The sequence below is a fragment of the Planctomyces sp. SH-PL14 genome, from assembly GCF_001610835.1.
Taxonomy (GTDB): domain Bacteria; phylum Planctomycetota; class Planctomycetia; order Planctomycetales; family Planctomycetaceae; genus Planctomyces_A.
Map to the genome: position 1 here is coordinate 7,922,370 of NZ_CP011270.1, position 115,343 is coordinate 8,037,712.

Annotated in this window: 91 protein-coding genes and 1 pseudogene (1 of these 92 only partly in view); 57 read left to right on the plus strand and 35 right to left on the minus strand. The window is 66.0% G+C overall.

Features of this window, described 5'->3' with window-relative positions; translation table 11 throughout:
• A protein-coding gene (locus tag VT03_RS30530) for a hypothetical protein (RefSeq protein ID WP_156514866.1) crosses the window boundary here: on the plus strand, positions 1-1,339 show its 3' portion. 545 nt of this gene lie to the left of the window's left edge; 1,339 of the gene's 1,884 nt are visible here — the last part of the coding sequence; the start codon falls outside the window, past its left edge; its stop codon occupies positions 1,337-1,339.
• Positions 1,340-1,459: 120 nt separating this feature from the next.
• On the opposite strand, the gene VT03_RS30535 is transcribed toward VT03_RS30530, so the two are convergent.
• Both VT03_RS30535 and VT03_RS30540 read right to left on the minus strand, forming a co-directional pair.
• Positions 1,460-2,089, minus strand: coding sequence for a hypothetical protein (locus tag VT03_RS30535; RefSeq protein ID WP_075096494.1), 630 nt, complete (start codon positions 2,087-2,089; stop codon positions 1,460-1,462).
• Entirely contained in the window at positions 2,082-3,035 is a 954-nt protein-coding gene (locus tag VT03_RS30540; protein ID WP_197489125.1) for a DUF1559 domain-containing protein, read from the minus strand. Before VT03_RS30540 ends, VT03_RS30535 begins: the two co-directional genes overlap by 8 nt.
• A 396-nt stretch (positions 3,036-3,431) precedes the next feature.
• Between VT03_RS30540 and VT03_RS30545 the strand changes: the two genes are divergently transcribed.
• The 3 genes from VT03_RS30545 to VT03_RS30555 all read left to right on the plus strand — a co-directional run bounded on the left by VT03_RS30545 (position 3,432) and on the right by VT03_RS30555 (position 5,581).
• Complete coding sequence (locus VT03_RS30545) at positions 3,432-3,962, plus strand: hypothetical protein (RefSeq protein ID WP_075096496.1); 531 nt, start codon at positions 3,432-3,434, stop codon at positions 3,960-3,962.
• Between the two features lie 230 nt (positions 3,963-4,192).
• A complete protein-coding gene (locus VT03_RS30550; RefSeq protein ID WP_156514867.1) occupies positions 4,193-4,666 on the plus strand; it encodes a hypothetical protein in 474 nt (157 codons plus the stop codon).
• A 183-nt stretch (positions 4,667-4,849) separates the two neighbouring features.
• Positions 4,850-5,581: an SAM-dependent methyltransferase gene (locus VT03_RS30555; protein ID WP_075096498.1), complete on the plus strand. Its 732-nt coding sequence runs from the start codon at positions 4,850-4,852 to the stop codon at positions 5,579-5,581.
• A 524-nt stretch (positions 5,582-6,105) separates the two neighbouring features.
• On the opposite strand, the gene VT03_RS30560 is transcribed toward VT03_RS30555, so the two are convergent.
• From VT03_RS30560 to VT03_RS30570, 3 genes are all read right to left on the minus strand, one after another.
• Positions 6,106-7,494 carry a hypothetical protein gene (locus VT03_RS30560; protein ID WP_075096499.1) on the minus strand — a complete coding sequence of 463 codons (1,389 nt, stop codon included), beginning with the start codon at positions 7,492-7,494 and terminating at the stop codon, positions 6,106-6,108.
• 232 nt (positions 7,495-7,726) lie between these two features.
• A complete protein-coding gene (locus VT03_RS30565; RefSeq protein ID WP_075096500.1) occupies positions 7,727-9,961 on the minus strand; it encodes a glycoside hydrolase family 5 protein in 2,235 nt (744 codons plus the stop codon).
• Positions 9,962-10,340: 379 nt separating this feature from the next.
• Complete coding sequence (locus VT03_RS30570) at positions 10,341-12,131, minus strand: glycoside hydrolase family 2 TIM barrel-domain containing protein (RefSeq protein WP_075096501.1); 1,791 nt, start codon at positions 12,129-12,131, stop codon at positions 10,341-10,343.
• 833 nt (positions 12,132-12,964) lie between these two features.
• Between VT03_RS30570 and VT03_RS30575 the strand changes: the two genes are divergently transcribed.
• On the plus strand, positions 12,965-13,648 hold the full coding sequence (locus VT03_RS30575) for a hypothetical protein (RefSeq protein WP_075096502.1): 684 nt from the start codon (positions 12,965-12,967) through the stop codon (positions 13,646-13,648).
• A 446-nt stretch (positions 13,649-14,094) separates the two neighbouring features.
• On the opposite strand, the gene VT03_RS33925 is transcribed toward VT03_RS30575, so the two are convergent.
• Positions 14,095-15,117, minus strand: coding sequence for a hypothetical protein (locus VT03_RS33925; protein ID WP_156514869.1), 1,023 nt, complete (start codon positions 15,115-15,117; stop codon positions 14,095-14,097).
• Positions 15,118-15,881: 764 nt separating this feature from the next.
• Here VT03_RS33925 and VT03_RS30580 point away from each other — a divergent pair.
• The 3 genes from VT03_RS30580 to VT03_RS30595 all read left to right on the plus strand — a co-directional run bounded on the left by VT03_RS30580 (position 15,882) and on the right by VT03_RS30595 (position 19,017).
• The gene (locus VT03_RS30580; protein WP_156514870.1) at positions 15,882-16,721 is read left to right on the plus strand and encodes a hypothetical protein; all 840 of its coding nucleotides are present in this window, start codon (positions 15,882-15,884) and stop codon (positions 16,719-16,721) included.
• A 1,214-nt stretch (positions 16,722-17,935) separates the two neighbouring features.
• The gene (locus VT03_RS30590) at positions 17,936-18,454 is read left to right on the plus strand and encodes a hypothetical protein (RefSeq protein WP_075096505.1); all 519 of its coding nucleotides are present in this window, start codon (positions 17,936-17,938) and stop codon (positions 18,452-18,454) included.
• On the plus strand, positions 18,454-19,017 hold the full coding sequence (locus VT03_RS30595) for an SUKH-3 domain-containing protein (RefSeq protein WP_082846658.1): 564 nt from the start codon (positions 18,454-18,456) through the stop codon (positions 19,015-19,017). Before VT03_RS30590 ends, VT03_RS30595 begins: the two co-directional genes overlap by 1 nt.
• Before the next feature lie 107 nt (positions 19,018-19,124).
• Here the strand turns inward: VT03_RS30595 and VT03_RS34440 are convergent, their stop codons facing one another.
• Entirely contained in the window at positions 19,125-20,069 is a 945-nt protein-coding gene (locus VT03_RS34440) for a hypothetical protein (RefSeq protein ID WP_197489127.1), read from the minus strand.
• Between the two features lie 201 nt (positions 20,070-20,270).
• Between VT03_RS34440 and VT03_RS34445 the strand changes: the two genes are divergently transcribed.
• A complete protein-coding gene (locus tag VT03_RS34445) occupies positions 20,271-20,453 on the plus strand; it encodes a hypothetical protein (RefSeq protein ID WP_197489128.1) in 183 nt (60 codons plus the stop codon).
• A gap of 292 nt (positions 20,454-20,745) precedes the next feature.
• Here VT03_RS34445 and VT03_RS30605 read toward each other — a convergent pair whose 3' ends face one another.
• Entirely contained in the window at positions 20,746-21,528 is a 783-nt protein-coding gene (locus tag VT03_RS30605) for a hypothetical protein (RefSeq protein WP_156514872.1), read from the minus strand.
• Positions 21,529-21,925: 397 nt separating this feature from the next.
• On the opposite strand from VT03_RS30605, the gene VT03_RS30610 reads away from it, so the two are divergent.
• Both VT03_RS30610 and VT03_RS30615 read left to right on the plus strand, forming a co-directional pair.
• Positions 21,926-22,552, plus strand: a complete 627-nt coding sequence (locus VT03_RS30610; RefSeq protein ID WP_156514873.1) for a hypothetical protein — start codon at positions 21,926-21,928, stop codon at positions 22,550-22,552.
• Between the two features lie 205 nt (positions 22,553-22,757).
• Entirely contained in the window at positions 22,758-23,543 is a 786-nt protein-coding gene (locus VT03_RS30615; RefSeq protein ID WP_075096510.1) for a hypothetical protein, read from the plus strand.
• A gap of 182 nt (positions 23,544-23,725) precedes the next feature.
• On the opposite strand, the gene VT03_RS30620 is transcribed toward VT03_RS30615, so the two are convergent.
• The 3 genes from VT03_RS30620 to VT03_RS30630 all read right to left on the minus strand — a co-directional run bounded on the left by VT03_RS30620 (position 23,726) and on the right by VT03_RS30630 (position 28,809).
• Positions 23,726-24,127 (minus strand): hypothetical protein, encoded by a 402-nt coding sequence (locus VT03_RS30620; protein WP_075096511.1) that lies wholly within the window; start codon positions 24,125-24,127, stop codon positions 23,726-23,728.
• A 576-nt stretch (positions 24,128-24,703) separates the two neighbouring features.
• Positions 24,704-26,899 (minus strand): carbamoyltransferase, encoded by a 2,196-nt coding sequence (locus VT03_RS30625; RefSeq protein ID WP_075096512.1) that lies wholly within the window; start codon positions 26,897-26,899, stop codon positions 24,704-24,706.
• A 374-nt stretch (positions 26,900-27,273) separates the two neighbouring features.
• Positions 27,274-28,809, minus strand: a complete 1,536-nt coding sequence (locus tag VT03_RS30630) for an OprO/OprP family phosphate-selective porin (RefSeq protein ID WP_075096513.1) — start codon at positions 28,807-28,809, stop codon at positions 27,274-27,276.
• Positions 28,810-29,269: 460 nt separating this feature from the next.
• Here VT03_RS30630 and VT03_RS30635 point away from each other — a divergent pair, with 460 nt between their 5' ends.
• The 3 genes from VT03_RS30635 (at position 29,270) to VT03_RS30645 (ending at position 32,107) form a co-directional block, all read left to right on the plus strand.
• Positions 29,270-30,124 (plus strand): GNAT family N-acetyltransferase, encoded by an 855-nt coding sequence (locus VT03_RS30635; protein WP_075096514.1) that lies wholly within the window; start codon positions 29,270-29,272, stop codon positions 30,122-30,124.
• A 186-nt stretch (positions 30,125-30,310) separates the two neighbouring features.
• Positions 30,311-31,141, plus strand: coding sequence for a DUF6585 family protein (locus VT03_RS30640; protein WP_075096515.1), 831 nt, complete (start codon positions 30,311-30,313; stop codon positions 31,139-31,141).
• 309 nt (positions 31,142-31,450) lie between these two features.
• A complete protein-coding gene (locus VT03_RS30645) occupies positions 31,451-32,107 on the plus strand; it encodes an SOS response-associated peptidase (RefSeq protein WP_075096516.1) in 657 nt (218 codons plus the stop codon).
• 152 nt (positions 32,108-32,259) lie between these two features.
• Here the strand turns inward: VT03_RS30645 and VT03_RS30650 are convergent, their stop codons facing one another.
• Positions 32,260-33,834, minus strand: a complete 1,575-nt coding sequence (locus VT03_RS30650; RefSeq protein WP_075096517.1) for a hypothetical protein — start codon at positions 33,832-33,834, stop codon at positions 32,260-32,262.
• Positions 33,835-34,648: 814 nt separating this feature from the next.
• Between VT03_RS30650 and VT03_RS30655 the strand changes: the two genes are divergently transcribed.
• From VT03_RS30655 to VT03_RS30665, 3 genes are all read left to right on the plus strand, one after another.
• Entirely contained in the window at positions 34,649-36,898 is a 2,250-nt protein-coding gene (locus tag VT03_RS30655; RefSeq protein WP_075096518.1) for a peptidase domain-containing ABC transporter, read from the plus strand.
• Positions 36,891-38,381, plus strand: a complete 1,491-nt coding sequence (locus tag VT03_RS30660) for an HlyD family secretion protein (protein ID WP_156514875.1) — start codon at positions 36,891-36,893, stop codon at positions 38,379-38,381. The genes VT03_RS30655 and VT03_RS30660 overlap by 8 nt, the downstream gene beginning before the upstream one ends.
• Positions 38,382-38,624: 243 nt before the next feature.
• Positions 38,625-40,397, plus strand: coding sequence for a TolC family protein (locus VT03_RS30665; protein ID WP_197489129.1), 1,773 nt, complete (start codon positions 38,625-38,627; stop codon positions 40,395-40,397).
• A gap of 150 nt (positions 40,398-40,547) precedes the next feature.
• Here VT03_RS30665 and VT03_RS30670 read toward each other — a convergent pair whose 3' ends face one another.
• The 4 genes from VT03_RS30670 to VT03_RS30685 all read right to left on the minus strand — a co-directional run bounded on the left by VT03_RS30670 (position 40,548) and on the right by VT03_RS30685 (position 44,412).
• Positions 40,548-40,811, minus strand: coding sequence for a hypothetical protein (locus VT03_RS30670; protein ID WP_075096520.1), 264 nt, complete (start codon positions 40,809-40,811; stop codon positions 40,548-40,550).
• Complete coding sequence (locus VT03_RS30675) at positions 40,796-41,341, minus strand: hypothetical protein (RefSeq protein ID WP_075096521.1); 546 nt, start codon at positions 41,339-41,341, stop codon at positions 40,796-40,798. Before VT03_RS30675 ends, VT03_RS30670 begins: the two co-directional genes overlap by 16 nt.
• Positions 41,342-41,815: 474 nt before the next feature.
• Positions 41,816-43,333 (minus strand): hypothetical protein, encoded by a 1,518-nt coding sequence (locus VT03_RS33930; protein WP_156514876.1) that lies wholly within the window; start codon positions 43,331-43,333, stop codon positions 41,816-41,818.
• A gap of 149 nt (positions 43,334-43,482) precedes the next feature.
• A complete protein-coding gene (locus VT03_RS30685) occupies positions 43,483-44,412 on the minus strand; it encodes a YybH family protein (protein ID WP_075096523.1) in 930 nt (309 codons plus the stop codon).
• Between the two features lie 600 nt (positions 44,413-45,012).
• Here VT03_RS30685 and VT03_RS30690 point away from each other — a divergent pair.
• On the plus strand, positions 45,013-46,173 hold the full coding sequence (locus tag VT03_RS30690; RefSeq protein WP_075096524.1) for a serine hydrolase domain-containing protein: 1,161 nt from the start codon (positions 45,013-45,015) through the stop codon (positions 46,171-46,173).
• Positions 46,174-46,577: 404 nt separating this feature from the next.
• Here the strand turns inward: VT03_RS30690 and VT03_RS30695 are convergent, their stop codons facing one another.
• From VT03_RS30695 to VT03_RS30705, 3 genes are all read right to left on the minus strand, one after another.
• On the minus strand, positions 46,578-47,429 hold the full coding sequence (locus VT03_RS30695; protein WP_075096525.1) for an arylamine N-acetyltransferase family protein: 852 nt from the start codon (positions 47,427-47,429) through the stop codon (positions 46,578-46,580).
• 351 nt (positions 47,430-47,780) lie between these two features.
• Complete coding sequence (locus VT03_RS30700) at positions 47,781-49,175, minus strand: sulfatase (protein ID WP_075096526.1); 1,395 nt, start codon at positions 49,173-49,175, stop codon at positions 47,781-47,783.
• 125 nt (positions 49,176-49,300) lie between these two features.
• Positions 49,301-49,696: a hypothetical protein gene (locus tag VT03_RS30705; RefSeq protein WP_156514877.1), complete on the minus strand. Its 396-nt coding sequence runs from the start codon at positions 49,694-49,696 to the stop codon at positions 49,301-49,303.
• A 198-nt stretch (positions 49,697-49,894) separates the two neighbouring features.
• Between VT03_RS30705 and VT03_RS30710 the strand changes: the two genes are divergently transcribed.
• Positions 49,895-50,626: a hypothetical protein gene (locus tag VT03_RS30710; RefSeq protein ID WP_075096528.1), complete on the plus strand. Its 732-nt coding sequence runs from the start codon at positions 49,895-49,897 to the stop codon at positions 50,624-50,626.
• A 218-nt stretch (positions 50,627-50,844) separates the two neighbouring features.
• Here VT03_RS30710 and VT03_RS30715 read toward each other — a convergent pair whose 3' ends face one another.
• Positions 50,845-52,581 (minus strand): hypothetical protein, encoded by a 1,737-nt coding sequence (locus VT03_RS30715; RefSeq protein WP_156514878.1) that lies wholly within the window; start codon positions 52,579-52,581, stop codon positions 50,845-50,847.
• 335 nt (positions 52,582-52,916) lie between these two features.
• Between VT03_RS30715 and VT03_RS30720 the strand changes: the two genes are divergently transcribed.
• From VT03_RS30720 to VT03_RS30750, 8 genes and pseudogenes are all read left to right on the plus strand, one after another.
• Positions 52,917-54,287 carry a DUF2252 domain-containing protein gene (locus VT03_RS30720; RefSeq protein ID WP_075096530.1) on the plus strand — a complete coding sequence of 457 codons (1,371 nt, stop codon included), beginning with the start codon at positions 52,917-52,919 and terminating at the stop codon, positions 54,285-54,287.
• Between the two features lie 304 nt (positions 54,288-54,591).
• Positions 54,592-54,867: a hypothetical protein gene (locus VT03_RS30725; RefSeq protein ID WP_075096531.1), complete on the plus strand. Its 276-nt coding sequence runs from the start codon at positions 54,592-54,594 to the stop codon at positions 54,865-54,867.
• Positions 54,868-55,634: 767 nt separating this feature from the next.
• Positions 55,635-56,036: a VOC family protein gene (locus tag VT03_RS30730; RefSeq protein WP_197489130.1), complete on the plus strand. Its 402-nt coding sequence runs from the start codon at positions 55,635-55,637 to the stop codon at positions 56,034-56,036.
• A gap of 691 nt (positions 56,037-56,727) precedes the next feature.
• Positions 56,728-57,387 (plus strand): annotated as a pseudogene (locus VT03_RS35305) (serine/threonine-protein kinase); the annotation flags it as partial.
• A gap of 177 nt (positions 57,388-57,564) precedes the next feature.
• On the plus strand, positions 57,565-58,203 hold the full coding sequence (pncA, locus tag VT03_RS35310; RefSeq protein WP_410000427.1) for a bifunctional nicotinamidase/pyrazinamidase: 639 nt from the start codon (positions 57,565-57,567) through the stop codon (positions 58,201-58,203).
• 311 nt (positions 58,204-58,514) lie between these two features.
• Positions 58,515-59,897, plus strand: coding sequence for a carboxypeptidase-like regulatory domain-containing protein (locus VT03_RS30740; protein WP_075096534.1), 1,383 nt, complete (start codon positions 58,515-58,517; stop codon positions 59,895-59,897).
• A gap of 296 nt (positions 59,898-60,193) precedes the next feature.
• Complete coding sequence (locus VT03_RS30745) at positions 60,194-60,502, plus strand: hypothetical protein (protein WP_156514879.1); 309 nt, start codon at positions 60,194-60,196, stop codon at positions 60,500-60,502.
• A 546-nt stretch (positions 60,503-61,048) separates the two neighbouring features.
• Positions 61,049-63,058, plus strand: coding sequence for an acyltransferase family protein (locus VT03_RS30750; RefSeq protein ID WP_075096536.1), 2,010 nt, complete (start codon positions 61,049-61,051; stop codon positions 63,056-63,058).
• Positions 63,059-63,350: 292 nt separating this feature from the next.
• Here the strand turns inward: VT03_RS30750 and VT03_RS30755 are convergent, their stop codons facing one another.
• The 3 genes from VT03_RS30755 to VT03_RS30765 form a co-directional block, all read right to left on the minus strand.
• Entirely contained in the window at positions 63,351-63,947 is a 597-nt protein-coding gene (locus VT03_RS30755) for a hypothetical protein (RefSeq protein ID WP_156514880.1), read from the minus strand.
• Between the two features lie 77 nt (positions 63,948-64,024).
• Positions 64,025-64,945 carry a DUF1559 domain-containing protein gene (locus VT03_RS30760; RefSeq protein WP_075096538.1) on the minus strand — a complete coding sequence of 307 codons (921 nt, stop codon included), beginning with the start codon at positions 64,943-64,945 and terminating at the stop codon, positions 64,025-64,027.
• Positions 64,946-65,391: 446 nt separating this feature from the next.
• Positions 65,392-66,852: a PQQ-binding-like beta-propeller repeat protein gene (locus VT03_RS30765; RefSeq protein ID WP_075096539.1), complete on the minus strand. Its 1,461-nt coding sequence runs from the start codon at positions 66,850-66,852 to the stop codon at positions 65,392-65,394.
• 258 nt (positions 66,853-67,110) lie between these two features.
• On the opposite strand from VT03_RS30765, the gene VT03_RS30770 reads away from it, so the two are divergent.
• Together VT03_RS30770 and VT03_RS30775 are read left to right on the plus strand one after the other, a co-directional pair.
• Complete coding sequence (locus VT03_RS30770) at positions 67,111-68,274, plus strand: hypothetical protein (protein ID WP_075096540.1); 1,164 nt, start codon at positions 67,111-67,113, stop codon at positions 68,272-68,274.
• 247 nt (positions 68,275-68,521) lie between these two features.
• Positions 68,522-69,478, plus strand: coding sequence for a transporter (locus VT03_RS30775; protein WP_082846662.1), 957 nt, complete (start codon positions 68,522-68,524; stop codon positions 69,476-69,478).
• A gap of 13 nt (positions 69,479-69,491) precedes the next feature.
• Here VT03_RS30775 and VT03_RS30780 read toward each other — a convergent pair whose 3' ends face one another.
• Positions 69,492-69,785: a hypothetical protein gene (locus VT03_RS30780; RefSeq protein WP_075096541.1), complete on the minus strand. Its 294-nt coding sequence runs from the start codon at positions 69,783-69,785 to the stop codon at positions 69,492-69,494.
• Positions 69,786-70,157: 372 nt separating this feature from the next.
• Here VT03_RS30780 and VT03_RS30785 point away from each other — a divergent pair, with 372 nt between their 5' ends.
• The 12 genes from VT03_RS30785 (at position 70,158) to VT03_RS30845 (ending at position 88,588) form a co-directional block, all read left to right on the plus strand.
• Positions 70,158-72,518 carry a serine/threonine-protein kinase gene (locus VT03_RS30785; protein ID WP_197489132.1) on the plus strand — a complete coding sequence of 787 codons (2,361 nt, stop codon included), beginning with the start codon at positions 70,158-70,160 and terminating at the stop codon, positions 72,516-72,518.
• 84 nt (positions 72,519-72,602) lie between these two features.
• Entirely contained in the window at positions 72,603-73,034 is a 432-nt protein-coding gene (locus VT03_RS30790; RefSeq protein WP_075096543.1) for a hypothetical protein, read from the plus strand.
• Positions 73,035-73,094: 60 nt separating this feature from the next.
• A complete protein-coding gene (locus VT03_RS30795; protein ID WP_075096544.1) occupies positions 73,095-73,301 on the plus strand; it encodes a hypothetical protein in 207 nt (68 codons plus the stop codon).
• Positions 73,302-73,353: 52 nt separating this feature from the next.
• Positions 73,354-73,776 carry a hypothetical protein gene (locus tag VT03_RS30800; RefSeq protein WP_075096545.1) on the plus strand — a complete coding sequence of 141 codons (423 nt, stop codon included), beginning with the start codon at positions 73,354-73,356 and terminating at the stop codon, positions 73,774-73,776.
• Between the two features lie 580 nt (positions 73,777-74,356).
• Positions 74,357-74,902, plus strand: a complete 546-nt coding sequence (locus VT03_RS30805; RefSeq protein WP_075096546.1) for an RNA polymerase sigma factor — start codon at positions 74,357-74,359, stop codon at positions 74,900-74,902.
• A complete protein-coding gene (locus tag VT03_RS30810) occupies positions 74,895-75,881 on the plus strand; it encodes an FHA domain-containing protein (protein WP_075096547.1) in 987 nt (328 codons plus the stop codon). The genes VT03_RS30805 and VT03_RS30810 overlap by 8 nt, the downstream gene beginning before the upstream one ends.
• A gap of 366 nt (positions 75,882-76,247) precedes the next feature.
• The gene (locus VT03_RS33935) at positions 76,248-76,424 is read left to right on the plus strand and encodes a hypothetical protein (protein WP_156514881.1); all 177 of its coding nucleotides are present in this window, start codon (positions 76,248-76,250) and stop codon (positions 76,422-76,424) included.
• A 476-nt stretch (positions 76,425-76,900) separates the two neighbouring features.
• Positions 76,901-77,155, plus strand: a complete 255-nt coding sequence (locus VT03_RS30820) for a hypothetical protein (RefSeq protein ID WP_156514882.1) — start codon at positions 76,901-76,903, stop codon at positions 77,153-77,155.
• A 365-nt stretch (positions 77,156-77,520) separates the two neighbouring features.
• Positions 77,521-83,343, plus strand: a complete 5,823-nt coding sequence (locus VT03_RS30825) for a GAF domain-containing protein (protein WP_075096550.1) — start codon at positions 77,521-77,523, stop codon at positions 83,341-83,343.
• Positions 83,344-84,334: 991 nt separating this feature from the next.
• On the plus strand, positions 84,335-85,186 hold the full coding sequence (locus VT03_RS30835; protein WP_075096552.1) for a bile acid:sodium symporter family protein: 852 nt from the start codon (positions 84,335-84,337) through the stop codon (positions 85,184-85,186).
• 114 nt (positions 85,187-85,300) lie between these two features.
• Positions 85,301-88,021 (plus strand): MGH1-like glycoside hydrolase domain-containing protein, encoded by a 2,721-nt coding sequence (locus VT03_RS30840; protein WP_075096553.1) that lies wholly within the window; start codon positions 85,301-85,303, stop codon positions 88,019-88,021.
• 303 nt (positions 88,022-88,324) lie between these two features.
• Positions 88,325-88,588 (plus strand): hypothetical protein, encoded by a 264-nt coding sequence (locus VT03_RS30845; protein ID WP_156514883.1) that lies wholly within the window; start codon positions 88,325-88,327, stop codon positions 88,586-88,588.
• Between the two features lie 138 nt (positions 88,589-88,726).
• On the opposite strand, the gene VT03_RS30850 is transcribed toward VT03_RS30845, so the two are convergent.
• The 3 genes from VT03_RS30850 to VT03_RS30865 form a co-directional block, all read right to left on the minus strand.
• Positions 88,727-88,924, minus strand: a complete 198-nt coding sequence (locus tag VT03_RS30850) for a hypothetical protein (RefSeq protein ID WP_075096555.1) — start codon at positions 88,922-88,924, stop codon at positions 88,727-88,729.
• A gap of 271 nt (positions 88,925-89,195) precedes the next feature.
• Positions 89,196-89,462, minus strand: a complete 267-nt coding sequence (locus VT03_RS30855) for a hypothetical protein (protein ID WP_156514884.1) — start codon at positions 89,460-89,462, stop codon at positions 89,196-89,198.
• A gap of 512 nt (positions 89,463-89,974) precedes the next feature.
• Positions 89,975-91,384: a dihydrolipoyl dehydrogenase family protein gene (locus tag VT03_RS30865; RefSeq protein ID WP_075096558.1), complete on the minus strand. Its 1,410-nt coding sequence runs from the start codon at positions 91,382-91,384 to the stop codon at positions 89,975-89,977.
• A gap of 439 nt (positions 91,385-91,823) precedes the next feature.
• Here VT03_RS30865 and VT03_RS30870 point away from each other — a divergent pair, with 439 nt between their 5' ends.
• The gene (locus tag VT03_RS30870) at positions 91,824-92,297 is read left to right on the plus strand and encodes a hypothetical protein (RefSeq protein ID WP_156514885.1); all 474 of its coding nucleotides are present in this window, start codon (positions 91,824-91,826) and stop codon (positions 92,295-92,297) included.
• Positions 92,298-92,462: 165 nt separating this feature from the next.
• On the opposite strand, the gene VT03_RS30875 is transcribed toward VT03_RS30870, so the two are convergent.
• Entirely contained in the window at positions 92,463-92,789 is a 327-nt protein-coding gene (locus tag VT03_RS30875) for a hypothetical protein (protein WP_156514886.1), read from the minus strand.
• 250 nt (positions 92,790-93,039) lie between these two features.
• On the opposite strand from VT03_RS30875, the gene VT03_RS30880 reads away from it, so the two are divergent.
• Complete coding sequence (locus VT03_RS30880; protein WP_075096561.1) at positions 93,040-93,381, plus strand: hypothetical protein; 342 nt, start codon at positions 93,040-93,042, stop codon at positions 93,379-93,381.
• A gap of 268 nt (positions 93,382-93,649) precedes the next feature.
• Here the strand turns inward: VT03_RS30880 and VT03_RS30885 are convergent, their stop codons facing one another.
• The 4 genes from VT03_RS30885 to ilvA all read right to left on the minus strand — a co-directional run bounded on the left by VT03_RS30885 (position 93,650) and on the right by ilvA (position 99,319).
• On the minus strand, positions 93,650-94,462 hold the full coding sequence (locus VT03_RS30885) for a hypothetical protein (RefSeq protein WP_156514887.1): 813 nt from the start codon (positions 94,460-94,462) through the stop codon (positions 93,650-93,652).
• 1,079 nt (positions 94,463-95,541) lie between these two features.
• A complete protein-coding gene (locus VT03_RS30890) occupies positions 95,542-96,564 on the minus strand; it encodes a hypothetical protein (protein WP_075096563.1) in 1,023 nt (340 codons plus the stop codon).
• Between the two features lie 400 nt (positions 96,565-96,964).
• Positions 96,965-97,315 carry a tRNA-binding protein gene (locus VT03_RS30895; protein ID WP_075096564.1) on the minus strand — a complete coding sequence of 117 codons (351 nt, stop codon included), beginning with the start codon at positions 97,313-97,315 and terminating at the stop codon, positions 96,965-96,967.
• Positions 97,316-97,810: 495 nt separating this feature from the next.
• Positions 97,811-99,319, minus strand: a complete 1,509-nt coding sequence (gene ilvA / locus VT03_RS30900) for a threonine ammonia-lyase, biosynthetic (RefSeq protein ID WP_075096565.1) — start codon at positions 99,317-99,319, stop codon at positions 97,811-97,813.
• Between the two features lie 543 nt (positions 99,320-99,862).
• Between ilvA and VT03_RS34450 the strand changes: the two genes are divergently transcribed.
• The 5 genes from VT03_RS34450 (at position 99,863) to VT03_RS30925 (ending at position 102,898) form a co-directional block, all read left to right on the plus strand.
• Entirely contained in the window at positions 99,863-100,189 is a 327-nt protein-coding gene (locus tag VT03_RS34450) for a hypothetical protein (RefSeq protein WP_075096566.1), read from the plus strand.
• Complete coding sequence (locus VT03_RS34455) at positions 100,186-100,701, plus strand: TIGR02996 domain-containing protein (protein WP_075096567.1); 516 nt, start codon at positions 100,186-100,188, stop codon at positions 100,699-100,701. Before VT03_RS34450 ends, VT03_RS34455 begins: the two co-directional genes overlap by 4 nt.
• Positions 100,702-100,796: 95 nt before the next feature.
• The gene (locus VT03_RS30915) at positions 100,797-101,213 is read left to right on the plus strand and encodes a DUF6896 domain-containing protein (RefSeq protein WP_156514889.1); all 417 of its coding nucleotides are present in this window, start codon (positions 100,797-100,799) and stop codon (positions 101,211-101,213) included.
• Between the two features lie 247 nt (positions 101,214-101,460).
• Positions 101,461-101,847, plus strand: coding sequence for an Imm10 family immunity protein (locus VT03_RS30920; protein WP_075096569.1), 387 nt, complete (start codon positions 101,461-101,463; stop codon positions 101,845-101,847).
• A 199-nt stretch (positions 101,848-102,046) separates the two neighbouring features.
• Complete coding sequence (locus tag VT03_RS30925; protein ID WP_075096570.1) at positions 102,047-102,898, plus strand: hypothetical protein; 852 nt, start codon at positions 102,047-102,049, stop codon at positions 102,896-102,898.
• Positions 102,899-102,919: 21 nt separating this feature from the next.
• Here VT03_RS30925 and VT03_RS30930 read toward each other — a convergent pair whose 3' ends face one another.
• Complete coding sequence (locus VT03_RS30930) at positions 102,920-103,435, minus strand: SMI1/KNR4 family protein (RefSeq protein ID WP_156514890.1); 516 nt, start codon at positions 103,433-103,435, stop codon at positions 102,920-102,922.
• Between the two features lie 258 nt (positions 103,436-103,693).
• Between VT03_RS30930 and VT03_RS30935 the strand changes: the two genes are divergently transcribed.
• The 6 genes from VT03_RS30935 to VT03_RS30960 all read left to right on the plus strand — a co-directional run bounded on the left by VT03_RS30935 (position 103,694) and on the right by VT03_RS30960 (position 110,515).
• A complete protein-coding gene (locus tag VT03_RS30935) occupies positions 103,694-105,871 on the plus strand; it encodes a catalase (protein WP_075097388.1) in 2,178 nt (725 codons plus the stop codon).
• 10 nt (positions 105,872-105,881) lie between these two features.
• The gene (locus VT03_RS30940) at positions 105,882-106,133 is read left to right on the plus strand and encodes a hypothetical protein (RefSeq protein ID WP_075096572.1); all 252 of its coding nucleotides are present in this window, start codon (positions 105,882-105,884) and stop codon (positions 106,131-106,133) included.
• Positions 106,134-106,241: 108 nt separating this feature from the next.
• Positions 106,242-107,414: a zinc-dependent alcohol dehydrogenase gene (locus VT03_RS30945; protein WP_075096573.1), complete on the plus strand. Its 1,173-nt coding sequence runs from the start codon at positions 106,242-106,244 to the stop codon at positions 107,412-107,414.
• Positions 107,415-107,470: 56 nt separating this feature from the next.
• The gene (locus VT03_RS30950; protein ID WP_075096574.1) at positions 107,471-108,064 is read left to right on the plus strand and encodes a DUF6789 family protein; all 594 of its coding nucleotides are present in this window, start codon (positions 107,471-107,473) and stop codon (positions 108,062-108,064) included.
• Positions 108,061-109,680 carry an NAD-dependent epimerase/dehydratase family protein gene (locus VT03_RS30955; protein WP_075096575.1) on the plus strand — a complete coding sequence of 540 codons (1,620 nt, stop codon included), beginning with the start codon at positions 108,061-108,063 and terminating at the stop codon, positions 109,678-109,680. Before VT03_RS30950 ends, VT03_RS30955 begins: the two co-directional genes overlap by 4 nt.
• Before the next feature lie 187 nt (positions 109,681-109,867).
• Positions 109,868-110,515, plus strand: coding sequence for a DUF1990 family protein (locus VT03_RS30960; RefSeq protein ID WP_082846667.1), 648 nt, complete (start codon positions 109,868-109,870; stop codon positions 110,513-110,515).
• On the opposite strand, the gene VT03_RS30965 is transcribed toward VT03_RS30960, so the two are convergent.
• Both VT03_RS30965 and VT03_RS30970 read right to left on the minus strand, forming a co-directional pair.
• The gene (locus VT03_RS30965; protein WP_156514891.1) at positions 110,493-110,732 is read right to left on the minus strand and encodes a hypothetical protein; all 240 of its coding nucleotides are present in this window, start codon (positions 110,730-110,732) and stop codon (positions 110,493-110,495) included. The two genes, VT03_RS30960 and VT03_RS30965, sit on opposite strands and share 23 nt — an antisense overlap.
• Before the next feature lie 143 nt (positions 110,733-110,875).
• A complete protein-coding gene (locus VT03_RS30970) occupies positions 110,876-111,124 on the minus strand; it encodes a hypothetical protein (RefSeq protein WP_075096577.1) in 249 nt (82 codons plus the stop codon).
• 405 nt (positions 111,125-111,529) lie between these two features.
• Here VT03_RS30970 and VT03_RS30975 point away from each other — a divergent pair, with 405 nt between their 5' ends.
• From VT03_RS30975 to VT03_RS30985, 3 genes are all read left to right on the plus strand, one after another.
• A complete protein-coding gene (locus VT03_RS30975; RefSeq protein WP_075096578.1) occupies positions 111,530-112,060 on the plus strand; it encodes a hypothetical protein in 531 nt (176 codons plus the stop codon).
• A gap of 164 nt (positions 112,061-112,224) precedes the next feature.
• Positions 112,225-112,695, plus strand: a complete 471-nt coding sequence (locus tag VT03_RS30980; RefSeq protein WP_156514892.1) for a hypothetical protein — start codon at positions 112,225-112,227, stop codon at positions 112,693-112,695.
• 145 nt (positions 112,696-112,840) lie between these two features.
• Entirely contained in the window at positions 112,841-115,336 is a 2,496-nt protein-coding gene (locus VT03_RS30985) for a M66 family metalloprotease (RefSeq protein ID WP_075096580.1), read from the plus strand.
• The last annotated feature ends 7 nt before the right edge of the window (positions 115,337-115,343 follow it).

A 115,343-nucleotide genomic window follows, 5' to 3' on the forward strand; every position in this document is an offset into this window, starting at 1 on the left:
GGCGGATGTCAGTGCTCCGACTTTTCACGCGATCGCCGCTATCGTGGTCCCGCGCCTGGAGAGGCACGCCGGCGCGGATGGGATTGACAATGTGAGTTCGCTGAACGGGCCCGTCACGGCGCAAGAGGCCGACTTCTCCGGGGTTCCCGAAGGGACCGTCGTTCCGACTTCGATCCGGCGCAAGGTCGAGCGTTGCTTGAACGAAACCGTCGCCGTGCTGATCGAGCGCGGGTTGATCACCTCGGGGGAAACGCTGGCCAGGATCTTGCCGCAGATGACTTCCGGCCTTCGCGCCCTGGGAATCAGGGATCCGACGCTGAGACAACTCTATGCCGCGATCTACCGCGCTTTCCGGCAGCGACGCTCGCTCCTCCTCCTGAACCTCGAGAAGCAGGTTCAGATTGAAGAGCTGCCCTGGGTCAGGGCAATCGAGCGGTTTCGGAGCGACGACCTCTCCAGTAAGGAGTTTGCCCGACAGGCCCTTGAGGAAATCGCGGTCCTGACGCTGTCATCGTTCCCTCACGCCATCCTCCCGAACAAGCTCCTTCAGGAGCTGCGCGCTCTCGTGAAGAGTGCCGATCTGGAGATACCCCTGGTCGACGAACTGGCGGCCGACATTTTCATGGGGCAGTTCTCCGGAAAGTTCGTCGAGGCGGCCTGGCGTGCAGCCGACCTGCTGACTGGCTCGCTTTACGCGCGCTACTACAGCGTCGACTACGAGGTCGTTCGGAAGCTGCCAAAAGCGCAGGAACCGACAAAGGGAACGTCGTTCGGGGAGGCGCGACAGCCAGATTCGGACCTGTTCGCCCAGTACTGCGCGGCCGGCGCCGGAGTCTCGCTTGGAAGCGGGGATCCCGCGACCAATGGAATGATCCTCGAGCGGCAGCAGATTCTCACGACGCAGAACCTCGCCGCATTGTTCGTCGGGTTGAACCTGAACACTGAACTCCGTGGGGAACTCGCCGGGATGGCTCAACATTGCTTCCAGTGGATCTGCCAGCGTCAGCAGACGAAGGTCGATCTGTGGCACGCCAGGTTGACGATGTTGAAGAACACCGCCTCAGCGTGGCGTCAGATGGTTTTCTTTCTGGCCCTGCTTCCCACGACCGCCGTCGCCGAGTTCCTCGCTTGGGCGGACGACCATCTCACCAGGCAGACCGAAGCGTTTCGGCATCGATTTCGACCCGCGCTCCGCGGCCTGGAACTGGCGGCAGACGGCGTCTCCATTGACCAGTTCCCAAACGATAGGGAGATCCGTTGCTTTCTTGGCTGGTCGAAGACAAGACACTGGCTCTTGCCCGATGACGACTCACGAGCAGGGAGGCCCTCCAACGGGTGAAGCGGCGGGACTTTCATCCCGGCCATGTGGCACGCCCTTCCTGCGGCGCGCCGTGGCGGAGACTCTTCGATGCCCGTGCAAAGCCGCGGGGACGTTCCCTCGCCCGTTGTCGCGGGTCGTTCATTCGGCGTCGGGAGGAGCGACGCGCACGCGGTATGCGGCCACGACATCGCCTCCCGTCCAGGTGTTGATTCCAAACGCTCCCATCTTCTGATTGTGAACGACGACCTGGAGTTCGTATTCGCCGATCCTCTGGGGAGCGATCCCGAGACCAGCGTGCGGTTCGTTCGGACGCTTCGGTCGCCGCTTTGAGAGGTGGTGAATGCTCCTCACGATCTCCTGGTCGCTCCACGGAACGTCCTGGGCGAAACGAATCCAGACATTCAAAAGATCCTTCCCGGCGATCCACGGCCCCTGGGCCGACCAGGGCTCCCGCGGCTTCGGCGTGCCTTCGGCCGCCAGTTGCAGATCGATCTGGATCGCCAGCTTCTCGCCGGGCCGCAGCGTCAGGCCGTCTACGACCGGCCGGCCATTGATGGTCCATCCCTTGGCGGTTGCGATTCGGCTCAGTGTCCGGGCCGGCGGTTGGCCCGGCGCTGGACTCGGAGCCTGGCCCGGCTTGGTGTCCGAAACGAAGGAATGACGCGGCGGGACCGCCGGGGGAACGATCGACCGTTGCCAGAGCACGACACCACCGATGAGGACGATGGCGACAGCGGTGAGGCCAGCGATCCGAACGGAGTTAGTCATCTCCAACGACATCATTGCCACTGCGGGTGCCCAGCGCCCACCAGACCGGGACGTGGATCGTGTCCGAGACGAACCTCACGGCGCCGTCGCACAGGAGCAGGTTCACCCCTCCGGCGTGATGGCTGGAGGCGGCTCTCCAGTAACTGGTCTCGAAGGGATATCCTCGGTAACCCGATGGCGTGTTCGGTGGGAGGAGATGCCCGTAACCCGAGCTGGCCGTCCTCCAGTACACTCGCCTGTCGTGCCGTGCCGGATGCGGGTCGAAACGCTGCTGCGGGTCACGGCACGCCGCGATGTAGTCCGCGTCCTGTTCCGGTCCGAAGACCGACTTCAGATTCCAGACGCACCGGACGGGGTCGGCCTGGCAGGCCGCGATCCCGGCTTCGTCGGTGGTCGGAAAGACAGGAAAGTGCAGGCTGGCGCGGCGCTCGGAAAAGAATGCCGTCGATGAGAGACCGTCGGTGACCTCATTCCAGGAGACTCCCCGGTCCATCGCGGGCCCGGATTGGAAGATTCCCTCTCCGCAGTGGAGACAACTTCCACCTGCCACCAGGTAACTGTACGGTCCGGATGACTCGACCGGGTCATGCAGCCGATCCACGGGGCAAAGCAGGATGGGGTGCCATTTGCCAAAGTCACGGTCCGATGCTCCGGCATCAAACCAGTCCCGCAGACCGAGGTAGGGGAACAGTCGGTACAGCATCTGGTAACCGGGCAGGAATCCGTACGTGTCGTGATACTGCTGCCCCGCCAGACCGATCTGCCGCAAGTGGTTCGAGCACTCCATCCGCATCGCGGCCATCCGGGACTGCTGCACTGCGGGGAGAACGAGCGCCAGCAGCAGGCCCAGAATCCCGGCCGCCACCAGGATCTCAATAACGGTGACGCCGCGGCTCGCGCGATGCGTGCTGCACGCCGCCCGTGGGATTCGCCGCGGTCGCCACATGGAACTGGCCCCCATGCTGGTCGGATGCTCTCGGCCGCCTGACATCCGGTCCCGCGGCATTTTCGAGTGCCCCGTCCCAGTTCGCAATCGCGACGCGAGTCCCCGCCTGCGGCCCCCGTAGACATCCGGAGTTCCCGAGGCTGGTCCGCGGGAGACGTTATTGATCGTCAGGGGGAGAGTGCGGCAAGACGTTTGGCGAACTCGGACTTCGCCGACTTGCGCGGATCTTCTTCTGGGGGACCAGCGACTTGCCGGGCCCTCGACCCGCTGGTTGTCGGCCTCAAATATGGCCAGTAGGATGACACCCGAGATGCGATGTCGGTGCGGGATGGTCCGACAAACGCAGACGGGCGGGTAACAACAGCTCCATGGCGGCCTTAAGGGAGGGTGGAAGCGATGTTGTGGTGGATTCTCGGCGGAATCGTGGTGGCGTTCGTCCTGCTCTACGTCATCAGCAGCTGGTCGATGGCCAAGGATCAGGAGCGTTTCGAACGGGACGGCGACCTGGCGAAGTGCTGGATCTCCAGTGCGGGGGACGACCTCTACGTCGTGCACAACGTCTCGGGCGCCGGCGATGCCCGCGTCGTCTTTCTGCTGGATGACCTCCCCAAGAAGAACGCGGTCCTGAAAGAGATCACGGAGCGGCTGACGAACGGAGAGAAGGAGGACGACTCCATCGACTCCGGGAGCGTCAACATGTTCTTCGAGAAGATCAACAGCCAGACGTACCTCGACCCGCCGGTCCGCATGCCGAAGTGGCTTGTCGGAGACCGCAAGGCCTACACCGGAATGATGCAGGTCTACTGGAAGAAGCTGCCCGAGAAGAAGCTGACGAAGTCCTACGTCTACGGACGATTCCTCCTGGGTGAGAAGGGTGGCATCCGGCACGTCCCCTATCCGGAGAACAGCGCCAAGGGTGATGGCTGAGTCGACATGGCCTCTTTCGCCTCTCGGGCGGGAGATGCGTCTGATGTCGCCCGGAGGCCTCGTCCGGCTCAGGCCCTCTCCCTTCGACGGCGAGCGTGTGGCACGGCCGTTCTGCTTTGGGCCAGCAAGGACGGTGCGTCGGGCGAGTGGGAGAGGAGGACGGCGATGTTCTCGGGGTGGATGCGGCGTACCATGTCCTCTCCCCTGGACGAGAGGACGCCCCCAGCCCCATGAACAGTCCGATCCTTTCCCCGCTGCAGTTGGGCGACGGCGACCTCTTTGGCATGGCGTTGCTGGAGCCCGGGCTGACGTCCGACCTCTCGACATGGACCGTGACGATTCATAAGCACGGGCTGCTGACCCAGACTGTCCTGGTGCGTCAGCCCCCCAGGTATGACGACCAGCTCGTCGTGCTGCGGCAGTCCGTTCCCCGGGAACGAATTGATGGATTGAAACAGATCGTACTGGAAGAGGACCTGCTGACCTTCGGCGCATTCCCCACTCTGTACGCCACCGATCAGGAGCAGACGCGGCTCGTGATCCATCTTTTCGGCCAGAGGGTCACGATCGATGCCTACGGTCCCTATTTCACGGTCGAATGCGGCGGGAGTGACGAGGACAAGGCGAAGGCGCGACGGTACTGCAGGTTGTGGGAAGCCATACTCGAGCTGACTCCGTTCACGCCCTATGGCGGTCTGCGATGACGCGACCGGTCCCGTGGTAGCTGTTCACCCGCCAGGGCCCGCTTCACGAACGCGCCTCAGAACGGTGTCGGCGGGGTGGCATGGCCGCTGCCTTGCGCGGTCATGTTGTTGGGAACAGAAGGGAGCGGCATACTCCTCCATGCTCGTGCAGAGCCACGGGGATGCCACCCGGCCGGAGGTCGAATGTCCGAGTTGTTGTGGAATGCTCCCGTGAGCGCCGAAAAAATGGCCGAGGTCTTCGAGACGCTGGAGCTCCGCCCTGGCCAGTCCGTGCTCGATGTCGGATGCGGCAGCGGCGAAGTCCTGATCCGGCTCCGCGAGCGGTCTCCCCTTCGCGGCCTCGGGATCGATCTCTCCGCCGAACGGATCCGCGAAGCTCGGCAGCGGGCGGATGGCCGGGTCGACGCCGGGGAGGTCCGCTTCCTGGAAGCGGATGCCCGAACGCTCGAGATCGATCCCGCTTCGGTCGACCTCGCCCTGTGCCTCGGCTCGACCCACGCCTTCGAACTCGGCGACGGTGCGTACGCGGCGGCCCTCCGACGGTTGCGACGGTGGGTCATCCCGGGCGGTCTCCTGCTCGTGGGCGAACCCTATCTGGAGCGTCCCGCCGCGCCGGAGTATCGAGCAATCCTCGGCGCGTTTCCGCCCGACGACCGGACGCACGCCTCCAACATCGCGATCGCGAGAGACATGGGGCTCATTCCGCTCGCTGCCTGGACCGCCAACCTCGACGAGTGGGACCATTTCGAATGGGGGCATCAGCGGACCATCGAGCGTCTCGCGGCCAAGGGGCCGCCCACTCCGGAGACCACCGCCCTGCTCGAACGCCGCCGCCGGTGGATGGACGCCTACCTCCAATGGGGACGCCGGACCCTGGGTTACGGCACCTATCTCTTCCGCCAGCCCTCCGAATGACCGCGAGGGGATTGCCACCTCCCCTTGGCGTTGGCCGGACTCCGTCCGCGTTGACAGGATCGGTCCCGCCGGGGGCTACTGCTCGTGTTTTGACGAGCGGCGCCGTTACCAGCCGTTGATGAGAGTACGCCGACTTCCCCGGACGGGAACGCCGTTCCGGCTCGGCGAGCGAGCCGTGATCGGTGTGGGTTGGTGAGGGGGTATGCGACACGTGGTCCGCGCTTGCGCACACAAGGCTTCCGGCGGTGTCCGACCAGACAAGCCTCCGGCGGGCAAGGGGCCAAGAAAACAACGCCGCCCTCCCTTGCATCCCCCACCAGGGTAGCCCCTGGACCCGGTGGAATAGGTGCCGCGCTAGCGCGAGCGATCTCGCGGTGGGGGCCACGCCACGGAGGCTTTGCGGAGGGGCGTGGAGACTGTCCAAGCCGTCACGGGCGGATGGCGTGGACACCGCTTCAGGCAGCCATATTGTTGGGAACGGGAGATCCACGCGAAGGCCACTCTGTCGCCCGCGGGACGCGCGATCACTCGCTCCGCGTCGGAGGAAGGCGATCGAAGGTCGTCATCTGGAAAGCGGCCCACCCCGTGCACCACTGCCGGTCGACGTCGCTCGCGGAATAAGCCTGCAGCGTCCACAGCAGCATCGGATTCGCCGGGTCGACACAGGTGGCCGAGTAGTGACTCAGGTTGACTGAGGACACACCCGCATACCGGTAAGCCGTCGTCCCCGGCAGCGCGGAGACCGGCTTGCGCATCGAGCCGGGGGGATCGGTCGCCCCGTGCATCATCACGTACACCGACGGGAACTCGGTCTTCGAGGTCGCGGTGCAGCCGATGCCGACGTTCCCCCGGCTGTCGACGGCAATCGAAGGGTGGATGAAGTCGCGGTCGGGTGAATCGACGAAGCCTTCCTGGATCAGGGCTCCGTCGCGGATCCGGACTCCGTACCACAGGATCCCCGGCCGGGAGTCGCGGGCCCGCTTGGCCCCGTTGCAGCCGTAGACGCTGCCGTTGCGGACGAAGGCGCTGTCGATCCTCCGCCCCCCTCCTCCGGCGCGGATGCTCGGCCCCGGCGGAGGCTGGACCGCCTCCATGAGCGGCGTCCTGTTGTCCGGAGTCAGGTATGTCGAGGCAAGCGGAACGACATGCGCGTCCGAGACGCTCGCCTTGGTTCCCGACCACGTGATCTTGTAGAGAACGAGACGGCCGCAGGTGCCGTCGATGAACTCGTTGGCGAGCAGGACCGCGGGCGCGTCGGCCGGTTTGTCGGGGTCGGGATCGAAGGCCGGCATGGAGCTGAACTGCAGCCCCGGGAAGGCCTGGCCGCGAGTCAGGACCGGCCCGCCGGCGGCAATGGCGTCCGCCTTGGGCAAGACGTAGGCGTCGGTCCCCTTTTGAAAGTCGGCGTCGCCGTTGCAGGAACAGACGTAGAGCCCGTTCCGGTCGATTCCCATCCGCATGTAGGGGTTGATCCGCGGCAGGGGGAGCTTCGCGCCGCGCCAGGGTTGCAGGGGATCGGAACTCGTCGACACGGCGAGGAAGCAATCGGGCTCGGTGGTCCCGGCCGCGCAGGCGAACCAGCGTTCGGAGAGCGGATCGTAGAGGAGGCGGGCGTCGTTCGCGTTCTGGACGGGAACGAGCGTTCCGGCCGGCTCGACCTGCTGCCAGAACTCGCGCGTGGTCAACCTGCGCCGCACTTCGCCCGACCGCTTGTCATGCACGACGAAGCCGGCGACGTCGAAGTCGACAACATGCTGCGGCCCGACCGCCCCGGCAACGTCGATGGACGCCTTCCAGCCGGGACCCTGGTTGCCGGAAAACGCATGAACCACCGCGACATCATCCCCCTGGACCGGAATCGCGCTCACAAACGCGGCCAGCGGGAGACAAAGACACATCACGACGGATCGCATGCCACACCTGCTCAATGAGCGAGATCCACCTTGGACTCCCCCTCCCTGCCGGGATCAGTGCGGTTGGTGAGGGGCATCCGGCATGTCGTTCGCGTTTGGACACTCACTCCTTCAGACATGCCTCGACGGCCAAAGCCTTCGGCCGGCAAGGGGGACTGTGTTGTTTCTTTGGCCCCCTTGCATCCCCCACCAGGGCACCTGCCCTGGATCCGGGGATGAGATGCACCCCGCGTTAGCGCGGGCGGTCCCGCGGAAACTGCTCGCCGGCCAGGGCCCGCTTCACGAAGGCGCCCCAGAACGGCGTTGGCGTGTAGTCCCATCCCGTCAGCATCACCGGCGACGCACCCGGATGGAACGAGAACGCCGTCCAGTGCAGGCCGTGCTGCTGCATGAAGCCCAGCATGTCCGGAGCCCACGTGTACGGGTCCTCCTGGTTCTCCAGCGGAATGAAGTCCATCTTCTTGATGTCGCAGCCCACCTCCCCGACCAGCACCGGATGCTTCGCCGCGACGACGAGCACCTTCTCCTTCCAGTTCGACTTCCACGGATAGATGTGCGTCGAATAGATGAGGCCGTTCCCGCCCCGCTCGTCGAGCTCAAACCCCTTCGCAATCCCCGACAGGTCGTACGCCCAGTCGAGGCCCCCGGGGACGACGATGTTCTTCGCCCCGGTCTCGCGGACGGCATCGATCAGCTTCTGCATCCCGACCGACTGAAACCCCTTCGCGTTCTTGGCCTTCTCCTCGGGTGAGAGGAACGCGTCCTCATCGGCCGGCTTCTCCTTCTCGGCGATGAACCCGCCGTCCCGCCACACCTCCCACGACATCCCATGCGGCTCGTTGAACAGATCGAAGAGGACCGCCGGATGGTTCTTGTACTTCGTCGCGGCGGCGGTCCAGAACTCGACGTGCTCCGCCTTCGGTGCGCGGAAGCGGTGCAGATCGAGCAGCACGTACGCCCCGCGGTTGGCGACCATCGTGATCGCGTCGTCCACCAGCTTGCGGTACGCCGCCCCGCCGTCCGCCTGCTCCGGCTCGCGGCCGAACCAGTAGCTCTCCTTCACCGGGAGCCGGATGATCGTGCTCTTCCAGTCGTCGACCGCGACCTGGCACGACTTCAGGACGTGGTCGCCCCGCAGCAGGAACTCGAGGCTGACGACGTTCACCCCCTGCAGGACCACCGGTTTGCCGTCGGGCGTCAGGACCTTGTTCCCTTCGACGTGCAGCTCCGGCGGCCACTTGGCGCTGTTCGGCTCCTCGGCCGGCACGTTCGCCAGCCGCTCCTCTTCCGCCCGCCTGGCCGCCGCGGCGATCAGCGGGGCGGCGTCCGTTGGACGGACGGCGATGTCGTCGAGGTCGAGCGTCCCCTTCTCCACCTGGAACAGCGACGGCATGAACTCGAGCGTCACCGCCCCCTTGGGAATGAGAAACTTGGCGCTCTTATCGGTCCAGCCGCCAGAGTCCTTGCGGGCCGCCGGCGCGGCGGGGGACCCGGGCATCTGCTTTCCGGCCGCGTCTTTGAAGTGCATCATGATCCGCGCGTCGAACCACGGCATCTTGCCCGGCTTCAGATCGCTGACCCGCTGCCGCCATGTCAGCTCGACCGCCTCGACGTCGGCCGGGACGTCGATCAGCCGGTAGAGCATGACCGTCTCCCCGGGCTGCGAGGACTTCAGGCGGACGAAGTGGTTCTTCGCGTCCCCTTCCCCTTCGGTCTCCCAGGTGCCGTTCTTCGGCAGTCCCCAGTCGTCCGGTTTGCCGTCCTGTTTCTTCGCGTCGGTCTCGAAGCCGCCGTTCGTGACGAGCGAGCCGGTGGCGGCAAGGAGCTTGGCGGCCTTTCCGCTCCGCGCCGCGGCGTCGCGAGCCTGCTTGGCGGCGCGAGCGTCTGCGGCCGCTTTGGCCTCCGCCTCGATGGGGGCGGGATCGACGTTCCGCAGGGCCACGTCGTCGAGGTCGAGGGTTCCGGACTCGACTTCGAGCAGCGCGGGCATGAGTTCGAGCGTCTTGGCCTCGGCGGGGATGAGGAAGTGGATACTCCGTTCGACCCAGCCTTCGGTGCTTTTGCGGACGAACGGGGCTCCGGGGGCGCCGGGGAGTTTCTTGCCGGAGGCGTCGAGGAGGCCGAGCATGATGCGGGCGTCGTGGTGCGACTGTTTGCCCGTTTTCAGGTCGCTGACGCGCCACCGCCAGGAGAGCTCGACCGCGCGGGCGTCCGGCGGGAGGGGCTGGAGCTGGTAGTGCAGGACTGTTTGGCCGGCTTTGTCCGAGTGGAGGCGGAGGAAGTGGTTGTCGTTCTCCGTTTCCCAGGTCCCGCCCGACTTCAGCTTTCCCCAGCGATCCGGCCAGTGATCGCTGTCGGCGTCGGTCTCGAAGGTGCCGTTGGCGATCAGGTTGTCGGCGGCGGCGATCCGACCGGAGGCCAGCAGGACGAGGGCGATGAGGAGGGAGAGGAGGTGACGAAGTGGCATGGGTGATCCGAACGCGAGCGTAGCGCCAAGTGGAGTCAGAGCGATTCTAACGAAATGAATTCCACCAAAGTGATGAACGCGATCCTCTCACCGGGTCCAGGGGTACCCTGGTGGGGGATACATGGGGGCCTGTCCGCCGGGCACTGCCGGAAGCCTTGTGTGTCCAGACGCGGACGCTGCGTCGTATGCCCCCACATCAACCCGCGGGGGTTGCGCGTGGAGCGGTGAGTTCTGAACGCCGGTACCACAAAGGGACGTCCGTTGTGTCCCACGGTTCCGCGAGGGAAGTGCCTCCGGCGGCAAGGGGGCGAGGCCCCCTTGACCCCGGCTGCCGTGGCACGTTGGGTTTGAAGTAACACCGTCGTGCCGGCAAGGATGCTCATCGATACTCGATGTCATCGACGTAAAACGTCATCGGACCGTCCGGGGTCCCGATCCGCCACAGGAACCCGCTCTTGATCCGCGTCAGCTCCTTCTCGCCCAGGTCGATCGTGTACTGCTTCCACTCCGGCGTGAGCGTTACTTCGATCTCCCCCTTCGAGCTGTCGTGATACTTCCGCTCAATCCCCAGCAGCCCATACCCGAAGACCACCTTCTCTCCCCCGGACTCCCCCCGCGCCCAGAAGGTCAGCGCCTCCGCACCCGTCACATCGAACCCGCCCGGCTGCTCCCCCCAGTCATTCGCCGGATGCTGCCAGACCACGCTCCCCCAGCCCCCCTTCTTCTCGTACGACACCTTCAGGCAGGTCTTCCCGGAGTGCGGGGTCGTCGTCGAACCTTCGTCCATCGAGATCGACCCGGCGTCCCCCATCCAGCCCGACGGGATGTACGGCCCCTTCGCGTCGTCCGAGAGGACCGCGAACGGCAACTTCGCCGCCGGAGCCTTGATCAGCGTCTTGGGCCCCTTCACCTGGATCGGCAGCGATCCGACCGCCGCCCCTCCGTGGTCGTTGTGCAGGTAGCAGTACAGCCGGTAGATCCCGCCCGACATCGGCGTCTTCACGCGGACGGTCTTCCCGCCGTTTTCGCGGATGGCATCCGGATACTGCGGCGTCGCCTCCGCCCCGGTCCCCGTGACACCGTAGTTCCCCTGCTCGCTGTAGAGGGCCCAGTGGATCTTGACGTCCCCCGCGCCGGAACCGACTTTGACCTCGGCCTCGACCGTCTCGCCCGCCTTCACCTGATCGGGACCGGCCAGCTTGAGTGACTCCATCGCGGGGACGGGATGCTGCGGAGCCTTGCCCGACCACAGCTCCTGCATCGTGTCGACCGCCGCCAGCCGGTCGCCGTCGGGAAGGAACATCCCGAACCAGGTCGCGGTTGCCTCGATCTTGTGCCCCCAGGTGAAGGCATACGACCCGAGGCACAGCTCCGGCGCCCCGGTGACCGACTTCTCGTAGATCTCCCGATACGACTTCGCCTTGGCGGTGCTGGTCTGCTCGCTCGGGGCACCGAAGGCGTTGAGGGGAATCTCCCACGTCCCCGGCGGACCGAACTCCGTGATGATGTACGGCTTGGTCCCCCTGGCCTCGCGATACCGCTTCGCCAGCGACGGCCCGCCGCCGTACGTGTTGACGCCGATGATGTCGATGTCCGGGCAGAGCTCGTGGATCTGCTGCACCTTGTCCTTGCCGAGCTCCGCAATGACGGTCATGGTTGGGTGGTTCGGATCGATCTCATGGACCGCCCGGGCAATCTCCTGAATCGCCCGCCAGACCTCCGGCCCCTCGTTGTTGACCTCCATCTCGTTCCCGATCCCCCACACCAGGACCGCCGGATGATCCTTGTACGTCCGCACCGCCTGGCGGGCGTCTTCGAGCTGCTTCGCGACCGCCTGGGCGTTCGTGTAGTCGAACCCGTGCTCCTTGTGCCCCAGCCAGATCCCGACCGAAACGGTCAGCCCGAGCTTACGGGCCTCGTCCAGCTCCGCCGCGGTCTCGGCCCCGACGCCCCAGGTACGGAACGAGTTGCCGTCGCACTCCCGGAGGACCAACTTCGACCCCCCTCCTCCGCCCCCCTTGATGAAGTACGGCTGCCCGTCCCGCATCAGTTGCCAGCGGCCGTCCCGCTGGACGAGCGATGTCCTGATCGCCTGGGCGTGAAGGGACTGAGGGGCGAGGAACGGAGACGCGACGAGAAGGGCGAGGGATGCGAGAGCGAATCGCAACATGAGGGGCTGATCCGGGAAGTGGGTTCGACGGTTGTCGGCGATGAGTCGTCGGTTGCCGCCAGAACGGCGGGCGATGGGAAACGTTAACCGGAACTCAAGGTCGCTCTCTACACCGCGGATCGGCGGAGGATGTGCGTCCGAATCCGGTTCGAATTTGCGAGTGACTCTCATTCGGCGAGGACTGATCCCGGGTCCAGGGCAGGGGCCCTGGTGGGGGGTGCAGGGGGGGCAGCCCCCCCTGCCCGCCGGAGGCCGACCGTCGAGAACCGTTGAGAACGGGTTGTGTCCAGACGCGGCACGGCATCGCATGCCCCCTAACCTCTTTCGAGGGGCTGCGGTGACGAGTGGCGAGCAGGGGGTCCGTCGACGGAGCGTCTCTGTCGGGTCCGGTCGGAGGCGGCGGTGCGCGAAAAAATCGCCCCATTGTCAGGTGTCCGTTTCCGGCGGTCCGATCCCTCGGACTCGGGGCGCACGCTTCCCGCCTCCCTTGGCACTTCGGGAACGCGGTGTCGGACGCCCTTCTATCGGCACACGCCGGGTTCCGCCGGCTCGGACGCGAAAAAATCGCTCCATTGTCAGGTCCACCATCCGCGGAACGGGGCGGGGATCTCGTCGCCCCCCCTCAATCGGTACAAGAGGGTCCGGGGCTGACATTCCGACCGGCCAAGGAGAGCGACCGGCTCTCCTGTCAGCGGATCTCCCCTTCGCAAAATGGTGCCGGAACGCCCGAATCACCGTGATCTGGCTGCGTGACCTCGACGGCGGTAACGTCGTGCTGGCCAGCCCGAGGGAACAGTCGAGGAAACGCGGCGACCGAAGCGGAGGGGAATCGAATGCGCGAAGGCGAACACCCCGTGTATGTCTGCGATCAGGTCCGGGAGGTCGAACGACTCTATCGGGACGTGCTCATCGAGGCCGTCCGACGGCTTCCCATTCGCGACCAGCTGGACCGGCAGGCGAACCGACTCGTCGAGGGGCACCGGGCGGGCGACCGGGCGGTGGTCCCGCAGATCACCTGCTGGCATCCCGGGCTGGCGTGCCGTTCCGCCGACGACATCATGAGCAGCGTCTTCACGCTGGATGATGCCCGGCAGACCCTTGCCAGGGAGTATGGCTTCGCCGACTGGTCTCATGCGGAGGCCGAAGGGGTCGCCCCGCCGGACGCGGACTTTGAGCTCGCCGTGGAGACGCTGCTCCGCGGGGATGTCGAGACGCTCCGCGGGCTTCTCGCCGGCGATCCGTCGCTGGTTCACCGGAGATCGCGGTTCGGCCATCGTTCGACCCTGCTGCACTACATCGGCTCGAACGGCGTTGAGACGCACCGCCAGCGGGTGCCGCTCAACCTCGCGGAGGTCACCCGCCTGCTGATCGAAGCGGGAGCCGACGTGAACGCCACGGCCAGCATGTACGGCGGCGGCTCGACGGCGCTCGGCCTGCTGGTGACGAGCGACCATCCGGCCAAAGCGGGCGTCACCGCGGATGTCCGCAAGGTGCTTGTGGCGGCGGGGGCAAAATGAAAGTGAGCGGCGGCGCTTCGTCAAGGACATCGCTTTGCTACGACGCAGCCCCAGAGCCGGGGTCAAGGGCCCCAAGATCACAACACAGCCCCTTGCCGCCGGAGGCGTTTCAATGAGGAACGGTCCAAGCCATTACGGGCGTCGCAGGTCAACGGAAGAGTCCGCAAGCTACGCGCGGGTCACCCGGCGGATGGCAAGGCCACCGCGTTGGCCCGACAAGAAGAGCCCTGCCGCTCGGGAGCAAAAACGGATGGGTTCGACTCCGAACGAACATCACCCAACTTGGCGTGCTGGCACTGGGGCCAGCAGCGCTCAAACCAAGTCGGGCATCCAATCACCGCTGGCCCAGTACTGCCAGCGGGTGGCACCTGGCACTCCTCCCGGTTCCCGACAACATGGCCACACAAGGCTGTGGCCATGCCACCCTTCCGCCTCCGGACCTTGACTCAGCCGATTCCACGAGCCCGAAAGACTTGCTTGATCTCACGTTCGTCACGTCCCCCGAAATACAGTTGATTTGCTGCCAGAATATAGGCGGCCGAGTCCGCAAACGAACAACTCGTTGGCACGTAGTAGAAAAAGCCGATTGCAAGTTTATCGCCCTTCATCGGCCCAAACCGCTCTCTGAGCGCCCAAAGGCAGCTCGACCAGAACTCGATGGGGTTACTCGTGGCTGAGAGGACCTCGGAGTTGTCTAATCGCCGAAGAAACGGAGGTCGACCTCGTCTTGCTTCTCCTTTAGCATCCCAACTGGCAATTCCGGGCCTGAAACAGGGCCCCTTGACAGAGTCAAAGTGAGTTGCCGCGAAGTAGTCGCAAAACCCTTCAGCCATCGCGCGTGACTGTGAGTCTTGTCCGAAGCCGTGCACAACATAGTCGTGAATTGCGTGGCCATACTCGTGCAGGATTATCTCCGCATCTTCGCCGTCAGGCGTGTTCCCGTCGTAGGCCAATGTGATTGTCTTTGTCGCGGCACTGTACGATGATTCAGTGCCCACACCATATGGGTTGACCGGAACTGAGAATGGCGCAGCCGTCGCGATTCCTAAATCGCGCACCCGTCTCTGAGCTGCATCGATGTGGTAGTAAGCCATCACTTCGGAGAATCCCGCGTTCGACCGACGGACACGGAAGTCGCCGGATGGACGGTAGATCCGGCTTCCACGGGGGGCGGCAGCAGTAGTGACCCATGGACCGTCCAGGAACCCAGTCGGTCGCAAATCTCTTAGAACGACCTCCGAATAGAGACTCGTTGGAACTCCACCGGCCAAATCGAAATCCACGTTGTTTGCCATCACCATTGGATTCGGCGTGAACACGAGCCCCGTTCCGGAAAGATCAAACTGCAACCTTTCGGTATAGACAACCGCGCCTCCCCTCGCGTCGAGATACAAGTTATGTGGTGCGCCTTTAGTGTCGACCGAGGGAATCTTCCAAGTGGTCAGCGCAGACCGCCCCTGCCGAAGCATCGAAAGCCTCGGTTGCTTACAAATACTCCACCGACGATGCCGGACTCCGAAGACTCGCTCGGCGTCAGCTTGCGTAAGCCGATCTCCGCGAATCGGCACTGCAATGGAGCGCGCGTGCGCCTCCGGAATCCAGCGATTCGAGAAGGCCGCCACGTTTCCATCTAGGTCAAGGTCAATACGGAGCCATGCCTTACTTACTGGCCTCTCACACACCCGTTGTCGATACAAGAGGTGCTCTCCAGCAGGCCCGGTGATACGCTTCGGGCTGGAGCGCAGTACTTCCTTCGCATCAATCTGTAACCGTTCTCCCCATTTGGCAAAGAAGGCCCTCAAAGTCGCGATCTCAGTTCGCCGTGCTTTGGTGATGCAACGACCGAACGCGAATGATGGAACTCTTCGTGTTCCTGAAGTCAGAACGCACTTCGCATGCTCGACCGCACGGTCATTCCCGGGCATGATGCTTTGGCCCAAATGATTCATTCACAATGAGTGTAGCCTGCTGCGCAGCGCTAACCGATGTCAAGCGGCGAAACCAACCAAGAGGTGAGAAACCGGGCAAGATGGCGAAATTGACCATGCAAGGTCATCTCGGCTTTGCCCGTTGGACGCTGGGGTCTCAAGTTGGAATCTGAAAGTGTCGATCGTCTTCTTCGGGCTGTTCCACATATCGAGTTTGTGACGGTTGCGCCGACAGGGGGCCAGGTATGCGACGACTTCTACTCACTTGTTTGATCTGCGTTGTATCATTCTCTTGCACTCGTGTTGTGGTTCACAAGAACCCAACGGCAAAGGACAAGGGTGTTCGGTACTACAGACCGAAGCCTTACCTTTTTGTCTCACTGGACTCTGCCCCTGATGCAGGCAAGCCAGCGATCACAGCTACGACAACAATCAAGCAGGCTGCACCGCTTCAGTTCCAACAAATGACCGCAGATGTTGGCGGTGCCGGGCGCATTCAGCTCGCGTCGGGCAACGAGCCTCCAGCGCCACGACCTGGTCAGGCCCCGGAAACTGTCGAACATCCACCAGCACGCCCGGGCGGCGCCGTGCTTGATGGTACGAAACCTAAGATCTCGATCCAGATGATGTATATGCCAGATTTCGCGGAAGAATATTCAATCCAGTTGCAACCTGGACTTGGTATCGGTGAGCTTAACATAAAGCTTGACAATGGCTGGAACCTTACGTCAGTCGGAATAAAGACGGATCAGCAAACGGATGAAATCATCAAGAGCACGGCGGACCTCGTCAGCAGCCTTGGGAGCACATTCGGCGAAGGCGGCGGAAGCTCGAAAATGAGCGTTCTCGCCACAAATGTGCCGCTTGGCTTCTACGAAGCTGTCATCGCCACAGACCCTTGTGGTAGGAAGCAGTTGTACGGGTGGCGATATATTGGATTTATGCCCTTTCAAACGTGCCCCACTGATGCTTGCGGGATGCAAGCCGTATCGTGCAACGACCCATGTGCGATCTACGGCCTTGTCGTAGACTCAACTGGTGTGATGCGATTTGAGAGACTCGCGGACATACCTCATATGAAGCAACATACAACACTTGAGCCTCCGGCCTTCCGAACAATCGAAGAGATTCCACTCCGGCCGTAACAATGAGGATGCCGACGTGAATTCGCTCTGTCGCTGACAGAAGCGTGTTCCCCGCGCGAGTTGCAAAGAGCGCGACGGCCCAGCGGATCGGGTGGCACGCAACGCCGGCGGGGTGGCTGGGGCTCGACTAACGGGAAGCCCCGGCAAGCGTTCCCGATCGTTCCCTTTGCGAACGCGCGTATCAGGAGACCTGTCCACTCGCGCCCCGTCGCCACTCGGGCCGGGGTATCGCAAAGTCTCCTGTCCCCCGGCCACGTCATCCTTCACCTGCCGCGAACCCACCGGGGAGGAGTGAACGCAGCGCGGGCCTTTCTCGACGGCGACGAGCCACTGGCTCGGGACATTGGCGCGGCGGGGTGGCTGGGACGCACACCGGCCATACCTCCGGAAAACGCGAGACGGCCCCAGCCGATGGGAGATCGACGGTTATCTTTCGAGGACTGGGACCAGGAGTGCGGCCCTTCATGAGCGCTGACGTCACGATCGCCGCCCGATCTCACACCGCGCTGGTCCAGCGCTCCAGCTACCCTGCCTATCCTGAACGCGAAAACTGACCTGAAGCAAGATCGAGTGGTCTGCCACCTTCCTTTCCTCGCGGGCCTGTGATCATGTCCAAACCTCGCTTCACAACCATCGGATTTCTTGTGGCTATTGTTGTTGTAGGCCTCGGCTGGTTGATCGAGAGGCAGCGGAGACGGGAAGCCGAGCGTCGATTGACGATCACTCAAGTCAGTGCCGACTCACAACAGAGGCTCGCCAGTCAAGGGGAGATGGAACTGCGGAAGAGCAGAGGCCAGCTCAAGAGCAGCCAGTAGGAATTGAACGCCGTCTTGGCGGCCTTCCTCGGGCAGACTGAGTACCTGGAGTTCCCGGATCGAGCGCCGCCGATTCGAGAACGACTACTGGAGCTCAAGAGGGATCTTCGGACGCGCCCGCTCATGACTGAGGAAGAGTTGAAACGAACTCTCGTCGCGCCCTCCGCTCCTCCTCCAGGTCCAAAGTGACCCGATCGACAGACCGGGGGGCATGGCCACCCCGCCGGAGAGACGGCAGGGTGGCTGACGCGCACATCGATGAAGTCTCTGGAGAACGTGCGACGGGCCGATGACGACCAGTTTCCGAGGACGGGAGCCATGGAAGCCGACCTTCCATGAGCGCAGACGTCACGATCGCCGCCCGATCTCGCACCGTGCCGGTCCTCCGCCCCATCCACCGTGCCGCTGCTGGTGACTGTCCCAAGCGTCGACTACAAACAGACCGATCAAGGTTTACGTCTCTTCTCCGAGGAAGCGATCAAGCCGGTAGGAGGGTGGCTGATGTGTTCTTACAACACGTGGAGCGTGTTCGTTTGCCTGGTCTGCACCAGCGCGGCCGCGCAAGAGCCCGCGGCCCGACCGACGCTGAAGTGCTTTCAACAACCGCCCGTCACCGAGCTGGCGCTTAAGTGGGAGACGCGTCGCTGCAAGTGGATCGCCTTGCCCGGCCTCACCCTGAAGCAGGACGACGCATCCGTCGAAACGGTCGCCGAGCACGTCTACACCAGCAAGGGGCAAGTGTATCGCTACAACCTCGCCCAAAGACGCCTCGAAGCTCTTGTTGTCTCCAATGAGGATGGCTCGGCGGCGCCGATGATCGCTCTTGAGGCAACCGTGATCCCTGAGGCGAAACCCTCGACTCGGGGGGGTAGTGTTCGTTGCGGCCGTAGACGGGGGATACGGCTGGGGCGGGTTTGATGTTGAAGACAAGTGCGTCACCTACTGCAAGGACGTCGACGTTCGTCCAGAAAGCGAAGCCTTCGTTAAGCGGTATTTGGAACAACTGCAGAGGTGAGGCGCCGGGGCGACAACATCATCAGCACACGTGGAGGCGCATCACCGTGCGAGTCTTTAATGAGCAGACTCTCGACATGCTTCGCAACGCCGGATGGAGTGAGCACCGCTACGTCCCTCTGTATGACTTCATCAAGAACTCGCCGATCCTGTTTCCTCTAGCAAGGTCAATCCTGATTCAATTTGACGGCTTACAAATCGGAACAAGCGGCGCGGGAGTGGATTGTGCGGCGAGCGATATCAAATTCGACTCATGGCCAGTTTACGATTCTGCCAGCGAAATGGAGGAGTTGTGCGCTGCCAATGGGAAACTGTTCTGTCCACTTGGATATTGCCACTGTGACCACGGGCTCGTAGTCATCGACGAAGAAGGAAAGGTGTTCACCTTTTATGATAGCCTCCGTCTCATGGGCTCCTCTTTCGAAGAAGGTATACAGAACATCCTTGACGGCCGAAGTCCCCGCTGAACGGAGATGTCGTGAACAGTCTTTGCTGATCCGGCGGGCCGGTTGGGGCGCACGTCGGGGAGGTCTCCGAAGACCGCGAGACCGATCCAGGCAATGGGCTTGTGCCCCTACATCGGCAATTCGATCTTCAGACGATCCGACAGGAAGTCGTACTCCAGCATCTCCGCTTCCCGGCAGAGTTCGGCACGAATCACGATCCGCGCGTTGACGTCGCGACTGAGGAGCGGGAGTCGTGGGAACAGCTGCTGCAATGTGTCGTTCCGTGGATCCTGCATCAGCCCCGCCGCATTCAGCCGCCGCAGCGACGGGGGGGCGAGAACCCGCATGTCCACCCCGACCAGGTTGACGCACCTCAGATCGAGAGCCTCAAGCTGGTGCAGACTTGAGAGGTGAGCCAGTCCGGGCTGAGTCAGTGTTGGCGGAGCGTTGTACACATTCCTTTCACCGAGACAGAGAATGCGGAGGCGTCGCTGGAGCGGTTCCTGTTTTGCGATTGCCTCGAGGCCGGCGTCCGTGACCAGAGTGCGGCGGAGGTTCAGTTCCGTCAGATTGGGGAGACGAGGGAGTACGCTGAGCCCCTGATCGCTCACGAGGTTCTCATCGATCGACAAGGATTGCAGGTGCGGTAGCGACGGGAGCGTCGAGAGAATGTCATCTGTCACGCCTGCGGAGCCGAGATCGAGAACCTGCAGGACCGGACAACTTGCCAGTTCGCTCAGGGAGAGCTCGGGGGCTGCCTGAGCGATCCGCAGGCAGCCGAGCCGCGGCAACGCAGCCAGATGGGCCAGGCCCGGCCCGCGAAGATGTCTCGAGTGGAGTTCCAGAGCCTCCAGATTCACCAGCCGCGTCAGCAGACGGAGCCCCTCGTCATCAAAGTCTCCCGCCAGCGACAGTCTCCGCAGGTCCCGCAGCTGGCCGATGTGCCGCAGCGTCTCGTTGGTGAAGGCTCCGTCGAGCTTCAGCGAGAGCAGGCCGGGCGCTGTCGCCAGGACGTCCATCCCGTCGTCGGTCAGGAGGTCGCTGGAGAGAGACAGCTCTCGAAGCGGTTTCATCTGCCCGAGCGGCTTCAGCGCTGCCGCGGAGAATGGCGGTCGACGATCGGGCCACGTTGTGGGACTTGAGCGATGGACGCCCGAAAAGAGCCTCAAGACCTCCAGTTCCAGTAACGAATCGAGGCAAGCGAGGTCTTCGTTCGTGACGTCTCCATCGTGCTCCAGGGATTCCAGCCGCGGGAGACTCCGGATCCTGTTCCAATGGTCCGCGCACAGGCCCTGCCCGTACACCGCGCGGACGTCCTCGGTCTCTGGGAAGTCTGCCGCGTCCTCGTCGATGCCGATCCCCAGTGTGAAGCCGCCTCCTGTCTCCAATGGAAGGGGCAGGAGCGAATATCTCAACAGGCAGTTTCGATCCGACTGATCGTCTGCGGCGGGTTTTGAGCTCCTGGCATCTCCAACAGACAGAACAGCGGGATGTCCCTGTGACGGCGAGCGGACGTCCGGCGCCCGAGACAACTCGGCTGGTCCGCTTTCGGACGTCTTCGACAGCCCTTGCCAGGCCAGAATCAACACGACGATGCAGGCGGCCACCATACCGATGGCTGGAGCGACCGACGGTCTTTTCGAGCGATGCGGCACGTCAACTCCTGGCGAACATATTCCGAGGAGGCAGCCGGAGCTCCGGGCTCACGCCTCGAACGAGTCGTGACGCGACGGAACGGGACCGGCGGCTTCAAAGTCGCTTTGGAAAAGTCTCCCAGGGGCCCTCTTCGACTTTCGTTACCTTCCGCGTCTCGATGTCGACCCACACGGTGGCCTGGAACTCCCCCGTCTGATCCGTCAGCTCCAGCAGGACTTTCTTCCCGGCCAGCTCAGCCCGCACGATCTTTGGCGTGCCCCCCTGGGAACTCAATGGGCCGTTGGTGAACATCCACGGGTTCTTGATGGCGGGTCGCAGCCGCGTCACCGTCGCTTCCCGATCCTTGCGATCGACGGGGTGGATCGCATTCCGCAGGTCGGTCCCCGTGACGTTCCGTTCGAAGTCCGCCGCGATCTCAGGGGCCTCTTTCTGCGCGCCCTTTACTCCCCTGCCCCCGCCGCCGCGCCCGGGGCTGGTCAAGAGGCTCTCGCACCAGATGAGGCTCCCTCCCAGGACGTGAAAGCCAACGATCCCGGTCTCGGTCTCCAGATAGAGATCCTGTTCCGGTCCCACCCACGAAGTTCCGGATGCGGGTGCGACGAGGGCCACGACGGGAATCGTCGTCGATCGCCCCTCGTCATCCAGTTCGTAGATCGCCCGCCTGGCGTTCACCGTCTCCGGCCCTGGCCGGCCCGGACGAAGCAGTTCGACCTTGATGTCCTTCCAGGTCTCTTTGATGGACTTCGTCATCCTGCCGGGAGAGCTTTGAGTTCCGGCGGACGGGGCCGGTTTCCCTTCATCCGGGAGCTGAGCGTCGCACGGCGAAGAGAGCGACAGGAGGAGCACAAGGCCAGCAGCCAGGCGATCCGTCGGCATGGGGCACCTCGATCCGGAATGGGGGTGGTCGTCGCGTCGAACTTCGTCTCGCCGTCGGGTGGGGTGACGCGCCCGTAGCTTTGCGCTGTCTCCACCCCGCGATTGTCTCGCGCAAGGGGATCGCCTTCCAGGCGGTGGGGAACCTTCGGCGACCTCGGCCCCCTCCCGCCCCCGCGCAGAATGACCGCGGCGGCGATCTCGTGGTATAACGTCCTCACTCCAGCGAGAAGGGCGTCAGGGCATGAGCGGGTCGCGTCAGGTGCATTCCCATGCACCGGGTCAGCGTCCAGTCCGATCCGTCGCGCAGTGGCATGAACTCCCCCGGACTTCGCCACAAGCCTACGCAATGCCTCCCCGCCGGCAGGACGGCCAGGACACCTACAGGACCTCAATCGAAATGAACCGCGCCGCACTTTTCACCTTTTGTCTCCTGGCCGGCTGCGGCCAGGAGGCCGTTCCCCCTCCTGCTCCCTCTGCCCCTCCCCAGCCCGTCGCTGTTCCCGCGAACGCGCCGTGGGCGGTCCCGAATCGGGACGTCACCCGGCCGAAGTCTCGGCGCCTGAACGCGACCGACATCGCCCTGGATGGGGCGCTTCCGGGGGTGATGACGTTCACGCAGTTTCGGGAGCGGTATCCGGACGCGGAGGGGGGTGAAGACGAGAGGGGATTTCAGGTCTGGAGACGTGCCACGACGTTTGCCGGCGCGGAGGCGAAATCGAGTTACCTGTTCATGGACGGAGTCCTGTTCCAGGCGGCTCTCCAGTCTCCGGCCACCGACAAAGTGGCGGACGCGCTGCAGGAACGATTCGGAGAACCGAGCGAGCGGATCACCGAGGTGACGAGGCTCTGGGAGGGGCCGGGGGTTGGGGTCCTCCTGCAGGGGAACGGCGACCGCGGCGTCGTCGTGTACTTCACGGACGTGAAGTTGAAGAGCGAAGCGGACCGTCGCGAAGTGGAAGCCGCCCGACGCAAGCGAGAGCGACCGCTCGAGCCGCGAGACGATGGGAAATCGAAACCGAAGTAGCACGGGTCCGACGGGCTGTTCCCGGCGTGACGGTGCGACATACCCGTGGCTCTTCGCGGGCACGGAAGAGTTCTCGCGCCCCCTGCTCCCACGAACATGGCGGCGCAAAGGATCGGTCCATGCCACCTCGCCGCCGGCGACGGAATGACCTCGGCGGCGTTCTCGTGGTATAAGGCCTTCACTCCAGCGGGAAGGGCATCAGGGCATGAGCGACTTTGCGGAGCGGCCCCGGACGAAGAAGAAGACCTCCAAGGGGAAGAAAAAGAAGGGGGCGTCGGGGGGCAACGTGGCGGGGACCCTCGCGGCGATCGTGGTCCTGGGAGGGATCGTTGCCGGGGCGATCGCGCTCGGGCAGTACCTGAGCCGGCCTCCCGAGCTGCAGCCGATCGCCAGGTCCCCCTGGCCCCCGCCGGCGGAGATGCCCCGCGAGCAGCTCTTTGGCGATCATCCCGGCGAAGCGGTCGTGCCTTACGAGAGCTCCAACTACGGTTTCCCGCTGCGGCGGCGGTTCTGCGACCCGTGGATCCGGCTGTCCAACGTGCGGTCCGACCCACCGAAGTCGAGCGAGCGGGAGGTGAAGTTCGATCTCGAAGTGGTCACCCCGGCCCCCCCGGGAATCCGGGCGCAGCTCCATATCGAGTTGCCGCCGCAGGCGGGCGAGGGAAATCTGGCCATGCCGTTTTCCTTCCACCTCTACCGGATCGGCGGCCTGGAGGAGGCGCTCCGCAGGGGCCGCGGAACGGTGACGCTCCAGATCCCGACGGACCGGCCCGGGAAGGACGGGCCGCTGACTCTCGACGGGATGGAGATCTACATGCTGACGATCATTTCGTCGGGCAGTTTCCCGCGACAGCCGCAGTTCAAGGTCTCGCCGTCGGTGTTCTTCGGAGGGGGAGGCCGGCTCCACTCCCCGCGGGAGTGGACGGAGGAGGAGGTCGGCCTGATCACGGGCCGGACGAAGAACACGCCCAGTCCCCGGCAGGTTCCGTAGCCCAGGCCGCGGACCGATCCGGGGTCAACTCGCCCTCTCCCCGGCGATACGGAACGGGTGTTCGCGAAACGGTCTTTGAGGATGCAAGTCGTCCAGTGGCCCGGTGGAGCGCCCGGCTCCGCGTTGTTCTTGGCGCGTTGACGGAGTGACACGCTCAGTCTGCACTTCGTCGCGAGAGGACGTCATCCGGGAGAGAAACCGCCCGATTCCTCGGAGTCGGCGAAGACGGTCCCGCAGTGCGGACAGGTAACGGGCTCGCCGTCCGGCCCGATGGCGGATGGCGGGACGCGCTCCCCGCAGTGTCCGCAGGAGCCCGTGAGGCGCGGGCTGGGGGGCCTGTAGTCCTTCGGCAGCTCTTCGAACCGCTGAAGGATCTGCCGCGCGCCGAGAAGTTTTCGGTGCTTGAGGCGGACGTATTCCATCAGCGGAAAGACCCGCTCCACGAGGGGCTCGTTCTCCCGCCACCAGTCCGACCACGGGGGGACGCTCGCCGGGCTGGCGATCGCCCGCCGGAAATAGGCGAGGCACTCCTCGATCTGCGCTTCCCGCTGCTCTTCGGGTTGTTCGACGTGCTCGTCTTCCATCCTGTCCGCGCCTCTGCTGGTGGGCCGCCCCGTCCCCCGGAGCGGCTCCCCGTCCACCATATCAGGTCGCGGGGCCGGCGTCGGAATCGGAGCCCCCGGGAACTGTGTCTGGGGGGAGGCACTGAATGGTGGCTTGTCCCCCTCGCTCGAATGGCGTCCTTGCCGGCACGACGTGGCTACTTCAACCCCAACGTGCCACGGCAGCCAGGGGGCAAGGGGGCCACGCCCCCTTGCCCCCGGAGGCACTTCCATGAGGAACCGTGGTCAGCAACGGATGCCCCCTTTGTGGAACCGGCGATGAGGACTCGCCGCTCGCTCTGGAATCCTGGCGGGTTGGTGAGGGGGCAGACGACACGTTGTCCGCGTTTGGACACTCACTCCTTCAGATATCTCTCGACGGCCAGGCCTCCGGCGGGCAAAGGGGCGTTGCCCCTCTGCACTCCCCACCAGGGTGCCCCTGGACCCGGTTGGCCAGTATCAGGCGACCATCAGTCGGCGAATGCACTCACCGTGCCCTGAGTACAGTTCGGCCACCGGACTCGGCCGCCACGCCTCTCCCGCTTACCGAAGAGACCTTCATGCCGGGCGGTCCTGGCTCTCACCGGCGCTCGGCACGCCCTGGCACTCTCCCAGCCATCGCAGGAGCTGAGCCCCCCCGTCCTTGGGCTCGGTCCGCACGTTGTGCCAGGTCACAAAGGCCTCCCCGTTCGCCCCCACCATCACCAGTCCGGTGAGCGCCTTGGCCCGCTTCATCGCGTCGAGCGCCTGCTGCGGCGACTGGGCGATCGGACCGCCGACGTTGAGCGACGTATTGACCGAGACCTCCGCGCCGACGAGCCGCCCCATCGCCTTCAGATAGCGATAGACCAGCGGGTGGATCCCTTCCTGCACGATCTGAATCCGGCAGGTCCCGTCGCGATGGACGACGGCCGGAATCTTCTCGTAAGCGAGCGGACGGGCCATCGCCGTCAGGACCATGTAGCGATAGGCGTTGTACTCGTCATCCGCCGCGCCGGGCGACAGCTCGAAGAACCGCTCCGCCTGCTCGAGCGTCACCATCGGCGCGAGCGGCCGGATCAGCTCCCGGAACTTCACCCGCAGGTTGATGTTGCTCAGGGTCTCCGGGTTGCAGGGATTCGCCAGGATCGACCGCTGCCCCAGCGCCCGCGGGCCGGTCTCGGCCGGCCCCTGGAACAACCCCAGCACGCCGTCCCGGGAGATCACGTACGCCATGAACTCGGCGACGAGGTCCCGTCCGGCCGCCGTTTCGATGGTCCCCAGCGGACGGAAGTCGATCTCCGGATCCTCCTGGATCGCCGCCCGGATCGCATCGGACGAGGAGGCGACTCCGCAGTACGCCGCATGCTGCAGCGGCGGTCCCGGACGCACTCCCGCCCGCAGCGCCGCGCTGTACGCCGCGCCGATCGTCACCCCCGCGTCTCCCGGGGTCGGCGGGACCCACAGGCGGAGCCGCGTCTCGCGGTTGAGATTCCGCTCGTACCAGCCGTGGTCGTACCGGTCGAGGATCTGCATGTTGACCAGGCCGTTCAGCGCGGTCCCCCCCGAAAGGACCAGCTGGTCGCTCCCCGTCGTGCGGATGAGGTGATCGACGATGTGGAACAGGGCGTCTTCAAACACCATCTGCGTGGCGGCCGCCAGGTCGACCCGCGACCGCGTGATCTCGGAGTGCTGGACGTTCTCCACGTTCAGGATCGCGTCGGGGTTCCACATCCGCTCGCGGGGAATCGGCGGACCGATCATCTCGGTCAGGGCGGCGGTGTACGGTTCAATGGCGCCGGCGTTCTGCCAGTTCGCGAGCCGCCGGTTGACGAAGACCCGCCCCTCGGACTCGAAGTGCAGGATCTCGCGCAGCCGCCGGTAGTACGGGTTCGTCAGGCGGTCCCGGTCTCCCCAGGCGACCGCTCCCATGTACCGCCCTTCGCTGCTGAGAGTCGTCCACCCCCCTTGCGTCGAGCTGATGACGGAATAGAAGACCCCCAGCGAGTCCGCCAGGCTTCCGTTGCTGTAGAGATGACTCAGCGTCCCGTTCTCGCCGAGGTAGTGGGAGACCGACCCGGCGTCTCCCCAGCCGTCGATGACGGTGATGATCGTCTTGCCGGGGCCGCGGGCGAAGGGGGAGGCCGCGTAGGCAAAGGAGGCGTGGTTCTCGTGATGCCGCATCATGAGCAGCGGCGGGAAGGGATCGAGCCCCAGTTGCCGCGAGAGCCGCCGCGGACTCATCCGGGCTTCATAGCCGCGCTCCATGAAGTCCCAGTCCGGGATGCTCCCTTTCCGGCAGAGCTTCCAGCTTCGCGGGAACTCCTCGCAGAGTCCGCGGAGGGCCATGGGGGGGCAGCACGAGTAATCCCAGCTGGTGGTCCAGAGCGCGACGTCCGCGGGGGTCAGCCCGAGATCCGCAAGCCGCCGCGCGAGCTCGCCGATCGCCCGCTCGGGGTAGTCGGCGCAGTGCTTGGTCCCCGTGAAGCGTTCCTCTTCGTCGTTCGAGATCAGCACGATCCCGCCCGCCTGCGACACCTCGACCAGCGAGACCCCGGCGTTGTGCCCGGAGACCCCCAGGCCGACGACGTAGCACGTCTCCCCCCGCGCGAGGCGGTCCTGAAGCCGCCGCAGCTCCTGCTGAGCCACGACCGAGCCGGCCGTGTGCATGCCGCAACCGGCAAATCGGCGACGGAAGAGCGGCTCCGCCAGCCGCTGAACGAACCGGCCGAAGCGGGGATGGGAGGGTCCGGATCCGCCGTAGATGTTGCCCATGGGAGAGGTCCGTCCGATGAGGAGAAAGGAGTGGTTGGGCGGACTCTCCCCGCCGCGACGCGATCGCAGGACGTCCGGGCACGTCCCATGCCTCAGCACGCTTTCGCCCGTCCCTCATTCGGACTGGACGTTGTTCCGCCCCGTGTCGCTCAAGGGTGATCGGGCTACTTTGTTCCAAGCCACTCGGCAGACGGCGGAAACAACGAGATCCCAACTTACGTCGCAAATCGACCTGCCACCAGCATCGGGTCGCGAGGAAGCGGTCGAGCAGGGGAATCCGCCAGAGTCGAGAGACGACCAGGAAATCCCTGGGCCGCCCTGGCGCCTTTGGAGCCCGGCATGAACATCTGTCCCCGCCAGACGGGCTGGCCTCTTCAGAAGTAGACCTGGAACCGCGTCCAGAACAGGTCGCTGTGACGGTGCGTCCGTCCCGGAGCAAACGCCACCGGACGGTGATACTGCGAATGCTGCCAGTCGAACAGAACCTTCACGTACTTGTTGAGATACCAGTTCACCCCCGCGTCCACCGTCTCCACGCGGTTCGTCCACCGCGCCGGATCCGCCAGTCCCGCCGTGAACACCCGCTCGTCGACCTCAAAGTGATCGAACCGGGCCTGCAGCTCGATCGCCCCGCAACCCCGCTGCCCGCTCCCGGGCGCAAAGGGCCGCAACGGCTCGACGAACGTCCGCCGCTCCACCGTCTCCCCGGTCAGGAAGTAGCCCCCCTGCAGATGCCACCCCTGCGTCGGCAGCCGGATGTTCCCGGACGTATTGTCGAAGCCGTACGAGTTGGAGCCCCCGTCGATCGCCGCCAGCAGGGACAGCTGTTCGTAGTACCAAGCGGCATGGACTTCCCACAGCTCGCGCAGGCCACGCTCCAGGACGTCCGGCTCGAATCTCAGAAACGTCGGCACCCCCTCGATCGTCCCGGCACTCTCCGTCGCACTGGCGGACGTGCGGAAGGCGATCGGCAGCGGAAACTGATTCTGACGGCCGTACGCGAACGACGCCCCCAGGTTCAGGTGGCGGAACGCCTCCCAGCCCTCGACGTTCCGCAGCGGGCGGACGTTCAGGTACCCCAGCAGGTCCTTGTCGGCGTTGTCGTCGAAGTACGAGTTTCGCGCGCCGTTGACGACCGCCAGGGCATAGTCGACTTCGTCTTGGAGCAGTTCGCCATGGAGCATCAGGGCGAAGTTCCGGTTATAGCCGTAGTTGAGCGCGAAGACCGACCGCTCCGGTGAGGACAGGAACTGGTTGCTCAGGGCGTACCAGTCGTAGGTGTAGGGAACGCGGAAGCGGCCGACGCGGAATTGAAGCCGCTCATCGGTCTTGAAGTTGAGGTACGCGTCAAGCAGGTCGAGGCTGCCGAGCCCCTTGTTGATCGAGACGTTGTACTCGATCGGCTCGGTCAGATGGCCGTTGAAGATCAGCCGCATCCGCGGGACATAGAAGCCGACCTGGTTGACCGGATCGGGATGCGGATCGCCGTAGGCCCGGATGTCGAGCTGCGTCTCGTTGTGGAACTGGAGCTCGTACTCCCCGTCGCCGGTCTCCCACCGGAAGCCTTCGTCGAAGACCCCCTTGAGCGCCTGGGGATCCGCCTTGCGGGTCACGGGCTCGTCGCCGCGGATGTCGGACGGCTGCGAGTCCAGCGCGGGGAACGCGCCCGGTGCCCCGCCGGGAGCCGGCGGACCGGTCATTGCGGCTGCAGGAGCCGCCTCGATCTGCTCGCGGAGGAGGGCGTTCTCCTGCTCGACCGCGGAGACCTTCTCCGCAAGCCGGCGGTTCGTCGCCTCGAGGCGGTCCAGCCGTTCGGCCACGTCCGGCACCGCGATATCCGGCACAGCAGGCGGCGACTCCGGCGACTCCTGGGCGGCCGCGGTGTCGACAAGGCTCAGGCACAGAATCACGGTCCAGACCCCTGCCGAAACCGCTCGTCCGAAAGTCCATCTGCAGAAACTCAGACCGACACGTTTTGACGACGGGCAGTGGAACAATGGGCTGGAACCGGGCATGCGGGGAACTCCCTTCAATATGGAGAGCCACCCTACGCACGATCTTAACAATCAACAAACACCCGCCCGGCGATCTTATGTTGTGCGGTTGTTTCTGCCGCCCGGTTCAAAGGCGCGGCTCGCCGACTTACGGAGGCGTAATGTTGAGCACCGAGTCCGCGCTCGGGTACGAGTGGCGTGCGACAGTTCTCGACGAGACGGCATCCGGCGAGCAAGGAGCCCAAAAACACAACACAGCGCCCCCCTGCACTTCCTGCCAGGGCCCCTGCCCTGGCCCCGGTGCTGACAGGTCGCCCAGTCCACGCCACACTCGCCATCGACGGCAAGAGCTCTGCGGCGATGGGAGGTTGGTGGCATGTCCACGATTCGGATGACGCACAGCGAACTGCGGACCCTCGTCGACTGGGCCGGCCGCGAAGGGTGGAACCCGGGACGGAATGACGCCGACCTCTTCTGGGACCTCGACCCCGACGGGTTCCTCGCCCTCGAGGTCGACGGCCGCCTCGCCGGAGGGGGAGCGATCATCCGCTACGACGAGCGGTTCGGCTTCATGGGCTTGTTCCTCGTCGATCCGGCGCATCGCGGCCGGAAACTCGGGACGGAGCTGTGGTACGCCCGCCGCGACCGGCTGCTGGCCCGGATGCAGCCCGGCGCAACGATTGGCCTCGACGCCGTCGACGCCATGATCCCGTTCTACGAGCGAGGAGAATTCCAGGCCCACTACCGGCACCGTCGGTTTGAGGTCCCCGCCGCCGCGGGGAAAACGCCCCCCGCCGACGCCAACGTGGTCGAGCTGAGCCGCGTCCCGTGGCCACAGGTCACGGAGCTGGACCGCCGCGGCTTCCCCGCCGACCGGAGCCGCTTCCTCCAGGCCTGGGTCCGGCAGCCCGGTGCGACGTCGCTGGGGTTGGTCGAAGGGGACCGCCTCCGGGGCTACGGGACGCTGCGGCCGTGCCGGACCGGATGGAAGGTCGGCCCGCTGCTCGCGGAGGACCGCGACTCGGCGGAGCGTCTGCTGCGGCGCTTTCGGCAGATCGCCGGCGAGGATCCGCTCACCGTCGATCTGCCGGACAACAATCCCGCTGCGGTCTCGCTGGCGCGGGATCTCGGGATGCGGGAAGTCTTTGGTTGCGTCCGGATGTATTACGGCCCCGCCCCCCGGATTCACGATTCGCAGGTCTTCGGGGTCGCGACGCTCGAAGTCGGCTGAGTATGAGGGGCGGACCACCGCGACCGTCGCCACGCCCTCAACCGGCGGCGCTCGGTCGTTGACGACGTCCGAGCGCCGCCGGGGCGCGTGGCGTTTGAGATCGTAGCCGCGTAAGGTGCGGGCGTTGGCCGGTTGGCGGGTTTCACTTGGCGACAGCGTCACATCCTTTGCGCGGGGGTGAGTGCGATGGCGAACGGGCAGCCGATGACGGCGGAGCGGGCGGTGGAGATCGAGGAGCTGGGGGAGCCGACCAGCGTTCACCCACCGGCCCAGTGGTTGCGGACTCTCGATCAGTTTTCGGACCCGGAGCGGGTCGTGCCGTGGGTGCTGGCGGGGCTCTTCATCGTGGTCGCGGGAGTGTTGTTCCAGCAGTACTGGAGCGGGGCCTGGGGGGCGGGAGGTCCGGCGGTGGCGCTGCCGATCGGCGGGGCGGTCAGCCTGGCGCTGGCGGTCGGTTCGGCGGCGTACGGATGGCGGGCGATCCGGAGGCCGGTGAAGGTGGTCGACCGGCCGACCTATTACTTCTACCCCGACGCTCTGGTGGTCGAGACCGCCGCGAGCACGGAGGTCTTTCGCTGGGAGGATGTGGACGAGTTGCTGGCTCCGGCAGCGACTGCGAAGGGGTTCCGGCTTGTGGCGCGGGATGGGCGGCAGGTGGACTTCTTCCAGTCGGTGGAGGAGTGGGGGCAGTTGATCCAGTCGACGATTGCGCGGGTGACGGCGGAAAAGTTGCCGGCGGCGCTGGAGGCCCTGGCCGCGGGTGAGACGCTGCGTTTCCGGAACCTGGGGATCCGGCGGGAGGGGCTGAGCAACAAGGACAAGCAGATCGACTGGTCGGAGGTGACGGCGATGGTGCTGCTGGTCCGTCCCGGGGCGAGCCTGTTGACGGTCCGGAAGAGCGGGTCGCTCTTGAACTGGTGTTCGATGGATCTGCTGGAGATGCCGAACAACCAGCTCGTTTACGAACTGCTGGTGCGGACGGCGCCGAAGCATTTGTTGAAGGAGGAGACGGCTTAGCCCCCCCCCCAGCCTCGCTCGATGACGTCCATGCCGGCGAATCATTCACCAGCGAAGCCAGAGTGATTCGGCAGCCGGGGTCAAGGGGGTCACCCCTTGACCCCGGAGGCGCTTCCACGAGGAACGTTCCAAGCCATTACGGAAACTGTAGGCCAACGAGAGACTCCGTAAGCCAGGCGTGGTCCGTAGCACCCCGATTTGGCGCGATGAACGTCGCGCGAGAATCGAAGCTGGTGCGGCGGCCCTCCCCTCAACGCCTGCGGTACACTCCGCTGGTGGCAAACTGATTCATCGATCCCGGAGGCTCTGGTGTGTGCACGGTACGAATTCATTGGCACCCCAGAACAGCTGATCGAGGCGTTCCAAGTGCTTCGTGAGGTCGAGATCGTTCCCCGACACGATATCCGCCCGACGACACAGGTCGTCGCCATCCGCCAGGCGCCGAACGGGAACCGCCAGGCGGATCTGCTCCGGTGGGGACTAATTCCGAGCTGGTCCAAGGACACCAAGGCTGCGGCGACGATGATCAACGCCCGCGGAGAGACGGTCGCTACGAAGCCATCCTTCCGTTCGGCCTTCAAGCGGCGTCGCTGCGTCCTCCCCGCCACCAGCTTCTACGAGTGGGAAAAGCTGACTGCCAAGGACAAGCAGAGGTGGCGCATTCACCGCGTTGACGAGACACCCCTCGCATTCGCTGGCCTCTGGGAGCATTGGGAGAAGGACGGTCAGGTGATCGACTCATGCTCGATTGTGACCACGGAGGCAAACGGGTTCATGCAGCGGATTCACGACCGCATGCCCGTGATCCTCGAGTTGGACGAGATCGGAGCGTGGCTGGACTCGGACAATGAGGCCCCTGGCGAACTCATCAGACCGTGTCCGGAAGACTGCCTGACGATGGAAACCGTCCCGCGGTTCATCGGAGACCGTACGGGAGACGGATCCGAAGTCGCACAGCCCGACTGAATGGAGCTGTTCGCGACTTGGTTCGATCGGAGGCGACGCGGCTCGTGGCATCCCGCGGTTCAGTCTCGTAGGGGTGCGTTGAGGCTTTGCGAAACGCTCCTGCATTCGTGTGGCTGCCACGGTGCGTTGCGGAGACTCAACGCACGCTGCATTCACTGCCACAGCGTCGCCGCGATGTCGTTGGGGCCGTCGATGCCGTTGGCGGGTTGGCCCTCGTCGTCCCTTCCGTTCGGTCCGACGCTATAGATCATGACGCCCTCTTCGGACTGGCGAAATCGAAGGGGTTGTTCGGTGAAGGGGTCGATGTTCTCTGCCGGGTCGCGGAAGAGGACGTCCAGGGAATCGGGGAGGGCGTGTCCGCGGGCGATGTGGGATTTCAGGAGGAAGACCGCTCGTAGTGTCGCCACTGCGGCTTCCGCAGTGGTCTGAGCGTTTTCGGTTTCGCTCACGCCTGTCACGAACTCAGCCGCCAGGGCCCGGCCGGCGAGCTCACTCGCCTGGTCGGGATGGGTGAGGAGCGACGCGGCGAAGAAGAGCCCCGGGGTCCCGCGGAAGGCCGCTTCACGGCTGTAGCGATTTTTCAGCTTTTCGAGATTCTCAGCTCGGAGGCGGTGTGATGCGGGAGTCCAGGCGTTCTCCAGGTCCAGGCAGGCCTGGTTGGCGGTCCGGAGGGTCGTGTTGACGTTGGAGTTTGCGAACACCAACTCCGTTGCCGCATGGTCCAGGCGTCGTCGGAGCTGCTTCATAGCCCGGGTGATCGGGGGATCGTCGCTCTCCAGCAGCGCAGCGAGGGCGCTCGACTCGCCGATCAGCTCCCCCAAAGGGGCCCGCCCCGAAAGGCACGCCAGGAGTCCGTCGGGAACCATGAACCGCTCGCGCTCCAGAACAGCGGCGACGGGGCGGACCTTGAGGAGCGGGGCCAACTCCTTCCAACGGGCGTCAATCTGTTCGGGCGTCAGGTCGGCACGGGAGACCCATTGAGCGAGTCCGTCGATCGCCTGTCGGCGGCAGGCCAGGCCGATGAGGTATTCGATCAGACACCAGCCGTTCTCCTGATGCCGCGCCATGTGGACGGCCGTCAGGAGGTCGCCCCAGGAGCCTTCGAGATCCTTTTCCTGCAGCCGCAGCATCGCGCGGGTCGTCGTGAGCCGGACGGCGTCCCGGAACTCCACGATGGTCATCAGGAGCGCCCCGCTCAGCGGCGGCTCGGATGTGCTCACCAGGGGCGTAAAGGCCTTGGGACGCCGTGCCGCTGCCTGCAGGAGATCCAGGGCCCGCGCGTTGGTATCGACCCATCGCGCGGCCTCGCGGCAGTCCGTCCGGCTCCAGGGTGTGGTCGCGATTCTCCGCTCGAGCATTCCGAATTGATCGAAGTCTTCTGGCGATGAGGTCTCGGGATATTCCAGGCGCTTCAGAATCCGGGTCTCCGGAATCCGGATCTGAAGCACGGTCTCGATCGTCTCCCGTTCCTTTTCAAGACGCCGGGCTTCCCCGATCACCTGCCACATCAGGACCCAGAAGTTCTCGTCGCGCTCGACCCCGCGGCCGAGCGTTTCATTGAGAGAGGCGACGTAATCCGGAAAGCCATCCGGCCGCAAAGGACGGGTGATGACCGTCGTTTCCGGCGAGATTTCGAGTCCGATCTCTTTGGCAGTTTTCGGCATCTCTGCGAAGACCCGTGGGGAGAGCCAGCTCCCGATGGTGATGAGCGCCGTCAGGACGGACAAAACCGACGACTCGTTGCAAAACCTCCACCGCCGCTCAGCCATGGCCCGCTCCCGCAGAAGGTTGGGATCGTGCAAAGGATAGCGGGTCGCGATGAGTCTCGCAGGTTGCATTGAGGCTTTGCGAAACGCACGCGCGTTCGTGCCGGGGTCGCGGTGCATTGGCCTGCATCCTCTCCGACTGCACCACACGGCACGCTCGGACAGGGTGGTCCATGGAGCCTATGAAAAGGGGCTGGCGCCCGGAGGCCCTGCCCTGCGGACGGTCTCACGCCACCCGTTGGCCGTGAGCATCCCTGCATATCTTTCAAAAGCGCCACGCCGGGGAGGCGAAGACCGGAGCGTGAGCGCGGGGCAGTGAGACCGGAACGGTTCGCTCCCCGGAAGTCGCGGCGGTCGTTGGGGTTAATCCCCTTCTGACCGGCGCGGGGCGGTCTCGCATGGGGGTTTGGCCGAAGGCGCCGCGACTTGGCTGGATCGGGAAATTCGGGCCGCGAATTGTCCTTGTTCGAAGAGGGAGTGAAGCGTAAAACGAACCTGTCCGAATTGTAATGTTCGTAGGCGTGCCACCCGGCACGCCTACAGCGTCTCAGAGTGGCGACAGCGAAAGACACTTCACCGTAACAGGTTGCGTCAAAACACCGTTGTCGCCGATCCGCCCCCGGCGGCTCTCCGTGGCGGGGGGTTCCTCGCCCCGCCCTAGGGACACCGGGAACGTCCCGCCGACTGCCTCACGTCCGCAGCCGCGGACGCCGACTTGCCCTCTCCAACCCAGGACCGAGTGGCGGAAACACCAACGAGCCCTGGGAGCGTGTTCATGATTGCCTCTCGCCGCCACGATTCGAAATGGCCCGAGTCCCCCCTGCTCGCCGGCTGGCTGGAGCGGATCGGCCGCGATCTGCGGGTGGACGTGGACGCCCATCAGGCGAGCCGCCTGCTCGATGACGCTCGCGACGGGAGCGCGGCCTCCGGTTCCGGAACCGACGACTGGCCGACCTGGATGGCGGACGCGGCCAGTCACTTCCGCCTCTCCGTCCGGCCGGTCGACTGCAGCGGGAACGAACTCGTCGAACTCGCCCGGAGCCGCGTCTCCTACATCGCGCGGCTCGTCGATCAGGATGTCTGGATCGCCTGCTCCGGACCGGCCTCGCAGGTCACCCGGTCGCACGGCCCGGACCACCGGACGACGACCTGGGAGTCCGTCGGGAGCCTCGCTCCCCTTTGGAAGGAGGGGGGGGCCGACCGCGCGGTGTGCGTCGTCGTCCAGGCCCGGCTTCTCGACCACAGCGACCACGATCCGCACTTCCACCCGAAGCCGCAGGCCCGGCTCCGGGCGTGGCTCCGTCCGGAGATGCCGGACATCCTGATGATTCTGATCTACGCGCTCGTCGCGGGGGCCCTGTCGCTGGCGACGCCGCTGGCGGTCGAGGCGCTCGTCAACACGGTCGCCTTTGGCCGGCTGCTGACGCCGGTCGTGGTCCTGGCACTCATCCTGTTTGCGTTCCTCGTGTTCTCGGCCGCCATGAAGGTCCTGCAGACCATGGTGGTGGAAATCCTGCAGCAGCGGCTGTTCGTCCGGGTCGCGGGGGACCTGTCGGCCCGGCTCCCGAACCTTCGCGCCGATGCCATGGGATCGCTCGAGGGACGGGAGACCGTGAACCGCTTCCTGGACGTGGCGATCGCCCAGAAGGCGATCGCGGCGCTCCTGCTCGATGGAATCTCGCTCGTTCTCTCGATGCTGATCGGGATGGCGGTCCTCGCCTTCTACCACCCGTGGCTGCTCGGCTTTGACCTCGTGCTCGTCGCGGCCCTGGTCGTCACGGTCTGGATTATGGGACGGGGGGCGATCCGGACCGCCATTGCGGAGTCCCGCACGAAGTACCGCGTGACCGCCTGGCTGGAGGACCTGGCGGGCTGCCGGACGGCGTTCCGGTATCCGGGCGGGGCGGACTACGCGATGATGCGGACCGACCGGCTCGTCCACGAGTACATCTCGGACCGGAAGGACCACTTCGCGATCCTGCTGCGGCAGATCACCGTGTCCCTCGCTATCCAGGCGATCGCCAGCACGGCGCTCCTGGGGCTGGGAGGCTGGCTCGTGATCTCCGGCCAGCTCAGCCTGGGGCAGCTCGTTGCCGCGGAGCTGATCGTGGCCGTCGTGGTCGGCGCCTTCACGAAGCTCGGCAAGCACCTCGAGAGCTTCTACGACCTGATGGGAGCGGTCGACAAGATCGGCCACCTCGTCGACCTGCCGATGGAGCAGGCGAGCGGGGTCCTCAGCCTGCCGACCGAAGGGGCACTCCCGGTGCGGCTCTATCGCGTCGCCACCGGGCACGCCGACCATCACCCGGAACAGGAGACCGAAGACGATCCGCACAGGATCGAGGTTCACCCCGCGGATTCCCACGGCGGTGCGGCCGGCGCGCATGGCGGGCCGGTGACACTGCACTTTGAAGCGGGATCGCGGTGGGCCGTCCTCGACACCGAGGGGGCGGGACAGTCGCCGCTGGGAGACGTGGTGTTCGGCCTGCGGACCCCGATCTCCGGCTACCTCTCGATCAACCGTTACGGGCTGCGGGACATCCGGCTGGAGTCGCTCCGCCGGCGGGTTGCGCTCGCCCGCGACAACGAGCTGTTCGTCGGCAGTATCGCGGAGAACATCCACGTCGGCCGGACCGACATCCCCTCCGAGGCGCTGCACGACGCCCTGGAAGAAGTGGGACTCATCGAAGACGTGCTGACCGCCCCGCACGGCCTGGAGACGGTCCTCTCGACCGGCGGCCTCCCCCTGCTGGGACATCAGCGGACGAAGCTGCTGATCGCCCGGGCGATGGCGGGCCGGCCGGGGGTCCTGATCGTCGACGGCCTGCTCGACGCGCTCCCCGACGACGAGGCGCTCGAGATCCTGCGGCGGCTCGTCGATCCCGTCCACGACTGGACGCTGATCGTCATCACGGCCCGGGCCTCGCTGGCCGAGCACCTGCCCAGGGCGTTTTCCCTGCAGGGGACGGCGCTCGTTCCCGACACGATTTCTCACGCGGTTTCCGAGGTCGGCCACCATGCCTGACGCCCTGCATACGCTCCGAACGGCCGCCACCGCCGCTCCCCCCGTCCCCGCGGCCAAGCCCCGCTCACGGATGACGCTGGCGGAGGTCGATCTCCCCGCGCTTCAGCTCGTGCGGACCTCCCGTCTGACGCGGCGGATCGCCCGGAGTCTCGTCGCGCTGATGATCCTGGGGGCGGTGTTGATGACCGTCATGCCGTGGCAGCAGTCCGTGAAGGGATCGGGGAACGTCGTGGCGTTCTCCACGCTCGAGCGGACCCAGGTGATCGAGGCGCCGGTGAAGGGCCGGATCGTCGAGTGGGGGGAGAACATCTTCGAGAACGCCCACGTCACCAAGGGGCAGATGATCGTCGAGATCCGGGACCTGGACGAGGCGTACGCGAGCCGCCTGCAGGACCAGTTGCGGAACAGCGAGATCCAGGTGACCGCCTCCCGCCAGCAGCTCGACGCGAGCCGCCGGGCGCTCGTGGCGGCCGAGACGATCGTCGGTGCGCTGGAGGCCCAGGTACGGGCCTATCAGGTCGTGAAGGAAGAGACGATCGCCTCGCAGAACGCCTACGTCACGATGGCCAGGGAAAAGATCCGCGCGGAACAGCAGCAGCTCAGCGAGTACGAGGCGGCGGTGCCGCAGCTCCAGGCGGAGCTCGAACGCTCCCGGCTGCTGCAGGCCAACGGCAACCTGGCGCTGCAGAAGGTCCAGGAGGTGGAGCGGAAGTTCAACGAGGCGAATGCCAAGGTGAGCCGCGCCGAGGCCTACGTCTCGTCCGCTTCGGCCGACCTCGAAGGGAAGATCCGCGAGCGGGAGGCGAAGGCCCAGAAGGCCCAGGTCGACATCGACTACGCCAACGCGACCCTGCAGAAGGCGGAAGGGGACATCGCCAAGGCCGAGGGGGACATCGCCAAGGTCCAGCAGGAGCTGAGCAAGACCGAGAAGGAGCTGCTGGAGTACCAGGTGAAGGTCGCCCGCCAGGACAACCAGGTGGTCCGGGCGCCGTTCGACGGCATCCTGACGCAGATCACCCCCAGCCTGGCGAGCGGCGTCATCAAGGAAGGGGATCCGCTGTGCACGATCGTCCCCGAGACCGCCGACCGGGCGGTGCAGGTGTGGCTGCCGGGGAACGACGCGCCGCTGGTGCAGGTCGGCCGGCACGTCCGGCTGCAGTTCGAAGGGTGGCCGGCGATCCAGTTCGCCGGATGGCCCTCGGTGGCGATCGGGACGTTCGGCGGAGAAGTCATCTCGGTAGACGCGACCGACAACGGGAAGGGGCAGTTCCGGGTTCTGGTCCGCCCCGACGCGGACGACCAGTCCTGGCCGTCCGATCGGTTTCTGCGGCAGGGGGTCCGGGCGAACGCCTGGGTCCTGCTCGATCAGGTTCCGCTGTGGTACGAGTTCTGGCGGCAGCTCAACGGCTTCCCGCCGGTCGTGGACGTCGAAGAACCGACGGACAACAAGAAAGTCAAAAAGGGACCGAAGCTCCCGAAATGACCTGTCGCTCCGGTCCGGCAGACTTTCCGGTCTGACCGGATCGAGGCCGGAGAACCCGGCGAGATTTTCGCCATGTCCCCGGTGAAGGTCGCCCCTCCCCCGCTTCGAGGACGAAGGAACCGGAGCGTGGCGCGGGTGGTTTCGCCGGGAACCCTCTGGCAGCAGAGACGGGAACGAGACAGCACGCCTCCGGGAAGCGGACGGCGGCTCCGACGATCCGATGACGGTCCAGGGAGGGACCCGGTGGCGAGAACGCGCAAACTCACGGCTCTTCTGATGCTCCTCGCGCTGGGATGCGCCTCATCCCGCGGCCGGACCAGCGCCACATCGAACGAGACTACGAAGGCCGGGGCGGCCGAAATCGCCGACGCCCATTCCGATGCCGATGACGAGTCGGCGTCGACCGTCGCCTCCCGCCAGGAGACCCGCTTCCGTCCGGAGTCCGCGTCCGGTCGGGAAGCGGCCGCGGTCGCCGGTCGTCTTGCCCGCTCCCAGCCGCGGAACGAAGCCGCCGCCCCCCCGGCCGCTGCCGCGGTCCGCGAGATCTCGCTGACCGCTTCGGAAGACGAAGCCGACGACGCTTCTCCGAACCGGGCCGACGCGATCCCCGTCGAACCCGCCCCCGCCGATGCTGCGGCGAAGGACGCGGAGGAGATCCCGGTCCGCGAGGTGCCGCGGGCCGACGTCCTGGTGCTTGATGACGTCATCGGCGGGGTCTACACCTCGTTCCCGCTGCTGCAGGCGGCGTTCTTTTCCCGGAACGTCGCGGCGGGGGACCAGATCGCCGCGCAGGGGGGCTTCGACCTGAAGCTCAAGGCGGCCAGCGAGACCGGCCCCACCGGATACTACGAGACCTATCGCCACTCCGCCGGGATGTTGCAGCCGCTCTACAACGGGGCGGACGTCTTTGCCGGATACCGCGTCGGGCGGGGCTACTACCAGCCGTGGTACCTGGAGCGGCAGACGAACGACGGCGGAGAGTTCAAGGCGGGGGTCGTGATCCCGTTTGCCCGGAACCGTTCGATCGACGAGCGGCGGGCGAACCTGTGGCGGGCCGAGTACGACGTCCAGATCGTCGAGCCCGAGATCCAGTCGCAGCTCATCTCGTTCGTGCAGGACGCCTCCTACGCCTATTGGGACTGGGTCTCGGCGGTCGACAAGCTGCGGATCGCCGAGCGGGTCCTGAGCCTGGCGGTCGATCGCACGGAGCGGATCGAGAGTCAGGTCGAAGCGGGCCTGATCGACCCGCCGGAGCTGACCGACAACCTCCGTCTCGTGGCGGAGCGGCGGGGCTATGTGGCGGTCGCGACCCGGATGGTCCGCGAGAAGGCGGTCAAGCTGTCGCTCTTCTCGCGCGACGCCGCCGGCGCGCCGCTCGTGCCGACGATCGAGCAGAGTCCCGGTTTCCCGGAGCCGCACGTCGTCGATCCCGAGCTGGTGGGGGTGGACTCGACGCTGGCGATCGGAGCCCGTCCGGAGCTGCGGACCCTGGCGCTGACGCGGCGGAAGTATGAAGTCGACTTCCAGCAGGCGCGGAACGACACTCGCGCGAATGTCGACGGGGTGCTGGCCGGTTCGCAGGACGTCGGTGCGCCGACGAGTTCCAAGCGGGACAAGTCGCAGTTCGAGACCGAGGCGTCGATCTTCGTCGAGGCTCCGCTCCAGCGGCGGAAGGGCTACGGCAAGATGCAGGCGATCGAAGGGAAGATCGCCCAGGTGAATGCGAAGACGCGGATGGTGGAGGACAAGATCGTGGCCGAAGTGCAGGCGGTCTACGCGGCGCTGATCGCCACCGTCGAGCAGCTCCATCAGGCCCGGCTGGCGGTGAAGTACGCGGAAGACCTGGCTGCCCGCGAGCGGCAGAACTTCGAGCTGGGGGCGTCGGACCTCCTGAAGGTGACGCTGCGGGAGCAATACGCCGCGGAATCGGCCCTCAAGCAGATCGAAGCCCACCAGCAGCACCAGAACGCCCGCGCGGACTACCGGGCGATCCTGGCGCAGGACGGCGTGCCGTGAGAGATCGCCGTCGAGGCCCAGCACACCCTGCTTCGCATAACGCCACACCCCGTCAACGCCGATCACCGCACCGCGAACTCGGCGGCACCCGACACCTTGACGGTCATGACTCCGACGTCCGTTGACCGGGACAGGAACATGTCACCCGGGTCATTCTCCGTCACCCGGGTCATTCTCCGTCACCCGGGCCTCGAAGGAGGTCTTCACCCCCTCGGGGCCGCGAAGCGAAAGCTCCCCCTTCCAGCTGTCCCTCAGGCGGGAGAGCGAGACAAGCTCCGCCGACCGAAGGAGCGGCAGCAACCGGATGAGCTCCGCATCCTCCAGCTCGCGCGTCCCTTTGTCCGACCACACCTCGGCGGCCGGAAACACGACGGGCGAGGACGCACCCGGAAACGACGTCAGTCCACGAACCACGTTAGGCGGCCCCGCTCCGACATCACTTTGAGCTTGAACTTCGACGTCGGGGAGAGGGCGAGTTCCCGCACGGTGGAGTCGCTCCCGCGTTCGGTGTCTGGAAGCAGCCGCAGTTTCGTCCCGTCCCGCCACAAGCAGTCTTGGAACAGCGGCTGCGTGCCGCTGCTGCTCACCGCGATCCAGTCGATCTTCTGAGCGGGGATTTCGAACGCTCCGAAGATGGCGACTTCACCGGGCTCCAGCGTGAAGGCTCCGGGATGGCTCTTCGGCGGCGCGGCGGCCTTGAAGACCTGGCACGTCTGGTCATGGTCAACAAGTTCGGCCGCCGTCACGACGGCGAAGAGGCCGATGTCCTTGGGCTCGAACTTCATGGGAAGCTTCGCGGCGAAGAAGTGCACCTGCTGCGTGCCAGCCGAAAGGAAGCCCTCGACGCGCGGCCCCTGGATGGCTGACGGATCCCAGCGAAACAGCGGCGGTGCGGCCTGGCCCGCCGCGATGGCCACGAAGAGAATGAGCAGGAGGGCTTTCATCGGAGCACCCGCGGGGCCTCGAGGCGACGAACGGAAGTGTCCAGTCTCGCTCACTCCCCGGTCAAGTCGCAGCCACTTGGACCAGCAAGGTGCGTTGAGTGCTCGAATGCACGGTGAGCCGCGTCCCGGCCGGCACGGCGGCCATAGCTCAAACCCAACGTGCGACGGCAGCCGGGGTCAAGGGGGTCTCACCCCCTTGCCGCCGGAGGCGCTTCCACGAGGAACCGTGGTAAACAACGGATGTCCCCTTTGTGGGACCGGCGTTGAGAACTCACCGCTCGCTTTGCAATCCCCGCGGGTTGGTGAGGGGGCATGCGGCACGTCGTCCGCGCTTGGACACTCACTCCTTCAGCTATCTCTCGACGGCCAGGCCTCCGGCGGGCAAAGGGCCAGAAAAACAACACAGGCCCCTCTGCACTCCCCACCAGGGTCCCCCTGGACCCGGTGGACGGAGAGGTGAGTGACGTCGCGCCCTTATGGCGACGGCAGACGGATCAGCGACATCTGCACCGGCGCCTGCCCCTCACCTGGATGCACCAGGATCGTCGTCGCGTCCTTCGTCAGGTTCGCCACCCCCGCCTCATAAACCGGGTACTTGTCCGTCCCGATCGTCCACGCCGCCCGCTGCGTCTCTTTGTCGACCGAACCGTACATCGCCTCGACCTGGTCCGACTTCCGGTTGTGATAGTTCCCCCGGATCGCCCCGTTGGGATTCAGCGCGAGCTGGAAGATGTCGTCCGACGTCGTCTCGTCCCCCGTACAGACCGCAAACACCCCCAGCGGCACCCACGCCGTGTCCTGCGCCGACGTGACGTTCAGGAAATCGTCCGACTGCCCGAGGGCCGCGATCTCGCTCGCCTGCTGGCTATAGGTCTGCGGCGTGCCCGCCACATCCCCGTTGACATACACCGCGTTCGACTGCGCCACGACGTTGGCACCGTAGTCGTACGCCACCGGCGCGGCGGCCAGGCCCAGAGTCGTCGCGACCGCGCCGTACCCCGGATTCCCGTAAACGGCGGTCGAGGTCAGGTTCCTCGGGACCCAGGCTCCCGGATGACTCCCCCACATCTCGGAGCTGTAGGTCGGATAGACCGCCGCCGACGCCCGGAACGCGTTCGACTGCGCATTGAGCGCCGTTGACGACCGGTAGTACGTCCCCGAGACATTGTTGACGTTGTTGACGTTGATGCTGTTGTTGTTGACGCGGGCGTTGTTGAACTGATTGCCGCTGATGTTGTTCGCGTTGATGTTGTTGACCGTATTGTCAGGTCGACGACCGGGGTACCCCGCCGGATTCCCCCCCGTGCCGGGCCGTGCCACGGCGCCGCCGGCGGGAACCCCCGTCCCGCCGCCGCCGATCCCCGGCCGGAAGCCCGGTCCGCCAGCCGGCCCACCGCTCGTTCCCCCTCCGCCGATTCCCGGCCGGACGCCGGTCCCTCCCGCGGGGCGCTCGACGCCGCTTCCGCCTTCACCCGGGCGAGTGCCGCCCGCCGGTCTTTCGGCCGGTCGCTCTGCACCCCCGCCCGCTCCCGGCCGCCCGCCGGTTCCACCGCCCGGCCGCTCGGTTCCACTGCCGCCCATGCCGGGCCGAGGGCCGCCGCCTCCCGCGCCCGGTCGTGGGCCGCCTCCTCCGCCGCCGATCCCGCCAAACGAGAAGTCGCTGTGACCGGCTCCTCCCGCATGCCCCGGTCCCCCGGGCGAAGCGCCGCCGGGCTCGCGTCCCGCGCCCCCCTTGTTCGAGAGACCGCCGCCAAAGCCTCCGGCCGGTTGGCGTCCCCCGCCGGCCCCGCCGCCAAACCCGCCTCCGCGGGCTTCACCACCGCCGAAGCCCCCGCCCCCGCCGCCGCCCCGTTGCGGTCCTCCTCCACCGAATCCGCCCCCGCCCCCGCCCGGTCCGCCCCGGCCGCCTCCGCCCCGTTGGGCGAAGGCCGGGGATTGCGTCAACAGGAGCGAGAGGACGATCGCCCGGAGGGCAAGTTTTTTGAGCAGCATGATGTGGTTCTCGGGGCGGTTTTGTCGGGCTTCCGTCCGCGGGACGGGAGTGGATGTGTCGAGGTCGATCGGATGAATCTCCGGAGCGGCGGGCTGTCCCCGCCGACCGGACCAGGCTCGATGATGTCTCTGGGGTTGCGCTCGGCCTGCTACTTGGCGGCCGGAATCCGGGTCACCTTGACCGGGGCCAGATCGGCGATTTCGTTGCCGTTGAGGAGGCGGTTCGTCGACTGCCAGGTGAGGGTGTCGGCGTTCACCCGCCGCAGGATGTTGGTCTCCTCCAGCGTCGCCCCGTTTGGAAGCGAGCCGGCCGCGGAGAGGATCCAGTCGTGGCCGTCGGGGCTCCAGTCCGCTTCACCGACGCCGCCGTTGGCTTCAAAGGTCCAGGAGTGCAGCTTTCCGGTGGCGGGATCGATGCCGATCACCTGGCGTCCGGTGAGGGTGCGGTCCCCTTCCTGAAGGCGGAACGTCACGTCGATGAATTTCTTGTTGGCGTCCCAGGCGTAGCGGGTGTGGATCTCGGCTCCTCCGCCGACGGTCGACTTCCATTCACCAATCAGCCAGTCGAGGTCAGCGATCAAGACCCCTTCTTCGGCGGATTCACTGAGGCTGGCGATGCGCCACTGGTTCTCTTCCTGGACCAGGAGGGCTTCGTAGCGGGCCTTGGTCGCGGCCTCGGCGGCTCCTTTGCGGATCGTGACTGTTCCCTGTTCGATCGCGGCGGCGCTGGAGAGGAACCTCAGGGATTCGGGTTGGATTTCGGCGGTGAGTTCGGGGGTGGCCGCGAAGAACTCGGTGAAGCCGGTTTCGAGGGCGGGTCGGCCGTGGACCGTCAGGCCGCGGACGGTGGCGTGTTCTCCTTCGGTCGTCCAGTGGTTCGCGAGGGCTTTGGCGTCGCGGGCCTGGAAGGCTTTGACGAAGGAGGCCATGGTGTCGCGGATCGCCTGTCGGTCGGCGGGTCGGGATTCTGCCGCGGGGGCGTTGGCGGCCGCGGCGGGCTGAGGTTTTGGTTCCTGGGCGTGGGTGATGGCCGGTGTGATGAGGGCGATCAGTGTGAGGGACAGGGTGAGGCGGATCATGGGGTGCGACTCCAGCACGAAAGAGCGGCCGCGCGGACGGGGGCCGTATGTTGCGCGGTCGAGAACAGGACCAGCGGGGACTGGGAAAGGGCAGCCGTTGAAGAATCGGACGCGATTCCATCGCGCCCGCCCGATGACGGGTTGAGGCGCAGGTTACCACTCGCATTCCAACGGAACCAGCCTCCATGTCACCGGGCCCAGGGGCACCCTGGTCAGGGGATGCAAGGGGGAGAATCCCCTTTGCCCGCCGGAGGCCTGGCCTGTCTCGATCTGTCTGAAGGAGCGAGTGCCCAAGCGCGGACAACGTGCCGTATGCCCCCCTCACCAACCCGCTCGGAGTGCAAAGCGAGCGGTGTACGTTGAGGGAGTTCTCAACACGGAATTCACAAAGCGGACGTCCGTCGCTTGCCACGGTTCCTCATCGAAGCGCCTCCGGCGGCAAGGGGGCGAGGCCCCCTTGACCCCAGCGGCCGTGGCACGATGGGTTTGAGCGAGCACCGCTGTGCCGGCAAGGACGATGGGCAACATTGGCGTCCCGCATGCTCCGTTCGGTAGTGTTTCGCTCTACGACACCTCCCCCTCATGACAGGACCGCCACGGATGAGACGCCCTCTTTCCTTCGTCGCGCTCGCCCTCGCGCTGATGCTCCTCACGGCATCCACCGCCATCGCAGACGAACCACCCGCCAGCCCCGAAGTCGCGGCGGCTCTGCAGCCCTACTTCGACCAGCACAAAATCGCCGGGGTCATCAGCATCGTGGCGGACCGCACCGGCAAAGTGCACTACCGCAACCTCATCGGCCACGCGGACGTCGAGGCCGGGAAACCGATCCGTGAAGACAACGTCTTCTGGATCGCCTCGATGACCAAGATGTTCGCCGGCGCCTCGATCATGATGCTCGTGGGCGAAGGCCGCGTCCGCCTGGACGACCCCGTCACCAAGTTCATCCCCGAACTCAACAAGTGGATGGTCGTCGAGGAGCGAGACGACTCACACCTCCTGCTGAAGCCGCCCGTCCGCCCCGTGACGGTGCGGCATCTCCTGAGCCACACCAGCGGCCTGACCGGCTCGTCGGAACTGCAGCAGACAACCGGCGCCGACAGCGCGTCCCTCAAGGCCCGGGCGATCAGCTCGGTGACGGGCCCCCTGCAATGGCATCCCGGCGACAAGTACAAGTATGGGAACCAGGGAATGAACATCGCCGCGCGGATCGTCGAGATCGTCAGCGGGCAGCCCTACGAGGAGTTCCTGCAAAAGCGGTTCTTCGATCCGCTCGGAATGACGGAGACGACCTTCTGGCCGACCGAGGCCCAGATCGCGCGGCTGGCGGGAGCCTACGGTCCGAACAAGGACGGAACCGGCTACACCCGCGGCGACGTCGGCTTCCTGACCAAGCCCTGGAGCGACCGGACCCGCCGTTATCCCGAGGCGGGTGGCGGACTGTTTTCGACCACGCACGACATCTTCCGCTACGGCTTGATGCTGGCGAACGACGGGGAGCTGGAGGGGAAGCGGTACCTCTCGTCCAAGGCAATCAAGGAGCTGCAAACGGTTCAGACCGGGGCGACGGGGGTGAACTACAGCCTGGGCTACCATCTGCGGAACGGGATGTTTGGGCACGACGGCGCTTATGGAACGGACCTGTCGGTCCATCCCGAGACGGGGATGGTGGCGATCTTCATGGTTCAGTGCACCAGTGGAGACCAGTGGGCGGCGCGGGATTTGTTTCTGAAGACCGCGTCGCAGATTTTCCCGAAGTAGCCTGCAAGCGGGATAACACATCCGACCTTCGATCCACGCTCGCCACGCAACCGGGTCCAGGGGCACCCTGGTGGGGGATGCAAGGGGGTCACACCCCCTTGCCCGCCGGAGGCCTGGCCTCTCTCGCTCTCGCTGAAGGAGCGAGTGTCCAGGCGCGGACGACGTGTCGGATGCCCCCTCACCAACCCGCTGCGATGGCAAAGCAAGCGTCGAAGGGTGAGGGAGTTTTCAATACCCGTTCCCTGAAGCGGCCGGGTAGCACTGCTGGCAGTTTTGGGACAGCAGTAAGCAGACGTCCAACTCGAGCTCGGCACTGCTCGTCAAAGTACGAGCAGTGACACCCTGCACCACATCGGCGTCGGATGTCATCCGTGGTGCATTCCCCTGCACCCTGCCCGGCTCAGTCACGCCATCCAAGGGAGCGCGGCGACGTGGAACCGGATGTCGCGGTCCAGATGCAGCCCGAAGTGCTCCGCCAGGACGCTCAGGAGTTCGTCCCGCGAGGTCAGCGTCCGCTTGTTCGGCGTCCCGTCCGCCTCGCGGATCGTAAACTCGTTGTCGAGGAGGGTAACGCGGCGGCCTCCGGGGGCGGCGCGGGCGACGAGCAGGCGGCCCTTCATGTGGGACTGAGGGTGGGTGCAGGTGAACCAGCTTGCGACTTCGCAATCGATGAGGGGCATCTCTTCGAGGGTGAAGTCGCAGACGTCGGTCCACGCGCCGGCGACGCGGGCCTGGTGGTAGTAGAGGGAGCCTTCGCGGATGAGGCGGCGGGGCTCGTGGGGAGTGGGCTGTTCGGTGTCGAGTTCGAGGCGGAGCGCGGCCGTCGGGCTGAGGCGGCCGATGCCGGCATCCGCGAGCCAGGAGACTCCGTCGAGCTCGACGCGGCAGAAGAGGTGGGTTCGGGGCGGGATGCTGTGCCGTTCGCGGCCGACGCGGGCCCGGGCGCTGAGCGGCCGGACGTGGAAGCCGAGGGATTCCAGGACAAAGAGCAGGAGTCCGTTCTGCTCGAAGCAGTAGCCGCCGCGGCGGTCGTGGATCAGTTTGCGCTGCAGGGAGGCGGGGTCGAGGAGGACCGGGCGATTCAGCAGCGAGTCGAAGTTCTCGAACGGGATCTGCTCGACGTGGGCGGCGACGACGCCGTTGAGAGTCGCGAGGGTCGGCTCGCGCGGACCGGTGTAGCGGATGCGGTCGAAGTAGGCGTCGAGATCGATCGACGGGGAAGGAGACGCGGAGGGCGATGTCGGAGACGCGGACATGGGGCGCTCAGGGGGCTGATCGTTCGGAGTTCGGCTCGGGAGCCCTCGCCAGATCTGTCGTCAGGAGGCGGGCAATTCGGACAGGTGAGCCATCCCTTTCATCTATGTCTCAACATCACTGCGCCACAGATAGACACAGATGAACACAGATTCAAGCGGGAATGCCGCGGCTCTGAAGCAGGGGCGAGCGACAGCCGGCGCCGCTTGTCGCTGGATCAGCCAGCGTTGACGACTCCTCCACTCCACATCGTGTGCCGGGCATCGCCGCGGCGTTGACGAGGGGGGATTCGGCGTGTTGTCGGCGCTTGGACAAGGTTGCTTTTCGACGATACCCGCGCGCCTGAGTACCACTCACCGCGGCGTCGGGGACCACGCCTTCAGCTTCGACCGCATTGCCTCGACGCGCGGGAGGTCTGACTCCGCCAGGTTCTTCGACTCGGCCGGGTCGAGAGCGAGATCGTAGAGCTGGGGCCCCGTCCCGTCCTCCTGCATCAGCAGCTTCCACTGCCCTTCGCGGATCGCGAGGTCCGGTGCCGCATTGTCGCCGTCTTTGGGACGGTCAGGAGGACGACGCCAGAACAGCGGGCCGCTTCGTTTCCAGGAACCCTTCTCCGTGATCGCCTCGCTTGCGTTCTCGCCATCGTAGGATGCGGTCGCCTCACCTCCTGCGAGCGCCAGGATCGACGGAGCAAGGTCGAGGGCCGAGAGGACTGACTCGGTGTCCGTCGTCCCCCGTCGCTCCGGATCGACGAGGCCCCCCCAGGCCAGGAACGCTTCGCGGATCCCCCCTTCATAGAGGAGCCCCTTGTGGCCCCGCAGGCCCGCCGTCTTGCCGGCTCCCGGTTCGGGACCGTTGTCGCCGGCGACGAGGACCAGCGTGTTGGCCCACAGCTCCTTGTCGGACCGGATCCGCTCGAACAGCGGCGCGAGCTGCCGGTCCAGATTCTCCAGCACGCTCCGGTACCGCGCCTCCTTGGTCTCCGCCGCCGCACCGGGAGGGGGCGAGAACGGCGAGTGAACATCGTCCGGCCACAGGTTGATGTAGAACGGCTTCCGCTGCGCGCGGGCCTCGTCGAGGAACGCCAGGCTCCGGTCGACGAACCGCGCCGTCACCTCGTGCCGCGGCGCCCAGGTAATCTCCCCCCGTCCCAGCTTCTCGCTCCCCAGGCCGAGCCGCAGCTTCTCGCGGGGGCGGCCGTCAAAGCCCCCCATCACCGGCAGCACCCGGTCGCCGAGCCCTTCGAAGTTCGTCAGCGAGGCATCGAAGCCGTACTCCGAGATCAGAGGCGCCTCGCCGACATCCCGCTGCCCGCCGAGGTGCCACTTTCCGAAGTGGCCAGTTGCGTAGCCGAGAGCCTTCAGGCTCCGGGCGAGACTGGGGGCCTGGGGATCGAGCCACTGGGCCATCCCCCGCCGCTCGTTGGACTCGCGCGTCTCCAGAAACGACGTGATCCGCCACCGCTGCGGCCACTGTCCCGTGAGCAACCCGCACCGGGACGGCGAGCAGATGGGAGCGGCGACGTAGAACTGCGTGAACCGGATCCCCTCGCGGGCGACGCCGTCCAGCACCGGCGTCCTGGCGGCCCCGCCGTAACAACCCAGGTCGCCGTAGCCGAGATCGTCGATGAACGCGATCACGACGTTCGGCGGCGTTTTCCGCTCAGCCGCCGACACACGATCGCCGGCCGGGAGAAAGCCGAGGACGACGGCAAACGCGGTCACAAATCGAAGGAGCAGGAGCTGCATGAGATCGCTTCGAGACGTTCGGTGGACGAATGTTGCCGACCGGCTGCACTGTGTCGTTCTCGTGCCCGGCCGTCGAGACAGGGGACCGATGGGCGAACGAGGAGGAACTGTGCTCGCGCCGACTGTCAGTCGTAGTAGCCCATTCGGTGTGCCGCAACACCTTCGACCACCCCAGACGGTGCGTAAACTGCAATGCCTGCTTCCGGGAACTTGGCACCGACATCCGTACGGACATCCTGAAGTCCGAGGCGGTTCATGTCTTGCGATACGGCGGACATGTCCCGGTCGAGAAGACGAATGCCCCGAAACGAGATGTCCGCCGGCGAAAATGCCTCCACGAAATCCAGCCGCCCTTCCTCATCGAAGTCGAGATGGAGGCCGATCTCGTCGAACGCGTCGGTTTCGTTCTGGCCGCGAACTTTCGTGAAGGTCGAAGGCCGAGCATTGAGCTTGGCTCGGGCGTCCTTGCGAGCATCGCCAAATGCCAGAGGCCCGACAAAACGGAAGGGTATGATTTCCATTGTGACCTCCTCTTCCGGGTCGGGTAGGATCCAGGCCAATACACCATTCGAACCTGCTTCTTACTCGCGGGTGCAATGGCAGGTTACATAAGGTCGGTCGACTCGTCGAAAGGCACTGCGACGACGGCACGAATTCGAACGAGTGCGCATGGCCTTTTCGCACGCGAAATTGTTGCTCAGGAAACGAGGAGGGTCACGATGACGCGCTCGCTGCTGATACTTGTGGTTCTGGCGGCCGGCCCGCTGGCTGGCGATGAGCCGAAAAAGCCCGTGGCTCCTGCTCCCGAGAGTCAGGGCGACGCCGGCTCCGCGAAACGAGCGGAGGAATGGACAAAGAGGATCGACTCGCTCGCCAGCAAGAATACCGCTCCCCGCCTGACAAGAAACAACGTCATTTACGAGCCCTCCTTCCCGCATGACTATGACTGGGAGGATCAGGAGAGGGTCCTGGAGGCGCTGAATGCACTCGCTCAGTGCAGTGATCCGGAACTGTGGGACATCCTGATTGCGCATGGCGAGGATCAGCGGTATTCGTTCACGGCGCGACGGTTTGGCCCGAACGCCTACAACTTCTCCGTGGGCTCTGCGTGCCGGATGCTGGCTGGCGAGCAGTTACTCTGGATCGGCCGGATGAACTCCGATCCGGACTCGCGCGGGAGGCCCGATGTGATCGTGAATCTGGGCCTTCGTGATCTGGACAAGTGGCGTAGTGAGCGGCGGGAGAAGGCCCTTTGGGAACTGCAGGTGGAGCTTCTGGATAAGGCGGCACTTGAGGTCGGGAAGTTGGAGCGACTCTCCGACGATCAGAAAAAGGCTTTGATTGCACAGATCGAGCGTAGGAAGGATGGCATTTCCCGATCCCGAAAGGCGATCTTCATCCGGGTCCACCTCGACAGTTTCGACTTCTACTCCAAGGCTTCGCAAAAGTAAGCCGGTGGCGACGAGGCTTGGGGCCGGTCCGCAACGTGCCTTGAGCCTTCGAAACGTACCGTGACGACAGCTCACTCTGCTTGTGAGGCCCCTTGCCCCCCTGCGATTTCCGTTGTGGCTTGCACCGTTCATCCATCGCAAACGCCTCCGGCGTCCAGGGCTGCCCGCCCTGGCCTCGGGGTTCTGGGGCGCTTCGCCATCTCACGGCCGCTTCGCCCTCAGAACTGAATTCTCGAGAACCGGTTCTGGCCCGCTCCGAACAGCCAGTTGAACATGACCCGGAACTCGCCGTCGAACTGCCTGTCCGCCGCGGTCAGCGGGGCGACATAGGCCAGCGTCAGGCTGGCATCCCGTCCCAAGAGAGTCTGCACCCCCACAACTCCATTCAGAAGCTGAATCCCCTGGGGATCCCCGAAGTCGTACTGCGTTCCGCTCACGTTCCCCGCCACCCGGTCCCCACCGTTCATCGAGCCGCTGTAGTGCAGCTCGGCCATCAGAGCGATGCCGGTGATGCCCCCTTCATTCGCCGGGTCCTGATAGATCCAGTAGCCGAGGCTCGCTCCCACGAACGCGTAATGGAAATCGTTCGCCCGCCCCAGGCTGGTTAGCTCGCCGGTCGGTTGACCGGAGGTGAAACTGGTCGCCGAGACCGGGTTGCCGTTCGTGTCGAAGTCGTACTGCAGGAGCCCCTGCAGGAAGAACCGGTCGTTCGGCGTGTACAGGAAACCGAGGAATGGCAGCAGATGCAACGATTCGTTCTCGACCCGCACGATGGTGGTGCCGGTCCCCGCGTCCCGGACCGTGACGTCGCTGGCGGTCGGCAGCCCCAGTCCGAGCCCCGCCGAGAGGGCTAGGCGATTCTCGTGATTCAGCAACAGTCCCTTGAGATAGACGGACATGTTGCCGAATTCGGTGTCGCTCGTGTTCGTGAGCCCTCCCGACACGACGTTGCTGTCGAGCGTGGTCGCGAAGGGCATGCGGACTTCGACAGAGCCGCGACCGCCAAGGAACGTCTTCTCGAAGCCGGGGGTCACCCGGTTGACGTTGAGGTCCCCCTGGTGCAGAGGCGTGTTTTTGAAGTAGCTGTAGTTGACGTACACCCGGTCCCGGGGAATGGGGCTGGTGTTCTCCGCGAGCTTGACCCGTCCCACATTGGCGCCGGGCGCGGCCCCCACGTTGCCGCCGCCAGCCAGAGTGACCCTCTGAATGGGCCCGTAGATCGAATAGACATCGGCGTTGGGCCCCGTCGAAAAGAAGACGAAGGTGACACCGTCGAACCAGCTGTACAGGAGAGAGTTGGTAATGGATTCCGAAGTCCGCACCGCTGTGAATTCCCCCGGCAGAGGCATGGCTCCGTTCGTCGTCACCTCCTGAACCCCCACCACAAGACTTCCAGCGGGGTATTCGCCACCAGCGAGCGGCCCGTTCCCATCCGTGAAGAACAGCTGTCCCAGAGCAGTCCCCACATTTCCGACACGAGTAATCCCCCCGAAGCCTGAGACGGTTGGTCCTCCAACCCATTCAACCGCTTCCGCGTAGAAGGGAGTGACGACAAGCTGCTCGCCTCCCCCGTTGCCAGTGCCAAAGAGGTCGCCGATGAAGTTGGGGGCGATCGACTGCGGCGAAGTCCCCGGAAGGCCGGAGCGGAAGGCCGGCCTGGCGAAGTCCTGGTTGCCCCGAGCGGTCCGGCCCGGAAACGGGCCGCCGTCCCACTCCAGTGCCCCGGGCGCCATTCCCTGCGGGGAAAGCGGATTCACGGGATCACAATATTGTCCGAACGGCGATTCGGAGGGAGCGGCCGGCGGGCCCTGCACCGGGTCCTGCGGGACCGCCGATTCCAGACGAGTTCCGTCGCCGGAACGGCTCCCGTCCTGTTCAGCCTGGAGGAAGCCGGTCAGAAGCGCGGCCGACAAACAGACGATAGCACGTCGTTTGAGAATGAAGATTCCTTGCATCGGCAAATGCTGATGGGCCCCAAACTTCATGAAAAACGTCGGCATCCTCCAAGGACTTCCTGAACCGCTTGATCATTCGCTACCACAAGATCGCAACTCACAGACGCGGCGGGCGGGTCAGACTCCCCAGATTGCCTATCCGCTTGATGCCGAACGGCAACGTGACAGACGACCAGGCACGTGCTCCCCGCCCCGGCCTCAGGGGGCCGCGCCTCCGCCGCAGTCGACACCTGGCATGCCGCGCCGTCGCGTCCCGAGATGCCTGTCGCAATCGAGCGAAACGGGGGGTATCGTGGACAGTACATCTTGGCTCCACATCTTGAAGAGGTTTCCCCATGAGTGCGGCGACCTACGTCCCCCGGGCTGAACGGACTGAAGCAGGCAAGAGCCTGCGCGCGTCCGTCCCGCGGTCGATCCACCGCGACTGGAAAGCGCCCCCCGACCGCCGCAATCCGGTCGACGTCCTGATCGACTCCAACGTCGGCCGGATGCCGGAGCTGATTCCCATTCGATACGGCCGAATGCTCACCTCGCCGTTCACGTTCTTTCGCGGAGCGGCGGCGGTCATGGCGGCGGACCTGTCGCAGGGCCCCGTGACTGGGATCCGCGTGCAGGCGTGCGGCGATTGCCATCTGCTGAACTTCGGCCTCTTTGCAACCCCCGAGCGGAACCTCATCTTCGACGTGAACGACTTCGATGAGACCCTCCCCGCGCCGTGGGAGTGGGACATCAAGCGGCTGGCGGCCAGCTTTGTGCTCGCCGGACGCGACAACCGTTTCCGGGCCGCGGACGCGCGGGAGTCCGCCGTTGCGGTCGTGCGGGCCTATCGGGAACGGCTGGCCGAACTCGCCACGATGACCGTCCTCGAAGCGTGGTACTCCCGGCTCGACGTGCTCAAGATTCTGAAGGAGACCGAGGACCCCGAGATGCGGGAGTTCCGCGAAAAGCGACTGAAGAAAGCGCAGTCCCGGACCACCATCGATCACGAGTACCCCAAGCTGGTGGAGGAGGTCGGCGGCGAGCCGCGGATCAAGGACGACCCGCCGTTCATCTTCCATCACGCCAGCACGGAGACCGACGAGGCGCGGGAGATCATCGAGGAGGCGTTCCTGGCGTATCGCGAGACGCTGCGATTCGACCATCGGTTTCTGCTCGACAAGTTCCACATGAAGGACATCGCCGTCAAAGTCGTGGGGGTGGGGAGCGTCGGGACGTTCTGCGGGATCATCCTGATGCTCTCCGAGACGGACGATCCGCTGTTCCTGCAGTTGAAGCAGGCGACCCGTTCGGTGCTGGAGCCGTACGCCGGCCCCAGCCAGTTCGAGCATCACGGGCAGCGGGTGGTGGCGGGGCAGCGGCTGATGCAGGCGGCGAGCGACCTGTTCCTGGGCTGGACCACGGGACGCCATGGCCGGCAGTACTATCTGCGGCAGCTCCGCGACATGAAGATCAAGCCGATGGTCGAGATCTACCGACCGCGGCACATGGTGGAGTACGCCGGCTTCTGCGGACAGGCGCTGGCGAACGCGCACAGCCGCTCCGGCGACGCCGCGACGTTGAGCGGCTACCTCGGCAATCTGGACAACTTTGACGAGGCGATCGCGGACTTCGGGGTCGCTTACGCGGACCAGACGGAGCAGGACCACGCGGCGCTGGTGGAAGCGGTCCGGACCGGGAAGATCGAGGCCGTCAGCGACGAACGGTGAGCCTCCTCCGGTGTCCGTGCCGGCAAAGCCTCCATAGCGCAACCCAACGTGATTCGGCTGGGTGGCACTGCTGGCAGCTTTGGGCCAGCAGTGACTGGACGCCGGGCTGACAACGGCACTGTTCGTCAAAGCACGGGCAACGGCACCCTGCGGAACTGTCCCAGCCATAACGGGCACGGGAGGGCAACGAGAACGTTCGCAAGCCATGCGCGGGACAGTCGCGGCCGAGACCATGGGTGCTTGTGCCACGATTTGCCGTTACAAGACGGGACAGTTCAGGGAACACCGGTACGGAGGAGGGGCCATGGCAAAGGCGGTCGTCTGGACACTGACGGTGGTCGGCCTTCTGCCGTCGATCCTTCTGGTGCTGGCCTCGCTGGACGCAATCCGTTCACAGTCGCAGGCACTGGCGGCGGCCGGGCGGGAGAAGGCGGATTTCCTCCAGTTCATCCACATGATTCGCTTCCGAAGCTGGAGCCTGACCTTCTATCCACGCGTCTGGCCGCTGGTTCTCATTGGCACGGGCGCGATCTTCCTCCTCGCGGGGCTCTTCGCGCTCCTGCACGTCGGCGCAGACTGACACATTGGGGGAAAAACCGTGTCGGCCGCGGTATTCTTCGACCCGCACCGCGACGGCGAGCTGGCCAGATAAGATAGAGAGGAGCAAAGTGAGGCGATCGCGTGTCAGACCCCAGCGAAGAACCCGATCGAGGACTTGCAGAAATCCGGATGTATCCTGGAGCGTTCTGGCGGAACGTCCTGATCATTGCCCCTTACCTGGGGTCGCTTTCTCTCGCGCTGCTCCTCCACATCTGGCTGAATAGTGAAGAGCCTTGGCCTCACCCGTGGCTCAGACTGATCGTAACTCTCTTGGTGGTGTTTCCCCTTGTGTTCCTGGTCTTTGATCGGCGAAACAGCAGCCTGACCTGTCCGCGGTGCCAGCGGATCCTCGACTCTCCGGGCGATAAGGGGGTGGGCCGAGGCGAATATCCCGTCTATGTGTGCCCTGCCTGCAACGTGGCCTGGAAGACGGGAGAGTCCGCGATTCGATACACAGGACGCGGCTGGGGGCCAAGAGAATCCCCGAACGATCCATGAGAGTGCCCCCAAGGGGTGAGGGCGATGGCCGAAGGGCGATTCTTCGTTCCGGCCGCCAGCCTGCTGGGGGGCACGGCTGAATGGCACTGCACGTCAAAGCAAGAGCACTGGCACCCGGCGGAGCTCGCCGGGTGCACTGGCCAGAGTCTTGTGCGACCATGAAGCCGGGGCGAAGTGACGGCTGCCCCGACATGCCCATGCGAAGCCATGAGCATGCCACCCCGCCGCCAGGACAGTGAGGAGCCCATCATGGGGCGCGAAGATGCTGCTGTTCGACTCGTACTTCTGGTAGACGACTACGACAGGGCAATTGACTTCTATTGCAAACAGACCGGCCTGTTTTCCATCGATGTCGACTTTGAGCTTGGTCCGAAGGAACGAAATGTGGTCCTGAGTTACAATAATCCCCGGTCGCCGTTTTACTTAGTACCGCGTCGAGCTATCACCGCGAAAACGCGAGCCTCGATCGGGCAGCAGGCCGGCGATTTTCTTTTTTTTGTCTTACCAGTGGACGACTGCCTACGGAGTTACGACCTACTCCAGAACGCTGGGGTGCAGTTTGCTGATGAACTGGCAGAGCTTCCGTATGGTTGTCAAGCCACTCTGCTTGACCCATTTGGCAACCGGGTGTGTCTATTCCAGTATTATTGAACAATCTGGCTGGGTGTGAACTGAACGATGACGTCATTCTGCATTGCCGAACGCCATGGCCGCAACATTGAGTTATGCAGGGTGCGTTGAGTCTTCGAAACGCCCCGTGAGGACGACACGAATGCCGGTGCGTTTCGCAAAGCCTCCCCGGATGCCACTGCTCGTGCTTTGACGAGCAGTGGCGAGTTCGAGCCGGAAGTCCAATCACTGCTGGTCCAAAGCTGCCAGCAGTGCCACCCGGCGCCAGCGCTGCCGACGGACCCTCTGCTCACGGTTCGTGACCGCAGACCGCGCCAAGGTGAGGGGGCATGCCACATCAGTCCGCGCTCGGACACAGGCCGCTTTCCATGGTTCTCGACGGTCAGCCTCCGGCGGGCAAAGGGGCGTCGCCCCCTGGCATCCCCACCAGGGCCCCCGCCCTGGAACCGGTGGACAAGACATACTTCGTATGAGCTACGTAGACTGCCGGAATATGGACGAGACACCCCTCTGCCCACTCTTGAACCGCTCGCCCGGTCGTCGATTTCCTCCCGAGGTCCGTTGGCCCGTTCCGCCCGCCTAGCTCGTCTTGCCCGTCCGGCCCGCTTCGTGACTGTTCCGCGCAGATTGACGTTTTATGTCTGATGATCCCTTTCTCCGCCTGGCCGCTGTCGGCCGCTGTCAGCTTCAGTCCCGCCTTGGTGAAGGGGGGATGGGAACGGTCTATCGCGGGCGGCACCGCGACCTCGACCTCGATGTGGCGGTCAAGTTCCTGCATCCGCATCTGGCCCGGCAAGGGAACACGTCGGAACGCTTTCTTCGCGAGGCCCGCCTTGCCGCCCGGCTGGCCCATCCGGGGATCGTCCGAGTCTATGACTGCGGCGAGACCGAGGGGCATTTCTACATGGTGATGGAGCTGGTCGACGGCCAGCCTCTGTCGGACGCCATCGCCGAAGCAGGCCCGTTCCCGGTCTCGCGGGCGCTTCAGATCGTGGAATCGGTTGCGGGAGCGCTGCGCGAGGCGCTCGACCAGGCGGGACTGATCCATCGCGACATCAAGCCGGCCAACATCCTGGTGACGACCTCCGGCCAGCCGAAGCTCGTCGACCTGGGTCTGGCCAAAGTCATCTCCGCCGCCGAGATGCCGACCGCCCAGACCGCTGCCGGCACCGTGATGGGGACGCCGCAGTACATGCCCCCCGAGCAGTTCCGGGACGCCAGCACCGTCGATCACCGGGCGGACATCTATTCGCTCGGCGCGACCCTGTACCACATGCTCACGGGGCGTCCTCCGTTCGACGGAGACTCCTTCTTCTCGCTCCTGAAGCAGGTCGAGGAGACCGAGCCCGAGCCGTTCCCATCGCATATCCCGCTGGCGGTGGAGGAGCTTGTCGCCCGGATGCTCTCGAAGCGGGCCGATCAGCGGTTCCAGACCTACGAGGATCTGATCGAGGCGATCCGGAGTCTCGACCGGCCGGCCGACACGGCGACGAAGCTCCCCTCCGCGACGATCGTGGCTCCGGCCGACCCGTCGTCGCTGATCCCCGCGATCAAGACCGCCGGACGGGTCCTTCGCCCCGCGACGCCGGCCGAGAACCGCGTGCTGCTGGTGGTCGATATCCAGAACGACTTCTGTCCCGGCGGGGCGCTCGCGGTGCCGCGGGGGGATGAGATCATTCCGCGGATCAACAAGCTGGCCCGCAAGTTCGCCCATGTGATTCTGACGCAGGACTGGCACAACGAGGACCATCTCTCGTTCGCGTCCTCGCATCCGGGCCGCAAGCCGATGGAGCACATCGAGCTCCCGTATGGCCATCAGATCCTGTGGCCCGAGCACTGCGTGCAGGGGACCGAGGGGGCGGAGTTCCACCCGGCCCTCAAGATCCCGCACTGCGAGCTGGTGATCCGGAAGGGTTATCACCATGAGATCGACAGTTACTCGGCGTTCTTTGAGAACGACCGGCAGACGCCGACGGGCCTGGCGGGGTATCTTCGGGAGCGGGGTCTGTCGCGGTTGTTCGTGGTGGGGTTGGCGACCGATTTCTGTGTCGCCTATACGGCTCTGGATGGTCGGCGGCTGGGGTTTGATGTGACGGTTGTTGAGGAGAGTTGTGCCGGGATTGATTATGCGGGGTCGTTGGCGAGTGCGTGGCAGCAGATGGAGGAGGCGGGGGTTGTGCGGGCGTGAAGTTGCCAAAGCTCTTTTCACCGGGTCCAGGGGGACCCTGGTCAGGGGATGCAAGGGGCAGAATGCCCTTTGCCCGCCGGAGGCCTGACCGTCGAGAGATGTCTGAAGGAGGCTGTGTCCAAGCGCGGACACCGTGCCGTATGCCCTCTCACCAACCCGCGGGGAGTGCAATGCAAGCGATGTGGTGTGAGGGAGTGCTCAACGCCGGTTCTCCAAACGCCGCCGTCCGGTTCGAATTGCCCGCTGGCATCGATCCGGCGATCATGACCGGCCGGCGATTCCACAGGGCAGTTTCGAATCGAGAGGGCTGTATGACATCCCGGATCACAACGCGTCGCGGCTGGCTGGGGGGACTCCTGGCCGTACTGCTCGGAACGATGGCTTGGCCCGCGATGGGGGATGAGCCGGCATCGAAGCCGGCGAAGGCGGTGCTGACCGGGCTGATCGAGGACCAGGCGGGGGAGCCTCTGGCGGAGGCGCGGGTGCGGGTCGGAATTCCGGCGATCGACATGCGGTTCATCGACGAGAAACCCAATCTCCATCTGTTCGAGGCGGTCACGGACGCCAAGGGGCGCTATCGCCTGGAGCTCGACGTCCTGGCGGAACCGGCGCGGGTCTCCATTGACGTCCTGAAGCCGGGATACCAGCGGTCCTCCGGCACGCCGATGGGGGGTGGCGATTTCCGGAGAGTCGAGATGGCTCCGGGGCGCGAGGCCGAAGCCTCCTTCAAGCTCACGCCGGCGGCGTACTATCGCGGTGTCGTCGTGGACGAAGCGGGCAAGCCGCTGCCCCCGCTCAGGTTCCGAGCCTACATCCGGTTCGCGGGGGGCGGCACGGGGTGGGTGGAAGGGACCACGACTGCGGCCGATGGGACGTTCGAGATCTTCAACTACGAGGAGCCGCGGCAGCCGGCCGATGAGGACGCGGACAAAGGGTCGATCTCGATCTCGCATCCGGACTACGTCGACGTCTCGATCGAGGACCTGTTCCAGACCAAGGGGGCGGAGCGGACCGCCCTGCGGGTTGTGATGCCCCGCGGCTGCCAGATCACCGGCACGGTCGTCAACCTGGTCGGTCGTCCGGTCCCGGGGGTGGTGGTCGTCTGCCAGCGGAAGGGGGGCGAGGGTCGGAAGGGAGCGCTGACGGACGAACACGGCCGCTTTGCGATCAAGGGGGTGACCAAGGGGACGAATCAGGTCTCTGTCCGTTCGCTGCCGCTGAAACAGAAGGCGGACCTGACGGTCGACTTCAACGAGGACCGGGACTTGCCGATCCGGCTCCAGCTCATGCCGCCGTTCGATGAGCCAGAGCGCTATGACGTTCTGGGGATGCAGGTGGGGGACTTGACGCCGCAGATCAGGAAGGCGTGCGACCTGCGTTTTGACCAGGGAGTGCTGATTCTGGATCCGGGTGCGGACTCAAAGCGGCTGGGGATCGGCGAGCTGAAAGTGGGGGACCACTTCTGGATGGTGGGACTCCACCGGGTGAGGAGCACGCGCGAGTTCGTGGACCGGATCCTGGCCGAGGCGGCGGAGCAGGACGGAGAGCGGGTCTCGATCCGGGTGGTCTACGCGATGAGCCGTCCGGAGTTCGATGCGAACAACACGCAGTACCTTGACCTCAGCCGGGAGGATCTCCGGGAGTTGGAGGAGGTTCGGCGGAAGGCGTTTGGCGACGGAGCGGGCGAGAAGTAGGAGGCCGCGCTTTCTTTTCAGAGCATCATCCCGCCGAGTGCCATCGCCCCCCGCTTCGCCACAACAAAGCGTGCAAACTGTTCGCACGCTCAGAGAATGCCGCGTTATCCGGGAGCGGGGCGTCCTCGAAAAACTTCGGCTCCGCGCGAAAAATGGGGCTAGTCAGGAGCCGACCTCCCGACACAATGGGGCCCGCTGAAACTGTGGCCTGCCGGGGTCGCTGCTGCCGGTAGTCAGAAGGAAGTCTTGGGGTCGCCATGGCCGGCGATGACACGACGGGCGACGATACGGTCGGGATGAGAAGGGTCTTGGGGTCGCGGATGGGGAATCTGGTGTTGTTGGGGGACGAAGTCTCCCTGTTGAAGGCGGCAACCGTCCAGGGGACGGTGAGCTCGCGGGGGAGAACATTGGGCGATGACGTGGCCTGCGACTTTTTCTGCGAAGCGGGGCTGGTCCAACGGGCCGGCGACGAACTGCGGCTGACGGATCTGGGCTGGCGCGTGGCGCGGAAGCTGATCGACAGCGGGGCGCGGGGCGTTGTCGCGATCCCGGCTTCGGAACTCATGGCCGAGCCAGTGGCCTCCGAACCCGCTTCGGCGGCCTGACCTTCCGCGTCGACGGATCGGGCGGCACGTGCCGGAGGGGGCTTGAGAGATCTTGAGGCTGCGGGCCGGTGTGGCCCCGCTTGTGAGGCCCCTCGCGGACCTGCGTTGCCCGTTGTGGCTTGGACCGTTCCTCGAAGGAAGCGCCTCCGGCGGCCAGGGCTTCCCGCCCTGGACCCGGGGCTCTGGCTCTCTCCAAAGGATCACGTCTCCCAACCAGGGATTTCCCGGGTGTCAGGGACTCTACCGGCGGCGGTATGTTCTCTTCCTGGAGCGCCTGCATGGGACCGGCAGCCCCGGACGCTCCTGCCCGGACAGTTGAAGACAGCGCTGTCCGGGCTCTTCTTTGCGCGCTCCGCAATAGTCAGCCCAGCCTCCCTGATCCACGAAGGTCGTCCATCGAGACAACCGACGCCGGCAGCCCCTTCCCCGCGAACCGCGATCCTCGCAAGCCGAGGATTGCGGACGGTCGAGCCACGTGAAATCATTTCCGCCGAAACGTGTGCCGGCACGTATGTGACTGCAAGCCCGAACGCGGGAATCTGCCACATGCATGCACGAACGTATCGGGCCGATATCGACGGGCTGCGCGGGCTGGCCGTCCTGTTCGTGCTCTTCTTTCATGCCGGTCTCGGCTGCTCCGGGGGCTATGTCGGCGTCGACGTCTTCTTCGTCCTTTCGGGCTACCTGATCACTCCGCTCATCCTCGAAGAGATCGAAGCGGGGACGTTCCGCCTCGCCTCCTTCTGGGAACGACGCATCCGCCGGATCCTTCCGGCGCTGTCCCTCGTGATGCTCGGCACGCTGGGCCTGGGATGGTTCCTGCTGCTTCCGACGGAGTTCCGGGACCTCGGCCGATCCCTCGTTGCGCAGGCCGGCATGGCCTCCAACGTCTACTTCTGGCTCACCTCGGGATACTTCGACGCCGCCGCGGACTCACGGCCCCTTCTGCACCTGTGGTCCCTGGCTGTGGAGGAACAGTTCTACGTCCTGCTGCCGCTGGCGCTGCTCGTCCTCAGCCGGTTCGGCCGGATCGGGACGGCGGCCGGCCTCGTCGCGATGCTGGGGGTCTCGTTCGCGCTCAACCTCATGGGCATCGGCCGGTATCCCTCGGCGACCTACTTCCTCCTCCCCACGCGAGCGTGGGAACTGCTCGTCGGCTCGCTCGTCTGCCTGCTTCCCGCTCCGAAGGCGAAGTGGAGAGGTTTCGCCGAAGGGACCGCGGCGATCGGACTCGGCGGCATCATCGCCGCGGCGTTCCTGTTCGACAGGACGACGGCGTTCCCCGGCGCGGCGGCGCTGCTGCCGTGCCTGGGAACCGCGGCGGTGCTCTGGGCGGGATCGCGCCGCGGTCCCGAAGGGAGCGAACGGGGCGCGGGAGAGATCGGGGACATCGGGGACGGACGAGCAACCTGGATCGGCCGGGCGCTGGCCGGGCCGTGGCTGCGGCTCGTGGGGCTGATTTCCTATTCGCTGTATCTATGGCACTGGCCTCTGCTGGTGCTGGCCCGGCAATGGGGCTTTCGCGAACTCACCGTGGCCGAGCGGGTCGCGTGCCTGATGGCCAGCGTGGTTCTCGCCTGGGGGTCGTGGATCCTGGTCGAACGCCCGCTTCGATCCCGTCGGCTGATGCCGGATCGCCGGATGGTGCTCACGGCCGGAGGAGCCTGCATGGCGATGTTCCTGCTGGCCGGCGGACTGCTGGCGATCTCGGACGGACTCCTCTGGCGGTTCCCCGACAGGACGCAGCGCTACCTGGAAGTGACACGGAACCGGATGCGGTACTTCCAGGTGACGCCGGAGGATGTGCTGAACGAGCGGCTCGTCGAAGTCGGCGGCAATCCCAACGGGCCGGTCCACTGCCTGGTCTGGGGAGACAGCCACGCCGCGGCCCTCTTTCCGGCCCTGAAGGACCGCGCGGACCGGACCGGGATGCGGTGCGTCTCCGCGACCTACCCGTCGACGACCCCGCTCCTGGGGTTCACGAGTCTGGGGCCGGCGTCGCTGAAGGATCGTTCGGTCCCGTTCAACGACGCTGTCGTCGCCTATGCCGGGCAGCGCCACGTGCCGCATGTGCTGATCGTGGCCTACTGGGGAAAGACGTCCTTCGAGGAGGGTCCGGTCGGCGGACTTTCGCGGATGCAGGACTGCTTTGCCGAGACGGTGGCCCGGCTGCGGCGCGGGGGGGCGCGGGTCTGGATCATGAAGCAGGTCCCCGCCTATCCGATCGAGATTCCGCAGGCGCTCGCCCGGCTCTCGGTCCTGGGCCGGGATCCCGACGCGTTGCGGATGCCGCTTCAGCATCACCGGGAGCAGCAGGCTCCTTATGATCGGATCATCGACGCCATGACGGCGCACGGCGCGACGGTGCTCGATCCGGCGACGTGGCTTTCCGATGAGACGCAGCGGACGGTTGTTGAGGCGGAGGGGCGCGTTCTTTACCGGGATGCCCATCACCTGACGCCGGAGGGGGCGATGCAGTTGTCGCCATTGTTTGAGACGATCTTCCCAACGCGCGCCGCTGAGGAAAGCACGAGCAGCACCACGCTGCGCCGCTGAATGCGCCTCTCACCGGGTCCCGGGGCACCCTGGTGGGGAGTGCAGAGGGGCCTGTGTTGTTTTTCTGGCCCATTGCCCGCCGGAGGCCTGGCCGTCGAGAGATGTCTGAAGGAGCCAGTGTCCAAACGCGGACAACGTGCGGTATGCCCCCTCACCAACCCGCGGGACGACAAAGCGAGTGATGCAGGGTGAGGGAGTCAATCCGGGACGGGTCGGCCGGCAGAGTGTTTGACAACCACCGCCCTCGCCCCGCAGGTCCGGCACTCACTCCACAGTCGGTTCGCTTCGCCCCTCAAGGGGTAGAGGCGTTGCCGGCCTGCACGCGAAACGGCCGCGTGGCAATCACCCGCTCGTCCGTCCACTCCTGTACGAACACAAGCTGCGTGAGACGCAGTGAGCCGAAGAGCAGCCGCAACTCATACACCCCCGGCCGCGCGGGGGCTCGGATCTCGGTCCGAAAGCGAGCGGCCCCCTTTCCATCGGGCCGCAGCTTCAACCGATAGCTGGCCGCCACGAACTCTCCCGAATCAAGAGACGAACGACTGACCAGTTCCGCGCGCAAGAGCGGCACCGGCTTGTGCTGGTTCGCCTTGGCATGACGGCCCCAATCGCCTGAGCTGCGGCTCGGGTTCCACCACCAGCGATCCACGTCGAGCGGGATCGTCCCTGACAGCAGGAATTTCTCGCCGGCCGGCACGCCGCGATCCGCCCCCGCGGCCGTTTCGCCGGTGCCCCATGCGAGTGCCTGGACTCCGTCCTTCGAGGTCGTCGCCGCGACGGCGGGAGGGACCGCGTCGCCATAGGCGTACCAGTCCGTCGACACGGCGAAGTACATAAGCGCGATCGTCAAAAGACCCGCCCCGCACAGCAGCGCACTTCGTCTGGACATCGCGTGACTCCGCCACGGAAGAGCTCACCCGCGCCGGAGAGGACTCCGGTCGCGTCGAGCGGATTGTCGATCCCCGTTCAAAAGGGCCCCACGATGTCGTTTCCGTTCCGGGAGCCGAGATGCCGCCAGGTCTTCTGGTCAATGGCGTCGGAAACGAACCGCACGCCGCCATCGCACAACAGCAGAGTCACACCCCCCGTATGAAAACTCGTGGGCGTGCGGGCTGCGGTGAACGACAGCAACTCATCGGGCGGGGTGTTCAGGCAGCCGGGACGATTGGGCGGCACGAGGTGGTTGTAGCGTCTCTCGTCCCCGCCTGAGACCATCGTGAAGCCTTGCAACAGGCCAGGCACGGACGTCAGATGATTGCTGGGGTCCAGGCACTGCTCAGTGAAAAGATGCTCTTCACCGGCTTTCCAGGAACGGTCCAGGTGCCACAGATACCGGTTCGGGTCCCGCCGCGCCACCGCAACGTCCCGCTGTTTGTACGGATGGTCGTTCGCCCCGATCACCCCCTCGGAAAACATTGCGGTCGCCGACAGTCCGTCAGTGACATCGCGGAATCGGAATCGTTCGTATCCCATGTAGAAACCGTCGTGGGCAAAGTCGCTTCCCTCGTTGATCCGATAGTTCACGTGGAGATGACCGGCGAGGGCATACGGGTCGTCCGGGCAGCGATACAGCGGAGGACTGAGGAAGGGGCCGACGCGGGCGGCGGGAGGCTTGCCAAGCTCGGCGTGCAGCGCCGCCTGCTCGACATAGGGGAGGAGGTCGTAAAGCGGATTGCTGGCGAAGGGAAGCTCTTCCCGCGCCTGATGGAAATTCTGCGTGGCGACGCCGATCTCCTGCAGATGCGCCGCGCACTCGGTCCGCCGCGCCGCGGCTCGGGCGGCGTGCACGGCCGGCAGGACGATCGCCATCAGAAGGGACAGCACGCCGATTGCGACGAGCAGTTCCACCAGAGTCACTCCGGCCCGGAGAGGACGCTTCAAACACATCGTTTTGTCACTCCCTGAAGGGGACAGTGAATGCCCGGTCGGCCTGCGATGTCCGTTCTGGCTCTTCCCGTTCCTCGGTGGAATCCGGTGGCCCGGGCCGGCCCCCTGGACCCGGGGCCCGAGCTTCGAGTCACATCGGGTCCGGAAGGTCGAAACCGGTGGTGAAGTGGTTTCCTCCGGCGATCACCGAAACGGCCGTCAGCGCCCAAAGACCCTTTTTCATGACCGGCCCCTCCGTGTCGTCCCCATCCTGTCATGGGAGAACAGAGAGTTAGCTTACCGATGCCGGCCGCTCGTTGCGAAGACGAGGTGCCCCGACGGCCTACGGTCGACGCCGCTCCTGACTTGGGCGGTTCCGCAAGAAAGTGCCTCCGCCGGCCAACGCGGTCCGCCCTGGCCCCGGGCTACGATCCTCACTGCGCTGGGACGACGCGACCCGTGGGAGGTCAGTTCCCTTCCGCGACCGCCACCGCGGGACGGGCGATCCGGTAGCAGGCCAGACCGGTCTTCAGCCGAAGGATCAGCCGTCCGTCGGCCATTGCGGGGGAAGTGCATTCCACGAGACCGCGGTCGAGCACCTCGGATTTCCAGACGGTCTCGCGCTTCGTCGAATCCAGCTTGCCGAGGCCGATCCATTCGCGGTGCTGGTCGGGAGTCGCCATGACGCCGGCGGCGTTGAAGCGGGCTTCGATCGCCTGATCCCCCTTCCCCGCCGTCGGCCGCACAATCCATAGACCCTGGTCGGCCAGGATCACGCGATCGCCGACGATGAGCGGGGAACTGAACTCCGATTTCGCGAGATCGAGCCGGTCGCTGCGGATCGGCTTGCCCGTCTCCAGATCGAGGCAGGTCAGCGTCGCATCGCCCGCGACCACGACGGTCTCGCCGGAGACCGACGGGCTCGAGCCCGGGTCGGCGGCGCGATGGTAGGACCAGAGCTTCCGGGGCGTCGCGCCAAGCTCGTAGCAGCCCACGCCCCCTTTGCGGCTGGTCCCGTAGGTGACCATCCGGTCGCCGGAGATCACCGGAGTCGAGTTCTCCGCGCCGGTGTCGAGCCGCCACAGCTCGCGGCCGTCCGAGGCACGAACGCCGACCGTCTTGTTCCCCTTGATGTTGACCACGGCGACCGCTCCCTCGGGGCCCTGCCAGAGGGATGGACTCGAATGAACGCCCGGGCAGCTCTCGCCGGCGTCCCAAGCGAGATCCCCCGTCTTCAGGTCAAAGGCCCGGAGCGTGTCGAGGAGGACGATCGCCTTCCCTTCGGCAAGCGCGACGGAGGAGGAGACCGGCTCGTCGAGGTCGGGGCCCGACTGCCGCGTGACCCACACGACCGCGCCGTCCGCTTCCGCGACGGCATGGACCTGCCGGTCCGATCCGACGACGTAGAGCACTCCCTCGCGGGCCGCCGGGGTGCTGGACTGCCCCCACCGGACATACCGTCCCTCCCACTGCGTCTCCCACAGCGGCTCGCCGGTTCTCAGATCGAAGCAGTGGAGCCGGTCCTCAAAGAGGGTCGAGGCCCGGGCCCGGACGGCCGCTTCCCGCGCCTGGTCCGCGTCGTACCGGGAGAGTTCCGTGGGAGACATCTCCGCTTTCTTCTCGGGCGTCAGGGACGGGTATTCCGGCTCGTCGAGCGTGACCCCTGGACGCGGCCGCGAGTGATAGGTGAACAGAAACACGCGGTCGCCGGAGACGATGGGACTCCCCCACCCTCCCGCGAGGGCATCGCCAGTCCGCCATTCGGGCACTAGTCCAGTCGCGGGCAACCGGTCGATGACGTCGAGCCGTTCCGCCGGCACGACGCCGGTCCGGGTCGGCCCCAGCCACTGCGGCCAGTCGTCGGCGGACGCGGTCGAGTTCCAGAGGGCATTCACCGTCAGGACAAGGCACAGGACAGACCGCGACATATCGTTCCCTCCGAGATGCGGTTCAGGCGGTGCAGTTCGCGTGCCCGGGCGATCCGCACTGCGGATCGCTGAAGGTCGGGGGAGCCCGGTTCCCAACGAGGGGGCATGCCCTTTGCGAACTGTCCGGTCACAGCGCAGCCGGAAATCGAATCCGCGATCGACGGTCCCTCACCCGCCCCGAGGCTGTGCTCACGGGTGGCGACCGTCCTCGACACGAGATTGCTGGCCGCTCGACGGGTCAGCCGGAGGGAGGCTCTGATGAATCGGCTGATCGGAACGACGCTGGTGGCCCTGATGATTCCCGCCGTTGCCTTGGGCGACGACTGGAAGGGGGGCGGGAAGGGATGGAAGGACAAGGACTGGAAAGGTTCGAAAGAAGGTGGATGGAAGGCGAAGGACTGGAAGGACGGAGATGGGGACTGGGACGATGACGATGGCCCCCCGGGCTGGTCGCGCGGTCGCGGTTCGTGGGATGGGCAATGGTCTCCATCGGCCCCGTACGGCCAGGTCCCGTTTAGCGGACAACGCATCGACATCGGCGGAGCCAGTCTGTGGATCGAGTCCAATCGGTCCAGCCTCATTCCGTGGTCCACGGAAACGCCCCAGGAAGTCCAGCCGGCGCGCGGTCTCTCTCCGGAGCAGGAACTGGCCGAAGCCGATGATGGAGCGCTGCGACGGGTGGGCTACGAGTCGCTCGTCGCCTTCGACGGGTGGCTGGCTCAGATCCCGGCCGGCGAGTTGTGGCGGCGCCATTTCGGGACCCGCGCCGGTCTCGAGCTGCTGAGTCCAAACCGCGACGCGGCCCGGTTCCCCGAAGACCAGGCGGCCTTCGCTGGGATGCTCGCGACGTTCGACGAGGCGGTCGAGAACGCCGACCTGGCCGCCATCACGCAAACGGACGAATTCCGGAGGTCTCGCGCAGCCCTCCGCGAGCTGGCCGCGCCGGCGGACGAACGACTCGTGCGGCAGTTGTCATTCCGTGCCCGGGATCTGAATCGCTCGCTGGCGAGGCTCAACACCGGTCCGAAGTGGCAGCGCTACCTCGCCCTCCCCGACGACATTGTCGCCGCCGCCGACCGGCCCTCCGACATCACGCGGCCCACTCGCGGAGTCGACCGGGCCGCGCTGATTCCTGTGCTGGAGCGTTTTGAGGTCGTGAGCCGCAGTCCCGAGTTCCGGAGCGTCGCGGCGCTGCCGGCGTTTGCCGCGACCCACGAGAAGCTGACTGCCCTCCTCCGTCCGCAGCCCGCGGCGCAGCTGGCACCCCAACCGGCACCTCAGCCGGCGCCTCAACTGGCGCCGGAACCCGCTCCCCCTCCGGCCCTGGAAGCGGCCCCCCAGCCCGCCCGTCAAGCCGCGCCGCAGCCGACGCTGGAAGCGGCCGGGCCGCCCCTGCTCCCGGCGGCGCCACAGCCTCGCTAGGTCCAGCTCCGGACACGTATCGCGACGCCTGGCAGGCAACTCCTGCACTGATCTGCCGCGGCTGGCGCCGGACATAGCCTCCTCGCACAATCGTCCCGACCGGCAAAGTCCCTGGCAGACTTTTCGGGCCTGCCCGGAGATGGCACTCGGTCGATTCGGCGAATGTTCCGATGAATCCAGTGGAGCGGTCTCTCCGGAGGAGAGGCCCCGCAGCATTCGTCCGGCGGCCTCGAAACGGAATTTGGCCATGCGCTCTCGTTGGCGGTTCGTCGTCGCGGCCCCCGCCCCCGCCCCCGCCCCCGCCCCCGCCCCCGCTGCCGTTCTGGCTCTGGCGATCGTCGCGTGTCTCGTAGCCGCCCCCGCGCCGGTGTCGGCCCAGTCGCTTCCCGGCCCGTCGCTCGAAGACCTCTTTGAAGACCCGGCACCTCCCTGGTTCGGTCAGGCTGAGTCGCGGTCCAGGCAAGGCGAAGGGGATGCGGCCGAGGAGCCGCTGGAGACCGACCGGGACTCGTTCACCTTTGCGACGAACACGGTGGGACGGGGGCGGCTGCTGCTGGAGGCGGCTCACTCCTATCTCGACAACCGTCGGGATGTCGACTCCCACAGCTATCCGGAGTTCATCGCCCGTTACGGCCTGACGGAGCGTCTCGAAGCGCGGCTGGGCTGGAACCACGAAGTTGGCGGCGGCGGGGACGTCACAGGCTCCGACGCGACGGGGGACGAGGAGACGCCGGGCTCGGTCTCGGAGTCGAAGATCACGTACGGGCTCAAGTACGCCCTCACGGACCAGGAGCGCTGGGTCCCCGAGAGTGCCGTGATCCTGCAGGGCTCGACGCCGACGGAAGGGCCGGAGAGCTCGAGCCAGTTGATCGTGGGGTATGCCTTCGGGTGGACGTTCTTTGAGGAGTGGAAGCTCGACGCCGCGGTCCGCTACGGGAACGCGCTGGAAGGGGACGATCGCTTCAATCAGTGGGCGCCGTCGATCGTCCTGAAGGTTCCGGTCGGCGAGCGGTGGAACGTGCATGGCGAGTACTTCGGGATCTTCACCGACGGCAAGGCCAACGAGTCCAACGCGCAGTACTTCAGCCCCGGGGTTCACTACCTGCTGACGCCCCGTTGCGAGATCGGCGTCCGGGTCGGCTGGGGGCTGAGCCAGGACGCGGCCAACTTCTTCAGCAACGTGGGGATCGGGCTGATGTTTTAAGGCGGCGCGCCCCTCAGGCGTCGAAGAACGTGAGCGGCGAATCCCCACTGCGGAGGACGCCGCCGAGGCGGACCCATTGGCGTTCGCCGCCGGGATGGCGGACGAGGCCCCAGCAGTCCCCTTTGCGGTTGCGGAGCCAGTACTTGAGCGGGGGCATCCCGGCCTTCTCCAGAACCAGGCCGGCGCGGGTTTCGTCGTTGTGTTTCTGAAGCGCCTTTTCGAGGTAGGAGCGTTTGAGGCGGAAGAGCCAGGGAAGGCCGAAGACGGCGGCCAGCACCATGAGAACAATCGGAATCACGCCTTCCATCAAAATCCTCCCGTAACGGCCCTGATCGTCTGCCCAGCCCGCAGTCGCCGGTGATTCTATCCGGTCGTTCGTCGATGGCCACCTTCCCCCGGACGACCAACCTCGGGGCGGCCCGATATTACGGTAGGCAACCGGGCAAAATTTGAAGTAACCTGCACCCTGCAGGTTCGCGGGCGGCAGCCGGGTCCGATTCGTTCGTACGGCTGATAACTCTTGGCAGAGATGAACAAACCAGATCCCTCTCGTTCCCACTCCCACGACTTCGAACCCGGGTCGGATGCCACCCGGGCGGGAGCGGATCAGGAGACCAATCCCGGGGCCCGGACCCACACCGGACCGCCGGGAGCGGGGCCGGAGAGCGGGGCCGGACGATTGCAGGGTTTTGCTGCGGTGCACGAAGGGGGGACGCTGGGGCCGTACCGGCTGGTGAGCCACCTCGGTTCCGGCGGAATGGGGACTGTCTACCGGGCGGAGCACGTCCACCTGGAAAAGATCGTCGCCCTCAAGATCCTCCCCGCGGCGATGATGCAGAACCCGCTCGCCCTGGGACGCTTCAAGCGGGAGATGAAGGCGGTCGGGAAGCTCTCCCACCCGCACATCGTCCAGGCGTTCGACGCCGGGGAAGTCGGCGGAGTCCACTATCTGGCGATGGAGTTCATCGACGGGATCGACCTGCAGCGGTTCGTCCGCAAAAACGGACCGATGAACCCGGTCAACGCGGCCAAGTCGATCCGCCAGGCGGCCCTGGGCCTCAGCGCGGCGCACGCCCAGCAGCTCTACCATCGCGATATCAAGCCGGCCAACCTGCTCGTCACCAAGGGGGGCCAGATCAAGGTCCTGGACCTGGGACTGGCCCGGCTCGGCGAGGAGTCCGCGGGACCGGGAGGCGAGCTGACGGCCCTCGGCGAGACCATGGGGACGCCGGACTACATGGCCCCCGAGCAGTGGTCCGATTCCCGCAGCACCGATGCGCGGACCGACCTCTACGCCCTCGGCTGCACGCTGTTCTTTCTGCTCACGGGCCGCGCCCCGTTTGCCGGCGAAGGGACGAAATCGACGGCGACCAAGATGAAGGCCCATCTCTTCAACGCGCCTCCCGATCTCCAGACGCTTCGCAGCGACGTGCCGGCTGAACTCGTCGACGTCTGCCGGAAGCTGCTGGCCAAGGACCCGGCGGACCGTTACCAGACCGCCATGGAACTGGCCGACGTCCTCGCGTCGATGGCCTCCTCCCAAGGACCGCAGTCGGCCCTGGTGGAACGGCCCTCCTCGGTCCCCAGGACCCCCTCGCTCGCGAAGGGGGCGTCCTCCCGCGCTTCCGATTCTCCCGCCAAGCCCGGTCGCCCCGCCGGCGACGGGCGCCGGCCCCCCGCGACGCCCCGATGGAAGGTCGCGGCGGGCGGACTCGGCGCGGCGGCGGTGCTGCTGGGAGTCATCGTCATCACGATCACGAATCGGGACGGCACCCAGACCCGGATCGAGGTCCCCGCCACTGCCGACGTGAAGGTGACCTACCCGGATTCCTCCACGAAGCCCTCCCCGCCCCCTGCGGCCACCTCCTCCTCCGCCACGCCGTCGGACGGCGCGCCGCGACCCCCCGCCCCCGCCCCGGCCCCCATCCCCTGGAAGCTCCCCGCGGCCCTGCCGGACCGGGAGATCGCGGAGTGGGTCCTGCGGCGCGGCGGGAGCGTCGTCATCGAGCCGGCCTGGAAGAGTGTGGCCCGCGTGGACAACCTCCCCGCCGGTTCCGTCGTGCTCCGGGACATCGCCTTCACGCACCTCAACAAGCCGCTCGATCTCGGCGACATCCGTTCGGTCTGCCGGGCCGTTCATCTGCGGGAGCTCGCCGCCCCCACGGTCGGGAGTCTCGGCCCCATCGCCGAGGAGCTGGCCCGGCTCCCGCGCCTGCACGTGCTGGGACTCGGCGCGGCGGGGCAATCGCTGGAGGCACTCGCACCGATCGGCCGCAACAAGGCGCTCGTCTTCCTGTCCCTCTCGTCGGAGGACATCGGAGACGGCTGGCCGTTTCTGGCCGCTCTTCCGACGGTCCGAACGCTGAAGGTGTGGGGCGCTCACGCGACCACGTTCGACAAGTTCGGGACCTACCCCGGTCTGAAAACCCTGTTCCTCACCGGAGACGGTTTCCCCACGGAAGTCGCGGCGGCGATGCAGGCGAAGAACCCGAACCTGCGGATCGCGCTCGAAGGTCCGGGGGGCGCGCGTCTCATCGGGAACAATCCCCTGCGGGAACCGACGCTGCAGCTTCTGCGGCGGGGCGTCGAACTGCACGGCGGCCACTTCGGGGGACCGCGGGAGACGCCGCTGACCGAACAGATGGTGGCGGAAGACGATCGCGGCTGGCAGATCGGCCAGATCCGCTGCCCGGCCAAAGTCTCCCTGGACGATCCGGCCCGCGCGCTGATTCCGGCGCTGACCGACGGGGACTACGTGGAGCTCGATTTCAGCGGCCAGGTGCGGGCGGACCGGCTGGCGGTGCACCTCGGCGAGATCAGCCGCATCTGGGGCCTCAACCTCAACGGTTCCGACATCACCGACGAAGGCCTCAAAGCCCTCGCCCACGTGATCGACATCCGCAACGTCCAGCTCAAGCACACGCGCGTAACCGCAGCGGGCATCCAGACCTTCCGGCAGTTCCATCCGACGTGCATCGTCATCAGCGACTTCGGGGAGATCCTCGGCGACTTCACGACGGTCCCAGGCTACCCGCACTGAAGACCGGAGCCCGGAAGCGACGTCTCGCGGCGGCCGGGCGGGCTTTCGCGGCCCGCAGCGGTCAGTCCGATCAGGATGGGCGAAATGACGAAGGAATCGCGCCAGCTGCTGATCGATCTGATGTCCCGGAGAGGTCAAACTTCGGATCCCGTCGAAACGCTGGCGGCGGAGATCCTCCCCGACCTGGGTCATGAGGGGCGCCGGCTCACCACCCGCGATCTGGTGACCATGATCAACGGCGGGAACGTCGCACAGGCGACTCGCGACGATGTGGGACAGGCGTGCGTCGAAAACCTCTGGGGCCACATGGCGACGAAGGAACTCTCGGAGGCCACGTTCTCCATCGCCGTGGGCGAAATCCTGCTGGCCGCGGACTCGGTCCGTGCCGGCAACGACGTCCTGCTTCCACGGCTGCTGCACCAGACGATGGGAATCCTGTCTCAGAATCCGTTCCGGTGCGACATCGCCGAGACCGTCCACATCCTTCATTGTGTGCTGCCGAAGACCCAGGATTGACCACCGAAGTCCATCGGTCAGGGATGGCAATCCTGTTGCCTCCCTGCAGTGAAATTGGGTGTGTTGAGTCTGAGAAACGCACTCTGCGGGACTTGCCACGCCGCTCTACGAGAGAGAGTCGCAGATGACGAAGCGAGCGAGGACGGCCTGGGATCAGACGAACTCGACGACATCGATGGGCCGTGGGACAACGCTTTCGCCATTGGAGCCGCGGTGATCGGGACGATGGCCGCGGTCGTTCGTCTGGCGATCTCTTACAACAGCTAGCGGGTGGCACACCACAGAGCCAGGAGCGTTGAGCGGAAGCACAGCAAGAGGAATGAGCGAGATGATTCTGTCGCAGATCGACTTCTCTGCCGACTTCGGGGGCCGGGACGCGGCAACGGCCGTGCTGCCTCACTTCAAAGCGCTGAAGACGGCCTGCAACGGGCTACGGTTCCAAGGATTCCCCTTTCCCAAACTGGCTTACATTCTTCGAGTCGATGGCGAAGTCAATCAGTACGGACTCTCGGGAGTCGGCTATCTGGACATCGACCGAAAGGGAGAATACTTGTCGCTCGACATCGGGATCGAGCGCGACGACCGGGAACGAATTCCGCACGTCATCTGCGATGGACTCCTCGGGAGCATGGAGTACCTCCAGGCGGTCAATAAAAAGATCTCGAAACGAATCGAATTCCAGCCGATGCAGGAGTGCCTGCTGGAACTGGTCGGTCGTTACAGAAGGGAGTTGTCCCATTGAGATCTCGAATGTCAGAGCCGAACTGACTGCCGAAGCCAAGCCCCAAGCTAGCGATTGAGAATCGTCTAGATCTGCTCCGAATTGGAGACCCGGAGGCGCTCGAAAGGGAGCGAACTGGCCCGCCTGCTTCGTTCCGTTTGCGCGCCTCCGGGCGGTCGTCTCAGCTCAGAAACTACGATCGAGCTCCAAGAACTCCTTCTGTTCTCGTCACAGACGAAGTGAAGCCTCTCAAGAGACATGTGGTTCTCGGAAGACGCCACGAATGCCGGAACGGGTAGGATGCCTGGGCCATATCGTGCCCTCCGCTGCGACTACTGGGTAGGACGGTTTGACGATCAGCAACCTGATGAAGAATGAAGAGGAGAGTCGTGCCAACCTGTGACACATGATTTAGCAAGATTTTGCTCGCGACTCGCCTTGAGCAGGCTTCGTGCCGCCCAAATCAGAAAATCTTTCATGAGCAATGACTTCCCCTGTCATGACGTGGCAGCAATGGTGCACTGAGTAGTGGACGGCGCCTAACGTCTGCCAAAGCAGCGGTATCGAACGATCCAGCGAGGAGCAACCAGAGGAGGTTGTCTTGTCGGACAATCCCGAGCGTGACGACTTAAGTCGGTTTGATCAGGAGCGGGTATTCAAGAAGCTCATCTTCCCGGTAATCCGCTGCCTGCGAAACCTGGGCGCGTCCATCGAGGATGCGGAGGAAATTGGGGCAGACGCCATCCGAATCGTCTTTCGAAAGTTGGCTGAGAATCCCAGTTTCATCCACTGCCACCGATCATACGCCATCGCTGTTTGCCGCCGGTTGTTCTTCAAGTCTCTCAAGAAGAAGATCGGACATTCGAGGATTGGCCTTTTGCCTGAAGCGCAGCTCAAGCTGTCATACGTCGATCCCATTCCGAAGATCGAGCTGGAGGAGATCCTCCTCAAACACTCGTGCGAAGTCATGAAGGACTTGACGCCTCGCCAGGTCGAGATCATTCAGATGGTGGAGAGCGGTACCCCGGTGCTCCACATCGCTCAGCAGTTCGGTATCACGGAGGCAAATGTCCGGACCGAACTGTGCCGAGCTCGCGTAAAGATTGATCGAAGCATCCGCGCGATCTGGAGACGGTATCATGACTGATCAATCTGAAATCGAGCGCCTCGCAGCGGCCTTGAGATGCGAGGCCGAAGAATCGGATGTCGACTGGCTTCGTCGTGAGGTGGACGAACTGGACGATCTGCAACCAACCGCGGACGAAGGCGCGATCGCCCAAAGAATCGCGGAACGCCTCGGCATCGACGAAGTCCACACTCTGAGCAGTCCGCCAGAAGAGGAAGCTGGCGTCGAGTTGACTCTTCGGGAAGCGCGGCACATCAATTCCACGAGCGAGGAGTTGAGTCTTGCGGGACGAATCGCAAGTCGCCTCAGGATGAAGGACATCCAGCCGTCGAGCGTCGGAGTCAAGCGGTTGCCGCTACACGAAGGTATCCAAACAATTGGTCGGCTTCCTGAGTGTGACGTTCACCTTCCTCATCTGTCGGTGTCGCGTGCTCACGCAACGTTATTCATCTCCTGTTTCGGTGTGCACGTGATCGACAGTGGAAGTCGAAATGGGACATTTGTGAACGGCCGGAGTGTCAATGGCGGTCCAGTGTCAATCCACGATTCTGTCCGTTTCGGAAGGGTGGAGGCGAAGCTGGCGGCGCTGCTCAACGGCACGTCCGTTTCGCTGGAACTGGTAGTCGAGCTCCCAGAAGCGGACGAAGGTCATGAAGAATTGACACGCGGGGCGGTTCCTGGGTCGATGAGGCTGTTGGCGGGGAGAGTGGAGACCATCGGAGGGGGACATTGCGACGACACGCACCCGTTCGCGTCTCCAGTACCCAAGTCCGCGACGCCGATCTCGCCCCTCTCCGACTCGAACAAGCTTTCCGGGATTGCGTGGCTGATGTCACTCCTCAATGACGACACAACACGGAGAATTGCCGTCCTTGCCATCGAACGCTTCTCAACTCGGGAAATCGCCCAGGAATTAGACCTTCAGGTTTCCACAGTCCGCCGGAAACTTCACATGATCACTCGAATTTGGTCGCACACGTTCGATCGTGACAAGTTGTGACGCGCGGCGAGATGGCATCGCACAGCTTTGTGTCGCCACGTGTCGTGGCATCGCAGCAAGCGTCAATCTTTTCCAGGCCCGTGCAGAGCCGCGGGCATGCTACGCTGCCCATGCAATCCGCAGTAATGAGGCCGGAGTTCCCCGCGTCATGCCAGGCACGAAGAACGAAGTCGACGGGAACGCCGTCCGTTCGGCCGAGGCCTTCCGCTCCGCGCGATGGTCGGCCTGGAACTCGTTGACGACGGCTCTTCTCGGACTCGGGCTTCCGATCGTGGCCGCCGCGCTCCACCGATTCTCAGATGCTGAGTCGGCCGTTTTTCAGCGCGCCGTTCGGGACTGTTCCTGGCGAGTCCTCTTCTGCTTGTGATGAGTGTGATTTATGGCCTCTTCGCCCTGAACGCGGTTCGTCGATTCGGGCCCGGCCCGCTTCTGCCTCTGGCGATCGGCGGCTTGGCGATCAGCGCTCCGATCTGCCTGTACGGAGCGTTCGTCGCAGCCCGGTTCCTGTTCTGGTGGACGACGTCTCCGGGATGGAAGAGTTGAGCGACGTCGCCGAGTTCCGTCTCCGAGACGCACGTGACGGCAGCACGAGTGCCGGTGCGGCTCGCAAAGGCTCAACGCATCCGATGGGGCGTCTCGCTGGTTCAGCGGCGGTCGCGCGGCCGGGCTTTCCGCAGCACTCCATGGCCTGCGTGCAGCGCGCGGGGATTCCCGGCGGAATCTTGCGTGACGCAGCTTGAGGCATGTTGACGCGTCGCCACGCTCCGGGCGTTGAAGGGAGGCAACAGGACTCGCGGGTTCCGGGAAGACCCGGACTTTCTGGCGCTTCGGCGGGAAATGGTGGCTGTGTCGCGTCGGTGCGGTCCCTAGATTCTCCCCGCGTCGCCCCGGCGGACTTTCGCCGAGGGGGACCGTTTGATGGAGAGACCATGGGGGGCGATGCTGTGAGCTGCGTGTCGGGATGTCTGTCGGATCAGGTCAGGGACGAGTCACCACAGGCCGGGCTGGACCGGGGAAGATTGACACTGCTGGTGGCCGAGTTTCAGACGCTGCGCTCGCTGGTCCGCGTCGGTTCCCTGGCCGAGGCGGAGATGTTCCCGCAGAGTGTCCGGACCGCACAGCGGCTCGTGGAGCTGGGGCTGGCCTCCCGGAGCGACGCGCGGTACTCGGCGACGGAGCGAGGGGAGCGGGTGGCGGCGGCCATGCCGTTCGCCTGGACCGACGAGATTGTCGTCGTGGAGGCACCGGAGGCGGCATCCTGTCGTCCGTTGTGACCCAGGGATTTCCTGGGTACAAGCCGCAGCGCCTCTCGCGATATCTTCCGGACGGCGTCATCGTCCGGCAGCCATGACGCCAGCGCTCGGCCGGAAGACCACAACCTGGTCGAGCGCTTTTGAATCCAGCCCCGGGGATGGTCGAGCGGCGAGCGTTGGCTGGCCCGCCTCGCTCCTGTTCCTGTCCCCGGGCATTTCTCGCGGCTCCGTCGAAGAGCGGGCGTCCTTCGAAGGAGAACCGCCCCCGCCCCTGCCCCGGTCGGTTGAATGGGGGACCGGCTTCGCATGCCCCCTGGCGGAGTCTCTCCGGCTATCATCCATGGCAGAACCCTGTCTGACCCCGTCCGACCGAGGGAAGAGCCATCATGAGCCCGACCAGCAAGACGCCGTTTCAGGTGGTGGCGTTTGTGGCCTCGGCGGGAGGGTACCCGGCGGTCGCGACGGTTCTCCGCGGGCTGCCCGAGGGGTTCCGGATTCCGATCGTCGTCATGCAGCACCTCTCGCCGCAGTCGACGAAGTCGGTCGATGTCTTTCGCAGTACCAATCCGCTGCCGGTCGAGTTTCTTCAGAACGGCGGGACCCTGCGTCCCGGGGTGGTGCTGGTCGCTCCGGCCGGGGTCTTTGTCGAGTTCCTGCCGGACGGGTCGTGCGCGTTCTCGCCGTGCGAGCGGGGGGCTCTCGACGATCCGCTCAGCCGGATGCTCGATTCGCTGGCCCGGAGCTTCGGGCCGTATGCGATCGGCGTGGTGCTGACCGGGATGGGAGATGACGGGGCCCGCGGGGCGCGGCACCTGCACGACGCCGGGGGACGCGTGCTCGTCCAGAGCCCCGAGTCGGCCGAGCATGTCGGCATGCCACGGGCGGCGATTCAGGCGGGGGCCGCGGACCTGGTGGTCCCGCTGGAAGAACTGGGGCACGTCATCGGGGAGATTGCCTCCGGGACCCGCAACCCGCGGCTGCAGTCGGAGGTGGAGGCGGTCGAAGGACTCTTCGGCGGTCCCGGTCTCGCCCGGGCCCAGCTCCGGGAGGTGGACTGGTCGGTGACGTCGCTGGGCCCCGTCCACACGTGGGAGATGTCGTTGCGGGCGATCGTCCGGACCGTCCTGACGTCGCGGGAGGCGATGGTCATCCGCTGGGGGCGGGAGCGGGTCACGATCTGCAACGACGCCTACCTGCCGCAGCTCGGCGAGGTGAGCAACCCGCAGGGCCAGCCTTCCGAGGCGCTCCACACCGCGGAGTGGGAGGTGGTGTCGGCGGAGCTCAAGAAAGTCGAGCTGAGCGGGGAGGCGACGGTCCTCCCGAACCAGTTCTGGACGTCGGTCCGCGACGGCCTGTCGATCGAGTCCTATTTCACGACCTCCTACAGCCCGCTCCACGACGATGCCGGCGCCATCGCCGGGGTCCTCTCGACCTCCATCGACACGACCCCGCGTGTGCTGGTCGAACGGCGGATGAAGACGCTCTCGGCGGTCGCGGAGTCGACGGGGCCGACGGCGACGCCCCACGAGACCTGCGAGCGGGCACTGGGGGCGCTGGCCCGCAACACGCATGACCTGCCGCTGTCGCTGATCTACCTGCTCGATCGGACCCGCCGCTCCGCCACGCTCGTCGCCGCCAAGGGGGTGGAGGCGGGGAGTCCCGCGGCCCCGCGGCTCCTGGACCTGCAGTCGGAGGCGGCCGTCTGGCCGGTCGGCCGCGCGACGCGCGGCGAGCCCTCCGTGCTGGTGAAGGATCTGGTGACGCGGCTCTCCGGGCTGGTCGTCGAGCCCTGGCCGGAGCCGCTCGCCTCGGCCAGCGTGATCCCGCTGACGTCGGTCGCCGGCGAGCCTCCCGTGGGGGCGATCGTCCTCGGCCACAGTCCGCGGCTTGTGATGGACGCCGCGTATGCGGACTTCCTGTCGCAGATCGCCGTGCGGGTCACCGCGCGGTTTGCGGAGGCGCAGTTCCGGCAGCGGGAGCGGGAACGGCTGGAGGGCCTGTCGGAGCTCGACCGTCTCAAGACCGACTTCTTTGCGAACGTCAGCCATGAGTTCCGCACGCCGCTGACGCTGCTCCTGGCTCCGCTCGAACAGCTGCTCCGCCAGCGGGACGCCCTCCCGGCGGCGCTCGTCCCCGAGGTGGACCTCGCCGCGCGGAACTCGCGGCGGCTCCTGGGGCTGGTGAACAACCTCCTGGACTTTTCGCAGATCGAGAGCCGGCGGCGGCAGGCGAACCTGGAGGTGGTCGATCTCTGCGGCGTGCTGACCGATGTCGTGAGCGCCTTCCGGAGCGCCATCGAGTCCGCGGGGCTGACGCTGCGGCTGGAGTGCGATCCGGCGATCCCTCCGGTCCCGATCAACCGGGAGATGTGGGAGCGGGTCGTCTCCAACCTGCTCTCCAACGCCTTCAAGTTCACGTTCGAGGGGGAGATCGCGGTCGTCCTGCGGAAGCTCGCGCTCCATGCGGAGCTGGAGATCGCGGACACGGGGGTCGGGATCCCGACGGAGGAACTGCCGAACATCTTCAAGCGGTTCCATCGCGTCCGGGGGGCCCGAGCCCGGACGGCGGAGGGGTCCGGGATCGGCCTGGCGATCGTCGAGGATCTGGTCCTGCGGATGGGGGGCCAGATCCGGGTCCAGAGCCGCGAGGGGCGGGGAACCACCTTCACGATCTGGATGCCGTACAAGCCAAACCCCTATGCGAGGACCGTGACCGCTGACAGGGCCGAAGAGCCCCGCCCGAGCTCCGCCGGCGTCGCCACGGAGCTGGCCGAACAGGCGTCGCGATGGCTGGTCCACGCGGACCGTCTGCCGGAGAACCCCGAGGGGGTGGCGGCCGATCTGCTCGGCCCGCCCGCCTCGGCCGGAATTCCTTTCTCGCCGGGCGTGGCCGAGGCGCCGCCGCGGGGCCGGATCGTGGTGGCGGACGACAATGCGGACCTCCGCGAGTACCTGCGGCGACTGCTCGCGCCGCGGTGGGATGTCGAAGTCGTCGGCGATGGTCAGGCCGCGCTGGACGCCATCCGCCGCGCCCGTCCAGACGTCCTTCTGGCGGACGTCATGATGCCGAACATGGACGGATTCGAGCTGCTGAAGCGGATCCGTAGCGAACCGGAGCTGCAACATCTTCCGGTGATGCTCGTCACGGCCCGCGCGGGTGAGGAGGCGGCGATCGAGGGGCTGCTGGCGGGGGCGGACGACTACATCGCCAAGCCGTTTTCGCCGCGTGAACTCGTGGCCCGCGTGCGGGCCGTGATCGACCGCGCCCAGGTCGATGCCGCGCTCCGTGAGAGCGAGAAGCGGCTGGCGGACGAGCTGGGGACCATGACGGGACTGCATGCCCTTGCCGACCGGCTGCTCTCGATCACGGACCTCTCGATCGGGCTGGGGGAGATCCTGGATGCCGCGATCGGGCTGTTTCGGGCCGACCGGGGGACGATCCAGACGCTCGAGGCCCGCCGCAACGTCCTGCGGTACGTCGCTTCGCGGGGCTTTGACGAGGCGGCCCTCCGCACCATCCCGCCGATCGACCGGGATTTTCACTCGACGTGCGCGGCCACGATCCGGACCGGGGAGCGGGTGGTCGTGGCCGACCTGCAGTCTGCCCCGGAGTGGGCGGCCCACGCCCCCACGGCCGCGTCGCTCGGCTACCGGGCCGCGGTCAGCGTCCCGATGAAGACCCGCCGGGACGAGCTGCTCGGGGTCCTGACCGTCCACTTCCGCGAACCGGGCGCGCCGACCGACCGGGAGCTGCGGTGGCTCGAGCTGCATGCGCGGCTCGCCGCGAACCTGATCGAGCGCGACCGCGTCGAGGCGGCGCTCCGCGAGAGCGAGCGGCGGTTGGCGGACGAGCTGAAGACCATGACGGCTCTGCATGCCCTCGCCGACCGGCTGCTCTCGATCCAGGACCTCCGGGTCGGGCTGGGAGAGATCCTGGATGCCGCGATCGGGCTGTTCCGGGCCGACCGGGGGACGATCCAGACGCTCGAGACGCGGGGGGATGTCCTGCGGTACGTCGCCTCCCGGGGCTTCGACGAGGCGGCCCTCCGCGACATCCCGCCGATCGACCGGGACTTTCACTCGACGTGCGCCGCCACGATCCGGACCGGAGAGCGGGTGGTCGTGGCCGACCTGCAGTCGGATCCGGAATGGGAGGCCCACGCCCCCACGGCCGCGTCGCTCGGCTACCGGGCCGCGGTCAGCGTCCCGATGAAGACCCGCCGGGACGAGCTGCTCGGGGTGCTGACGGTCCACTTCCGCGAGCCGGGCGCGCCGACCGACCGGGAGCTGCGGTGGCTCGAGCTGCATGCGCGGCTCGCCGCGAACCTGATCGAGCGCGACCGCGTTGAGGCGGCGCTCCGCGAGAGCGAGGAGAAGTACCGCACGCTCTTTGACTCGATGGCTGAGGGCTATCTCGTGGCGGATGTCCTGTTCGACGCGGCCGGAAAGCCGATCGATATCGAGTATGTCGCTTCCAATGCCTCCGCAATCCACATGGTTGGCGTCGATCTCACCGGCCAGCGCCTTCGCGACGTGAGCGCCGCCTACGAAGAATACTGGTACGAAATCTGGGGCCGCGTCGCCGTGACCGGCAAGAGCGAACAGGCGGTTCGCTACGCCTCTCCCGAAAAGATCTGGTACGAGTTCAACGTCTTCAAGCTGGAGCCGGACAATCCGGAAAGCCGCCGGGTGGCGGTGCTGTTCCAGGACGTCACGAGCCGGGTGCGTGCCGACGCCGCGGTGCGCGAGAGCGAGGAGAACTATCGCACGCTCATCGAGCGGATGAGCCAAGGCTACGATGAGTGCGAGATGATTCGCGACGTGAACGGCCGCGCGATCGACTATCGCATCGTCGACATGAATCCGGCGTTCGGGCGCATCATCGGTGTGGACGTCAACACAGCGCGCGGCCGGACGGCGCGCGAGATCATACCCGGCCTGGAGGATGGCTGGGTTGATCTCATGGATGAGGTGGTGCGCTCGGGTGAGGCACGCCGGATCGAAGGCGAGGTGACCTCGCTCGGCAAATGGTTCGACGTCCACCTCTATCCGAAAGCCGACGACCGCTTCGTCGCGATGTTCGAAGACATTACCGAGCGGAAGCGCGCTGAAGCCGTCCTGCGCGAAAGCGAAGCGCTGCAGGCCTACTTGCTTCAATTGAACGACGCGCTGCGTCCGTTGATCGATCCTGAGACAATCCAACTGGAAGCGATGCGCCTTCTTGGCGAGCGGCTCGGTGTCAGCCGCGCGCAGTACTACACGGCCGACGAGACGGGCGAGTATCTCAGCTCCTCCGGCGGCTATACGGACGGCGCCCCTGCCGCCATCGGCCGGTTTCGGCTGATCGAGTTCGGGAAGTACGCCTATGACGGCTTCCATGCGGGCGAAACGCAGGTCGTTTCTGACGCCAGGATCGATCCGCGCATCAGCGAGACCGTTCTGAAGTCCTACGAGACAGTCGGTTTTCTGGCCTATATCGGCGTCCCGTTCGTGCAACGCGGCCGGTTTCTCGGCACCATCGCAGTCCATCAGGCCGGTCCGCGCCAATGGACGGAGTCTGAGCGGATCATGGTTGAGGAGACTGCTGTCCGTGCCGGCATGGCCGTCGAGCAGGCGCGCGCCGAACTGGCGCTGCGCGAGAGCGAGGGGCGGCAATCGTTCCTGCTCCGGCTCAGCGACGCGCTCCGGCCGCTGACCGAGGCCGGGGAGATGGCCGAGGTCGCCGCGAGGATGCTCGGGGAGCATCTGGGCGTTCCGCAGGCGGACTACACCGAGACGAACGGGGATGGCGACGGCAACGGGGCGGTCCGCGCTCCCGTCGATGGGCCGCACGTCGACAGGCCGCACACCCGCGAGTTTGATGGCAACGGGAACGGGCACTCTCCGCGGAGAAGCCAGTTCCGGCCGGAGGAGCTGGGAGAACGGTTTGGGGAGGCGGCCCGGTCCGGGCGGACCGTTGTTGCGAACGATGTCGAGGCCGATTCGACGATCTCCAGGGCGGAGCGGGACCTCCTGGCGGCGGCGGCGATCCGGGCCTATGTGGCGGTTCCACTGCTGCGGGACGGGGAGTGGATGGCGACGCTGACGGTCCACAGTCCGCGGCCGCGGGGGTGGACGCCGGTGGAGGTCGCGCTGGTGGAGGAGACGGCGGAGCGGACGTGGCGGGCCGTCGAGGCCGCGCGTGCGGCGGCGGCGTTTCGCGAACGGTGAAGACCGCTTCCGGATCGCGTTTCGACGTGAAGCAGTCCCCTTCACCCCTTCCTTGTCTTTGGCCGCGAGGACGAGCGGCGAGCCGAGGGGCTCTTGTCGGCGGTTGCGGACGGAGTCGGGATCGCCCGTGATGGACGGCATCGAGGCGTACCGGATGACCTGCGCCCACAAAACCATTCGATTGTCAGGTTTTCGTTTTCGGCGCGGACGGCGGCGGGGGCGGCGCCGGCGGAACTTTTCGGGGTTGTTGGCCTGGAGGAGGCAGATCAGGAGGCGGTCGGAGAACTTGCGTCGGTAGCCGACGATCTTGCGGCCGTAGTAGACCGGTTCGGGGATCCCCTCGAGGGCGATGGCCCGGGCCTCTTCCTCGAGACGCAGGGCGTCGATCCGCTGAATGGTGGCGAAGGCCTGCCGGTAGGCTTCGGAGGCGCGGTGGGCGTTGTAGTGGAGCTCGCGAGAGACCCCCGCTTTGGCGGCGGCGATCCGGACGACGCCGTACGTCTGGTAGGCGGCGAGGAAGGCCTGTTGTTTTGCGGTGAGGGGTTGGGGCATGGCGCGGGTCCGAGGAGCGACTCCGCTCCATCGGCACGGCGGCGGTGCTGCCCGACAGGCCCGCGGAAAAACGGCTCCATTGTCAGGTTGGCCATCCCCGGGGGCGCGCCCGGCCGGACAGACGGGCGGGTGGTTGTCCCCTGATCGATCGGAGCGCCGAAAGGGAACCGGGGTTCGCCCCGCAACAGCGACGCGCGGCCGCAGACGAAGACACGGCCGGGAAGCGGCCCTCTGAGGACATCGAGGCGGCGCCCGGAGCTCCCTCCGGCTCCGAGCAACAGGGCCGCACAACGCGGTGGCCCTGGCCCCCGGCATCAGACGTGTCTGGTCGTCGAAAGCCCGCTTAGGCCGGTCGGGAGCGACTCTGGAAGCGGACAGGACGCCGGGATAAACTGCCGGCGTTGGGCGGGTGGTGGCATTGCTGAGTCTTGGGTCTGTCATGACAGTCACCCAATTCACGAACCTGATTGTCGCCGTCGCGCTGATCGAGATGATGATCACGATCGGACTGGGCGTGACCGTCGGCGAGTTGGCCGACGTGGCCCGGGACTGGCGCCTGACGGCCAAGGCGGCGTGGGGGAACTACGTCTGCGTCCCCGCCGCCACCCTGGCCCTGCTGCTGTGCCGGACGCCCCCCATGACGGCCGCGGGGTTCCTGATCCTGGCGGTCTGCCCCGGGGCTCCCTTCGGACCGCCGATCACGGCGATCGCCAAGGGAAACGTCGCGACCGCCGTCGGCCTGATGGTCCTGCTGGCGGGATCCTCCGCGATCCTGGCCCCCCTGCTCCTGGGCCTGCTCCTTCCCTTTGTGGCGGGCGATCAACAGTTGACCGTCAACCCGCTCGACATGGTGAGGACGCTCCTCGTCACGCAGTTGCTTCCCTTGTGCCTGGGGCTGGCGATCCGAAGCGCCCGCCCTCAACTGGCGGAGCGTCTGCTGAAGCCGGCCAACGCGGCCGGCAAGGTCCTGGTGCTGCTGGCCTGCGGTCTGATCGTCGGGACTCAGTCGGAGATTTTCCTGGGAATCCGCCCGGCGAGTGTCGTGGCGATGCTGGCACTGCTGGCCGCCAGCCTGGGGACCGGCTGGATCCTGGGAGGGCCGGGGCTGGCGAACCGGAAGGCCCTGACGCTGACCACCGCGCTCCGGAACGTGGGGGTCGGGCTCGTGATTGCGACCGGGAGCTTTGCGCGGACATCGGCCGTGACGGCCGTCGTGACCTACGCGGTGTTCGAGATTATCGGTTCATTGCTGCTGGCGATGTGGTGGGGCCGGCAGTCGCCGCGGACGTGAGTTCCGGGAAACGACTGCGGCCCACAGAGTGAGGCGATTCACCGTTCGGGCGGGGGCGACTCCGCTCGCGCGGACACCATTGATGTTCCTCTTCGAGTGCAAGGCAGGTGCAACATGACGGTCGAGCAAGAGCGATTGAAGGACGCGCGCGAACAGACAGCCCCGTGGAAGAAGTGGGGGCCCTATCTGTCTGAACGGCAGTGGGGAACGGTCCGCGAGGACTACAGCGAGAACGGGGACGCCTGGAACTTCTTCACACACGATCAGGCCCGCTCGCGGGCGTATCGCTGGGGGGAAGACGGCCTGGCCGGAATCTCGGATGACCAGCAGCAGCTCTGTTTTGCCCTGGCACTCTGGAACGGCCAGGACGCGATCCTCAAGGAGCGGCTGTTTGGACTCACGAACAGCGAGGGGAACCACGGCGAGGACGTGAAGGAGTACTACTTCTACCTGGACAGCACGCCGACCCACTCGTACATGAAGTACCTCTACAAGTATCCGCAGGCGGCCTTCCCGTATGCTGATCTGGTGGAGACGAACCGGGGCCGCAACCGGAATGAGATGGAGTACGAGCTCCTCGACACGGGAGTCTTCGGGGAAGACCGATACTTCGATGTCTTTGTGGAGTACGCGAAAGCCGGCCCCGAGGACATCCTGGTCAAGATCACGGCCGTCAACCGGGGCCCGGACGCGGCCGATCTCCATCTCCTGCCGACGCTCTGGTTCCGGAACGACTGGTCAAACTGGATTGCGGCATCCAACCGCGCCTCCGAGAAGCCGGAGCTCCGGTTGAGAGAATCCAAGGCGGGGACAAGCGCCGTCGCGGGACGACACCCGAGCGTGGGCGAATTCACGCTCTCCTGCGAGGGGGAGGCGCCGCTGCTCTTTACGGAGAACGAAACGAACCACGAGCGGCTCTTTCCCGGCCAGAAGAACGAGAGCCCGTACGTCAAGGACGGCATCAACAACTGCGTGGTGCAGGGCGATCAGGGCGCGGTCAATCCCCAGTCTCACGGGACCAAGGTCGCCGCCCACTACAAGGTCCGTCTGGACGCGGGACAGACCGCCGTGGTCCGCCTCCGGCTGACCTGCGGGGCCTCCGGCGGGATCGTCGAGCCGTTTGGCGAAGCGTACGAGCGGGTCTTCGCCCAGAGGCTGCGTGAGGCGGATGAATTCTATCGGGCCGTGACCCCGCCCTCCGTCAGCGCCGACGCGGCGAACGTGATGCGTCAGGCGCTGGCCGGGATGCTGTGGAGCAAGCAGTTCTTCTTCTTCGACGGAGACAACTGGCTGGACGAGCATCACTCGAACCCGCTGCATTCCGGCTATCGCGCCTCCCGGAACTCGGAGTGGTTCCACATGCTGAACAAGGACATCATCTCGATGCCCGACAAGTGGGAGTATCCCTGGTACGCGGCCTGGGACCTGGCGTTCCACACGCTGCCGCTCGCCATCGTCGATCCCGACTTTGCCAAGAAGCAGCTGCGGCTGATGCTCAAGGGGGTGTACCAGCACCCGAACGGGCAGCTTCCCGCTTACGAATGGAACTTCAGCGACGTGAACCCGCCCGTTCACGCCTGGGCCACGCTGTTCCTGCATCGCACCGCACAAGCCCTGGGACGGGAAACGGACACGGAGTTCCTCCGCGGGGCGTTCAACAAGCTGACGTTGAACTTCACCTGGTGGACGAACCGGAAGGACCGCTTCGGCAAGAATGTCTTCGAGGGGGGATTCCTCGGCCTCGACAACATCGGCGTGTTCGACCGCAGCGCCCCGCTCCCCACCGGCGGCTACCTCGAACAGGCGGACGGCACGGCCTGGATGGCTCTCTTCAGCCAGAACATGGTGGAACTGGCGGTGGAGCTGGCGGTGGACGATCCCGTGTATGAGGACATGGTCCTCAAGTTCGTCGAGCAGTTCTACTACATCGCGGCGGCGATGAACCGGCCGGGAGCCGAAGGGATGTGGGACGAGGAGGACGGCTTCTACTACGACCTCCTGCGACTCCCCGACGGCACCGCCACGCGGCTCAAGGTCCGTTCCCTGGTGGGGCTGCTGCCGCTGTGCGCCACGACGGTGATCGAGCCCTGGCAGCGGGAACGCATTCCGCGGGCGATGACCGGGCTGATGGAACGCCTGCGGCGCATCCCGGAACTCGCGAAGGCCATGCATCCCACCGGCCCCGGCCACCTGGGGGTCAAGGACCGAGGGATCCTCGCCATCCTGAATCCGGATCGACTGCGCCGCATCCTCACGAAGATGCTCGACGAGAACGAGTTCCTGGGCCCCTACGGCATCCGCTCCATCTCGAAGTTTCACGAGCAGCATCCATACGTCTTTTATGCGAACGGGCAGGAATACCGCGTCGATTACCTCCCCGCGGAGTCGAACACCGGCATGTTCGGCGGCAATTCCAACTGGCGGGGCCCCGTCTGGATGCCGGTCAACGCGATGATCATCCGCGCCCTGCTGCAGTACTACCTCTACTACGGGGACAACTTCCAGATCGAGTGCCCGACTGGTTCGGGAAAGATGATGAACCTGTACCAGGTGAGCCAGGAGCTGTCCGACCGGCTTACCCGGACCTTCCTCCGCAACGAACAGGGGCGGCGTCCGGTGTACGGCGGCACGGAGAAGTTCCAGTCCGATCCCCACTGGCGCGACTACCTGCAGTTCTTCGAGTACTTCCACGCCGACAACGGGGCGGGACTCGGAGCCAGCCACCAGACCGGCTGGACGGGCCTCGTTGCCAAGTTCATCGAACTCTTCGGTCTTCTGGATGCGAAGCGGGCGCTGGAGGGGGGCAAGATGACCGCCTTCCGTAAAGCGACATAGGGGCGTTGAGTCTTCGAAACGCCCGCTGCGAGACCGCGCGGGCATGGAAGAGACGCCTGGAGTTCTCTCCTGCTGCAAGGCGCGCATGGCCACGAACGCTGTGGCCATGCCCCCCTGCCGTTCGGGCGGGGACCACTTTGCGGGCAACCCCCACGCCGACGACCGCGGAGAATGGACGGTCCGGGCGAGAAACCGGAATCCATGGTGGCAGACAATGACAATGACAATGACAATGACAATGACTCGTTGAACGCCCGGCGAACCTCGTGCGGGGCCATCGACGTCCGACGTTCGAGGCCAGCCATGGACGAGATGCCGGATAAGGAGTTGCGATTCTCTCACCGGATGAAGAGAGACAGTGCCAGCCTGGCGGTCCGTTGGCGGTCGACGCTGGACTCGATGGATGCGATCCACGACCGGCTCGCGGACCTGTTGGAGAGAGCCTCCGTCCGCGTCCTGGAGACAGACGCGGTCGTCTACGCGATCGACCAGTTTCTCAAAGAGCAGGCGATCGATCGAGATCGACGGGGGGCCGGGAAGGATGCCCGCGGCTCGAAGGGGGCATGAAAGCGTGGCGCCGGGGGAGGCCGGGTGGCATGCCCACGGGTCTTCACGGGCATCGAGGAGACGGCCGGAGCCCTCGATGCTCCGAGGAACAGGGCCATACACAGCGACGGCCAGGCTCCCCTCCCCTCCCGGCGAGACTCAACGGTCCGCGAAGTCCAGGGGGGAGAGCTGTCGCCACTCCCGGGCCCCGGTCGGGTTGATCACCCAGCAGCCTCGAAGGAGTTTCTGCCCCGACTCATTCACGACCATGTCATCGCCTCCCGCCGCGATGGAGAGATGTCCCTGCTCGACGAGCAGCCAGAACGCCGCGCGGTCGGTCCCTTTCAGACGAAGCATTCCCCGCAATGAGATCGGCGCCACCCAGAGTCGCTCAAGCACACGCCACTGGGAATCGAACACGGCCACTGGAAACATCTCCGCCCCCGTTGCTGCGAATCGTTCGCAAGGGCGCGACGCAACAAGCGTTCCCCGGCGGCCCGATGCGAGTGCCCGGTTTTGCGGCGCGCGGGCACGCGAGACGGGCTCCGGACGAGGGGTTGCCGCGGGCAGCAACTTCGCATCAGCCGCGGCGAACCGCGCGACCCCGAGAGGCTTCGGGATGGGCGACTTACCCCAGCGCCGAACGCGGGATCGCCACGCCGCCGGGATAGATGATCCGGATTCTGGCCGTCGCGACCCGCCAGCCGGCGGAGGTCAGGGCCATGGTCCCTTCGCCGACATGCACCCAGCCCCGGGCAATGAGATGCCCCAGCATCAGCTGACCGACTGCCCCCGGCGGAAGATTGCACCCGCCGCCACCACGGACGGCTTCGGCGAAGACATCCCACTCGAGCTGGGAGATCACCAGGTCATCACGCTGTGGAGGAACATTCACGCCGCACACGGTAACCAAACCGCTGCGCGATTCCCACAAGATTCGGGCATCCGTCCGCTCAGTGAGCCGGATCGTCCCCTGCTGCGTCCGGGCCGTCTCTCCCCGTTTGCCGGTCGTTCTGTTCAGGGTGCTGCGTTTCAGAGCGGGCCCTGGTCCGCCGGTGCCTCGTCCAGCTCAGGGCATAGGCCCGCAGGTTCTGAGCTTCGGGCTCCATTTCTCGCAACCGGTGCTGCAGGACGAACGACAGGTGGCGGAGCCGTTCAGATTCCGCCATCAGCTCCCGATTTGTCGGATCCGGGGGACTCTCCAACGTCGACGCTCCAACCGCAACGCAAAACCTGGGCGACATACCGGGGATTCACCTTGCCGACACCCGGTCTTTCTCCAGTTGTAGCAACGTCCGCGACGGCATCCCAGCAGAGCTTGTGGGTGTACGCCGGCCGGGACCGCCGCACCCTGCGAGACTCAGCCCGCCCTGCGAGACTGTCGGCCGACACCGTTGAGCGGCCGGCTCAATGCGAGAGCATTTTCCGGATGTCGGCCGAGAACGTGGGGTACGCGTACTGAGTGGACTGCAGGTTGTCCGCGGTGAGGTCGAACCGCATCGCGAGGGCGAAGAGGTTGATCGTCTCGTCCGCGTCGGGGCCGAGGAGGTGCGCGCCGAGAATGCGGCCGGTCCCCTTCTCGACGAGGATCTTGTAGCCCGCGACACCGGCGTTCACTTTGCGGTTCGTGGTCCAAGTCGTCGAGTCGTCCGTCCGGACTTCGAACGAGAGTCCACGGGAGGCGGCCTCGTGTTCCGTCAGGCCGATGGCGGCGAGGGGCGGGACGGTGAAGACGACACGCGGCACCGGCCCGTAGTGGGGCCGGCTGTCCCGGCCGTCGATGAGAGTCCGGGCGATCGCGGCTCCCTGTTCATCCGCGACGGGAGTGAGCTTCGGCTGGCCTGTCGCCGCGCAGTCGCCGGCGGCGAAGACGTGCGGGTTGGAGACGCTCCGCAGCGCGTCGGTCACCGTGATTCCCTCCGCTTCGGACTCGACGCCGGCCGCTTCGAGGTCGAGATCCCGCAAGGCGGGGGTTCGGCCCGCGCCGTGGACGATGAGGTCTGCCTGATATGAGACCGTCTGATACGGGACAGTCTGATACGGGACAGTCTGATTCGGTTCGGCTTTGCGACCGCGACGGGCCGTGAGGAGCAGCGCGCCGTCGCTGTCGCGGTGGAGGCCTTTCGGCTCCGTGTCGAGTTCCACGGCGATGCCGATCGAGCGGGTGTGGGCGACGAGGCGATCGACGAGGTCGGGTTCGAAGCTCTTCAGCGGCCGCTCGCCGCGATGGACGATGGTGACGCGGGCGCCGGCCCGGGCGGCGACGTGGGCGAACTCGAAGGAGATGTATCCGCCCCCCAGGAAGAGGACGCGGGGGGGAAGCTGCGGGACGGTCAGGAAGTCGTCGCTGGAGGTGACGAGTTCGGCTCCGGGGAACGTGAGCGGGGCGGGTTCGGCGCCGGTCGCGACGACGATGGCCGGGGCCTGGAGTCGGTGGTCTCCGGCGGCGATGGTGGTTGGTCCGAGGAAGCGGGCGGTCTCTTCGAGGACGTGGATTCCTTTGGAGGTGAACTTGGAGAGGGCGCGGGGGGAGACGGGCTGGACGAACTCCCGGGTGAAGTCGATGAGGCGGGGCCAGGGGATGCGGCCTGCTTCGACATCGATCAGTCGGGACTGGTTGCGCTGGACGGCGTCCTGGAGGGCAGCGGCGTGGACGAGGACTTTTTTGGGATTGCAGCCGCGGAGGGCGCAGTTGCCGCCGACGCCGTGGGGTTCGATCATGGCGACGGAGCGGCCGGCTTCGGCGGAGCGTGCGGCGACTTGTCCGGCGGCGGGTCCTGTTCCGAGGACGATGATGTCGAAGGATTGGGGGGGCACGGATGCTCTCGATGCGCGGCGCGATGTCGGGTGAGAGGGTGTTGCCGGTGCAAGTTCCAAGCCATTTGAGCACAGCGGGCCAAGCAACAGTTGCTGGCCGGGTCCAGGGGCACCCTGGTGGGGGATGCAAGGGGGTCACACCCCCTTGCCCGCCGGAGGCCCGTCTCGTCTCGACCTATCTGAAGGAGCGAGTGTCCAAGTGCGGACACCGTGCCGTATGCCCCCCCACCAACCCGCGCGGACTCCAGAGCGAGCGGCCTGGTGTGAGGGAGTCCTCAACGCCCGCGATACAGAGCGGACCCCTGTTCGAGCTAACCGTTGATGGCCGAGCTGGGAAACCGACATGACCACGGAGACAATTCCGCGAGTCGCACCACAGATCCCGTCCTCCGGAGCGAGGAGATCGTAAACGCCATCGAGGAGTCATTGAGGAAGCAGGATGAATGCCGACTGGACATCATTCGAAGCACGACTGAGAGCCCACCCCGCTGGCGTTCATCAATTCCAGCCGTCAGCGATCGCGACGTGTCTTGAGCGAGCCACGAGCCGAGTCGGCGCTCTCCCGAGTTTCTGTGAAGCGATGCTGTCGAGTACAAACGGCATCGAGTTGTTCATCAACGGCGGGCCGTTCGCCACACTCTTTGGCGTGTCACCGGCGACGCCCGTCAGCCCTCTGGAGTGGGCCCCGGACTGGTACATCGACGCCTTCACACCAACCTGGCGGAAGGCGAGGAACGGCGGCACAGACGTCGTGACCGGCGTCACTTGTTACGGCACGTTGTTTGTCTTCAGAACCCGCCAGACCGTTCAGGAATGGGACACCCAGGCGGGGGACTGGTACAGCGAGGAGGGGCCCGTGGATGAATGGCTGGAACGCCTTATCGTTGAAGGCGAGGAGTTCATGAAAGCGTGAGCAACCTGGTCATGATCCGCAGCGGGGCGTAGCTCAAACGGTAGCATGTCCGTGGCTTTGCACGGTCACGCGGAAGCCCCAAAGCTCCCGACTCCCGCTCCGAAGAACATAGGCACACAGAGCTCTGGCCATCCCCCCGTCGAGCTCGACGAGCGGCCGCTCGTCTTACTGCCGGGGGAAGTCTTCCGTCGCGACGGGCGAGGGGAGCCGTCGGATCTTTGTGGCGGTGGCGGCGACCACGCCGATCCGGGCCGAGCCGGGGCGACTCGGGAAATAGCGGGCGGAGATGCCCGGGGCGATTTCCCGGAGGCCGTCGACGTCGATGTCGACCGCGACTCCGAGCGATCCCGGGGGCTTCCGGATCAGCGTCGCTCCGATCGTCCGAACCTCGGCCAGCGTGAAGACGATCGTGTCGTCGACAATGAAAGATTGCCCGGTCGCTCGGCTGATCACGAGCATGCTGTGCGGCGGAGGTTCTGGTATCAGGGACATGCCGCACGTTTTGGCGGTTTTGTCCCTCGCCTTCAACGGGGTTCTCTTAAATTCGATCTGTCTTAATGATGCTTCCTGTCCCTGAAAGTGACATGAATAATGTGGTATTATAAGACCAAGGTTGTGTGGGATGCCCACGGCTCCGCACGGGCATGGAGGAGAGGCGTAGAACTCCCCTGCTGATCCAGGGAACTTGGCTACACAAAGCTGTGCTCATGCCGCCCGGCCGAAGGCGATCTCAGAGGTTCCCGTGAATATCATCGCGGACATCGGGATCCTGGTCGGGGTTCCTCTGGCGTTGTTTCTGGGCCGTCGAGCCGTGTGCTGCGTGATCTGTGACGGAGACCGCAAGAGGGGGGCGAGGCTGGGCTCCCTGTTTCTTTTGAGCTATCTGTGGGGCATGGTCTCGGTTGCCGAGATCTTCGGAGCCGCCGGCGACCTGACACAGACCTTGATGGTTGGAATTCCCGTTCAAGCCGCGGGACATGGAGCGATCGAGGCCTTCCAAATCTGGACCGCCCGGAAAAGAGAACAGCGCCCGGACCTGCCGCCGACCGGTATCAGAACGGACGCAGGGTGCGTTGAGTCTTGAAACGTGCCGTGACGGCGGCACGCATGCCGGTGCGTTTCACAAAGCCTCAACGCACCCGGCCAGACTCACCGCACCCTACGAGACTCGTGTGACACCATGGGACGACTGCGGAACCGTGAGACGACCGCGGGACTGCCCCGCCCGGCTCCCGATTCCGGCCGGCCAAAGGCGGCCAGCAGGGCTCCCACCCGATAGGCTCCCCGCGGGCCCCCACTGGCCCGGACGGGCTCGCCATCGGCCTGCCGGCCGCGCGGCGGGACACACAGACTTAGTTCCCGCTCTTCGCGTCCGCGAGGTCCTTTTCGCCGCGGATCGTGCTGCAGACGAAGCGGACCATTTCCTTGTAGTGGTCCTCGACATCCTTATCGACGACGAACGCCGCGCCGGCCATCTGCTCCGGACCGGACTCAAAGACGCCGACCGCGAAGACGACTTCCGCTCCCGACTTCATCGACGTCCCGGTGCCGGTCACGACCAGTGCGCCCCGCTCCGTCTCCGTCGGTTCGTCGTACTGGATGTCCCGGAGCGACTTCGCGAGGCCCTCTTTCGCCTTGGCGATCCCGGCCTGCTTGTCTTTGACCCCGTCGAGCAGGACGGCGATCGACCAGCCCTGGCCGTCCGACGTGACCGCCGTGACGTGGCGGTCGTCGGCCTTCTGGTTCCAGCCCGCCGGGAAGGTGATCCCGAGAGCGGGCTTGCCCCCCTTGCGGAGGATGGTCTCGGTCGGGTCATCGCTCTTTGCTGCCGCGGCCGGGGTCAGGACCTGCGGCGGGGACTCGGCGAAGTTCGAGTGCGGCGTGCCGCGGTACTGCGCCGTGGTCTGGTACTGCGTCCGGGACTGGGTTTCGTTACTGACGGCGTTGCGCTGCTCCGCCGACTGGACGACCGTGCGGGTCGCCCCCGCGACGACGCCGATCTTGGCTCCCTTCTGGGCGCCCGACTCTCCTCCGGCGAGCCCTCCGACCATCGCCCCCCGGACTCCGCTGCTGACCGCCCCCCCTCCTCCGCGGCGCTGGGCGTGCGCCGAACCGGCCAGGAGGGCCAGCGTCATTGTCGAAACGGCAACCATTCGAAAAGTCATGATGGCATCTCCCGGCTCTCCGTGAGCCGCTCCATCGGTTTCGCCGAATCCGGGAGACGCCCCGGAGCCGGGATGGGATCTGTCGATATCGCGATCGCGGAACGCATCGCCAGCGGCACGGGCTCCACCCGACCTCGCCGGTCCCTCCTCTGTCCGGATAGGGCCGGCCGCTCAACAGACGGGAGATGCCCTGCAGACGGGCGCCCCTCCAGTGGCGAAAGCATCCACGCCATCCGCGATTCCGCGGAAACACGGCCTCAGGGCCGATGACACTCACAGAGACCGCTGCGGCCGCTCCGTAGCGCAGGCTGCGAACGGTCTGACCACACCCGTCTGACCATGTGGAGGCGTGGCTGGACCGTTGCAGCCTGCGAACCCGACCCTGTGGGCAGGTGGCTGTGCGTTATCGCACAGACCCACGCCATTCACGGGTTGTTCTATGTGCTATAACGAATGAATTCCGCCGCACGACAAAGAAACAGAGCGGCGTGGCAGACGGGACGTTTCCGGCACAAACGTCCCGTCGACCGAACGATCACGCTTGCCGGATCACCCATTCCCGCAAGGGACACATCCATCGTAAGCAAAGTGAAACAAAGTCTGTCGACGGATCGCGAGACGATCCGGAGATGGGCACTTGGCCTGCGAATCTGCAGGCCCGCGAAGCCTCTCACCCTTCGATGCACTCTGAAGTCAATCGGCACCCGCCCGGCAACTTCGGGCAGATCGCGTAGCCAATCCCAAGTGTCACGCAAGCCTGTCGGGATGGTACATTTGCTTTTTCGCCGCTGCAAGAAATTTCGCGCAGATTCGTCGCCGACGGATTCGCTCAGGCGGCTTTCCTGCGGCGGACGATGTCGCACGGCGGGCCAGTATCGTCGATTAACAAGAATAACCCCGCGTCCGAGGCTTCGTTTAATAGCCTGCGCCAACAAGTCATTAACAAGAATGACGCCGGGTGCGTTGAGGCTTTGAAACGCAACGGGACCGCGGTACGAAGGCGGGCGCGTTTCGCAAAGCCTCAACGCACCCGGGAAGACTGCGTCGGCGGATCGACAGCGGGAGCGGCGGCGGGCCGATCACCACGCTTTGACGATGGCGGTCTGCATCTGGTAGTCGAACGGCTGGCTGCTCCGCACCGCCTGGAATTCCCAGTAGTGCAGGAAGTACCAGTTGCCGGCGATCTGGAACCGCGTCCCCGGACCGATGCCGACGTTCCCCTGGCCAGTCCCTTCAATGGGGACGCTGACGTTGCAGTTCAGATAGAACACCAGGTCGCCGAGCGGAACGTCGTGCTGCGTGAGGTAGCGGCCGACCGCCAGGTCGCCGTTGAACGTGGTCTGCGCGGTGGTCTGATTGACCGGCACGTTGATCCCGGTACCGCCCCGCACCACCCAGGCTCCGCCGGGATTGCTCCAGAACGAGTACCGGGGAAAGACGGCCGACACGCCGCCGCCGGTGAGCGGCGTCCCCGTCGGAATGGTCGCGCCGATCGTGATGAGCTGCGTGAAGGACTTGGTCTCGGAAAGCAGGAACGAGCCCGCGACCCGCAGGTCCCCGAAGTCGGCGCGATAACCCTGCGTCGGATCGTCGGTCCCGTTGGCGTTGACCAGCGGGGCGTCAAAGAAGACTTCGAACCGCCGGTTGATCGGCAGGAACGCCGTGAAGTTGCTGTTGTATCCGTTTCCGCCGAACGACTTGTTCAGGTTGTGCTGGTAGCCGCCGCTGACGAGCCACAACCGGTAGAAGAGCCCCTCGAAGGACCCCAGCCACCCATGCCGCGGCGTGAGTCCGGATTCCCCTGCCGGACCGCCGACCCACGCTTCGTCCCAGCCCTCGCTGAAGAAGGTGTCGAGCGTCAGCGGAGTCCAGCACCGCAGGGAGGTGTCGCCGAAGATCGAGTCGCAGGCGACGCTGCAGAAGGTCTTCTCAATGTCCGCCGAGTCGCAGCAGCCCGGCGAGCACTCCGGGCCGAAGACGACGGACGGACTGGTCAACTGGTCGACGGCCGCTTCGGTCTCCGCCGGCTGCGACACCTCGGTCGTCAGCGGAGGATCGGAGAGAAACAGGTCCTCTCCCCGGGCGACCCCCGTGAGCGCCAAGAGGGACGCCCAGCATGTTGCGGCCGCACCGCGGCGAAGAAGAGACGGGCCTCCTGCCATCAGATCACCTTCAGATTCGATCGAGCGCGTTACTCAGCGGTTGTCAGGAGAGGCGTCCCCTATCGCCCTCCGGAAGAATTCATCCACATTCTGTGATATCGGCATGTCGGATTCTCCGGGCTGAATCAGGGAAGCAGGCCCGAAACCGGCCGCGGCGACGACGACCGTTGACCTAACTCCAACAGAATCAATGAGGTTACGGTGACTTCGCCGATTGAAGGCTGTCCGGAAGAATCTTTCGATCCCCGACCACGCTAAGTAAGACAACCGCGACAAACGGCAAAGCCGACCCGATCCGCGAAGGCTCCCGTTCCCCTGGCCCGCCCCCACACCGGCAATCTCATACCAGTCGCGCCCCGTTGGGGACGGGTCGCTCGGGCTGGGCGAGGACGATGGCTCCCTCGGCGTCGGCGAAGCCGGTGACGAGGACTTCGGAGATGAAGGGGCCGATCTGCTTCCGGGGGAAGTTCACGACGCCGAGGATCTGCCGGCCGACGAGTTCCTCAGGGCGGTAGTGGACGGTGATCTGGGCCGAGGACTTCCGCAGGCCGATCTCCGGGCCGAAGTCGATGGTGAGCTTGTAGGCGGGACGCCGGGCCTGGGGGAACTCTTCTACGGCCGTGATGGTGCCGACGCGGAGCTCCACCCGCAGGAAGTCGTCCCAGGTGATTTCCGTGGAGTCATCGGCCATGGTGAGCAGGTCCTCTCTTGATGGGGGAAAACGAAGCGGTCGTCACAGGCTTTCCAGGAGCGTTCTGGCGATCGCTTTGGCTTCGGTGACGCACGCGCTGCCCCCTTCCAGACCGGCGCGGACGATACGAATGATGGTGCGTTTCGCAAAGCCTCGACGCACCCTGCCTGGCTCCCTCACGATACTCCGCTGGCTTTGGAAGCCCCGCGGGTTGGTGTGGGGGCATCCGGCACGGCGCCCGCGTTTGGACACGCTCTCCTTCAGACATCTCTCGACGGCCAGGCCTCCGGCGGGCAAAGGGGCCTTGCCCCTCTGCACTCCCCACCAGGGGCCAGCCCCTGGACCCCGGTTAGCCAGCGATGTTGAACTGGAAATCGGCCCCCGGAAGGCCAAGGGCCACTTCCAACGTTCACTCGTAAACCGTCCTCGCCGACTCGGCTCCCTTAGCTCAATCCCATCGCTCCACGGCCACCCGGTCCAGCGGGACGCTGGTGGTTAGCGGAGGAACAGCCGGTAGGCGCGGTTGTTGGTTTCTTCGGTGCAGGGATAACCGAGCGTGTCCAGGAAGCTCTGGAACTCCTTGTTCTCACTCTCCGGGACCTGGATCCCCACCAGGATCCGGCCGTAGTCCGCCCCCTGGTTCCGGTAATGGAACAGGCTGATGTTCCAGTCCGGATGCATCCGCGACAGGAATCGCATCAGGGCTCCCGGCCGCTCGGGGAACTGCACCCGGAAGAGCCGCTCGTCCTGGGCCAGGCCGCTGCGGCCTCCCACCATGTACCGCAGATGCTCCTTGGACAAGTCGTCGTCCACCAGGTCGACCGCGGCGAACCCTTCCTGATGAAGGCTTTCGGCGATCGCCAGTCCTTCCGCGCGGTTCGAGGTGGTCAGGCCGACCAGGACGTGGGCCTCGCGGGCGTCGGAGATGCGGTAGCTGAACTCGGTCACGCTGCGCTGGCCGATCGTCTGGCAGAGGCGGCGGAAGCTGCCCCGCTCTTCGGGGATCGTCACCGCCAGGAGGGCTTCCCGCTCTTCGCCGGTCTCGGCCCGCTCGGCGATGAACCGGAGGCGGTCGAAGTTCATGTTCGCGCCGCAGGTGATCGCCACCAGGTCCTTCCCGGCGAGGTTGTGCCGGGCGACGTAGCTCTTGAGCCCCGCGACGCTCAACGCGCCGGCCGGCTCCAGGATGCTGCGGGTGTCCTCGAAGACGTCCTTGATGGCGGCGCAGACGCTGTCGGTATCGACGGTGACGAAGTCGTCGACGAGTTCCCGCGTCATGCGGAAGGTTTCTTCGCCGACGCGTTTGACCGCGGTGCCATCGGAGAAGAGGCCGACGTCGGTCAGCTCGACCCGTTTCCCTTCGCGGACGGAGCGGATCATGGCGTCGGAGTCGACCATCTGGACGCCGATGACCTGGATCTCCGGCCGGACGGCCTTGATGTAGGCCGCGACGCCGGAGATCAGGCCGCCGCCGCCGATGGCGATGAAGACGGCGTGGATGGGGCGTTGCCGCTGCCGCAGGATCTCCATCCCGATCGTCCCCTGTCCGGCGATGACGTCCGGGTCGTCAAAGGGGTGGACGAAGACGTAGCCGTGCTGCCGCTCCAGTTCGAGGGCGTGGGCGTAGGCGTCGGAGTAGGACTCGCCCGCCAAGACGACTTCGCCGCCGAGGGTGCGGACTGCGTCGGACTTGAGGAGGGGGGTCGTGACCGGCATGACAATGACCGCCCGGCAGCCGAGGCGGCGGGCGCTGAGGGCGACCCCCTGGGCGTGGTTCCCGGCGGAGGCACAGACGACGCCGCGTTCCCGCTGTTCGGGGGTGAGGCGGACCATCTTGTTGTAGGCGCCGCGGAGCTTGAAGCTGAAGACGGGCTGGGTGTCTTCGCGTTTGAGCCAGATCGAGTTTCCGAGCCGGTGTGAGAGTTTGGCGGCGAGGTCGAGGGGGGATTCGACGGCGACGTCGTAGACGCGGGCGTTGAGGATGCGTTGGAGGTAGTCGAGCACGAGTGGTCATTTCCTTGGGTGCTCGACGGTCGGGACATTCCCGGTCGAGCGAGGGACATCTTAGTGAGTCTCGTGCATCAGGGGGTGGAGTCGTGCCAACGAAAGAACCGGGTCCAGGGGCACCCTGGTCAGGGGGTGCAGGGGGCAGAATGCCCTTGCCCGCCGGAGGCCTGTCTCGTCGGGAGATTTCTGAAGGAGTGAGTGTCCAAGCGCGGACACCGTGCCGGATGCCCCCTAATCAATCCGCGGGGACTCCAAAGCGAGCGGTGTGGGGTGAGGGAGTTCTCATGCCCGGCCCAACAAAGCGGACATCGGTTCTGTTCCACGGTTCGGAGCGAAGGGCCTCCGGCGGGACAACAACGCCTTCGACGAACCGGACCGGTACACTGTGTGTCAACCGCGAGAAGGAGTTGGGCGGCACGCGGCCGTTCTGTTCCGTGTCGCTCAGTCTCCGGCGGACGTTGGGAAGTGAGTTCGCGACATCTGGCCGGGCCGGGCCCGTCGGATTCCCGTTATCGGACGAGAGAGGACGAGGCAGAAGCCATGGAGAAGGGCCCCGAGCTTGGCCAACCGATTGTCGATGGAGACCGGCGGCGGGATGCCATCCACATCGCCGTTGCCCCGGTCATGGCGGTGGACCGGCTGACTCCGGGACAGCATGTCGGGCTGGTCGAAGAAGGGGATCTGGAGCGCGTCGGCCTCTGCGATCGGAATATCGGCATCGTCGATCCGTTCCTTGGAGCGGCGGTCGAGCCGGGGCAGCGGTTCTGGCTGTTCCTCTACCCGGGGACGGTCACGGGATTGCGGCACATCTGGACGCATCCGGCGTTCACGAGCGCCGCCGCAGTCGCCAGGGAGGCTCGGCGATGAGCGAGTACGACGAATTCCTGCAGGCCCTGGCAAAGAACGAAGACGACACGACCCTCCGTCTGGTCTTCGCCGACTGGCTGGACGAACGGGGAGAGCACGAGGAGGCAGATCGTCAGCGGAGGTGGCCCGCGGCGAAGGCATGGTTCCAGCGGTTCTGCCACGAACACAATCCGCCACTCCCGTCCGACACGGACGTGCGACGCATTTCGCCTGAGGAACTGGTCGAGCTGGGGCGCGATGCCATTCGGGGGATTCTCTCGAGCGGGCAGTACATTCACCCGGAAGAGAGTCTCCGGCAGATGCTGGTCTGCGGATGGGACGCGCTGGAGCGGTCCAGGCTGGTCAAACCCTCCGAGGAGTGGGAGTTCGATCTCCTTTTCGGAAATCACGAGGCGATGCGACACGCGATTGCGGAGAACGTCTACGACTTCTGGAAGAACTGGTCTATTGTCACCGGCGTCCCGCTTCCCCCGCGCGTTGCAGAGAAAAGCCGGTTCTACTGCAGTTGTTGAGCGGACACGACGAATGTGAGCGGCCCTCCGAAAGTGCGACTTGGCGACCTGGACCATGTCGTCTCTTGGGGAACGGATGCGATCGGGAGAACGGGATGATCCCTCGTGATATTCACCAGCTGATTCGTGAATACTCGGCCGAGGTCGCGGAAGCGTTCCGGGAACTTCGCGCAACCTACCCGTCCGTCGAGATCCGGCCGTTGAATCGGACGATCCCCCGCCGGGGAACTCTGCCATCCGGGCGCACTTACTCGTTCCATGGAATCGGATGCCTCTTCGAATTGCAGGATGTGGTGGTCGACATGGACTTTGGTCCCGACGGTCGCATCGATGGATTTGACGCCTGGCGGCTGAACCTGTTTGCGGAGAGTCGCGATCAGCCCGAGTGGACCCTGGAGGCCCTTGGAAACGCCCTCGCAGAGCTTCTTCGCGATGGCAAAGTCGTGAGGCTGACCTCGGCCCTGGCGAGCCATCTCTACTTTCCCGCCAACGAGGAGTCCCCGTCTGTGTGATGCGCGGCCCCCGAAAACTGACAGCGAGCCTCGAGTTCTCCCTACAGAGCAACTCCACATGCTCCTCTTTGATCCAGCGCAGGAGGCCGCCGACTTAGCAGACCGCGTCGTGCCCCTGCTGGACGGAGAAGAACGAGTTTGTCACGAGTGCGGGTGCGTTCCGCAGAACCTCCACGCCCTCGACAAGACGTTCGGTGGCGGGAAACTATGAATCCCGAGACGGTCCAAGGCCTGGGAGACGATCGCAGTGCGGTTTACGGCATCCTGCATCACCTGGCAGAACGAGGACGGCGTGGCCCTGCTGGGCTTCGCCGATGACGAGTTCAATACGACCCGGTACCTGCTGCTGCAGCGGACACTTGAGCCGGACCCGCAGGATTGCGGCCTCGGTCACGACCGCGTCTACATCGAACTGAACGACCAGTCGCGGTCGGCCTATGGCCAAGTCGAGGAAGTCCGGCTTCGAAAGCCGGGTGTGACGTTCCGGTTTGACCCGACGACCGCGGCGGCGGTTTCGAGCGGCGAGAGCGTCGCGATTGCGATCGATGTGACTGTGCGGAGACTCGAAGAGATGGCCGAACAACTTCGCCTGCTGATCGGACAGGACCGGGTCCACGCGACGCTGAACGACTGAACGCCCGCCTTCGCTCGGCGCAGTCTTTCCGTTCGTCCTCCGCTCGGGACGTTCATCAGGAGTTGCCGCTCTCCCTCGTTCCGAGGAACATGCCCGCACCAGATTGCGGCCCCCCGGGGCGCTGGCCCGTTTCCGAGCGGACGGCTCCGGACCGGACTGACTCCGTCTGCGTCCTTCCCCCTCTTGAGACCTCCGCCCCATGAACACTCCGGGTTTTGTCGACGCCAGCGGGCATCCTCTGCTGCGGTCGTCGATTGTCGGTTTCCTTGATCTCATGGGCTTCTCCCAGGCGATCCAGAGCGCCGTTGTGCCCGCGGATGCGCAGCGGCTCGTGGATCGCATCGTCGGGGCCCTGAACGACGCCCGCGAGTACGTCCGGCGGAGCCTGGCCGGGGACTTCGCGACCCTGCCGGGCGGCTGGGCGGTCAAGTTCTTCAGCGACAACCTCGTCGTCGGCTATCCGTTCGAGGGACCGGACGCGGCCGTGATGGCGGCCCGGTTCATCATCGCCTGTTCCCAGCGGTATCAGCTGCGGATGGCGGTGAACGGGTTCTTCGTCCGCGGGGCCCTGACCGAGGGACCGCTGTGCCTGACGGACGACATCATCTTCGGCTCGGGGCTGCTGGAGTGCTATCACCTGGAATCGCGGACCTCGATCGTTCCGCGGGTGATCCTGGCGGAGCCGCTCCGGCGGCTGGTCGCCGGAGCCATGGAGCGGACGGAGGGCCCGCCGCACGGGTTCGGCACGTCGGTCTGTCGCGATATCGACGGGTGGTGGTTCGTGAACTACCTCGAGGCGGCCCGTGAAGAGGGGCGCGTCGACTGGTCGCTCATTGCCGCCCACAAGCAGGCGATCCTGGACTCCCTCGCCGGCGTCAAGCGGCACGACGTGCTGCCGAAGTACGGCTGGGCCTGCCGTTACCACAACATGTTCTGCCACTGGCATCGCGATGCGGCCGGCTACTCCGACCAGTACCGGATCGAACGGGCGGACGAGTCCTCCGTGATCGACCGCATCGGCGAAGTCGCCGACCTGCGGGAGACCGTCTGACCGCCTCCGCGCCGCGCTCGATCAGTCCCAGTCCCGACAGCCGAGCCTGACGAAATCGAGCAGGGTCGGGAACGCCGTTTCCAGCTCGCCCAGCTCGTGATCGAGCTTGACCACCTCACCCGTCCGGAAGCCGGCGACGTCCTCCGCACAGACGCCGTACACATCGGCGAAGCCGTTCTCCTGGTAGAAGAAGACGACCTTCCGCAGGTCCGACTCGGGGGGAAGCGGGTTGCCGCACGTGCGGAAGTAGCGGGGGACGTGAACAGCCATGTGCTCTACGTCGAGGTAGGCGATGTCGGGATCGCTGGCGACGTCCGGATCATCGGCGTGACTGCGGCTCTCCTCGCTGGTGACCCACACCCCGTTGAACTCGGACAGCAGCTCCCGGACCTCCCGCGGCAGCCGCTGGCCGAGTTCCGCTTCGGCGTGGTCGAGCTGCTCCTCGCTCGCCGGAGGGCCGAACGTGTACTCAAAGCCGAACTCGACGTCCAAAGGGGATGGCCGGCCGTGCTGGAACGCCTCTCGCCACTTTCCCATGTTCTGACCCCGTCTCGCCCCAGAAGCCCACCATCGATCAAAGGCATTTTCGATCACGGGACCGCTTGCCTGCAATGCCGCTGACGGCCGCGATCGTTCCTCGCCGAAGCGCCTCCGGCGGCCAGGGGGGTGTCTGGTTTTCCGGGGCCCGGGACCTCCGATCGACGAAGCGGATTCGCGGGCATCGATTGTGCATCGGGCCGCCGGGGAAGCTGCCGCCGCGCAGTGCTCGCGATGAAACTGCCCCTGGAGTCTCCGATGGCCAAACGGTCTTCTCGTGGTGATTCGAGTTCCAAGTCCCGGAAGTCAGCCAAGATTGAGGACCTGGAGGGGGACGTCGAAGTGGGAACGGGGGAGCGTCTCACGAGCAACCAAGGGGTCCCGATCAATGACGATCACAACTCCCTGAAGGCGGGCGACCGCGGACCGACCCTGCTGGAAGATTTCCTGCTCCGGGAGAAGATCACGCACTTCGACCACGAGCGGATTCCCGAACGGGTGGTCCACGCCCGCGGCAGCGGAGCCCACGGCTACTTCGAACTCAGCGAGTCGCTGTCGGACTACAGCCGGGCCGCCTTCCTGCAGGAGCCCGGAAAGCGGACGCCGGTCTTCGTGCGGTTCTCGACGGTCGCCGGGTCCCGTGGATCGAGCGATCTGGCCCGCGACGTCCGGGGCTTCGCGATCAAGTTCTATACGGAGGAGGGGAACTTCGACCTCGTCGGGAACAACATGCCGGTGTTCTTCATCCAGGACGCGATGAAGTTCCCCGACCTGATCCACGCGGTGAAGCCCGAGCCGCACAACGAGATCCCGCAGGCGGCGAGCGCTCACGACACGTTCTGGGACTTCATCTCCCTGACCCCGGAATCGGCCCACATGATCATGTGGGTCATGTCGGACCGGGCCATTCCCCGCAGCCTGCGGATGATGGAGGGCTTCGGCGTCCATACCTTCCGGCTGGTGAACGCCGACGGGAAGTCGCACTTCGTCAAGTGGCACCTCAAGCCGGCCCTGGGGCTCAAGTCGGTCCTGTGGGACGAGGCCCTGCGGATCTCCGGGGCCGACCCCGATTTTCACCGCCGCGACCTGTGGGAAGCGATCGAGACCGGGAACTTTCCCGAGTGGGAGGTGGGGATCCAGATCGTCCCTGAAGAAGACGAGCGGAAGTTCGACTTCGACCTCCTCGACCCGACGAAGATCATCCCCGAGGAGCTGGTCCCGGTGACGCCGATCGGGAAGCTCGTCCTGGACCGGAACCCGGACAACTTCTTTGCCGAGGTGGAACAGGTCGCGTTCCATATCGGGCACGTCGTGCCGGGGATCGACTTCACGAACGACCCGCTCCTGCAGGGGCGGCTCTTCTCCTACACGGACACGCAGCTCATCCGGCTCGGCGGCCCCAACTTCCATGAGATCCCGATCAACCGCCCGATCGCCCCGCTGCACAACAACCAACGGGATGGCGTCATGCGGCAGATGATCAACCGCGGCCGGACCGCCTACGACCCGAACACGCTGGCCGACGGGGCCCCGCGGCAGGCGACCGCGGCGGAAGGGGGCTTTACCTCGTACCCCGAGCGGATCGCCGCGGCGAAGGTCCGGGCCCGCAGCCCGAGCTTCACCGACCACTTCACACAGGCGGCGATGTTCTTCCACAGCCAGTCGGAGATCGAGCAGCGACACATCGTCAACGCCCTGCGGTTCGAGCTCGGCAAGTGCGAGAGCGAGGCGGTCCGGACGCGGATGGTCTACGTCCTGTCGCAGATCGACGACGGCCTGGCGAACGACGTCGCGACCGGCCTGGGGCTCAAGGTCCCGAAGAAGATCGACGGCCCGCTGAACGCCAACGTCGGGGCCGACACCGACCCCCGGCGGCTCCAGCCGAAGAAGTTCACCGGCACCCCGCACGACTCGCCACCGCTCAGCATCGTTCGCTCGGCCAAGCCGGGAATGGAGACCGCCAAGGTCGCGATCCTCGTCGCCGACGGTTTCGAAGCGGCGGACGTTCAGGCGCTCCGCCAGGCGATCGAGTCCGCGGGGGGGATGGCCAAGATCGTCGCGCCGCACGGCGGGACGGTGGCGAGCGCCGAGGGGGACGCGCTTCCGGTCGATTTCAGCCTGCCGACCGTCGCGTCGGTCCTGTTCGACGCCGTCTGCGTTGCGGGGGGAGAGAACACGGTGGCCGTCCTGGGGGCGGATAACCGCGCGGTCGAGTTCGTCGAGGAGGCGTTCAAGCACTGCAAGGCAATCGCGGCCGTGGGGACCGGCGTGGAGTTCCTGAACGGGACGCGAGTGCAGAAGGGGATCGAGGGGGGTGACCCGGCGGTCGTGACCGGTTCCGAGGGAGCGGCGAAGAAGGTGGCGAAGGGGTTCGTCGAACAGGCGAGCCAGCACCGGAATTGGGACCGGGAACTCCAGACCCTGCCGAACGGGTAACCGGCCAGCCATGCCATCCCTCGACTGGATCCAGTGGCCGGCGATGTTGAGTACCGCCTCGGGAGCGTATCTGACGGCGTCGACCTCAGGTCGCCGACGGGCGATCGGCTTCTGGATCTTCCTCTTGAGCAATGTCCTGTGGGCCGTCTGGGGCTGGGCGATGTCGGCCCCGGCCACGGTCTGCCTGCAGGTCATCCTGGCGGTGCTCAACGTCCGCGGGGCGGGAAAGAGCGAGGACGAGGAGGTCGAGGGGAAGTCGTGACGCACGGCCTCCGCGGGCGGCCGCGCGGGGAACGGGACATGCTGCGGTCCGGGAACCGGTGCCGCGGAGAGGACGGTCCGGCGGTCACCGGTTTCCAGGAGCGCTCGAATGAAAGCTTTGTGCTGGCACGGAAAGAACGACGTTCGAATCGACACGGTTCCCGACCCCCGGATCGAGAACCCTCGCGACGCGATCATCCGCGTGACGGCGACCGCCATCTGCGGAAGCGATCTGCACCTGCTGGACGGCTACATGCCGACGATGGAATCGGGCGACATCCTGGGCCACGAGTTCATGGGGGAGGTCGTCGAAGTCGGCCCCGGCGTGCCGAACCTCCGCACGGGAGACCGGGTCGTGGTCCCCTTCACGATGGCCTGCGGAAGCTGCTTCTTCTGCCAGCGAGAGCTCTATTCCTGCTGCGACAACTCCAATCCGAACGCCAGGCTGGCCGAGAAGGCGATGGGGCACTCGCCCAGCGGCCTCTTCGGATACTCGCACATGCTCGGAGGTTTCGCCGGCGGCCAGGCAGAATACGTCCGCGTCCCGTTTGCCGACGTCGGCCCCTGGAAGGTCCCGCTGGGTATCCCCGATGAGAAGGTGCTGTTCCTGAGCGATATCTTTCCGACCGGCTACATGGCGGCCGAGAACGCCGAGATCGAACCGGGCGACACGGTCGCCGTCTGGGGATGCGGCCCGGTCGGCCAGTTCTGCATCCGCAGCGCCTGGATGCTGGGCGCCCAGCGCGTCATCGCCATCGATCGCGTTCCGGAGCGGCTGCGTCTGGCGGAAACCTTCGGCCGGGCGGAGACGATCGATTTCTCCAAGGTGAGCGTCTACGACACGCTGCAGGAGCTGACCGGGGGCCGCGGGCCGGATCGCTGCATCGACGCGGTCGGAGCCGAGGCGCACGCCTGGGGGACCTTCGACTCCGTCGTCGACGCGGCGAAGGCCAAAGTCGGCCTGGGGACCGACCGGCCGCACGTCGTTCGAGAGGCGATGATGTGCTGCCGGAAGGGGGGGACGATCTCGATGCCGGGAGTCTATCTCGGCTTCCTGGACAAGATCCCGTTCGGCGCCTTCGTGAATAAGGGGCTGACGCTGAAGACGGGACAGACGCACGTGCACCGCTACTTCAAGCCCCTCATGGAACGGATCGAGAGCGGCGAGATCGATCCGTCCGAGATCATCACGCACCGCGCCCGGCTCGCCGAGGCGCCGGAGCTCTATCGCAAGTTCCGCGACAAGACGGACGGCTGCATCAAGGTCGTCATGACGCCGTGATCGCGGAGGCGGTCCCGACCCGCGGAAAGCGACCACCCTCGACCAGGAGAAACGCTTTGTCCCAGGACTCTCTCTCGAACGCTTTGGCGGGGGCCGCGGCCGGAGTGGCCGCCACCCTTCCGATGACCGCCGCCATCGCGGTGTGCCAGAGCCGCTTGCCTCTGTCGGACCAGTTCGCCGCCCCGCCGCCGCACCAGGTCGCGATGGACATGGCCCGGGCGGTGGGCCTCCACTCCCGGCTGGACCTCGACGACCGGGTTCTGCTCACGATCGCCTCCCACTTCGGATACGGGGCCGCGGCCGGGATGCTGTACGGGGCTCTGGCTGAGGAGGAGGACTCCTCGCCCGTCCTGCGAGGGATCGGCTTCGGCTGTGCGGTCTGGGGAGGAAGCTACCTGGGCTGGCTTCCCGCCGCGGGTTTCCGCGCCGCGGCACACCGCATGTCACTGCGACGCAACCTGATGATGTTCGCGGCGCACGTCGTCTGGGGAGCGACCCTGGGAGCCCTGTTCTCCCGCCGTCCCCGGAGGAATCGCCGGGACTCGCCGACGGTCGCGTCGGACTGGCGGCCATGGGCCGCCCCGCCGGAAGCGAGCGCCGCCGGCGGGAGCAGCGGTGGCGGGCGAGACTTACAAGGAAGGTCACCGTGAAGGTCCTGGTCACCGGCGGAACGGGCGTGATCGGCCGCGGGCTGATTCCAGCGTTGTTGAAGGCGGGACACGACGTGAGCCTGCTGTCGCGCCACGCCTCCCGGGAGTGCGCGGAATGGCCCGCTCCGATCCGCGGTCTGGACGCGGACATCGCCGAGCGGGACTCGCTCCGCGGGACGCTGGAGGGGATCGACTGCGTGGTCCACGTGGCGGGTATCATCGCCGAGGAGCCCCCCGGGCGAACCTACGAGCGGATCCATGTGGAGGGGACGCGGCACCTCGTCGAAGAGGCCGAACGGGCCGGCGTCCGGCGGCTGATCGCCGTCTCGTCCCTGGGAGCGGACCGGGGCCGTTCTCCCTACCACGTTTCCAAGCGGCAGGCCGAAGAGGAGGTCCGCCGGTTCTCGCGAGAGTGGGTCATCGTCCGCCCCGGGAACGTCTACGGTCCGGGCGACGATGTCTTCTGCCGCTTCCTGCGGATGGTCCGGGCCTATCCCGCGGTGCCGCAGGTCGGACGGGGGAACCAGCGGTTCCAGCCGATCTGGTTTGAAGATCTCGGCGTGGCGCTGACCCGATGCGTCGCAGACGGGACGGTGGCGGGAAAGACGCTGGAGCTGGCGGGGGACGAGATCCTGACTCCGCACAAGCTCCTGGAGCACTTTCAGAACCTGACGCGGCGGCCTGTCCCCGCGATCTGGCTCCCTGCGTTCTTCATCCGGCTCGGGCAGCGTCTGCTCGACGCGCTGCAGACGGTCCTGCGATGGATCGGCCTGCGGACCTCCGTCGCTCCGCCGATCAACGAGTCGCAGCTGACGATGCTCCTCGAGGAGAACCTCGTCCGGAGGCCGGAGGGCCCGCGGCTCGCCGACCTGCTCGATCGGCCTCCCACTCCGGTCCAGGAAGGGCTGCGGCGACTCGTCGACGAACTGCCGGAGCTTCCCCCTTCCCGCGGCGTCGGCTCGCTGCAGAACAAGGTCTTCTGGGCCGATCTGGACGGTGTTCGCCCGGAGGAGGCGGTGGAGCGGTTCCGCAGGGACGTCGCGGAGATCATGCCGATCGACTTCTGCGCGGAGCCAGGGGCGTCGGACCTGGTGGCTCCGGGACAGACCTTCACCGCCCACCTGCCGGTCCGCGGCCACATCCAGATCCGCGTGGAGGTCAACGAGTCGACGGAGATTGTCTTCATGACCGTGGAAGGGCATCCGCTGGCAGGGATTGTTCGATTCTCGGCAGGCCCGCAACCCGCCGGGAGTCCCGGGACCAGGCCGGACGCAGCCTTGCCCACGCGGTTCCAGATCGAGGTCTTCGCCAAGGCCGGAAGTCTTCCCGACTGGCTGGCGGAGCAGACCTTCGCCTGGGTCCTGCAGAATCAGATGTGGAAGGGAGTCCTGAAGCGGCTCGTGAAGGCGATCGGACAACCGGACGCGGCGATTCGGATGACCTCCCACGTGCTGGAGGGAGAGCGGGCGCAGGAGATCGAACGTCAGGCGGACGAACTCCTTGCCCGACGCCAGCGAGAGGAACGGGCCAAGCTCCTCGAATCCGACGGGCCGGACCATGTCGAACGAGCCCACCGCCCCTGCCCCCTCGTCCCGAAGGAGGGGCCGGCGGAGTAGAGGCGTCTGCGGCGGGTAGCATCCCCGCGGCCCCGCACGGCCAAGCCGCTGCACCGCGGTGGCGGCAAGCGGCCCGGTCCGATCTGCGGTTAGGGAGCGACCGGTTCTGCGGATAGCATGCCGCGAGGGGGTGGGAACTCCTTCCGGAACGGAAGCCCGGGCTTGGCCTGCGGCGGGATGAGGCGGCATGTTGTCATTGCGAAAACCTTCGGCCGACGCCCTGAAACGCTTCCTGGAGGCGCAGAAGGAATTGCCGTTCACCTACGAGGCGGTCGGCGCCACGGCCGGAAGTCCCCCCGCCGGGTACGCCGTGGACCGGACCCGCATTCGGTTGGGAGAGGGGGAAGAGGTCTTCCGTTCGGCCTCCGCGGCGCTCCGCCGCTGGGAGCAGTTTGATCTCGGCTGGGTCGAAGCCTCCCCGTCGCACACGCCGATCCGGCCGGGCGAAGTCGTCGCCGTGATGGGGTATGCCCTCGGTTTGTGGTGGGTCAACGCCTGCCGGATCGTCTACACGATCGGCGACGAGGGAGCGGTCAGCCGGTTCGGCTTCACGTACGGCACGTTGCCCGGCCACGTCGAGAGTGGCGAGGAGCGATTCCTGGTCGAATGGGACCGGGGGACGAACGCCGTCTGGTACGACATCATCGCCTTTTCCCGCCCGAACCACCTGCTCAGCCGTGTCGGCTACCCCGTCGTACGCCGCTTGCAGAAACGATTCGGTCGGGACTCGGCCGCGGCAATGCTTCGGGCAACGGGCGGGGGCGGGGGCGGGGGCGGGGGCGGCTCCGATCCGACCGGGAGAGCCGGAGGGCCTACGTGTCGCTCTCCCGGATGACGACCGTCGAATCGGTCCGGTCATGAACCGGCGCGCTCGCCACCCGTCGTCCGTAGGGGGTGATCGTCAGGACGCTGCCGTTGACGACCGCCAGCCGCAGATCGACCAGGGTCACCGCCGCCGTGGCCGGCTGCGGCCACGCGTCACTCAGGCTCCGTGATTCGAACCACGCCAGCTCCTGAAGGGCCACATACTCCTCCGTCCGCAATGAAATCACGTTCCGAAGCTCCAAGCTCACGTCGATCGAACTTCGCCGGACCGGGGTTGCGCTCCGGTCGGCCGAGGAGGGCCCGGCACTCTCCGGGTTTTCCCGGAGGTCGTCAAGTGTTCAGGATCCAGAAGGAGGACGAGAGTTCCCGGTCAGTCCGGACGGGGCTCGAGCCAGATCCGGACTCCGGTCGGAAAGGGGGCGGGGTTCGCCTTCAGGACGCGGCGGCCCAGCTCCGTCACGTTGTAAAGTCCTGCTTCGTCGGCCACCAAACCGTCGCGGAGCAGCGCGCCGATGACGGCCGCCCCCAGTTCCTCAAGAGCAAAGATCCCTCGCATGGGAGCGAACGCCAGACGCGTCAGACCGCTCCACTCCTCTTCCAGGATGGTGATGTTCCGCATGAGCCTGCCTCCCGTCATACGACCACGGAGAAACGCCCCGGGCACCGGCAGTGGCCCTACTGGTTAACCGCAAGCGGGACCGATCCACTTTCGCCCGTCCGGCGACCTTTTCGCCGATTCTTCCCCTCGGGCGGACAACCGGGTTGTTCGTGAAAGCCCGCGTCGCGACAGCCAGCCTCGCGCGGCCCGGGAACCGCTCGTTTGCCGGCGGCGCCGACGGCCGCCGGGATGGTTCCTCACGGACGCCCCTCCGGCGGCCAGGGGGCCTGCTGTTTTCCTTCGGCCCTTGCCCCTGGTCCGCAACGGCCGTTCAACCCCGCCACCCCGACCCCCTTCGCAAGCGAGGAGACGGGTGGGTAAGCTGTGGGGGATTCTCTGTTCTCCCACCACACGGAAGGGCCGGTCATGAAAAAGGGTCTGTGGGTACTGACGTTTCTCGGAATCACCGCCGGAGTCGCGCACCATCAGCTCACGGCGCAGGAGGCCGTGCCGCTGGATGCCGCGGCGCCCGTCAAGCTCAACGACGGCGAGCCGGCGCTGGAAGACCGTCCGCTCCGGGACCTGACCGTGATCGAGATGCGGCAACTGCTGAAGAAGCTGCAGAGCGCGGAGGTCGATCAACTGGACCGCGAGACCCTCCAGAAGCAGCTCCAGGACCGTCTGAGGGCGGCCGCGGAGAAGAAGGCGGGGGAACGCCTGGAAGCCATCACCCGCGAACTCACGCTCATCGCCCGGGAGAACCTCGGTTCGCCGAACGGCCGCCGCGCCGAGTGGGCCCTCCGGGCGCTCGCCGCGCCTCCGGAGTCGATTCCCAACCTCTCCAATCGGTTTGCGCCGAACACGTTCGATCCGGTTCCCGATCCGGGGCCGGAGCGGACGCCGATCCTCAACGAAGAAAACCCTTCGCCTGCGCCACGCTCCTTCGATCGGAACTGACGGCCATTGGCTCGTCAGCGACGGCGGAGTCGAATGCCCAAGGCCTTCCGCCCGGGCCTTTGGACTCCGCCGCAGTCCTGTCCCCGTAGTCCTGTCCCCGTAGTCCCGGCCACGCCGTCCCGGTCACGCCAGGCGGTCGCGATCTCGCCGCGGGAGCCAAGTCCATGAGACGCCCGCTGGCTCCCCTCCAGATGACGAAAGGGCTGATCGCCGCGATCGTCGCCGCTCTCGGCGGGTTTCTGGTCGCCTACGCGCTGCTCCTGGCGCCGAACGGCCCGTGGTGGTTCTGGGACTCCAATGGCGGTGGCCTGGCGTTGGACATCGACCGGAGTCTGGCCCCCGCCCGGTTCGTGGCCGCCACGGCCGGGTGGGGGGCGTTTGCGACGTTTGCCCCGCCTGGGAAGCATCGACTGATCTCCGCTCTCGGAATCGTCTTCTTTCTTTCCGCACCGATGACGGTGCTCGCGATGTCGGTCGTTGGCGAGCACCGGCCGAAGGGAGTCCGCTCCGCGCCCCCCAGCCCCCGCGAGCTGGCGGCGCTGGTCCTGCCCGCCGCCGTCGTCGGAGTCGGACTGGTCGCACTCCGTTCCCGGACCGCGCTGCAACGGGACGCCGGGGGACGGGAACCGGAGTGAAGCGGTGCCTCCTCGGCGCCGTGCCGCGTTCGAACACCACGCGCCGGAGGTGAATCACCGCGGATGCACCGCGCGAGCCTCTGTGCTACCGTGGCCGATCGCGCTCACGCATGCCGCAAACGACGATGGCTGACGAGGGTTGATCATGAGCAGATTCGCCAGGGCGTTGTCCCGGTTTGACCGCTGGACGTCGGCGATGTCCGGCCTGACCCTGCTGGCACTCCTCGGGGCGCCGCTCTTCGCGGCGGAGCCGGCCGTCAAACCGCTGGTCTTCAACACGACCGCCCCGGTCAACGATCTGAAAGGTCCGCTGGCCGCTCGCGTGCAGTTCGTCCAGAGCCAGGTCATCCCGGCTCGCGCGGTCGCGGGGGATCGCCAGCCGCATCTGATCGGTGACCGCAAGACGCTGCTGCTGGTCCGTCCGCTCAAGACCGGCGGGACCGGGAGCCCGCCCCCGCCGATCGTCGTCACCGCGAGTGCGAAGGGGGGAAAGACGCTCGGATCGCTCACGCTCGATCCCCCCGAGAAACTCCCCCGAACCGCCTACGCCATCGACGGCATTCCGGACGGGACGATCGACTTCGCGCCGAAGGGGAACGCGCCCCCCGGCGTCATCAGCAACCGCCACGACCTCGAAAAGCTGAGCGATCCGAAACAGCAGTCGTTCCTCGCCGCCCAGTTGCGGAAAAGCCCGGTCGTGGAGATTCAGACCGCCGACGGCCAGTGGGTCCGCGACATCTACCTTCCGGCCGGAACTGGGTTCGAGAAGAAGCTGCTCCGCGTCGTCTCGCACGCCGGCTACACCTCGACCATCCACTACAGCGGCCGGAGTGCCGTGATCGCCCGCGGCCAGACTCTCCAGTTCAAGTTCGTCGGCGGACAGTGGATTCACGAGAGCGAGCTCGAGAACCAGGGGCTCACGTACGCCGCCGACGCCTGGAGCGGCCTCCTCCCCGCCGAGTGGATCGTGCCGGGCCTCGGCCTCGAGTTTCGACAGGGGGACCTCCGCGGGGAGCTCGCCGGTCTCCAGGTCGGAGCCCCCACGGAGCTCCTGATCCACACCATCGACCTGGGAATGCTGACCCGGCCCCGCGGCGAGTTCCACTTCGCGAACGATCCCGAGGCCCATCGGGAATACTTCCAGACCGTCCCGGTCAGCCGGCTGATCGTCAGCCAGTACGCCCCTCTCTCGCTCCCCGAAGTGATGCTCCCCGACGGGACGCTCCTCACCGACCACGATCCGGGCAACGGCGGCTGGCACGACGGCACCATGCGGCAGCGGATCGGCAAGGAGCTGATTTCGCTCGGCATCGACAACGCCAACTACGGGATCCACAGCACTCCCGGCGAGGGGGAGGAGAGCCACCCCTACGTGGCGGCGCAGCTCGCGGCCCACAGCAGCCGCGGCAAGTACGCCAACGGGGTCGTGGTGCACGGGGGCTCGGGGGGCGGCGGCATCGTCACGCTCGACGACTCGCTGCACAACGAGTTCAGCCACGAAGTCGGCCACAACTACGGACTCGGCCACTACGTGGGGGGCTTCGAGGGTTCGGTGCACCGCAGCGCCGACCAGCCCAATTCCACCTGGGGCTGGGACGCCGACAAGAACCGCTTCCTCCCGAACTTCTCGCCGGTCCGGAGCGGTCAGGACGCCTGTCTCGACCGCCAGTGCCAGAGTCCGTTCGACGGGCGCACCTATGGCATGGACGCCATGGCGGGGGGCGCGCCACTGTCGGGCTTCAACCGCTTCACCCTCTACACCCCGAACACCGCGACGATCATCCAGAGTTTCCTCGAGAGCAAGGCGGTGTTCGACGCCGAGTCGCCGACCGGCTTCCGCAAGTGGAACGCCGACAAGGGGACGATGGAGCCGTACGAGCACACGGTCGACCTCAACCGGCAGATCACCGCTCCGGTCAGCGAACTCAGCGCCGCGCAGCTGGCCTCCCGGCTGGCCGAATACGACGTCGTCCGGGTGGCGATGGGGGACGGCAACTGGACGAAGAACATCGAGCTTCCCGCCGCCGCCCCCGCCAACCGCGGCCGCCGCGTGACGATCGACCACGCCGCCTCCTATGACAGCGTGCTGTTCCTGAACGGCGGCCAGCTCCAGGTCTCCCGCGGGTTCCAGAAGACCTACCTGTCCGACGGAAAGCGCTGGAAGGAAGAGCGGGAGACCAGGCCGTCCACTCTCCGCAAGCCGGAGTCCTTCGGCATCCCGGTGACGACGCTCGTCGGCTACTACGACCCGCAGGGGGAACTCAAGAGCACGATCTATCCGGCCCTCCACGGAGCCTACGGCTTCACCTACGGCGACGATCGCGACCCCGATGCCGAGCCAGCCAGCCGGACCGGCGGCCCGAACGAGCCAGGCTGCCATCTTCTGGTCGAGACCCGCGACGGCCCGCTGCGGTTCCGCCTGGCGAGCCAGCGGCTGAGTCCCAAGCTCATGAACAAATTCCACGTCAACATCCCCGAGGCCAGCCAGCCCAGGAGTGTCTCGGTGGTCCGCGGCGGAAAGGTCCTCGACAAGCGCTCGATCGCCGCAACGACGGAGAAGCTGACCTACACGGTCAACGGCCGTTCGCCGGACACGGCGGCAACGGCCAACACTCCGCCGGCGTCCGGCGGGAAGCGCTGAGGCGGGT

What these genes read in the sequence shown, in the direction of transcription:
- VT03_RS30535 (WP_075096494.1), bottom strand. Translation starts at nt 2,089, where the DNA reads ATGACTAACTCCGTTCGGATCGCTGGCCTCACCGCTGTCGCCATCGTC.
- VT03_RS30540 (WP_197489125.1), bottom strand. Translation starts at nt 3,035, where the DNA reads ATGTGGCGACCGCGGCGAATCCCACGGGCGGCGTGCAGCACGCATCGC.
- VT03_RS30545 (WP_075096496.1), top strand. Translation starts at nt 3,432, where the DNA reads ATGTTGTGGTGGATTCTCGGCGGAATCGTGGTGGCGTTCGTCCTGCTC.
- VT03_RS30550 (WP_156514867.1), top strand. Translation starts at nt 4,193, where the DNA reads ATGAACAGTCCGATCCTTTCCCCGCTGCAGTTGGGCGACGGCGACCTC.
- VT03_RS30555 (WP_075096498.1), top strand. Translation starts at nt 4,850, where the DNA reads ATGTCCGAGTTGTTGTGGAATGCTCCCGTGAGCGCCGAAAAAATGGCC.
- VT03_RS30560 (WP_075096499.1), bottom strand. Translation starts at nt 7,494, where the DNA reads ATGCGATCCGTCGTGATGTGTCTTTGTCTCCCGCTGGCCGCGTTTGTG.
- VT03_RS30565 (WP_075096500.1), bottom strand. Translation starts at nt 9,961, where the DNA reads ATGCCACTTCGTCACCTCCTCTCCCTCCTCATCGCCCTCGTCCTGCTG.
- VT03_RS30570 (WP_075096501.1), bottom strand. Translation starts at nt 12,131, where the DNA reads ATGTTGCGATTCGCTCTCGCATCCCTCGCCCTTCTCGTCGCGTCTCCG.
- VT03_RS30575 (WP_075096502.1), top strand. Translation starts at nt 12,965, where the DNA reads ATGCGCGAAGGCGAACACCCCGTGTATGTCTGCGATCAGGTCCGGGAG.
- VT03_RS33925 (WP_156514869.1), bottom strand. Translation starts at nt 15,117, where the DNA reads ATGCTTCGGCAGGGGCGGTCTGCGCTGACCACTTGGAAGATTCCCTCG.
- VT03_RS30595 (WP_082846658.1), top strand. Translation starts at nt 18,454, where the DNA reads ATGTTGAAGACAAGTGCGTCACCTACTGCAAGGACGTCGACGTTCGTC.
- VT03_RS34440 (WP_197489127.1), bottom strand. Translation starts at nt 20,069, where the DNA reads ATGAAACCGCTTCGAGAGCTGTCTCTCTCCAGCGACCTCCTGACCGAC.
- VT03_RS34445 (WP_197489128.1), top strand. Translation starts at nt 20,271, where the DNA reads ATGGTCCGCGCACAGGCCCTGCCCGTACACCGCGCGGACGTCCTCGGT.
- VT03_RS30605 (WP_156514872.1), bottom strand. Translation starts at nt 21,528, where the DNA reads ATGCCGACGGATCGCCTGGCTGCTGGCCTTGTGCTCCTCCTGTCGCTC.
- VT03_RS30610 (WP_156514873.1), top strand. Translation starts at nt 21,926, where the DNA reads ATGAACCGCGCCGCACTTTTCACCTTTTGTCTCCTGGCCGGCTGCGGC.
- VT03_RS30615 (WP_075096510.1), top strand. Translation starts at nt 22,758, where the DNA reads ATGAGCGACTTTGCGGAGCGGCCCCGGACGAAGAAGAAGACCTCCAAG.
- VT03_RS30620 (WP_075096511.1), bottom strand. Translation starts at nt 24,127, where the DNA reads ATGGAAGACGAGCACGTCGAACAACCCGAAGAGCAGCGGGAAGCGCAG.
- VT03_RS30625 (WP_075096512.1), bottom strand. Translation starts at nt 26,899, where the DNA reads ATGGGCAACATCTACGGCGGATCCGGACCCTCCCATCCCCGCTTCGGC.
- VT03_RS30635 (WP_075096514.1), top strand. Translation starts at nt 29,270, where the DNA reads ATGTCCACGATTCGGATGACGCACAGCGAACTGCGGACCCTCGTCGAC.
- VT03_RS30640 (WP_075096515.1), top strand. Translation starts at nt 30,311, where the DNA reads ATGGCGAACGGGCAGCCGATGACGGCGGAGCGGGCGGTGGAGATCGAG.
- VT03_RS30655 (WP_075096518.1), top strand. Translation starts at nt 34,649, where the DNA reads ATGATTGCCTCTCGCCGCCACGATTCGAAATGGCCCGAGTCCCCCCTG.
- VT03_RS30660 (WP_156514875.1), top strand. Translation starts at nt 36,891, where the DNA reads ATGCCTGACGCCCTGCATACGCTCCGAACGGCCGCCACCGCCGCTCCC.
- VT03_RS30675 (WP_075096521.1), bottom strand. Translation starts at nt 41,341, where the DNA reads ATGAAAGCCCTCCTGCTCATTCTCTTCGTGGCCATCGCGGCGGGCCAG.
- VT03_RS33930 (WP_156514876.1), bottom strand. Translation starts at nt 43,333, where the DNA reads ATGCTGCTCAAAAAACTTGCCCTCCGGGCGATCGTCCTCTCGCTCCTG.
- VT03_RS30685 (WP_075096523.1), bottom strand. Translation starts at nt 44,412, where the DNA reads ATGATCCGCCTCACCCTGTCCCTCACACTGATCGCCCTCATCACACCG.
- VT03_RS30690 (WP_075096524.1), top strand. Translation starts at nt 45,013, where the DNA reads ATGAGACGCCCTCTTTCCTTCGTCGCGCTCGCCCTCGCGCTGATGCTC.
- VT03_RS30695 (WP_075096525.1), bottom strand. Translation starts at nt 47,429, where the DNA reads ATGTCCGCGTCTCCGACATCGCCCTCCGCGTCTCCTTCCCCGTCGATC.
- VT03_RS30700 (WP_075096526.1), bottom strand. Translation starts at nt 49,175, where the DNA reads ATGCAGCTCCTGCTCCTTCGATTTGTGACCGCGTTTGCCGTCGTCCTC.
- VT03_RS30705 (WP_156514877.1), bottom strand. Translation starts at nt 49,696, where the DNA reads ATGGAAATCATACCCTTCCGTTTTGTCGGGCCTCTGGCATTTGGCGAT.
- VT03_RS30710 (WP_075096528.1), top strand. Translation starts at nt 49,895, where the DNA reads ATGACGCGCTCGCTGCTGATACTTGTGGTTCTGGCGGCCGGCCCGCTG.
- VT03_RS30715 (WP_156514878.1), bottom strand. Translation starts at nt 52,581, where the DNA reads ATGCAAGGAATCTTCATTCTCAAACGACGTGCTATCGTCTGTTTGTCG.
- VT03_RS30720 (WP_075096530.1), top strand. Translation starts at nt 52,917, where the DNA reads ATGAGTGCGGCGACCTACGTCCCCCGGGCTGAACGGACTGAAGCAGGC.
- VT03_RS30725 (WP_075096531.1), top strand. Translation starts at nt 54,592, where the DNA reads ATGGCAAAGGCGGTCGTCTGGACACTGACGGTGGTCGGCCTTCTGCCG.
- VT03_RS30730 (WP_197489130.1), top strand. Translation starts at nt 55,635, where the DNA reads ATGGGGCGCGAAGATGCTGCTGTTCGACTCGTACTTCTGGTAGACGAC.
- VT03_RS30740 (WP_075096534.1), top strand. Translation starts at nt 58,515, where the DNA reads ATGACATCCCGGATCACAACGCGTCGCGGCTGGCTGGGGGGACTCCTG.
- VT03_RS30745 (WP_156514879.1), top strand. Translation starts at nt 60,194, where the DNA reads ATGAGAAGGGTCTTGGGGTCGCGGATGGGGAATCTGGTGTTGTTGGGG.
- VT03_RS30750 (WP_075096536.1), top strand. Translation starts at nt 61,049, where the DNA reads ATGCATGCACGAACGTATCGGGCCGATATCGACGGGCTGCGCGGGCTG.
- VT03_RS30755 (WP_156514880.1), bottom strand. Translation starts at nt 63,947, where the DNA reads ATGTCCAGACGAAGTGCGCTGCTGTGCGGGGCGGGTCTTTTGACGATC.
- VT03_RS30760 (WP_075096538.1), bottom strand. Translation starts at nt 64,945, where the DNA reads ATGTGTTTGAAGCGTCCTCTCCGGGCCGGAGTGACTCTGGTGGAACTG.
- VT03_RS30765 (WP_075096539.1), bottom strand. Translation starts at nt 66,852, where the DNA reads ATGTCGCGGTCTGTCCTGTGCCTTGTCCTGACGGTGAATGCCCTCTGG.
- VT03_RS30770 (WP_075096540.1), top strand. Translation starts at nt 67,111, where the DNA reads ATGAATCGGCTGATCGGAACGACGCTGGTGGCCCTGATGATTCCCGCC.
- VT03_RS30775 (WP_082846662.1), top strand. Translation starts at nt 68,522, where the DNA reads ATGCGCTCTCGTTGGCGGTTCGTCGTCGCGGCCCCCGCCCCCGCCCCC.
- VT03_RS30780 (WP_075096541.1), bottom strand. Translation starts at nt 69,785, where the DNA reads ATGGAAGGCGTGATTCCGATTGTTCTCATGGTGCTGGCCGCCGTCTTC.
- VT03_RS30790 (WP_075096543.1), top strand. Translation starts at nt 72,603, where the DNA reads ATGACGAAGGAATCGCGCCAGCTGCTGATCGATCTGATGTCCCGGAGA.
- VT03_RS30800 (WP_075096545.1), top strand. Translation starts at nt 73,354, where the DNA reads ATGAGCGAGATGATTCTGTCGCAGATCGACTTCTCTGCCGACTTCGGG.
- VT03_RS30810 (WP_075096547.1), top strand. Translation starts at nt 74,895, where the DNA reads ATGACTGATCAATCTGAAATCGAGCGCCTCGCAGCGGCCTTGAGATGC.
- VT03_RS33935 (WP_156514881.1), top strand. Translation starts at nt 76,248, where the DNA reads ATGAGTGTGATTTATGGCCTCTTCGCCCTGAACGCGGTTCGTCGATTC.
- VT03_RS30825 (WP_075096550.1), top strand. Translation starts at nt 77,521, where the DNA reads ATGAGCCCGACCAGCAAGACGCCGTTTCAGGTGGTGGCGTTTGTGGCC.
- VT03_RS30835 (WP_075096552.1), top strand. Translation starts at nt 84,335, where the DNA reads ATGACAGTCACCCAATTCACGAACCTGATTGTCGCCGTCGCGCTGATC.
- VT03_RS30840 (WP_075096553.1), top strand. Translation starts at nt 85,301, where the DNA reads ATGACGGTCGAGCAAGAGCGATTGAAGGACGCGCGCGAACAGACAGCC.
- VT03_RS30845 (WP_156514883.1), top strand. Translation starts at nt 88,325, where the DNA reads ATGGACGAGATGCCGGATAAGGAGTTGCGATTCTCTCACCGGATGAAG.
- VT03_RS30850 (WP_075096555.1), bottom strand. Translation starts at nt 88,924, where the DNA reads ATGCTTCGTCTGAAAGGGACCGACCGCGCGGCGTTCTGGCTGCTCGTC.
- VT03_RS30870 (WP_156514885.1), top strand. Translation starts at nt 91,824, where the DNA reads ATGAATGCCGACTGGACATCATTCGAAGCACGACTGAGAGCCCACCCC.
- VT03_RS30875 (WP_156514886.1), bottom strand. Translation starts at nt 92,789, where the DNA reads ATGTCCCTGATACCAGAACCTCCGCCGCACAGCATGCTCGTGATCAGC.
- VT03_RS30885 (WP_156514887.1), bottom strand. Translation starts at nt 94,462, where the DNA reads ATGACTTTTCGAATGGTTGCCGTTTCGACAATGACGCTGGCCCTCCTG.
- VT03_RS30895 (WP_075096564.1), bottom strand. Translation starts at nt 97,315, where the DNA reads ATGGCCGATGACTCCACGGAAATCACCTGGGACGACTTCCTGCGGGTG.
- VT03_RS34450 (WP_075096566.1), top strand. Translation starts at nt 99,863, where the DNA reads ATGGAGAAGGGCCCCGAGCTTGGCCAACCGATTGTCGATGGAGACCGG.
- VT03_RS34455 (WP_075096567.1), top strand. Translation starts at nt 100,186, where the DNA reads ATGAGCGAGTACGACGAATTCCTGCAGGCCCTGGCAAAGAACGAAGAC.
- VT03_RS30915 (WP_156514889.1), top strand. Translation starts at nt 100,797, where the DNA reads ATGATCCCTCGTGATATTCACCAGCTGATTCGTGAATACTCGGCCGAG.
- VT03_RS30925 (WP_075096570.1), top strand. Translation starts at nt 102,047, where the DNA reads ATGAACACTCCGGGTTTTGTCGACGCCAGCGGGCATCCTCTGCTGCGG.
- VT03_RS30930 (WP_156514890.1), bottom strand. Translation starts at nt 103,435, where the DNA reads ATGGGAAAGTGGCGAGAGGCGTTCCAGCACGGCCGGCCATCCCCTTTG.
- VT03_RS30935 (WP_075097388.1), top strand. Translation starts at nt 103,694, where the DNA reads ATGGCCAAACGGTCTTCTCGTGGTGATTCGAGTTCCAAGTCCCGGAAG.
- VT03_RS30940 (WP_075096572.1), top strand. Translation starts at nt 105,882, where the DNA reads ATGCCATCCCTCGACTGGATCCAGTGGCCGGCGATGTTGAGTACCGCC.
- VT03_RS30945 (WP_075096573.1), top strand. Translation starts at nt 106,242, where the DNA reads ATGAAAGCTTTGTGCTGGCACGGAAAGAACGACGTTCGAATCGACACG.
- VT03_RS30960 (WP_082846667.1), top strand. Translation starts at nt 109,868, where the DNA reads ATGTTGTCATTGCGAAAACCTTCGGCCGACGCCCTGAAACGCTTCCTG.
- VT03_RS30970 (WP_075096577.1), bottom strand. Translation starts at nt 111,124, where the DNA reads ATGCGGAACATCACCATCCTGGAAGAGGAGTGGAGCGGTCTGACGCGT.
- VT03_RS30975 (WP_075096578.1), top strand. Translation starts at nt 111,530, where the DNA reads ATGAAAAAGGGTCTGTGGGTACTGACGTTTCTCGGAATCACCGCCGGA.
- VT03_RS30980 (WP_156514892.1), top strand. Translation starts at nt 112,225, where the DNA reads ATGAGACGCCCGCTGGCTCCCCTCCAGATGACGAAAGGGCTGATCGCC.
- VT03_RS30985 (WP_075096580.1), top strand. Translation starts at nt 112,841, where the DNA reads ATGAGCAGATTCGCCAGGGCGTTGTCCCGGTTTGACCGCTGGACGTCG.